Origin of the sequence: Oribacterium sp. KHPX15 (assembly GCF_900107835.1) — a bacterium.
Classification (GTDB): Bacteria; Bacillota; Clostridia; order Lachnospirales; family Lachnospiraceae; genus Oribacterium.
This window is the reverse complement of sequence record NZ_FNRG01000006.1, coordinates 57,672-144,111: the sequence shown is the minus strand read 5'-3', so window position 1 is coordinate 144,111 and position 86,440 is coordinate 57,672. Positions and strand designations below refer to the sequence as shown.

The 86,440-nt window shown below is 42.7% G+C and carries 78 protein-coding genes, 5 tRNA genes, 1 other RNA gene, 1 pseudogene and 1 riboswitch (1 of these 86 running past the window's edge); of the genes and pseudogenes, 75 read left to right on the top strand and 10 right to left on the bottom strand.

Translation table 11 applies throughout. The annotated features are described in order from the left end of the window. The 4 genes and pseudogenes from BLV86_RS17760 to BLV86_RS06105 form a co-directional block, all read left to right on the top strand. A pseudogene (locus BLV86_RS17760) lies at positions 1–303 on the top strand (SGNH/GDSL hydrolase family protein); the annotation flags it as partial. A gap of 377 nt (positions 304–680) precedes the next feature. Beyond that, on the top strand, positions 681–1,025 hold the full coding sequence (locus BLV86_RS06115; protein ID WP_090815646.1) for a phenylpyruvate tautomerase MIF-related protein: 345 nt from the start codon (positions 681–683) through the stop codon (positions 1,023–1,025). Continuing rightward, a complete protein-coding gene (locus tag BLV86_RS06110) occupies positions 1,009–1,917 on the top strand; it encodes a fructosamine kinase family protein (RefSeq protein ID WP_090815644.1) in 909 nt (302 codons plus the stop codon). The genes BLV86_RS06115 and BLV86_RS06110 overlap by 17 nt, the downstream gene beginning before the upstream one ends. 18 nt (positions 1,918–1,935) lie before the next feature. After that, the gene (locus tag BLV86_RS06105; protein WP_090815642.1) at positions 1,936–2,238 is read left to right on the top strand and encodes an HNH endonuclease; all 303 of its coding nucleotides are present in this window, start codon (positions 1,936–1,938) and stop codon (positions 2,236–2,238) included. Positions 2,239–2,512: 274 nt separating this feature from the next. Here the strand turns inward: BLV86_RS06105 and BLV86_RS06100 are convergent, their stop codons facing one another. Beyond that, entirely contained in the window at positions 2,513–2,947 is a 435-nt protein-coding gene (locus BLV86_RS06100) for a hypothetical protein (RefSeq protein ID WP_090815640.1), read from the bottom strand. Between the two features lie 147 nt (positions 2,948–3,094). Here BLV86_RS06100 and BLV86_RS06095 point away from each other — a divergent pair, with 147 nt between their 5' ends. The 12 genes from BLV86_RS06095 to BLV86_RS06045 all read left to right on the top strand — a co-directional run bounded on the left by BLV86_RS06095 (position 3,095) and on the right by BLV86_RS06045 (position 13,162). Further along, positions 3,095–3,322 carry an aspartate dehydrogenase gene (locus BLV86_RS06095; protein WP_090815638.1) on the top strand — a complete coding sequence of 76 codons (228 nt, stop codon included), beginning with the start codon at positions 3,095–3,097 and terminating at the stop codon, positions 3,320–3,322. Between the two features lie 3 nt (positions 3,323–3,325). Continuing rightward, positions 3,326–3,496, top strand: coding sequence for a chorismate--pyruvate lyase (locus tag BLV86_RS06090; protein ID WP_090815636.1), 171 nt, complete (start codon positions 3,326–3,328; stop codon positions 3,494–3,496). A gap of 43 nt (positions 3,497–3,539) precedes the next feature. Continuing rightward, positions 3,540–3,998, top strand: coding sequence for an MBL fold metallo-hydrolase (locus BLV86_RS06085; protein WP_090815634.1), 459 nt, complete (start codon positions 3,540–3,542; stop codon positions 3,996–3,998). A gap of 33 nt (positions 3,999–4,031) precedes the next feature. Continuing rightward, the gene (locus BLV86_RS06080) at positions 4,032–4,877 is read left to right on the top strand and encodes an MBL fold metallo-hydrolase (protein WP_090815631.1); all 846 of its coding nucleotides are present in this window, start codon (positions 4,032–4,034) and stop codon (positions 4,875–4,877) included. Positions 4,878–5,037: 160 nt separating this feature from the next. Then, positions 5,038–5,466: a hypothetical protein gene (locus BLV86_RS06075; RefSeq protein WP_031555171.1), complete on the top strand. Its 429-nt coding sequence runs from the start codon at positions 5,038–5,040 to the stop codon at positions 5,464–5,466. 113 nt (positions 5,467–5,579) lie between these two features. After that, positions 5,580–5,705 carry a hypothetical protein gene (locus tag BLV86_RS18445; protein ID WP_278308774.1) on the top strand — a complete coding sequence of 42 codons (126 nt, stop codon included), beginning with the start codon at positions 5,580–5,582 and terminating at the stop codon, positions 5,703–5,705. Positions 5,706–5,759: 54 nt separating this feature from the next. Then, positions 5,760–6,101: a type II toxin-antitoxin system HicB family antitoxin gene (locus BLV86_RS06070; RefSeq protein ID WP_090815630.1), complete on the top strand. Its 342-nt coding sequence runs from the start codon at positions 5,760–5,762 to the stop codon at positions 6,099–6,101. Positions 6,102–7,053: 952 nt separating this feature from the next. Next, the gene (locus tag BLV86_RS17755) at positions 7,054–7,962 is read left to right on the top strand and encodes a hypothetical protein (RefSeq protein WP_175456453.1); all 909 of its coding nucleotides are present in this window, start codon (positions 7,054–7,056) and stop codon (positions 7,960–7,962) included. A gap of 24 nt (positions 7,963–7,986) precedes the next feature. Continuing rightward, the gene (locus BLV86_RS06060) at positions 7,987–10,425 is read left to right on the top strand and encodes an RNA polymerase sigma factor (RefSeq protein ID WP_090815628.1); all 2,439 of its coding nucleotides are present in this window, start codon (positions 7,987–7,989) and stop codon (positions 10,423–10,425) included. A gap of 147 nt (positions 10,426–10,572) precedes the next feature. Continuing rightward, positions 10,573–11,619, top strand: a complete 1,047-nt coding sequence (locus tag BLV86_RS06055; RefSeq protein ID WP_090815626.1) for a hypothetical protein — start codon at positions 10,573–10,575, stop codon at positions 11,617–11,619. Between the two features lie 50 nt (positions 11,620–11,669). Continuing rightward, a complete protein-coding gene (locus BLV86_RS06050; RefSeq protein ID WP_090815624.1) occupies positions 11,670–12,497 on the top strand; it encodes a hypothetical protein in 828 nt (275 codons plus the stop codon). 77 nt (positions 12,498–12,574) lie between these two features. After that, a complete protein-coding gene (locus tag BLV86_RS06045; RefSeq protein WP_090815622.1) occupies positions 12,575–13,162 on the top strand; it encodes a hypothetical protein in 588 nt (195 codons plus the stop codon). A 317-nt stretch (positions 13,163–13,479) separates the two neighbouring features. Here the strand turns inward: BLV86_RS06045 and BLV86_RS06040 are convergent, their stop codons facing one another. Then, positions 13,480–14,514, bottom strand: coding sequence for a uroporphyrinogen decarboxylase family protein (locus tag BLV86_RS06040; RefSeq protein ID WP_090815620.1), 1,035 nt, complete (start codon positions 14,512–14,514; stop codon positions 13,480–13,482). A gap of 260 nt (positions 14,515–14,774) precedes the next feature. On the opposite strand from BLV86_RS06040, the gene BLV86_RS06035 reads away from it, so the two are divergent. The 8 genes from BLV86_RS06035 (at position 14,775) to BLV86_RS06000 (ending at position 25,999) form a co-directional block, all read left to right on the top strand. Further along, entirely contained in the window at positions 14,775–15,731 is a 957-nt protein-coding gene (locus BLV86_RS06035) for a LysR family transcriptional regulator (protein WP_090815618.1), read from the top strand. 399 nt (positions 15,732–16,130) lie between these two features. Further along, the gene (locus BLV86_RS06030) at positions 16,131–17,306 is read left to right on the top strand and encodes a sugar ABC transporter substrate-binding protein (RefSeq protein ID WP_090815616.1); all 1,176 of its coding nucleotides are present in this window, start codon (positions 16,131–16,133) and stop codon (positions 17,304–17,306) included. A 230-nt stretch (positions 17,307–17,536) separates the two neighbouring features. Then, positions 17,537–18,505: an ABC transporter permease gene (locus BLV86_RS06025; RefSeq protein WP_090815614.1), complete on the top strand. Its 969-nt coding sequence runs from the start codon at positions 17,537–17,539 to the stop codon at positions 18,503–18,505. Positions 18,506–18,519: 14 nt separating this feature from the next. Beyond that, positions 18,520–20,019 carry a sugar ABC transporter ATP-binding protein gene (locus BLV86_RS06020; protein WP_090815612.1) on the top strand — a complete coding sequence of 500 codons (1,500 nt, stop codon included), beginning with the start codon at positions 18,520–18,522 and terminating at the stop codon, positions 20,017–20,019. 72 nt (positions 20,020–20,091) lie between these two features. Next, positions 20,092–21,003 (top strand): ABC transporter permease, encoded by a 912-nt coding sequence (locus BLV86_RS06015; RefSeq protein ID WP_442950759.1) that lies wholly within the window; start codon positions 20,092–20,094, stop codon positions 21,001–21,003. A 121-nt stretch (positions 21,004–21,124) separates the two neighbouring features. Then, the gene (locus tag BLV86_RS06010; protein ID WP_090815610.1) at positions 21,125–22,252 is read left to right on the top strand and encodes a GntR family transcriptional regulator; all 1,128 of its coding nucleotides are present in this window, start codon (positions 21,125–21,127) and stop codon (positions 22,250–22,252) included. 211 nt (positions 22,253–22,463) lie between these two features. After that, positions 22,464–23,903 (top strand): L-arabinose isomerase, encoded by a 1,440-nt coding sequence (gene araA, locus BLV86_RS06005; RefSeq protein ID WP_090815608.1) that lies wholly within the window; start codon positions 22,464–22,466, stop codon positions 23,901–23,903. Between the two features lie 428 nt (positions 23,904–24,331). Beyond that, positions 24,332–25,999, top strand: a complete 1,668-nt coding sequence (locus BLV86_RS06000) for a xylulokinase (protein WP_090815606.1) — start codon at positions 24,332–24,334, stop codon at positions 25,997–25,999. 447 nt (positions 26,000–26,446) lie between these two features. Here BLV86_RS06000 and BLV86_RS05995 read toward each other — a convergent pair whose 3' ends face one another. After that, positions 26,447–27,814: a GGDEF domain-containing protein gene (locus BLV86_RS05995; protein ID WP_175456452.1), complete on the bottom strand. Its 1,368-nt coding sequence runs from the start codon at positions 27,812–27,814 to the stop codon at positions 26,447–26,449. A 292-nt stretch (positions 27,815–28,106) separates the two neighbouring features. On the opposite strand from BLV86_RS05995, the gene BLV86_RS05990 reads away from it, so the two are divergent. Both BLV86_RS05990 and carB read left to right on the top strand, forming a co-directional pair. Further along, entirely contained in the window at positions 28,107–28,409 is a 303-nt protein-coding gene (locus tag BLV86_RS05990) for a Dabb family protein (protein WP_090815602.1), read from the top strand. A gap of 200 nt (positions 28,410–28,609) precedes the next feature. Continuing rightward, positions 28,610–31,828: a carbamoyl-phosphate synthase large subunit gene (carB, locus tag BLV86_RS05985; protein ID WP_090815600.1), complete on the top strand. Its 3,219-nt coding sequence runs from the start codon at positions 28,610–28,612 to the stop codon at positions 31,826–31,828. 192 nt (positions 31,829–32,020) lie between these two features. On the opposite strand, the gene BLV86_RS05980 is transcribed toward carB, so the two are convergent. The 4 genes from BLV86_RS05980 to BLV86_RS05965 form a co-directional block, all read right to left on the bottom strand. Continuing rightward, positions 32,021–33,412 (bottom strand): alanine/glycine:cation symporter family protein, encoded by a 1,392-nt coding sequence (locus tag BLV86_RS05980; protein ID WP_090815598.1) that lies wholly within the window; start codon positions 33,410–33,412, stop codon positions 32,021–32,023. A 322-nt stretch (positions 33,413–33,734) separates the two neighbouring features. After that, positions 33,735–33,840: riboswitch (glycine riboswitch) on the bottom strand. Positions 33,841–34,101: 261 nt separating this feature from the next. After that, positions 34,102–35,781 (bottom strand): sensor domain-containing diguanylate cyclase, encoded by a 1,680-nt coding sequence (locus BLV86_RS05975; protein ID WP_175456451.1) that lies wholly within the window; start codon positions 35,779–35,781, stop codon positions 34,102–34,104. Between the two features lie 487 nt (positions 35,782–36,268). Further along, positions 36,269–37,042, bottom strand: coding sequence for an SDR family NAD(P)-dependent oxidoreductase (locus BLV86_RS05970; RefSeq protein WP_175456450.1), 774 nt, complete (start codon positions 37,040–37,042; stop codon positions 36,269–36,271). A gap of 331 nt (positions 37,043–37,373) precedes the next feature. Continuing rightward, positions 37,374–38,087: a GntR family transcriptional regulator gene (locus BLV86_RS05965; RefSeq protein WP_090815592.1), complete on the bottom strand. Its 714-nt coding sequence runs from the start codon at positions 38,085–38,087 to the stop codon at positions 37,374–37,376. 356 nt (positions 38,088–38,443) lie between these two features. Between BLV86_RS05965 and uxuA the strand changes: the two genes are divergently transcribed. The 24 genes from uxuA (at position 38,444) to uvrA (ending at position 61,498) form a co-directional block, all read left to right on the top strand. Next, a complete protein-coding gene (gene uxuA / locus BLV86_RS05960; RefSeq protein WP_031553519.1) occupies positions 38,444–39,550 on the top strand; it encodes a mannonate dehydratase in 1,107 nt (368 codons plus the stop codon). A 1-nt stretch (position 39,551) separates the two neighbouring features. Continuing rightward, the gene (locus BLV86_RS05955) at positions 39,552–41,162 is read left to right on the top strand and encodes a mannitol dehydrogenase family protein (protein WP_090815590.1); all 1,611 of its coding nucleotides are present in this window, start codon (positions 39,552–39,554) and stop codon (positions 41,160–41,162) included. Positions 41,163–41,477: 315 nt separating this feature from the next. Continuing rightward, positions 41,478–42,662, top strand: a complete 1,185-nt coding sequence (gene rdgB, locus BLV86_RS05950; RefSeq protein WP_090815588.1) for an RdgB/HAM1 family non-canonical purine NTP pyrophosphatase — start codon at positions 41,478–41,480, stop codon at positions 42,660–42,662. Between the two features lie 295 nt (positions 42,663–42,957). Continuing rightward, complete coding sequence (locus tag BLV86_RS05945; RefSeq protein WP_031553527.1) at positions 42,958–43,590, top strand: bifunctional 4-hydroxy-2-oxoglutarate aldolase/2-dehydro-3-deoxy-phosphogluconate aldolase; 633 nt, start codon at positions 42,958–42,960, stop codon at positions 43,588–43,590. A gap of 123 nt (positions 43,591–43,713) precedes the next feature. Further along, positions 43,714–43,787 (top strand) — tRNA-Arg (locus BLV86_RS05940). A 52-nt stretch (positions 43,788–43,839) separates the two neighbouring features. Further along, positions 43,840–43,913: transfer RNA gene (locus tag BLV86_RS05935), tRNA-His, on the top strand. Positions 43,914–43,933: 20 nt separating this feature from the next. Next, a tRNA-Gln gene (locus tag BLV86_RS05930) sits at positions 43,934–44,005 on the top strand. Positions 44,006–44,010: 5 nt separating this feature from the next. Further along, positions 44,011–44,083 (top strand) — tRNA-Lys (locus BLV86_RS05925). Between the two features lie 141 nt (positions 44,084–44,224). Beyond that, a complete protein-coding gene (locus tag BLV86_RS05920) occupies positions 44,225–45,154 on the top strand; it encodes an EAL domain-containing protein (protein ID WP_090815586.1) in 930 nt (309 codons plus the stop codon). Between the two features lie 196 nt (positions 45,155–45,350). After that, positions 45,351–45,431: transfer RNA gene (locus tag BLV86_RS05915), tRNA-Leu, on the top strand. A 390-nt stretch (positions 45,432–45,821) separates the two neighbouring features. Continuing rightward, entirely contained in the window at positions 45,822–46,664 is an 843-nt protein-coding gene (locus tag BLV86_RS05910) for a hypothetical protein (protein ID WP_090815584.1), read from the top strand. Between the two features lie 134 nt (positions 46,665–46,798). Continuing rightward, positions 46,799–49,216 carry an AAA family ATPase gene (locus tag BLV86_RS05905; protein WP_090815583.1) on the top strand — a complete coding sequence of 806 codons (2,418 nt, stop codon included), beginning with the start codon at positions 46,799–46,801 and terminating at the stop codon, positions 49,214–49,216. 80 nt (positions 49,217–49,296) lie between these two features. Next, positions 49,297–49,719, top strand: a complete 423-nt coding sequence (locus tag BLV86_RS05900) for a cytidine deaminase (RefSeq protein ID WP_090815581.1) — start codon at positions 49,297–49,299, stop codon at positions 49,717–49,719. 95 nt (positions 49,720–49,814) lie between these two features. Further along, positions 49,815–50,516 carry a purine-nucleoside phosphorylase gene (gene deoD / locus BLV86_RS05895; RefSeq protein ID WP_031553549.1) on the top strand — a complete coding sequence of 234 codons (702 nt, stop codon included), beginning with the start codon at positions 49,815–49,817 and terminating at the stop codon, positions 50,514–50,516. A gap of 62 nt (positions 50,517–50,578) precedes the next feature. After that, positions 50,579–51,361 carry a uridine phosphorylase gene (gene udp / locus BLV86_RS05890; protein ID WP_031553550.1) on the top strand — a complete coding sequence of 261 codons (783 nt, stop codon included), beginning with the start codon at positions 50,579–50,581 and terminating at the stop codon, positions 51,359–51,361. Positions 51,362–51,372: 11 nt separating this feature from the next. Next, on the top strand, positions 51,373–51,897 hold the full coding sequence (locus BLV86_RS05885) for a nucleoside deaminase (RefSeq protein WP_031553551.1): 525 nt from the start codon (positions 51,373–51,375) through the stop codon (positions 51,895–51,897). An 82-nt stretch (positions 51,898–51,979) separates the two neighbouring features. Further along, positions 51,980–52,714 carry a thiamine diphosphokinase gene (locus tag BLV86_RS05880; RefSeq protein WP_090815579.1) on the top strand — a complete coding sequence of 245 codons (735 nt, stop codon included), beginning with the start codon at positions 51,980–51,982 and terminating at the stop codon, positions 52,712–52,714. A 571-nt stretch (positions 52,715–53,285) separates the two neighbouring features. Beyond that, positions 53,286–54,596: an AI-2E family transporter gene (locus BLV86_RS05875; RefSeq protein ID WP_049962430.1), complete on the top strand. Its 1,311-nt coding sequence runs from the start codon at positions 53,286–53,288 to the stop codon at positions 54,594–54,596. 290 nt (positions 54,597–54,886) lie between these two features. Continuing rightward, positions 54,887–55,732 carry a 5-dehydro-4-deoxy-D-glucuronate isomerase gene (gene kduI / locus BLV86_RS05870; protein ID WP_031553559.1) on the top strand — a complete coding sequence of 282 codons (846 nt, stop codon included), beginning with the start codon at positions 54,887–54,889 and terminating at the stop codon, positions 55,730–55,732. A gap of 90 nt (positions 55,733–55,822) precedes the next feature. Next, positions 55,823–56,377: an SEC-C metal-binding domain-containing protein gene (locus BLV86_RS05865; protein WP_031553562.1), complete on the top strand. Its 555-nt coding sequence runs from the start codon at positions 55,823–55,825 to the stop codon at positions 56,375–56,377. Next, the gene (hslO, locus tag BLV86_RS05860; protein ID WP_090815577.1) at positions 56,377–57,393 is read left to right on the top strand and encodes an Hsp33 family molecular chaperone HslO; all 1,017 of its coding nucleotides are present in this window, start codon (positions 56,377–56,379) and stop codon (positions 57,391–57,393) included. The genes BLV86_RS05865 and hslO overlap by 1 nt, the downstream gene beginning before the upstream one ends. 229 nt (positions 57,394–57,622) lie before the next feature. Then, the gene (locus BLV86_RS05855) at positions 57,623–57,820 is read left to right on the top strand and encodes a cold-shock protein (protein ID WP_029200034.1); all 198 of its coding nucleotides are present in this window, start codon (positions 57,623–57,625) and stop codon (positions 57,818–57,820) included. Positions 57,821–58,011: 191 nt separating this feature from the next. Then, positions 58,012–58,521, top strand: a complete 510-nt coding sequence (locus BLV86_RS05850) for a Gx transporter family protein (RefSeq protein ID WP_242873249.1) — start codon at positions 58,012–58,014, stop codon at positions 58,519–58,521. A gap of 145 nt (positions 58,522–58,666) precedes the next feature. After that, positions 58,667–61,498 carry an excinuclease ABC subunit UvrA gene (uvrA, locus tag BLV86_RS05845; RefSeq protein WP_090815573.1) on the top strand — a complete coding sequence of 944 codons (2,832 nt, stop codon included), beginning with the start codon at positions 58,667–58,669 and terminating at the stop codon, positions 61,496–61,498. Between the two features lie 52 nt (positions 61,499–61,550). Here uvrA and ssrA read toward each other — a convergent pair. Further along, positions 61,551–61,896, bottom strand: a transfer-messenger RNA (tmRNA) gene (gene ssrA / locus BLV86_RS05840). Between the two features lie 317 nt (positions 61,897–62,213). Between ssrA and BLV86_RS05835 the strand changes: the two genes are divergently transcribed. Next, complete coding sequence (locus tag BLV86_RS05835; RefSeq protein ID WP_031553571.1) at positions 62,214–62,714, top strand: helix-turn-helix domain-containing protein; 501 nt, start codon at positions 62,214–62,216, stop codon at positions 62,712–62,714. Positions 62,715–62,795: 81 nt separating this feature from the next. Here the strand turns inward: BLV86_RS05835 and BLV86_RS05830 are convergent, their stop codons facing one another. Next, positions 62,796–63,644, bottom strand: coding sequence for a DUF5688 family protein (locus BLV86_RS05830; protein ID WP_090815571.1), 849 nt, complete (start codon positions 63,642–63,644; stop codon positions 62,796–62,798). Positions 63,645–64,152: 508 nt separating this feature from the next. Between BLV86_RS05830 and BLV86_RS05825 the strand changes: the two genes are divergently transcribed. Both BLV86_RS05825 and guaA read left to right on the top strand, forming a co-directional pair. Further along, on the top strand, positions 64,153–65,526 hold the full coding sequence (locus BLV86_RS05825; protein WP_090815570.1) for an NCS2 family permease: 1,374 nt from the start codon (positions 64,153–64,155) through the stop codon (positions 65,524–65,526). A 133-nt stretch (positions 65,527–65,659) separates the two neighbouring features. Continuing rightward, positions 65,660–67,201, top strand: a complete 1,542-nt coding sequence (gene guaA / locus BLV86_RS05820; protein ID WP_090815568.1) for a glutamine-hydrolyzing GMP synthase — start codon at positions 65,660–65,662, stop codon at positions 67,199–67,201. Between the two features lie 203 nt (positions 67,202–67,404). Here the strand turns inward: guaA and BLV86_RS05815 are convergent, their stop codons facing one another. Next, entirely contained in the window at positions 67,405–68,031 is a 627-nt protein-coding gene (locus BLV86_RS05815; protein ID WP_090815566.1) for a helix-turn-helix domain-containing protein, read from the bottom strand. A 174-nt stretch (positions 68,032–68,205) separates the two neighbouring features. Here BLV86_RS05815 and BLV86_RS05810 point away from each other — a divergent pair, with 174 nt between their 5' ends. The 22 genes from BLV86_RS05810 to BLV86_RS05700 all read left to right on the top strand — a co-directional run. Then, complete coding sequence (locus BLV86_RS05810; protein ID WP_090815564.1) at positions 68,206–68,394, top strand: MarR family transcriptional regulator; 189 nt, start codon at positions 68,206–68,208, stop codon at positions 68,392–68,394. 19 nt (positions 68,395–68,413) lie between these two features. Then, positions 68,414–69,508 carry a site-specific integrase gene (locus BLV86_RS05805; RefSeq protein WP_090815562.1) on the top strand — a complete coding sequence of 365 codons (1,095 nt, stop codon included), beginning with the start codon at positions 68,414–68,416 and terminating at the stop codon, positions 69,506–69,508. After that, positions 69,492–69,947, top strand: coding sequence for a plasmid mobilization protein (locus BLV86_RS05800; RefSeq protein ID WP_242873248.1), 456 nt, complete (start codon positions 69,492–69,494; stop codon positions 69,945–69,947). The genes BLV86_RS05805 and BLV86_RS05800 overlap by 17 nt, the downstream gene beginning before the upstream one ends. After that, complete coding sequence (locus tag BLV86_RS05795) at positions 69,922–70,707, top strand: ParA family protein (RefSeq protein ID WP_090815560.1); 786 nt, start codon at positions 69,922–69,924, stop codon at positions 70,705–70,707. The genes BLV86_RS05800 and BLV86_RS05795 overlap by 26 nt, the downstream gene beginning before the upstream one ends. Continuing rightward, positions 70,697–71,611, top strand: a complete 915-nt coding sequence (locus BLV86_RS05790) for a ParB/RepB/Spo0J family partition protein (RefSeq protein WP_090815559.1) — start codon at positions 70,697–70,699, stop codon at positions 71,609–71,611. The genes BLV86_RS05795 and BLV86_RS05790 overlap by 11 nt, the downstream gene beginning before the upstream one ends. Further along, positions 71,608–71,967: a replication initiator protein A gene (locus BLV86_RS05785; RefSeq protein ID WP_090815557.1), complete on the top strand. Its 360-nt coding sequence runs from the start codon at positions 71,608–71,610 to the stop codon at positions 71,965–71,967. The genes BLV86_RS05790 and BLV86_RS05785 overlap by 4 nt, the downstream gene beginning before the upstream one ends. A gap of 45 nt (positions 71,968–72,012) precedes the next feature. Further along, entirely contained in the window at positions 72,013–72,954 is a 942-nt protein-coding gene (locus tag BLV86_RS05780; protein WP_090815555.1) for a DUF6017 domain-containing protein, read from the top strand. Between the two features lie 89 nt (positions 72,955–73,043). Beyond that, entirely contained in the window at positions 73,044–73,352 is a 309-nt protein-coding gene (locus BLV86_RS05775; RefSeq protein WP_090815554.1) for a hypothetical protein, read from the top strand. A gap of 308 nt (positions 73,353–73,660) precedes the next feature. Continuing rightward, positions 73,661–74,719: a DUF5688 family protein gene (locus BLV86_RS05770; RefSeq protein ID WP_090815552.1), complete on the top strand. Its 1,059-nt coding sequence runs from the start codon at positions 73,661–73,663 to the stop codon at positions 74,717–74,719. A gap of 249 nt (positions 74,720–74,968) precedes the next feature. After that, positions 74,969–75,370, top strand: a complete 402-nt coding sequence (locus tag BLV86_RS05765; RefSeq protein WP_139297886.1) for a hypothetical protein — start codon at positions 74,969–74,971, stop codon at positions 75,368–75,370. Positions 75,371–75,383: 13 nt separating this feature from the next. Further along, positions 75,384–75,908, top strand: a complete 525-nt coding sequence (locus BLV86_RS05760) for a PcfB family protein (RefSeq protein WP_090815548.1) — start codon at positions 75,384–75,386, stop codon at positions 75,906–75,908. Further along, complete coding sequence (locus BLV86_RS05755) at positions 75,905–77,659, top strand: VirD4-like conjugal transfer protein, CD1115 family (protein WP_090815546.1); 1,755 nt, start codon at positions 75,905–75,907, stop codon at positions 77,657–77,659. Before BLV86_RS05760 ends, BLV86_RS05755 begins: the two co-directional genes overlap by 4 nt. A 49-nt stretch (positions 77,660–77,708) precedes the next feature. Next, positions 77,709–78,245: a hypothetical protein gene (locus BLV86_RS05750; RefSeq protein ID WP_090815544.1), complete on the top strand. Its 537-nt coding sequence runs from the start codon at positions 77,709–77,711 to the stop codon at positions 78,243–78,245. A 278-nt stretch (positions 78,246–78,523) separates the two neighbouring features. Then, a complete protein-coding gene (locus tag BLV86_RS05740) occupies positions 78,524–78,739 on the top strand; it encodes a Maff2 family mobile element protein (RefSeq protein WP_036611700.1) in 216 nt (71 codons plus the stop codon). 221 nt (positions 78,740–78,960) lie between these two features. Next, positions 78,961–79,827, top strand: a complete 867-nt coding sequence (locus BLV86_RS05735) for a VirB6/TrbL-like conjugal transfer protein, CD1112 family (protein ID WP_090815541.1) — start codon at positions 78,961–78,963, stop codon at positions 79,825–79,827. A gap of 131 nt (positions 79,828–79,958) precedes the next feature. Further along, positions 79,959–80,360 (top strand): PrgI family protein, encoded by a 402-nt coding sequence (locus BLV86_RS05730; RefSeq protein WP_090815538.1) that lies wholly within the window; start codon positions 79,959–79,961, stop codon positions 80,358–80,360. A 67-nt stretch (positions 80,361–80,427) separates the two neighbouring features. Next, a complete protein-coding gene (locus BLV86_RS05725) occupies positions 80,428–82,776 on the top strand; it encodes a VirB4-like conjugal transfer ATPase, CD1110 family (RefSeq protein ID WP_442950758.1) in 2,349 nt (782 codons plus the stop codon). Further along, positions 82,751–84,382, top strand: coding sequence for a C40 family peptidase (locus BLV86_RS05720; protein ID WP_090815536.1), 1,632 nt, complete (start codon positions 82,751–82,753; stop codon positions 84,380–84,382). Before BLV86_RS05725 ends, BLV86_RS05720 begins: the two co-directional genes overlap by 26 nt. A gap of 71 nt (positions 84,383–84,453) precedes the next feature. Beyond that, positions 84,454–84,852, top strand: a complete 399-nt coding sequence (locus tag BLV86_RS05715) for a DUF4315 family protein (RefSeq protein WP_090815534.1) — start codon at positions 84,454–84,456, stop codon at positions 84,850–84,852. Beyond that, positions 84,839–85,645 (top strand): DUF4366 domain-containing protein, encoded by an 807-nt coding sequence (locus BLV86_RS05710; RefSeq protein ID WP_139297885.1) that lies wholly within the window; start codon positions 84,839–84,841, stop codon positions 85,643–85,645. The genes BLV86_RS05715 and BLV86_RS05710 overlap by 14 nt, the downstream gene beginning before the upstream one ends. A gap of 74 nt (positions 85,646–85,719) precedes the next feature. Beyond that, positions 85,720–85,881: a hypothetical protein gene (locus BLV86_RS17750; protein WP_175456449.1), complete on the top strand. Its 162-nt coding sequence runs from the start codon at positions 85,720–85,722 to the stop codon at positions 85,879–85,881. Further along, positions 85,874–86,440, top strand: the 5' portion of a protein-coding gene (locus tag BLV86_RS05700; RefSeq protein ID WP_090815530.1) for a JAB domain-containing protein. 1,143 nt of this gene lie beyond the right edge of the window; 567 of the gene's 1,710 nt are visible here — the first part of the coding sequence; its start codon is at positions 85,874–85,876; its stop codon lies off the right edge, out of view. The genes BLV86_RS17750 and BLV86_RS05700 overlap by 8 nt, the downstream gene beginning before the upstream one ends.

The window sequence follows — 86,440 nt, the reverse complement described above, 5'->3', positions numbered from 1 at the left end:
ATCAAGGAATTTACCGCTGATAAACAGGGTTTTATCCCAAAAATCATTTTGGTATCTCCACCGGAAATAGGTGAAGGAATAAAATCATCTCCATTCAGCGAAAAGTACGATGAAGATGCAATAGAAAGTTCCCGCAGCTTCCCTGAGTATTACAAAAAGATAGCCGAAGATAAGGATTGTATTTTCCTGAAAGCTTCGGACTACGCAGAACCCTCAAGGGAAGATTCTTTACATTTGGCTCCGGAGGGGCATGAGGCATTAGCTGAAGCACTATATAAGACTATCATTTCTAACAATTGTTAAAGGCTCCGTAAGGATAATATTTATCTCATTAAGTAAATATAGAAAATCCATTAAAGTAATAGAGAAGCGATGTGCTAAAAACAGCACGTTGCTTTCAGGAGAGTTCCTAAAAGATCTTTTTTGAATTATCAAGTAACTAAATGACTAAGTGGAAACAATGGCCGTGAAATTTAATTTGACGAACCAGAAATAGGTGATGATGAGATAATAAAATCAATGAGTCCTGCCTTATAATCTGTGACTTGAGTCGTAAGCTAACTAATGTTATGTGCCCCGAAAAGCATTATAATATAGCAATGAAGATAATTGTTGCGGACATCAGCAGTGATATTTGCGAGGCCGTAGTTGATACTATTGCCAAGAAAAGGAGAAGGACTATGCCATTTATTTCAACAAAAACTAACGTTACAGTAACAAAGGAAAAAGAGACACAGCTTAAGGAGCGTCTTGGACAGGCTATATCAATTATTCCTGGGAAGAGTGAGAACTGGCTTATGCTGGCAATCGAGGGAGATGTTCCTATGTATTTTAGAGGTGATGATTCCCAGCCTACAGCATTCATCGAGGTTAAGATCTATGGCAATGCATCTTCTGATGTCTACGGTAAGATGACAAAGGAACTGACAGGAATATATAGTGACATTCTTGGTGTGAGTCCTGACCACATGTATATCCGTTACTTCGGTTCAGATGATTGGGGTTGGAATGGGAACAATTTCTGATAAGGTGCTGGTTTGCAGCTCGTTAAAAGAGGCTCTTATATCAGTCTATGGAAAAGACGTTTCAGTGGAGAAAAAGCAGGCTGTTCACGGTGGAGATGCCAATGATGCCTATAAGCTTTGTCTTTCTAATGGAGAAGCTCTATTTCTTAAGTCGAATAGTATTTCAAATGCAGATTTATTTAGAGCAGAAGCAGAGGGTGTTGGTGCATTAATGTCAACAGGAACCATCAGGGTCCCGCATATTTATGCTTACGGCAAAGATGATGGCTATTCGTTTATTTTGATGGAGCTTATAGAAAGATCTGTGCCTAAGAAAGACTTTTGGGAAAAGCTAGGCACAGGTCTTGTTGCCATGCATAAGGCGGATACCTCATCCTTTGTGACAGATGGAAAATATGGTCTTGATAAGGATAATTACATCGGCACCGGGAAGCAGAAGAACACTCCAAATAGCAGTTGGATAGAGTTCTTTTCCGAGTGTAGATTAAGACCACAGTTTGAGCTCGCGTCTCGCTATTTTGACGGAAGTTTTATCAGGAAGATAAATTGGATTCTTGATAACCTGGACAGGTTCCTTTTTGAACCAGAGAAACCTTCTCTTTTGCATGGGGATCTTTGGGCTGGTAATTTTATGTCTGATGAAACGGGGCAGCCAATGCTGATAGATCCTGCAGTATACGTGGGATGTAGTGAGGCTGACATTGCGATGACAGAACTATTTGGAGGCTTTGACAGAAAGTTTTATGACGCGTACTTTAAAGCTATGGGAGCTATCCCAGGATATGAGGACAGACGAGACTTATATAACTTATACCACCTAACAAATCATTTGAATCTGTTTGGAAGTTCGTATTTGTCGGCGGTGGTGAGGACGATTGAGAAATATAGTTAAGAGATATGCGAGGGATGTATGAGAGGACTTAAGCAGAGGAAAGCCGAATTAAAACGTATCCTTCTAGGTAAAACGGATGGAGTCTGTGCTCATTGCGGAAGGCCTATTTCGCTGGAGAAGACAACGATAGACCATTACATACCTAAATACAGAGGTGGAGCAGATGATGACAGAAATCTACTTCCTCTATGCAAGAATTGCAATAAACTGAAAGGCTCAAGAGTAGTGGCCGCTGAGGAGTTCTATCCGTTTCTTAAGAGAGAATACTATTTGGAAGCAGATAAATACAAATCGGATTGGGAGAAAGGTAGTAATGGTTAAGCAGGTAGTCAATCCTGCACCCAATGTCGGAGAGTCAATTACCACGACCCAAAAGGGCCTGGCTTTGTAACTCATCCGTAAGGCCCTAACGCTACAATACAATGCCCCCTACTGTGAAGAGTTCCCTGCATCCCTGTGGTAAAACAGGATTATGGTTACATCATTGGACGATAGTCTTACATCAGTTTTTTACAAACTTGCTTGATAAGCACCCTCTTTACTGGATTACAAGTAAGGAGGGTGCTTATTATTTTTATTATCTGTATGACTTTTTTCAGATTCCAAGTTCAATATTCTTAATACTTGCAATTTCGGCATTTCCTTTAAGGTCTACATAGACATATACTAATGTATAGTATGTTGTTGCATGAAGAGTGACAGGAGTAGCTTTGCACAAGATACAGTAATTAATCCCCGCTACAACCTGAGTTCCAAGACAGGCAACAGGCTCATAATTAACACCTGTGAGACCTGAGACGGCTTTTTCAAAGGCATTTTTAGCGTTATCAGTCATTTTGATGTCCTCGGATGCTGTCCATCCGCCCACTACCATATCAGGTATATCCTCTGTAAAAATGTCAACATCTGAAGAAGTCGTTTCTATTTGTAAATCATTCGTATTCTCCATAGCATTTACCTTCGTGCTGCATCCTGCCGCTGTTATAGTTATTGCTCCTGAAAGAATCATTATAAGTATTTTTTTAAACATGGTATTTACCTCCAAATCGGTATTATTTTGTTCTTCATCCTTATACACAGATAATGATATGTTGAGGTCACAAATATTTTGAAAAATCAGAAGAATCCACGGTGTTTCAGTGTGGTATGATGGATGTATTCAACAGGAGGAGCCGGTATGTTCAACATTTTTCCAAAGAGAAAACCTGATATCCCTGCATATGACTATGATCCTGAAAAGGAGATACCTGTGATCCGTGCTTCAATATGTAACGGAGAACAGGTGGCAGGCTTTAAGAATAAAAAGACAGGAACCTTTCATGAGCTTGTACTGATTCGTGATGAACAGGATATTAATGCATTTAAAAATGCCTTTGGTCTCAATGAAATAAAGAAGGAGTATTGACATATGGAAACAAGACATTACATTGTGGTAAGCATCGACGGGGACTACGCAAATCTCAAAAGGATAGATATAGATTCTGATGACCTCATGCTCGTTGCAAGGGCATTGCTCCCGGAGGACATAAAAGAGGGCAGTAAGCTTAAATATGAGATGCTTGAATATACTATTGAATAGCATTTACCATGAAGAACCTTAAAACTGGAAAGGATGGGACGAGATGGATTGGGCTAAAATAGATGATAAAACATATCAATATGATGAAGGCGGTGTAAGATTTTTTCTTTTGCTCGGCGATAGAGAGGCATTGCTCATCGACAGCGGTATGGAGGTACATAATGCAAAAGAACTTGCGGAAGAGATAACTGACCTTCCGATCAGATTATTCAATACTCATACAGACCGTGACCATATAGGCAGTAACCCAGAGTTTGATGAAGTCATGTTAAATCTTTCAGAGCTTGTGAATTACAATATTCCCCATTCCCTTCATGATATGGCTGTTTTTATAAAGATAAGGGATACAAATCCAGTCTTTGATGAGATCAAGGGAACCGGGAAGATAGGTATTCCCGCAGTTGTCACTGAGGATAAATCCGTATTAATAGACTGGGAAGGATATCTCAAGCAAAAGGGACTGCAGATAATTAAATCCGGACAGTCATGTTCATTTCAATAAATCTTTTCTTATGGGCGAAGGAGTGAACAGATCATGTTGAAAGTAACATATTTTGGAACCACAACTTTATTGTTTGATGATGGGATAGACCAGGTCCTTTTTGATGCCCATATCACTCGTCCATCGCTTAGCAAATACATAGCAGGAGCCAAGGCGAGCACAAACAGAACATTATGTGATGAGCTTATAAGTCTGCACAATATCGACAGACTTCGTGCGGTTTTTATTTCACACACGCATCACGATCATGTTATGGATGCTCCATATATAGCCAATAAATGCAACGCAAAAATTTACGGAAGTGAGTCCGCACAAAACGTCGCACTGGGCGGAGACGTTCCGGCAGAGAATATTACCGTGTTCAAACATGGCGATATTTTTGATATAGGTGACTATAAGATTCGTATCCTGAATTCTCTACATTCCAAACCGACTATACTCAATAACGATCTTGGAGTACCCATCAAAGAACACCTAACACAGCCTGCCGGTTTAAGAGACTATAAAGAGGGCGGCTCTTACGATTTTTATGTAGAATATAAAGAGAAGAAGATCCTGATCCGTCCAAGTTTCAATTACATAGAAGGACAGCTTGATGATATCCGTGCCGATGTCTTATTTCTTGGTGTCGCGGGCCTTGCAAAAGCGGACCCTGATATGGAGAAAACCTTCTTTAAGGAAACTGTAGAAAAAACCGGAGCAAAACTGGTGATTCCCATTCATTGGGATAATTTCTTCTCCCCCTTAGACCGGCCGATTGAGGGCATGCCGCATATAATCGAAAATACAGGTGTAGTCTTCTTTAAGACCGCCAAGTACTGTGAATCACATGATGTGAATTATCTTATTCAATATCCACGCACGAGTATTGAGATTTGATAATTTGCCGTACAAAGAAGACCTTACCGGAATTGATCCGGTAGGTTCTTTCAGTTTATTTAAAATAATAAAGGCTTCAAATTTTGTGATATCATTAATAAAGATACATTAGGTCGGAATAGAATCCGAAAAGAAAACAAGGAAAAACGGAGGTATTGCAATGATTGGAAGACAGGTCATCAAAATAAACAAACCATTCACACTTGAAGAACTGGCTAAGTTCATGGAGGAAAACTGGGACACAGAGCAGTTCAGTAAATTCAAAGTCGGAAAGCCGACAGCGGCATCAATTGGTGAATACATTCTTCTTCCTGCGACGCATAGATATCTTGTGATCGTATATCCAAAGGCTGCCGGCGGATTCTTCAACAAAGAAAACAAGGTTGTTCTCTCCACCGCGGATACCCCGGAAAGCGCTCGTCAGGCAATCGCAGAATATTTTCCTGTAAAAGGCGCCATCTTTAACCTATGGCAGACAAGCCAGGTGCTTAATGCCGAAAAGGAAAGAAAAGGACCTGCGGAAGAGGTGCTCCAGGCATACACGGCACACATGAAGGATATACTTGGTAAGAATGGATTATTGAAGTAAAAACACATGAGCAAAATATTTGTAATACCGGATGTACATCTAAAAACCTGGATGTTTGAAAAAACATCAGAAATCTTATTATTCCGTTATGGGCAAGACCCCAGGAAGGTGCCATGAAATTATATGCTGAGGATTATCTTCAGGTGGTCGGACACACTCCTGTTATTTCGGCTGTTCAGGAAGGATTCTGGCCTTTGATGAACCGCATCCAGAAAATGAACTTTATCCATATCAGGTAAAGATGACGAGACAGTTTTTAAAGGAAATCGGAGAGTATAAAGAGGGCTGACGATATGATGGAATATAATGGATACCATGCAGATATAAAATATTCTGACGAGGATAAACTATTTATAGGAGAAGTCATCGGGCTTAATGATACACTTGCATTTCACGGGTCTTCCGTAGAAGAGCTGGAGAAAATATTCCATCAGTCAGTAGACAATTATCTTGAGACGTGCAGGGAGTTTGGGAAAGAGCCTGAAAAAGAGTATAAGGGACAGTTTAATGTGAGAATTCCATCAGAGCTCCATAGGATGGCAGTAATATCTGCAAGAAAGAAGAATATATCACTGAACGATTTTGTAAGAACCGCGATTGAAGATGAATGCTCGAAGTCAATAATTGAAGCATGAGTAAAGAAATCAGAAGCAATAAATAATATGAGGCTGGAGGAGCATAATATATCATTAAATCAAAGGGGCTCTCGCACTAAAATGTGCAGCAGCCCCTTTTTTATTTCATATTACATCAAAATGTACCTTCCACTGATCAACATTACTTATACATTCCGCTCGTAGTAAAGTCTGCGCAATGTTGTTGCAATGTCTAAAAAACAAAAAATGCCCCTTGGGGAAGGGCCGTGGTGTGTGTGTATTTTAAAGAGGGGAATATAACTATGGTACGGTCAATTGGGATAATGTGCATGTTTCCGGCGACGGATTTATGTCAACCGATTACAATAACGAAATTCTAAGATGTCAGAAACAATAAAAATATCTAATAATTAACCATATGATGGTCAAAAGAAACGGCAATCAAATAGTCAATTATTTAAACAAATCATCTATTTATAGGCGTCTTTGCAAGCCATTGTATAGCTGCCTTTTTCATTATATTTACATCTAAGTGTTAATTTACTAGAAAAATATTCTCTACCGTTTTTTGTATTTTATCAAATACAATCATAAATACTTTTATTCAAAATGATAAAAAGCAAATCTAAAACTCGTAAATTTCACTCTTTTATATCGTTTCTATTTTTAGTCAGAAATATTCTTAAATTTCCCCAAAATTTTGCATTGATATATATATATATATATATATTACAATGTTTCAGCTTGTGTATAGCAAAGAAAAATATGATTTCTTTGATTTATATTGAAATCTTATCTATCTCAACTATGTAGATATAAATCAGAAAAATCCAGAAACATATCTTTCAGCAAGCAAGAAAGAGACCGGTTATAAAGAAAAAACCACATTTTGAATTTTTTTCAAATTTTTTTGAAAAAGTGAAACTTTTCTGAAACCACGAGTGTCTAAATAAGAGTAAACAAAAATTTCAAAAAAAAGAGGTAAGTAAGTATGAGAAAAGAAGTTTTAGCAGTTTCAACAGCAATTATTGCAATTGTATCAGGTTTTATGGCTGTGGCAGGAACATGGAAGAGTGATGCCAACGGCTGGTGGTACGACGAGGGAAATGGTTCATTCCCAAAGAGCACCTGGTCTTGGATTGATGGAGACAATGACGGCGTATCAGAATGCTACTACTTTGATGGCAATGGCTATTGCTTGATCAATACCTTCACACCGGATAACTATTTTGTTAATCCTAGCGGTGCCTGGGTTGTAAACGGTGTGGTACAGACAAAAGAATCCGGTAATTCAGCTGACACAAAATCAGAAAAGTCAACCGAAGTCGTTACCGGCAAGATTACAATTGGAGACTCCAAGAAAAAGAAGAACAAAAACTCTTCAAAGAATAACGAAGATGATAGCGACTATGACGATAGCAAAGATGAAGATGAGGACAGCTCTTCAAGCAGCAAAGAGTCCTCTGAGAAATCAAATTCAAGTATTTTTAAAAACAAACTGGATATGTTTACTTTAAGTATAGAATCTTCAGAGAATTCGCAAATCAACTACAACCATGATAATCTCCGGGGAAACGATTGGTATAAAGGACTATGGCTTAATCCATATACACACACCGATGCCTATGCAGAGTTTTATATAGGTGGAAATTACAAAAAACTCACAATAAGTGCAACACCTAAAACAAACGTAGGATTTTATGATAATTCCATTGCTAAAGTGGCTGTATTAGATGCCGAGACATACGATGTTTTATACAGTAATACTGTAAATCATGATACCAAGCTCTTTACTATAACTGCGGATGTTACAGATGTAAATTATGTCCGTATTGTTTGTGAAAAGAAGGACGGTTCAGAGGCACACATATTAATGAAAGACGCTATCTTAACCAAGTGATAATAACCACAGAATCGAGGATCCATGACAAACGCAGAAATCGTCCTGGAACTACAGCAGGGCAATACTGACAACTTCCAGCTTTTATATGACAACACCATAAATTACTCTGTTTGTATCGCCAGGAAATACCTGGGAGACAGAGATATGGACATTGAAGACATAGTTCAGGATTCTTATGTTTCTGCCCTGAAACATATCAATGAACTGGATGATCAGTCAAAATTTGATAAATGGCTTGGCCGGATAGTTGCCAACAGAGCATTGAACTGGAAAAGAGATAAGCTTTCCAAAGTTTATGAGCTCACCATAGATAATGATGAAGAACCCATGGATTTTGAGGATGACCGTGTAGATTACAATCCCTCACTGGTGGCTGATAAAAAGGCCTCCGCTGAGGTTGTAAACGGTATCCTGGCTTTGATTCCTGAAGCTCAGCGCGATGTGCTGCTAATGTTTTATGGGCAGCAGTATTCCATAAAGGAAATATCCGACAGCATCGGAAAGCCGGAAAACACAATCAAAACCTGGCTCAGACGTGGAAGACAGAACATAGAAGCCCATAAGCAGGACTTTATAAAGCAGGGTATAACCCTTACGGGCATTTCTGTATTTGTTCTCATCAAGACCATGTTCGATACTGATACATCTATGGCTATGCAGTTGGGAGTGTCAGCATCAACAGCGGCTACTACTGCCAATGCTTTGTCCGGAGCATCATCAGGAGTAGGACTTGCATCAAAACTTGCTGCGTCAGAGCGTGGTATTTCATCAACCAAAGAGATAGCTTCTTCTATAGTTGAAGCCGCTTCAAAAAATGGGGCTGTTGCCGCAGGCGCTGCTTCTGCAGGTACCGGAGCAGGTGTAGCAACAGGAGTCGGAAGTACAGCTTCCGTTGGCGCAGCCGGTGCTACTACAGCCGGTGTTGCTGCCGCAGGATCCACAGCAGCACATGCAGCAGGCGGAGCACTTATCACAAAGATTGCAGCCGGTGTGGCCGCAGTGGCAGTGATTGGTGGCGGTGCATATGGAATAACAAATGCAGTATCGTCTGTGCCGGAAACTGAAGTTGAGACAACCGTTGCAACAGAGGTTACTGAAGAAACTGAAGCGATAGAAGAGACGATGACGGAGCATATTGAAGATACAGAAGCCGAATCACCTAATGCCGAATTAAACCGTCAGGTTCTTGCTGAATACAGAAAGATTCTTATGGAAGATACGGATTTCATGGTAGATGAGGTTAAAGGAGTCTATCCTAGTTTCGGTGTAGTAGATATAGACAAAGATGGAATCTATGAGCTCGATATCTACAATGGAGAATATCATACATATTTAATGACAGAGTATCTACTCTACTATAATGAGGTCACACAAAAGGTAGAAAAAATCACCTCCGGCGTGTGTGGCATAGGTATCCTTCCGGATAAACAATTCTATTCCTATTATATACATGGAGACATTACCTTTGACCTGTTTGAAAAGCAAAACGGTGAATGGATCCGTACAGAAGAATTGTATGGGGAATTAGACTTTGACGGAAACATACATCAGGATGAAAAGATAGATGAATATATGAACTCTGAAATTTCATATGTTAATCACGTCGAACTTAACGAACAGAACATTGAAAAATTTCTTTCCGGTGATGGCATTTCAACAGAAGTAAGTAAAGCTGATCAGGAAAAAATAGATAAGCTGATTTCTGAAATTGATGAAAGTGTATTATATACAGATTCCCATGAGGATGCCTATCAGGAATATTATGGTGATTATTCAGCAGATCCGTGGGGACAATACGATAGCAGATTACAGTCTTACAATTACTGCAAAAATGGTGACATAGTGGTAAAAAATACAATCCGGGATAATGCTATAATAACCTGCTATCGTTTAAATCCAGACATAAACCCGGGTACTGAAAACGGAAAAAATCCGGAGGACACTGCGATTTATATTAAGGCAGAAGATTTTAATGGAAATGATGACTATATCGAATACGAATTCTACCTTAATGACGGAAAAATCTATTTAATCCGTAAAGAAGGTCAGGTATTGGCTCAATATCTTGACGGTGCAGATATACAGAGTGTTTATGAAGAATATAAGGATGACTGGGGTCATCTGCTTGGAACTGCATTCCCGGGAACTGTAGGAATTGATTATGATCCGGCATGGATAGCCATTACTATAGGTTATTCGGATACTGATAATACAATCTCATTTGATGGAAGTAAGTATGTTATTAAATCCTATGAAAATGAGTACGTGATTGACAAAGATACCATGCTTGATTCTACAGATGAAAATTTTTATCTACCGGAATATCAGGATGGTGATACCGCCATGGAATGGTTTACGCGATGTTTGAATACGGAAAAAGACTATATGTTTGCTAATTATGTTGTAAAAATGACAGGCAATCACATTGACACTATTCAATATGCCTTTTGGCCTTGCTGATAACTTCAATATAGTTTCATTATTTCGGATTAGTAACACATCTACTTAAAAAGACAATGCCGTATAAATGCTCCTGAGTATTTTCATTAAAACATGGGATACTCAGAGAGCAACATTCTGATACATTAAACAAAAAAGGATCTAATTATGACAGAACTTGAAATATCAAAGCTGGTCGAAGATGCATCCAGAAAAAACAAAGAAAAAAACAAAATGATGAATAGTAACGGAGTTTTTTCACACAAGTCCGAAACAGCAAATAACAATTATAATTATCAATCAGGTATTGAAAATGTTTTAGAACCCGGGAGTTTTTCCTATAAGCTTTCCAAGCGAATGGAACAGGTACCTATAACAACAAGAAACAAATATATTTTTCTTGTGGGAGCGGCTATTATTTCTTTAATCTTTTTCTTAATGGTAATCCCCATAACATTTGATGCTTATAATAAAGAATCCACTGCTAACACAAAATCCGTAAGCGCAAGCCTCAAAGCCAATGAAGAAACTATCCCTCAGGAAACATTTGATAACACAACAGACATGGATAATTCTTCTGTTTATTCTAACGTTCAGGAGACATCTTTTGAGGAAATTGCCATTCCGGAATCAATAGGCAGCTATATGAATACTGATAGTTTCTCTGCTCCTTCGGATACTGCCATGAAAAGCAGCTCTTTTATTGAAGAGACGGATTCTATAAATTTAGAATCAAATGTATCATCTGCCCTTAATGTTAATATGGATGAAGAGATACAGTATATACGATCACTGTATAAATACACAAATGACAACCAGGGATCATATAGTGTAGGTACAGATCCCTTCAATGAGATAGGAAACGGAGTCTTTTACTATTACGGTGATATTCCAGTAAAAAGCATTATAAAAAATGGTGCATTTACAGCTGAAAGCTACTACAAGAATCCGGGAATAGGAGACATTGTAAATGGCATAACTTCCCCTGAACAACATATAGTATTTGTTTTTGCATATGATACAAACGGGAATGAATACAGAATCTATTTTAAGGATCAGCAGATAATTCGTTATATCGGTCCTGATCATGTTGAAAATGATAATCCTGACGGTGACAGCATTCATGAACTATTAGATAAGAGCGCTTCACTTAATGGCGGCTCTAATATCTATACTATTCTTTCGATGGTTGTTCCGGGGGTAAACATTTTTTAATTCCATGATATAAGTGTAGATAGAAAAATCATAAAAAGAGGTAAATACATATGAGAAAACTAAATATAGCAATTTCAACAGCAATTATTGCAATTGCAGCAGGTTTTACAGCCATGGCAGGAACTTGGAAAAGTGATGCCAATGGATGGTGGTACGACATGGAAAACGGCTCATATCCAACTAATAAATGGGAGTGGATTGACGGAAACAATGATGGCGTTTCTGAGTGTTACTACTTTGATGGCAACGGCTATTGCCTTGTCAACACTACAACCCCTGATGGATATTATGTTAATTCAGATGGTGCCTGGGTTGTAAACGGTATTATACAGACAAAAAAGAACGATGTGACTGCTCTTGCAATAAAGGAGTACAGAAATGCATTGCTCAATAACACCTGGAATATCCACGGACAGCAGGCACAGGAGTTTGCAGTTGTCGACCTTTATCAGGATGGGGTAAAGGAAGTGTTTGTAAGATGCAGGGATAATGTTCATGATGATTATTATGCTTATGCTGCACATTTATCAACATTCATGTGTTACTCCAACGGACTTAAGGCTTATCGTTTTGGAGACGAAGATTGCTCCATTGAGTTATTCGCCGCTGTCAATCCTATTGATGGACGGGTTCTGGTAGAGCGATCCAGAGGAAAAAATACTCTTACCTTATATCAGTTCAAGAATGATACTTTAATTAAGCTCGATTCAGTATGTGTCCCATATATGACAGAAGAAGAAAGGATACAGGCTAAAATGGGGCCATATGCAAATCTGTTCCGTCTTAACTATGTGGATATGACTCAGGAAAATCTGGATACATATCTCTCAGGAAATGGACTGGAAACCGGTTATACCGAAGTTTTTTCAAATATCTAATTAGGCGTATAAACTTCACTAACCCAATACATCGACTCTAAATTAATTAAATTAAAAAACACAATGGAGAATAACTCATGAAAAAATATAGTTTTGCATTTTTAACAGCAATCATTGCAATTACAGCAGGTTTTACAGCCATGGCAGGAACTTGGAAGAATGATGCCAAGGGCTGGTGGTACGACAACGGAGACGGAACCTACCCAACGTCATCATGGCACTGGATTGATGGTAACAACGATGGTGTAGCTGAATGTTACTATTTTGATTCTGAGGGTTATCTCGTCACAAACACCCGTATAGAACATTACAATCATGATGTTGACCAAAATGGAGCAATGTTAAACGATGATGGAATGGTAATGACTATCCATATTTCCCCTGAAGATAATGTGGATACAATCTCAGGCGTATATTCATTTAAATCCGGAGAGAGCGCAGGGGAAATACTAATCCCCAGTGAACGTGGTATGTGGGCCTATGTACAAAAAAAGGATGAATCAACCATAACGGTTACCCGTTATGGTGAAACCATAGAATATATTAGAATAAATGAAAAAACTTATGATAATATGTCCGGTGAAGGCGATATTATCATAGAATCCGACGGTACTCTTACAATAATGATTGCTTCAGAAGAATCTCATTATGTAAAATGTTCATAATCTAACCCGAAACTTGATAATCAACATAACATCGAAACTAGAGCTCGAATTTATTTTTTGAGGAGTGTGATCATGGATTACACCCCTCTTTTAAATTCATTTTACATCGAAATATATCTTCCGCTGATCAATATTACTTATACATTCCTCTCGTAGTAATGTCTGCGCAATGTCGAGTAATGTGTTTTGCAATGTCGCGCAATGTCTAAAAATATACAAAAAAAATGCCCCTTGGGGAAGGGGCCGTGGTGTGTGTGTGTATATTTTAAAGAGATTAGGTTGGGGAGAGTGTCTCTTTAAAAACAAATTAATTATGATCAGGATGCGGAAAACATGGCTGAGTTACATGATGCAAACTGTTTGCATGATTCGCGAACCCAGTTGAAACGATCCTCATCTATGTCATTGGGGACGGTGCAGTCGGCGCCAAGAATGATGCCGGTCTGTCCGCATTCGGAAAGAAGGTTGTAGGTTGCCTTCTCAAGCTCTTCCTTAGAGCCTTTATATATGATGCCGTCCTGTGAGAAGCCGCCGATGATGCATTTGCCTTTAAAGAGCTTCTTAGCCTCACTTAAAGTTGTTCCTTCTGCCACAACAGCAACGCTGTAGGCAGCGGCGTCATAACCTTTATAGAGTCTTAAGTCATTTCCATGACCGTGATATCCGCAGATGTGTAAGATATTTGTATTTCTGATCTTTTTGGCTTCATCAAGTATCTTCTTTTCAGTAGGCGCAACATACTTTTTGTGGAAGACCTCATTGAAAAATCCACCCTGATTGTTGCAGCTCAGGTAGATGCCATCCGCGCCGCATTCTGTAAGAAGTACTCTGTTAAGATCGATTATGCCTTCAGTAATAATGTCTAATGCATATTTAACTGCAACAGGATCTTCCCTCATGAATCGCTGTATGGTATCTTCCTGTGCTCCGAAAACCGGAAGTCCCTCGGTAAATGCATTTCTAAGCACCCAGGCAGCAGAGAAACAGGTCACATAGACAGGTGCATCAACACCTTCATATATCTCCATTACTCTTTTGGTAAGGTCTATCTGAGCCTTGGCATAAGGAGAATCGATCATAGGTTTTTTAATCTTGTAGAGATCTGAAGCCTTCTCTATGCCACTGACATCCAGAGGCATCATCATGAGAGTGTCATTCATTATCTTGATAATATCAGGAACAAACTTTTCCAGAGAGGGTTTATGAAGATTTATATTTGCTTCAAGCGCCTCCGGATTGCTGAGTCCCATATTCCAGTCATAAGGTGATGTGAAATGATGAAAAAAAGCTATCGGAACCCTGTCTACCGGTTGATTTGAAAATGCTCTCTTGATTCTTTCCTTGTTTGTCATGGCTGATACTCCTCCCTGATAAGAACAGATATATGATTAGTACCGTTCCTCAGGGACTTGTCATAACCTGTTTGTTCCTTCAATTTATATCGACTCTACTTGTTAAAGTAATATACTATCGACTTAAATCCTTGTATAATATAAAAAAATCTTAAGTATATGAAAAACAGCTATAATGTTTTCAAAATCCATTAAAGAGCACAGTCCTGTTAGTTGGTCAAATACATTTTGATCATTGATTCTTAAAGCGGAGAACTACTATGAAGATAAGCTCCCTGAATTATTTTGTGGCAATTGCCGAAACCGGATCCATCAATAAAGCAGCCAAGAAGCTTTTTGTAGCGCAGCCAAGCCTGACAAAATCCATTAAGCTTATGGAAAATGAACTGGGTGTTATTCTTTTTGAGCGAAACAAATCCGGAATGCAGCTTACTCCCGAAGGAGAAAAAATCTACAAAGAGGCACGTATAATACTGGATTACTATAACGGGTGGAAAAAGCTTGCCAACGATAACGAATCCACGACTATTTATGCTTACTCGCATATCTCCCTTGTGGGCTTTCTTATCCCAAAGCTTCATATCCCTTTTCAGAGAAACCACTCCAATGTTCTTTTGAAATATCAGGGGGATGCCGCTCCGGAAAAGCAGGTATCCTTAAATACTGCACATCCTTCACTTGCAATCTGTCTCAATCGTAAAGATGACGATGATCCAGCATTTAATGCTAAAGGCATCAAAAAGATAACCCTGATGGAAGGCTATTACGGATGCCTCGTTAAAAATGAGAGTCCCCTTACAAAATATAAAACCGTTAATTTTTCGGATCTCAAAGGCTATTGTCTTGCATATCCAAGTCATTCTTCAAAGCTTGATGAAGAAGTATCCGAAGTGCGGGCCTATTCCATGCTGTCAGGTTTTGTTCCCGAGCTCGTCAAGGAGATTACCGTCAATAATGTCATCACCGTAGATTCTGTTCAGACAGTTATCAAAATGGCCAGCGAACAGCCTGATGTTTTTGCGGTCAGCTTCTATCCGGCAAACAAACGTTATACCGAGGTCGAAGGTGGCGGTATGACCTGTATACCGTTTGATGACCCGGCAACAAAAGGAGAAATCAGCCTTGTTTATTCAGAAAAGTACTTTAAGAGCCTTCCCGCATACAGGGACCTGGTGGAAATGATAAAAGCCGAGGCAGAGTCATTTCTGACCAAATAATTATAAAAGCATAAGAAACTATCAAATCGTCCTATAATGATTTCCCGGCGGCTGACCATATGGTCAGCCGTTTTTATATGTCAGCAAAAATGAATAATAGTACAAATATCAAGTTGTATTATTTTTTGAAACATCACACTCTAAATGATAATTTCGCACCAAAAAGGAACTATTTTTCACTCATAAAAATCACCCAAAATCAAGGCCTGTTGTGCATTTGATATATTTTCGTGAATTTTCGTGCCATTAATATGTGATTTTATGCAGTTTTTCAATACAACTTTGTGATATAAATACCTTGTATTGTATTGCTAATGAACAAAGCCGCTGATAAACTACGTTCAACGAGTTGTGAAAAGCAACAAAAATAGTGAACAATCAATAAATGGAGGTTTTGTAATGAGAAAAATTCTAAGAAAAGTTGCGGCCGTTGCAGCGTCCGTAGCTATGGTAACCGGACTTACAGCTTGTGGCAGCAGTACACCCGCAGCACCTGCAGCAGCAAGCGGACAGACAGCCGCTGTTGACAACAAGGACATTAAGATCGGCGTATCTATTTGGTCTTCAACAGACGTTCTCGGATCACAGTGCAAGCAGATCATTGATGAGGCAGCAAAGTCTCTGGGAGTTCAGGTTCAGTATGTTGACCAGGGCCATGTTTCCGAAAAGGTAACAGCTTCTGTTGAACAGCTCGCAGCAGCCGGCTGCCAGGGAATCGTAATCTGTAACTCATCTGATACAGAAATGACTTCAGCCATCAAGACCTGTAATGACAACAAGGTTTACCTTGCACAGTTCTTCCGTGTTATCTCTGAGACCAACAGCCCTGACATTTATAAGGCAGCTACCGATTCACCATATTTCGTAGGAGCAGTTCATGAGAACGAGCCTGAGAACGGCGAAAAGCTTGTAAACATCCTCCTCGATAAGGGCGATCGCAACATCGGTCTCATCGGTTGGGAGCAGGGCGATGCAACCTGGCTCGGTAGATGGGAAGGCTATAAGGCAGGAGTTGAAAAGTGGAATGCTGAGCACCCGGATGATCAGGCAAAGCTTTCCGAGCCCCAGTACGCAGGTACAACATCAGAAGGTGGTTCAAAGGCAGCCGAAGCTCTGATGTCTGCAGATCCATCACTTGATGCACTTATCCCTGCAGGAGGCGGCGGAGATCCTCTTCAGGGAGCTATCGCAGCAGTTGAGCGTGCAGGAAAGACACAGGATATCGACATCGTATCAACAGACTTCCTTCCTGACCTCGGAGAGAGACTTGAGAATGGTTCAATGGCAGGCGAGTCCGGCGGACATTACTGCGATCCTCTTATCGCTTTCATGATGGTTTACAACGCAATCAAGGGCAAATACACAGGATTTGAAGGTCAGTTCAACGATGTTCCGTTCCCATATCTCTATGTTTCATCCGCTGATGATTACAAGGCTTATGAGAAGTACTTCGTAGACCAGCTTCCATACACAGATGAAGAGCTTGTTTCAATGTCTGAGCTTTCATTCGACGGACTTAAGGAAGCAGCCGCTAAGATTTCTATCGAGGATGCAGCTGCTCGTGCAGGAAAATAAATACTAAATCTATTAAGAAACATCATTTGAGCCGGTATCGAGCTTAGGCACAGATATCGGCTCGAGTTTTAAAAACATCTGTCAGGTTTTCGAAGAAGACCTGCCATGCAGCATCAGCCATTCGCTAAACGAATTTTCTCCGGGCTGATGTTTCCAAAATACAGCCCAGGCTTTTACCGTAGAGAATCATACAGCCGGGCTTCCCACAGATATATAAATGAGGTAATAAAATGAATTCTTCCGCTGTAACAATGGATCAAAGAAAGATTGAAGGAAGCCTTCGCGGTTATTTGATTTTACTCTTACTGGTTGTGCTTTCCTGGGGTATCTTCAAGATACTGACTCCACACAATTTTGGATCATTTAACAATATGCTCAGCTATTTTCAGGCCAGCCTCATCGCAAGCGTCGGTGCTGTAGGTTTCTACTTTGTAATGGTCATGGGCATGTTTGATTTCTCAATCGGCGCAAACATAATGCTTTCCGCCATCGTCGGATGCGTTTTCGCAACAAAATTCGGCCTTGGATATTTCGGTCTCATCATAGGAGCTTTGCTCTGTGGATGCCTGGTAGGACTTTTCAACGGAAGCTTTTATGTAAAGCTTCATATCCCGTCCATGATCGTAACCACAGGTCTTGCTCTCATTTATGAAGCAGTTGCAAACTACATTGCAGGCGGAGTTGAGCAGACATTATCAGCTGATCTCAGAATGTTCGGACAGATGCCCGGAGATATCATCCTTGCACTGGTTGCTTTTATCGTGGCTTATGTATTCCTTAACTATACAAAAATCGGTACATATACCTATGCCATCGGCAGCAACGAATTTGTAGCAAAGAACATGGGTATCAATGTCAATAAATATAAAGTTCTGGCATTCATCTTAAGCGGTGGCTTTTTAGGCATCATGGCAGTTCTGACCATAAGCTATGGTTCCTCAATGGTCGCTGTAACCGGCATGGCCTCCATGAGCCGTAACTTCATCCCCACCATGGGCTGCTTCTTCGGAGTTGCCTTCAAGAAATACGGCATTCCTTTACAGGCCATCATCATCGGAGAATTTATCATCAACATCATCTTTTTCGGCTTTATTGCATTAGGTGCCCCTACTGCAATTCAGGATGTAATCACAGGCTTTGCGCTTCTGATCATCATCACAGTAACCACAAAGATCAATAAGGGCGAAATTGTAAAGTGATACAGGAGGGTACAATGAGCGAGGTTCGTTTAGAGGTAAAAAATCTTTGTAAGTCCTTCGGTATCACGAAGGCAGTTAAGAATGTTTCTTTCAATATCAATAAAGGAGAGGTTCATGCCCTGATCGGTGAGAACGGCTCCGGAAAGTCAACATTAACAAACATGCTGACCGGAATTTACAGCATCGACAGCGGTATCTTCGTACTGGACGGAGAGGAGATCCATCCGAAGAATCAGGTGGATGCCAACAACCATGGCGTTTCTATCATAGTACAGGAGCTCGGAACCCTTTCAGGTCTTACCGTAGCCGAAAATATATTCCTGGGACATGAAGAAAGATTTGTGAAGTGCGGAATCAAGAACACAAAGCAGATGATCAAGGAGGCTAATGAGCTTCTCCATAGTTACGGTTTCGACCGCATCAAAGCCCAGCGAATGATCGATGACTACAACTTCGAGGACAGAAAGCTGGTTGAGATCGTAAAGGCAACTTATTTTGACCCAAAGATCGTTGTTATAGATGAGACCACAACAGCTCTTTCCCAGGAGGGAAGAAATGAGCTTTACAAGGTTATGGACAAAATAAGAGAGAAGGGCAATACCATTATCTTTATATCCCATGACCTTCAGGAAATACTCGATCGTTCAGATACCATCACGATTCTTCGTGACGGAGTTTATATCGATACCGTAAAGAGCAAAGACGTTTCCGAAGAGGATCTGAAGCGTCTCATGGTAGGCCGCGAAGTAACAGGAGATTACTACCGTTCAGATTACGGCAGCAAGGTATCCGACGAGGTCGTTCTTTCAGTGAAAGATGTGTCGGTACCGGGACTCCTGAACAAGCTTGATTTCGAGCTTCACAAAGGAGAGATTTTAGGCTTCGGCGGTCTTTCGGAATCCGGAATGCACGAAGTAGGCAAGGCCATCTTCGGTGCTTCCTATGACAGAACCGGTTCCGTAAAGCTTTCAGACGGCACCGAGATCAATGATATCCCCACAGCTATTCAGCACAGCATCGCATATACATCAAAGGACAGGGATAATGAATCCGTTGTACTTAATCAGAGCATCATGGACAACATTTGCCTGCCATCTCTTGATGATCTTGCAGACAAGAGACATATGTTAAGTGATAAAAAATTAAGAAGCTTTGCAGATAAATTCGCAAAAGACATGTCGGTAAAGATGGTAAATGTCGATCAGTTTGTATCGGATCTTTCCGGCGGAAACAAGCAGAAGGTAGTTCTCGCCAGATGGATAGGCAAGGATTCGGATATCGTCGTACTGGACAGCCCGACAAGAGGTATCGATATCAAGGTAAAGCAGGATATATATCAGCTCATGGACAGAATGAGAAAGGCAGGAAAATCAATCATCATGATTTCCGAAGAGCTGATGGAACTTATAGGAATGTGTGATCGTATCATCATCATGAAGGACGGAATGATCAACGGACAGATCGAAAGAAGCGAGACACTGGATGAAAACAATCTGATCACAATGATGGTTTAAGGAGGAATTATGGTGGCAGTGAGTAAAACAGAGATGACAGCAGCAAAAGAAAAGAAAACAGGAAATCTCTCCATGATTTCCGCAGTCAAGACATATCTTCCTATCGTTGGCCTGATCATAGTATTTTTGGTATTTAATGTTCTGACGAATTTCAGAATGGTCAAAAATATGCCCCTTGTTCTTTCCCAGGTATATGTGACCATGATCGCCACAACCGGTGTGTTTTTTATCATGACCATGGGAGGTCTTGATTTTTCACAGGGATCCATACTCGGAATTGCATCCATAGTTGTATGTATGGTGTCCAGGATCAATATTCCCTTAAGCATCCTATGCGGAATCCTTACAGGAGCACTGATAGGTGCATTTAACGGATATTTCTATGTATACCGTAAGATAAAGTCCTTTATCGTTACCATCTGTACAATGTTTCTGTTCCGCGGATTCATCAAGTACCTGACAACCAATGCTCCGGTTGCGGGATCAGCTGCTCTTATCAATTTCGATAAAACAGAACTGAAAGTAGCTCTCACACTGCTTGTTCTTGTAACAGGTTTTGTACTCTTCAGATTCACCAAATTCGGAACTTATCTGAAAGCTATCGGAGCAGGCGAGAAGGCAGCAATGTTCTCAGGTATCAGAACCGACAAAATGAAATTCTGGGTTTATGTACTTTCCGGAGCAATCACAGGTTTTGCGGCATTCATAAATGTCATCAAGGTTGGATCCGTAACATCTTCAGGCGGAAGCCAGTTGGAGACACAGATCCTTATCGCCCTGGTGCTTGGAGGGATGCCTATTTCAGGCGGTGCCAAGGTACGTTTTGAAAATATCATTGTAGGTTCACTTCTGTATATCGTACTTAACAGCGGACTCACCATGATGGGATTTTCAACACAGATGATGCAGCTTATACAGGGAATCGTATTCCTGGTATTTGTGGCAGTTTTTGCAGACAGGAAATCATTACAGGTCATCAAATAACCGACCCAAAACCTGTGACCCCGTGTAAATATCTTTTTTACGAGCCAGCAGGATCTGCATCTGTGTCAGATATCATAGCCGGAAAACATCATTTACAGATGAGTAGTGAAGAGTAAACAGAATGAGCAAAGAAAACCAAAAGCATATCAACGAAAGCTTAAAATATCAGAAACTGTATAAATGGGGCCGTACGCTTATCATGAGTGGCGTCATCAAAAACGGCGACAAGTTCATGTCCGAGCATGTACTGGAAAAGAAGTTTGGTTACTCCAGGCAGACTGTTCGTATGGCCCTTGACAAAATGGAACAGGAAGGGCTCATCCAAAGGGTCCGCGGCAGCGGAACCTACGTTTCCTACCATACTGATGCGGAACCTGAGGGAGATAAAAAGCCGCATATAGGTTTGATTCTGAGCTATTTTGCAGATTATCTGTTTCCGGAGGTCTATGCCGGAATAGAATCGGTTATGAAGGAACAAGGGCTTCAGATCGATGTAGCCATTACAAAAAATCATCTCAATGAAGAAACCATGTTCCTTGAGAATTTCCTGAAGGCAGGCGTTCAGGGTCTGATCATAGAAGGTACACGTACGAGCTTCCCGAATCCCAATCAGAGATTGTATAAAGAAATCAAAAGGAAGAATATCCCAACTATCTTTCTCCATAATCATTATTCAAACATCCATTTCGACAGTGTTGAAATGTCTGATGCAAAAAGCAGCTATGAACTGACTAAGCATTTGATTGAAAATGGTCACAGAAAGATCGGGGGAATGTTTAAGTCGGATGATATGCAGGGAATGGAACGCTATCGCGGCTATACAGAGTGCCTGTCCGAATTGGGGCTTCGCTTTGACGACGACTGGGTACGCTGGTACACCACAAAGGACATGGAGGATAAATTCAGCAAGAAAAGTCTGATGTCATTCTATCGCAGAACAAAGGAGTGCACAGCCCTTGTTTTCTACAATGACGAGATCGCATATCGATATATAGACTTTCTTACCGAACGAGGAGTGAAGGTGCCGGAGGATGTTTCCATTGTTTCCTTTGATGATGCGAAAATGCAGGAGTCAGGAGAGCTGACGATTTTATCGGCAGTACACCCGAAATTCGAAATGGGAAAACTCACTGCTCAAAATCTCCTCCGCATGATGAAGGATCAAAACTGGACTCATCATGACTACTCTTATCAGTTCCCTGTTTCATTTAATCAGGGTAATTCAGTCAGGGATATAAGAGAGCGTTAATGAAACGCTGCGAAAAGTGTATAGCTCACATTTTTTGATTTGAATCCTATATAAGAGTCACTATAAATGTTAAGGACTCTAAGTTGTTAAAACGTTATTTTAAACTCAGCAAGTAACATCAAACCATTGAGAAGTGAAACCTCAGGGATGAAACTCCCGGAAAGCAGCCCTTCAATAGACTGATGTTGCAAGATAGAAAGAAGGAAGAATTATGAAAAAATTATATTTTGTTGTTGGCAGCCAGGATCTTTACGGAGATGAATGTCTCCGTCAGGTTGCAGCGGATGCTGCGGACATGGCATCATTTTTAAATGACAAATTGAAGGAGATCGTATCAGTTGAACTCCTTCCCACAGTTGTTGATTCAGAGACATGTATTGAGGATCTCCGCAAGGCATCTACCGACGATGACTGCGTAGGTGTCATCACCTGGATGCATACCTTCTCACCGGCAAAGATGTGGATCAAGGGACTTCAGGAACTTCGTAAGCCTCTGCTTCATCTTCACACACAGCACAATGAGAAGCTTCCCTACGACAGCATTGACATGGACTTCATGAATCTCAACCAGTCAGCTCACGGCGACCGCGAGTACGGTTTCATCGTGGCACGTCTCGGAATACCTCACGAGGTAGTGGCAGGTTACTACAAGAATGAAAGTGTTCTAAAGAAGATCCGTCAGTTCGCTGAGGTTGCAAAGGCCATCGACTATTCACATCATTTAAAGGTTGCATCATTCGGAAACAACATGCGTGAAGTTGCTGTTACAGACGGCGATCGTGTAGAGTCACAGATCCGTTACGGCTGGGAGTGCAACTATTTCGGTATCGGCGATCTGGTTAAGATCATGGAGAGTGTATCGGATAGCGAAGTAGATGCAAAAATGGCAGAGTACGAGTCAAACTACACCATGAAGACAGATAATATAGCTTCCGTTCGTGAGCAGGCAAAGATGGAGGTTGCTCTCGATAAGTTCCTTGCGAAGAATGGAATTGGAGCTTTTGCAGATACCTTCCAGGATCTTCATAATCTTAAGCAGCTTCCGGGTATTGCAGCACAGAACCTTATGGCAAAGGGCGTTGGATTCGGACCTGAGGGAGATTACAAGATCTCAGCATTATCAGCAGTACTCATGAAGATGGCAGAATCAAGAAAGGGCGCTACCGGCTTCATCGAGGATTACACCTATGACCTTACAGAGGGTCAGGAGGTGGAGCTTGCTTCTCACATGCTGGAGGTACCGCCTGCATTTGCGGCAACAAAGCCTGAGATTCAGGTTCATCCTCTGGGCATCGGCGGAAAGGAAGATCCGGCACGTCTTGTATTTGACGGAGTAACCGGCGACGCAGTCCAGGTAACCATGGTAGATATGGGAGACCGCTTCCGTATCATCTGCGCAGACATCGAGCTTGTAAAGCAGGCACAGCCTATGCCGAAGCTTCCGGTTGCCCGTATTATGTTCCGTCATAAGCCAAACTTCGAAATCGGTACCGAGGGCTGGTGCTACGCAGGCGGAGCTCATCACAGCGTTATTTCCACAGCATTGACAAGAGCGGACATCGCGCTTTTTGCAAAGCTTACAGGTACAGAGCTTGTGACTATAGGTGAGGATACAAGAGAGGCAGATCTTCTTCGTTTGGGATGCAGATAAATCTGCATCTCAGAAATAACCGTAACAGTTCAACTGATGATACATGAGGACGGAGGTAGTGTTCCACCACCTTATAAACAATGGGGACAACGGTGGTGTTTCACCATCCGAACTGTTACAAATTAACGGTAAAGGTGTTGGTCGTCAAATGGATTGGCTTGGTATATGACACGCAGAATAATGGTAGAAGGTATCCTGCGTGTCTAAATCGGTCTATTTTTGAAGAATTTGACACGCAAAAAAACGTTATAAGGTAATCTGCGTGTCTGAACTGGTCTATTTTTAAAGTATTCGACACGCAAAAAACGATATAAAGGTAGTCTGCGTGTCTGAACTGATCTGCTTTTGAAGAATTTGACACGCAGAAGAACGATAAAAAGCAATCTACGTGTCTAAACAAATCTGCGGATAGAGGAGATATATCAATTATGGGTGCAAAAGAAAAAATACTGGCGGGGAAAACTGCTCTTGGCATCGAGTTTGGCTCCACCAGAATTAAGGCAGTTCTTACAGATGATAAGGGGCACGTTCTTGCCACCGGGTTCCATGATTGGGAGAACCGATTGGTGAATGATATCTGGACATATACCATGGAGGATATTCATAACGGACTTCGGGGATGTTACAGTTCTCTGGTGAAGTCAGTAAAAGATCAATATGGCGTAGTGCCTGAGACCTATGGCGCTCTCGGCATAAGTGCCATGATGCATGGAATTCTCGCCTTTGATAAGGAAGGGAAGCTTCTGAGTCCTTTTGAGACTTGGAGAAACAGCAACACTGAGCAGGCAGCCGATGCACTTACAAATGAGTTTCAGTTCAACATCCCTCTTCGCTGGACCATCTCACACATCTACCAGATGGTGCTGGAGGACAAAAGCTTCGTGAAGGATTTCTCCTTTGTAACTACGCTTGATTCATTTATTCACTGGGAGCTGACAGGAGAGAAGGTTACAGGTATAGGCGATGCTGCAGGAATCTTCCCGATTGATTCAGAGAAGCTTGACTACGATGAAGAGATGATGTCAAAGTTCGATACTCTCATCAAGGACAAAGGCTATCCTTGGACGCTTCGGGATATTCTCCCTAAAGTTCTTGTGGCTGGAGAGCAGGCCGGAACATTAACCGAAAAAGGCGCAAAGCTTTTGGATGAAACCGGCACACTGAAGGCAGGCGTTCCCATGTGTCCTCCCGAGGGAGACGCAGGAACAGGCATGGTGGCTACCAATTCTGTAGCACCGGGCACCGGCAACGTATCCGCAGGCACAAGTACCTTTGCAATGCTGGTACTTCAGCAGGACAAGAAGCTCTCAAAGCTCTATCGCGAGATCGACATGGTAACAACTCCCGATGGCTATCCTGTAGCGATGTCACATGCCAATAACGGAACTTCGGATCTCAATGCCTGGGTAAATCTCTTTAAGGAGTTTTCAGAGCTTATGGGACATACCGTGGACATGGGTGATCTGTACGGCAAGCTCTACACAAATTCTCTTAAGGGTGACAAGGACTGCGGCGGACTTCTGCCTTACGGATATTTTTCGGGAGAGGGCATCACACACCTGAATGAAGGAAGACCTTTATTTGCCCGCACACCTGACAGTAAGTTTAATCTGGCAAACTTCATGAGAGCCCATCTCTACACCTCACTCGGAGCTGTAAAGCTTGGTCTCGATATCCTTTTGAAGGATGAGAAGGTGCCGGTCAAGAGCATTACCGGCCACGGCGGACTTTTCAAAACAAAGGGCGTTGCCCAGAATTATCTTGCAGCGGCAGTCAACGCTCCGGTAACTGTTATGGACACCGCAAGCGAAGGCGGACCATGGGGAGAGGCACTTCTGGCACTTTATATGCTCCGTAGAAAGGATGCAGAAACTATAGGAGATTTACGCGTAAAGGATACCGGAAGCCTCGGTGATTTACGTGGAAAGGATGCCGAAACACTCAGTGATTTCCTTGCAAAAGAAATCTTCGCAGACCAGTCCGGAACCACTGTTTCACCGGACCCTGCCGATGTAGAAGGCTTTGAAACCTTCACACAGCGATATAAAGATGGCATCGCAGTTGAAAAAGCAGCTGTTGATGCCATGAAATGGTGAGGTAGGAAAAAGGACTATTCATTTAGACCCATATCACAATATACCTGATTTTGAGTCATGGAAGTGCGGGTATCTCTATGACCTATATCGCAAATATCGATTTATAGGTCACTGAAGTGCACGATTATCTTTGACTCATATCGCAATATACCTGATTTTGAGTCATAGAAGTACGGATTTTCTATGACCCATATTGCAAATATCGGATTATAGGTCAATGAAGAGCACGATTATCTTTGACTCATATTGCAATATACCTGATTTTGGGTCATAGAAATGCGGTTTTTTCTATGACCCATATTGCAAATATCGGATGATAGGTCAATGAAGAGCACGATTATCTTTGACTCATATCGCAATATACCTGATTTTGGGTCATAGAAATGCGGGTTTTTATGTGTAAATAAACTAAAACACTATTTAAAGTCAAGAAAAAGCGGTCGGTGCTCATGGGCATCGGCCGCTTAATTCTACCATTCTTGAAAAGTAAGTAAGGTCTGCGAAATCAGTTTCTGCCAGCCTGCAGGAGCTGTTTGTATTGCTGGCAAATATGATATAACCACCCCGCCGCGTCAGAGTCCTGTGATATACCACAAGAACACGGAAGCCATTATCTACCATAAATGTGGAAAACTTTGGATAGTTCTCCCGTTGAAGATGAAACATATTGACTACCTTGAGAGGGTAGGTATTAAACATAGGATGAAAATCCTCCGGAAGAGTAGCGGACAGATCCAGGCTGTCATTTTCAAACCTGTTTCCGCCGGCATCATCAGTGATTTTCTTCAGGCCGAAGTAGGATATAAAACTGTCTTCTCCCAGGAAGTAGACCTCATCCAGATTATAAGTGACAAGCATCTTTTCAAGTGCCGTATTTAACGAAATAGTTCTTTTCATCATGAACTTATCCATAAGCTCCATGATCATGTCACTCTTTTGATTATTGATGAGCATATGCTGGGCAATGGTCATAACCTTACCGTCATACAGAACTTTTCCGTGAATATGAGGAGTGTAAATAATGTGACGATCCCTGCCCTTTGTCTTGGCAAGATAGAGCATCTTGTCGGAAAGCTGGAACATGCTGTCATAATCCTTTGCGTAATCCGGAAAGAGAGCTCCGCCCATTGAAGCCGTAACAGTCTTATTTCCTTGTTCATCCATGTATTTCTCACGGATTTCATATCTAATTTCCATAAGAATTTCACGAAGTTCCGGTTCTTGATTGACCTTTTCCAGAACCAGCATGAACTCATCACCGCCGATCCTGCCCACAACCCCCTTGTCTCCTAAGTGTTTCTTTGCGATCTTTGCCACTTCTATGATCACATCATCTCCGGCCATGTGCCCTAAGGTATCATTAACTGATTTAAAATTGTCGATGTCCATAAGGAAAAAATAAAAATTCACAGGAGGTGACTTCTTCATAAGATTCTGAGCATACTCAATAATGGCACTCTTGGAATAGACACCGGTCATCTTGTCGTAGCATTCCTGTTCGGCATCGTTTTTCATGGACTGTACGTCTGAAAGAGCCACTTTTATATTCTTATCCGGATTTACGTGTTTCTCCATTGTTGCCGCAAACCATGAAAGGGCGCCATCATTATCACGCACTCTGAAGCATGACAGAGACGACTGACCCGGTTCTAAGGCAAGTACTGCATCCCTAAGCCCGTCCAGATCCACTGGCGGAACTATCATATCCAGATTCTTTACGCTGCTTTGCCCGATGTATGCATGAAAGCTCTCGCTGCTGTTCAGAATATTTAAGTTTTCATCAATCTCAACAAAGTAACTCTTGATTTTTCCCATAATACAGTCTCTCAAATATATCAATAAGAAAACGATACTGATCACCGGCATACGAAAAAGATACCGATCACCGGCAGCTGATCCTGCCGATAGTTTTGATTTGTTTTGTTGCCTTGAGTACTTACATATAATTATACCATAGAAGAAAACATATTTTGTATGTATCTGCAGCTCCTGTTTATTTTTTTTACACATTACTTCTGTTTTTTTATATAATAGTTTAGTGCCCATGAGCACTTTGTGCCGGGCGCTCCAATTCGGTAATTTATCACATCAGCAAAAAGGAGTAATCATGGTTAAACACGTAATTTTATGGACTCTTAAGGATGAACTTTCAGCAGAAGAGAAGTCAAAGATAAAGCAAGAAATAAAGGATGGACTTGAGGCCCTTAAAGACAAGGTTCCCGGCATCGTAGATATAAAGGTATATATCAACGGACTTCCTTCTTCCAATGTTGACCTTATGCTTGATAGTACTTTAGAGAGCGAGGACGCACTTAAAGCTTACGCAACAAACCCTTTGCATGTGGCAGTAGCGGACACAAAGATAAGACCTTATACCAAGGTTAGAAGCTGCCTGGATTTTGAGATCTGATGAATTCTATAAGTCTCTGCAGAGAAGATGCTATCATTCTTTTCTGCAGGGACTTTTTGTGAATAAACGAGATTGTCATTTATGGCATGCAATAATGCATGTTTTAGTATGATTTGATAAAAATACATTTTTTAGAGTATATTTATGCATATTTAGTGCTATAATCATTCAGAAATGTTTATTTATACGGAGGAATATACATGCCACAGAGAACAGATATACACAAGATCCTTATCATAGGCTCAGGTCCCATCGTCATCGGACAGGCCTGTGAATTCGACTACTCAGGAACCCAGGCCTGCAAAGCACTTAGAAGCCTTGGATATGAAATCGTTCTTGTAAACTCAAATCCTGCCACCATCATGACAGACCCTGAGATGGCAGATATCACATATATCGAGCCACTGAATGTAAAGAGAGTGGAGCAGATCATCGCAAAGGAGCGCCCGGATGCATTGCTCCCGAATCTTGGCGGTCAGTCAGGTCTCAACCTCTGCTCAGAGCTTTATAAGGAAGGCATTTTGGATAAGTACGGCGTTAAGGTAATCGGCGTACAGGTGGATGCCATCGAGCGCGGAGAGGACCGTATCGAGTTCAAGGAGACAATGAATAAGCTTGGTGTGGAAATGGCCAGAAGTGAAGTTGCTTACAGCGTAGAGGAAGCACTGAAGATAGCTGACGAGCTCGGTTACCCCGTTGTACTTCGTCCTGCCTATACCATGGGCGGCGCAGGCGGCGGTCTCGTTTACAACCGTGATGAGCTTAAGACAGTTTGTGCAAGAGGTCTTCAGGCCAGTCTCATCCACCAGGTTCTGGTAGAGGAGTCAATCCTCGGATGGGAAGAACTGGAGCTTGAGGTTGTCCGTGACAAAGACAACAACATGATCACCATCTGCTTCATTGAAAATGTTGACCCCGTAGGCATTCACACCGGTGACTCCTTCTGTACGGCACCTTTCCTTACCATTTCAAAGGATCTGCAGGATGAGCTCCAGAGACAGGCTTACAAGATCGTCGAGCATATCGGAGTTATCGGCGGTACCAATGTTCAGTTCGCCCACGATCCGGTTTCAGACCGTATAGTAGTAATCGAGATCAATCCGAGAACCTCCAGATCCTCGGCTCTTGCCTCAAAGGCCACAGGTTTCCCTATCGCCCTTGTGTCCGCAAAGCTTGCAACCGGACTCACGCTGAGTGAGCTTCCCTGTGGAAAATACGGAACCCTCGACAAATACGTCCCCGACGGAGATTACGTGGTAGTTAAGTTTGCCCGCTGGGCATTCGAAAAGTTCAAGGGTGTTGAAGATAAGCTGGGCACACAGATGCGTGCCGTAGGCGAGGTCATGAGCATCGGAAAGAACTATAAAGAAGCTTTCCAGAAGGCTATCCGTTCTCTCGAGAAGGACCGTTTCGGTCTCGGCTTTGTAAAGAATTTTAACGACCTTTCAAAGGATGAACTCCTGAAACTCCTCATCACACCTTCAAGCGAAAGGCATTTCATCATGTATGAAGCCCTTCGTAAAGGCGCAACCGTAGATGAGATCTTCGAGCTCACAAAGGTCAAGAAATACTTCATCGAACAGATGAAAGAGCTCGTGGATGAAGAAGAGGAGCTTCTTAAAAACAAGGGTAATGTTCCTTCCGACGAGGCACTCACTCAGGCTAAAAAGGATGGCTTCTCAGATAAGTATCTTGCGAAGATCCTGGAGGTTTCCGAAGACGATATCAGAAACCGCCGTGAAGCAATCGGCGTTACGGAAAACTGGGATTCCGTTCATGTAAGCGGAACAGAAGACAGCTCTTACTACTACAGCACCTACATCGGACAGGATAACGACCAGGTTAATTCCGATCGTCCTAAGGTTATGATCCTTGGCGGCGGACCTAACCGTATCGGACAGGGCATCGAGTTCGACTACTGCTGTGTACACGCTGCACAGTCACTTAAGAAGCTCGGTTTTGAAACCATCATAGTAAACTGTAACCCGGAGACTGTTTCCACTGACTATGACACCTCCGACAAGCTTTACTTCGAGCCCCTCACCCTTGAGGACGTTCTCAGCATTTACAGAAAGGAAAATCCTGTTGGTGTCATTGCCCAGTTCGGAGGACAGACACCGCTTAATCTTGCAGACAGCCTGAAGAAGAACGGCGTAAAGATACTGGGAACCACTCCGGAAGTCATCGACCTTGCAGAGGACCGCGATCTTTTCCGCGCAATGATGGATAAGCTTGGCATTCCGATGCCTGAAGCAGGAATGGCTACAACCGTGGAGGAAGCATTGGACAACGCACACAAGATCGGATACCCGGTTATGGTTCGTCCTTCCTTCGTACTTGGCGGCCGCGGCATGGAAGTGGTTTACGACGACGAAAGTCTCCGTGACTATATGAATGCTGCCATCGGTGTTACACCGGACAGGCCTATACTCATTGACCGTTTCCTTAACAATGCTATGGAGTGCGAGGCTGATGCCATAAGTGACGGAACCAATGCTTATGTTCCGGCGGTTATGGAGCACATCGAGCTTGCGGGTATACATTCAGGTGACTCAGCATGCATAGTGCCTTCAAAGCACATTCCGGAGGATAATCTGGAGACCATAAAGGAATATACAAGAAAGATAGCGGAAGAGATGCATGTTGTTGGACTTATGAACATGCAGTACGCCATCGAAAACGGAAAGGTTTATGTGATTGAGGCAAACCCGAGAGCATCGAGAACAGTGCCTTTGGTTTCAAAGGTATGTGGCATAAGTATGGTTCCTATCGCCGTGGATATCATCACTGGCGAAATAACAGGAAGACCTTCACCGGTGCCTGCATTAACCGATAAGAACATTCCTTATTACGGCGTAAAGGAAGCTGTGTTCCCGTTCAACATGTTCCCTGAGGTTGATCCTATCCTCGGACCGGAGATGCGTTCTACCGGAGAGGTTCTGGGACTTGCGAAGACCACAGGTGAAGCCTTCGTAAAGGCGGAGGAAGCTGCCAAGGCAGAGCTCCCTTCCGAGGGCACAGTTCTTATTTCCCTTAACACCAAGGATCACGCTTACGCAGCGGAACTTGCAGAGCTTTACTCAGAAGCAGGCTTCAACATCGTTGCAACCGAAAACACTCATAAGCTTATTACCGAAGCAGGTATCCCTGCAGAAAAGGTTAAGAAGCTTTACGAGGGCCGTCCGAATATCATGGACCTTATCACCAATGGAAACATTGACCTGGTGATCAATTCACCTATCGGCAAGGACAGCGTCCATGATGACAGCTACCTCCGTAAGACCGCCATCAAGGCAAAGGTTCCATACATCACCACTGTTGCCGCAGCAAAGGCCGCAGCCGAAGGCATCAAGTTTGTCCGGGACAACGGCGATGACGGCATCATGTCACTCCAGGAATGGCACAAGTCAATTAAATGATATCCATAGGATGGTGTACATAGGTTGATGTACATAGTATGATGTCCGAAGGATGATGTCTATAGGATGACGTACATAGGATGAATTAAAACTGCCACCAGATTCATATCTGATGGCAGTTTTAAACACTTCATTTTAACTCAACTTCCCACATTAATTGTGGGAATTGCACCTTTTTGGTATGAAATTCTTTTACTCTACTTTATTTTCCACCTGCTTTTTATCACTTGCATTCATGCGGGACATCTTTGCGACTTCGCCAGAAAGGGCGATGAGGCCGATGATGTTGGGGATGACCATGACTCCGTTAAAGAGGTCCTGCATGTTCCAAACCAGGTCAACCTTCAGGAGGGAGCCTGCGAAGATAAATACTACATCGATAACGGCAAATGGAATGATTGCCTTCTTTCCAAAAAGGAATGTGATGTTCTGTCTTGCAAATAAGAACCATCCGATGATGGTTGAAAAGGCGAAGAACAGAAGACATATAGCTACGAACATCGGACCGAATCCGCCAAAGCCTGTAGTAAATGCAAGCTGGGCAACAGGAGTACCAGTGATATCACCTGCGTAAAGTACTTCGGTTCCGAGAACACCTGAAGAAAGGATAACAAGTGCTGTAAGTGTAAGAACGATAAATGTGTCAATGAATACACCTACCATGGCAACCTCACCTTGCTCCTGAGGGCGGTTAACAATTGCAAGTGCATGTGCGTGAGGAGTTGAACCCATACCTGCTTCATTTGAGAAAAGTCCGCGGGCAACGCCGAGACGCATAACCTGACGAACAGCGATTCCGGCTCCGGCACCAACTACGGCCTGAGGCTGGAAAGCACCTCTGAAGATTGATACGATTGCGGGGATAACATTCGCGTGATTTATGATAAGCATTATCACAGCGGCAACCACATAAAGTCCTGCCATAAAAGGAACAACCTTTTCGGTAAAGGATGCGATACGGCTGATACCGCCAACAAAGATAAAGGCTGAGATGATAGCTACAAAGATACCTACCACCCACTTTGGAATTCCAAAGGCTGTAAAGAATGCATCACTGATGGAGTTTGACTGAACCATGTTGCCCATGATTCCAAGTGACAGGATAGTCATGACTGCGAAAGATACTGCAAGCATCTTTCCGAAGCTTCCCTTAAAGGCTTCCTGAATGTAGTAAACCGGGCCTCCGATGACTTCGCCGTTTTCATCTCTTGTTTTTGTCTTCTGGGCAAGAACAGCTTCTCCGTATATGGTAGCCATACCCAAAAATGCAGCCAGCCACATCCAAAAGATGGCACCCGGGCCTCCGCCTACAAGGGCAGTAGCACATCCCGCTATATTTCCGGTTCCTACCTGTGCTGCTATTGCTGTTGCCAGGGCCTGAAATGAACTCATACCATCATTTTCACTTGCATTACCCTTAAGTGAAAAGTTTCCGAATACCCGATTCCATGCGCTTGGAAATCTTCGTATCTGAACAAACCCCGTCCTAATGGAGAAAAACAATCCGTTTCCTATCAAAAGGAACAAAAGAACAAACCAGATTTTGTCATCCAAAAGAACGATAATGTTGTTTAAGTTATCCACTGTGATACTCCCCCTTAGAGCTGTAAGAAGCTTTAGATAAGCGGAAGATAAAAACTATGACAAAATACCGGTCAAACAGCAAAAACCGAAAAGCCGGCAATGCGGGTTAGTAAAACCAAAAATCTACGGAAACAACAATTACAGAAACGTAACAGGAATAAACCCGTCGAAACCAACACAGTTCGACATAAAAAATGTACTGAGTACAAAGAAAATGAAAATACTCGTAAATATACTTTACTTCCGCTTTTATGAACTTACGTGCATCCGATTACTGTATTCAGGATGTATCCGGAAAGCATTCATGTTCACGAATATTTCTAATTACCCCTCTGTCCTTTTGCCTGAGAGATTGGGGCAGGATCAATGAATAATCCTGAGCCTTTGCACCTTCGGCACTCTAAAAGAGCTTCTCCAGAGTTCACTCCGTTATTAGTCTCCGTCCGTTACAGACTCCTGAGAGTTTTACTCCTTCGGCAGGTTATCATATCAAACAATTCAATGTTTATCTCCCAAATGCTCTTTATGCAAAACAGGAAATTATAACAACCACTTTTCTAATAACTTCTACGTATATTTATTTGCTCGATTAGCGTATCATCCGACTGCATATGCGTCAAGAAGGACCCCTGTGCTATAATCAATAGATATAGCACAGGCATATAAGCAAACGCTTATATGCCTTTTAGTTATGCTCTTTCAGTTTTCATTTCTTTTTTCTTTTTATACATATTTTCGTCAGCCATATTGAAAAGCTGATCATAGGTCATGCCCTCAGGTGAAGTAACGGGATCGAAATCCGCTATGCCATAGGCAGCCGAAACCTTTACTTCTACGGGAATATCAGCTTTGGCTCTGAAATTCATTTCATTTTCAAGATATTCAATTATATTATACCTTTCGTTATAGTCTCTTGATTCCGAAAGAAATACCACGAACTCATCCCCTCCTATACGGAACATTGGACTGTTGATAAACTTTCCCGAAAAACATCCGCAGCAGTTTATGATATATTTATCCCCCATGGCATGTCCGTAAGCATCATTTATATGCTTCAGATTATTGATATCGATTACAACAATTGCTAATGCCTTTTTCCTGTTTTTTATCACATCTTTAACTGTTTCCACATATTCCTCATAAGCAGCCTTGCTTTTAACACCGGTCAGAGGATCAATGTAGGCTATTCCTTTTATCTGTTCAACATAACTCTTCAAAACCTTTACGTTTTTGGAAAAGCTGACGGTCAGATCCCCGATCTCATCATTGGACTCCGGACACAGATCAACCTCCAGATCCCCCTCTGCGATCCTTGAGGCCGATATCCTCAACTTTTGAATAGGTCTGATGATCCGGTAAACCAGATTCATTGTCAGCACAAAAAACAGCATACTTATAAGCAGGGCAGCAGCCACGATACGTGTGGTAAGCCTGCTTCTTGCTGCAAGAATCGACTTAAGGGGAGTAGTGAGAACCAGCTTCATATTATTGTTCAGTGTTCTCCAGTTAAGCTTTCTTGTTTCACCTCTGTACTCATAAGTGATAAGATGATCATTCTTATTTTCGGTTCTTATCTGCTGGGAGATCTTTGTAAAGTCACTGTTGATAGACCCAAGATTCGTTCCTGTCTCCAGAAACTTATGATAAATGATAGTTCCTTTATTGCTTAAAAGGAAAGTCGCGCTTCCTTCGTAGGGCTGTATATTGTCTATATACTCAATAATGTCGGAAAAGTCGATGTCCATTCCTATGGCGCCTATAAATGTTCCCCCTTTAAACAGAGGCTCAATATATGAAATCTTGTTTATTTCCAGTTCAGGATCATATTTTACATTTGTCCAGACACCAACTTTTTGTTCTTTTGCAAGATAATACCAGCTGACCTTGGGATCATCCTCGTTATAATCCGAAATATTAACCGGATCCACAAAAGTGAAGGTTCCGCCGGCAACTGATTTCCGATAACAAAAGGCATTTTCACCGCTGCAGATTTCAGGATCCAGCTGCAGATAGTAACTGTAGATCCATTTATCATTATCTACCAGGAAATTCAATACATTCCGCATCTTCAGAAGGTAACTCTCCCTGTAGTATGCATCTTTAAAGCTGTCTATGTTTATAAGATTTGTTGAGGCATATAAAGAACCTTCGTCTACGCATTCTGCCATATTTCCCAATGCATTATTGAGATAATTGGCAGCATCACTGACAGTAAGCTCCATGATCCTGGCCGAATCCTCATCCAGTATGGACACGGAAGATGCCAAACCAACACCTCCGATGATAAACGCAGTAAATAAAGTACAGGCAAGTATAAGCGCTGCAAACTTTGTCTGTAATGAAATATATGGTCCCCGACCCTTACTCATAACCTTTTCTATACTCCTTTGCCTTCCTATGTGCAAAATTTTGTCACCCATGCAGTTTATCATATGACCATAACAAAAGATTCCACGGGAATTTAAGTGAACTGCTCAGAAAAATGCTTTTCTTCAGACCACTTATTTCATATATCGGAGAAAACCACTTATTTTATTAGTCCAGTCAGGGAGGTAATTTAATGTATTACGAGAATTACAGTTTTGTTGGGATAGTTAACGGACAGAAGATCAGATTCGCGACAGAAGAGGAGTATAACGAGTATATTGAATCAATAGAAGATGAGGATTGAATCAGGTAGAGGAAATCCACCGGGGACGGTTCTCTCCGGTGAGAACCGTCCCCGGTGGATCTATGACTGCAGCAAAAAACTGCCACCAGATTCAACATCTGATGGCAGTAAGTTTATATTTTTCTGCTTGAAAGGCAGCAGTTCATCTAAAGCGACCGCCCCTCATTATGAAATACTGATTTACATCAGATACATGTATAACCACCGTCAACCGGAATCATAACGCCGTTAACGTATGTTGAAGCAGGTGATGCAAGGAAAATAGCTGTTGAATCAAGCTCCCCTTCCTTACCGTAACGCTCCATAGGGATAGCACCCTTTGCGTACTCCTTAAACCATTCGGAATCAAGAGTCTCCTGTGTGAGCGGTGTCCAGAAATAACCCGGGCAGATAGCATTAACTGTGATACCATGCTTGCCCCACTCAGCAGCAAGTGCTCTGGTAAGGTTAACAACGCCGCCCTTTGCAGCATGATATGGGCTTGCAGGTGCGATCTTGTTGCCAACAAGGCCATACATGGAAGCGATATTTATGATACGTCCGTAACCTGCCGGGATCATTGCCTTCTTTGCAACGGCACGTGCAACCTTGAAAGAACCAAAGAGGTCAATGTTTACTTCATTGGCAAACTGATCATCTGTGATGTCTTCAGCAGGAGCAACAGCACCTGTACCTGCGTTGTTGATAACGATATCGATCTTTCCGAATTTCTCCAGAACCTTATCAACAAGCTCCTCAACCATATTGGTATCTGTGATATCACATCTTACAGGAAATGTTTCAACGCCGTATTCCTTTGTGAGTTCCTTTGCAACATCTTCAATCAACTCTTGACGACGGGCAACGGGAACTATATTACAACCCTGATTTGCAAGTGCCTTTGCCATCTGAACGCCAAGTCCTGTTGAGCAGCCTGTAACAATTGCAACGTTTCCCTTTAAATCGAAATAATTCTTCATGATCATACCTCTTTTCCGGTCAGTTACCGACCAATTCTCCTTACTCGTTATACTATAGGTGTTTAAAGGTTCCAGCCGAAATGGATCATATCTGCTCCGAAACCTCCAACTTCTATATAATACAATTTTTTTGATAATTGGTCAATTTTGATATAAAAAAGGATAAATAATCCGTATTTTTTATATACTATGACGTTTCATAAAGTCTATTCCGCTTTTATTCCGCGCACAAGTGTGGATTAGTAATTCTGAGCGTAACCGTACAAAGTTCGTGATATCCCGTTTTATTCCGGCAAAAGCATTGAGACAGGCTTAGGATGGTTATGGCATATTATTGCTTAAAAAGAGCTTCAAATTCTTCATTTGCCGACACCTTTTCCAGAGTATGGTTAATGTTTCTGAAATGATGTCTCAGCTCATCCTCCAGTGTCTGTCTGTCATGATTTTCAATAGCATCTACAATTCGTTCATGCTGTGAAACTATATTGATACTGTCATCATATTTCTGATCGTCGCTTCTCTCAACCCCGAGTGCAAAGCGTCTTGCTCTGATATAATGAATATCATATCTTCCGGTATGTTCCTGAACAAACTCTTTGTGCTGCAAATGATAAAAGAAATCATGGAACAGTGTATCCGCCTCAGTAAGTTTCTCCATTTCATTAAAGGAGATCATGGTCTTCTGATCGTTGATCATGCCACGAAGAAGAGGTACCAGCGGATCCAGCAGTCCGGCATCAAAAGCATCCAGAACCACTCTGGTTTCAAGAACTTCCCTTAGATATCTTACTTTTCTGACCTTATCAAGATTGATCTTACTTACAAAGCTGCCCCTTTGAGGCTGGGATTCAAGAGCGCCTTCTATATTAAGACGTCTGACAGCTTCCCTCACCGGTATGCGGCTGCAGTTGAACTGTTCGGCAAGACCAAGTTCACTGAGTTTCACCCCGGGACGAAGCTCCAGCGTCGCAATCCGGTTCCATAAATAATAGTGTATTTCCTCAGGTAATTTGGGAGTCTCAACCATGTTATTATCTGTATTCATAATATCCCTCTCAAACTTGTATACAATCACAAGATAAAAATAAATCAATTCCGGATTTAAATCAAGTCCGAAAGCTAAATTCCGGTTGTAGTATACATTTGTAATCGTTATTATACCAAATCTTCAGGCACCTATGGCAGATTTATCGAAAAACCTGGCACCGGCTTTTCCAGGTGCAGTATTTATGCTAACTTTTTAAAGTATTTCAATAAAACACCGATTATTTGATTATGATTTTTTTGTTGACATTTTTCCCGAAAAGGATTACTATTGCATCATCAAAAACTGGTATACACTTTGAGGACCGTTTTAATTCCTCACTTATCAAAGCATTATACAAAAAGGAGAATTTCATTATGGAAATGACATTTCGTTGGTATGGTTCAAAGTTCGATTCTATCAGCTTACAGCAGATCAGACAGATTCCCGGAGTAACAGGTGTTATCACAACACTTTATGACACAACTCCCGGCGAGGTATGGTCACAAGAGAGAATCCACGCATTAAAGGAAGAGGTTGAGGCTTCCGGTCTTCACATCAGCGGAATCGAGTCAGTTAACGTTTGTGATTCCATAAAGGTTGGCGACAAGGATCGTGACAAGTACATCGCAAACTACATCGAAACTCTTGAGAATCTCGGCAAGGAAGACATTCACCTTGTATGCTACAATTTCATGCCTGTATTTGACTGGACAAGAACAGAGCTTGCACGTAAGAATCCTGACGGATCAACAGTTCTTGCCTATAGCCAGAAGGCTATCGATGCCATCAACCCGGACGACCTTGCTTCATCCATGGAGAAGATGTCTCAGGGTACAGTTCTTCCCGGTTGGGAGCCTGAGCGTATGGCCAAGCTTAAGGATCTTTTTGAAATGTATAAGAATGTTGACGGCGAGAAGCTTTTTGAGAATCTTGTATATTTCCTTAAAGCCATCATGCCTGTTTGCAACAAGTACGATATAAAGATGGCTATCCACCCGGATGACCCTGCATGGTCAGTATTCGGCCTCACAAGAATCATCAACTCAGAGGAGAACATCCTTCGTCTTATGAAAGCTGTTGACGATGTACATAACGGTGTAACCTTCTGCTCAGGTTCATACGGCACAAACCTTGAGAATGATCTTCCTCACATGATCCGTGTACTTAAGGGCCGTATCCATTTCGCTCACGTAAGAAACCTGAGATTCAACGATACTTCCCGTGAGAACTACGATTTCCAGGAGGCATGCCACATTTCCAGCGACGGAAACTTCGACATGTATGAGATCGTTCGTGCCCTTTATGAGACAGGCTTCGACGGACCTATCAGACCTGATCACGGAAGAAACATCTGGGATGAGGTTGGCAAGCCCGGTGTAATGCCCGGATACGGACTCTATGACAGAGCCCTCGGCGCTACATACATTCAGGGACTTTGGGAAGCAATCGAGAAGAGCGAGAAGAGACTTGGAGGAAACTAAAATGCGTTTAACTCTTGAAGGATTAAAGGATAAAGAAGCATGGCAGAAGGCCGGCGTAAAGCTCCCTGCCTATGACATTGAAAAAGTTGCAGAGAATACAAAGAAGTCCCCTGTATGGGTTCACTTCGGAATAGGAAACATCTTCCGTATTTTCATCGGCGGAATCGCTGACAAACTTATTGAGGAAGGTGCTCTTGACAAGGGAATCACCTGTGTAGAGACCTTTGACTTCGACGTAGTGGACAAAATCTATGATCCTTACGACAATCTTGTACTGGGCGTAACATTAAAGGCTGACGGCTCAACAGAGAAGCAGGTTATCGGTTCCCTTACAGAAGCCATCAAGGCTCAGTCTCAGGTGCTTGCTGACTGGAATCGTCTCAAGGAAATATTTACAAACCCTGATTTCCAGATGGCAAGCTTTACCATCACAGAAAAAGGCTATGCTCTCAAGAATGCTTCCGGCGAATATTTCCCGTTTGTTCAGGCAGATATCGACAACGGTCCCGAGAAGCCCGGTGCAGCCATGGCCATCGTTGCAGCACTTCTTTTCGAGCGTTTCAAGGCAGGAAAGTATCCTGTTGCCATCGTAAGCTGCGACAACTGCTCACACAACGGCGAGAAGCTTATGAGTTCCATCGTAACAATGGCGGAAGAGTGGGAGAAGAAGGGTTTTGTTCCTGCAGATTTCATCGCTTACCTTAAGGATGAGAAGTTCGTAGCCTTCCCTTGGTCCATGATCGACAAGATCACTCCGAGGCCTGCAGAATCTGTTGAGGCTGAACTTGAGAAACTTGGCATCGAAAACATGGCGCCTGTTATCACCTCAAAGCGCACCTACATTGCACCTTTTGTTAATGCAGAAGGCCCTCAGTATCTGGTTATCGAGGACAAATTCCCTAACGGACGTCCCGCACTTGAGAAAGCCGGCGTTTATATGACAGACCGTGACACCGTTAATAAGGTGGAGAGAATGAAGGTAACAACCTGCCTTAACCCGCTTCACACGGCACTTGCGGTTTATGGCTGTGTTCTCGGATATGATCTTATCGCAGACGAAATGAAGGATAAGGAGCTCAAGGAGCTTGTACACCGCATCGGACCTGTTGAGGGAATGCCTGTAGTTACAGATCCGGGCATCCTTTCCCCCGAGGCATTTGTAAATGAAGTCATCAACGAGCGTATCCCTAACCCATTCATGCCTGATACACCTCAGCGTATCGCAACCGATACCTCACAGAAGGTTGGTATCCGTTACGGCGAGACCATAAAGAGCTATGTTGGAAAGTACGGCGATGCAAAGAAGCTCGAGGCTATACCTCTTGCCATTGCCGGCTGGCTCAGATATCTTCTCGGTGTTAATGATAAGGGCGAAGCATTTGAACGTTCCTCAGATCCTATGCTTGATTCACTTACAGAGGCGCTCCGCGGAATCGAGCTCGGAAAGCCTGAGACTGTAGGCGACAAGTTAAAGCCGATTCTTTCCAATGTCAACATCTTTGGCTCAGACCTCTATTCAGTAGGTCTCGGAGAGAGAATCGAAGAGCTTTTCAAAGAAGAAATTGCAGGTGCCGGTGCAGTAAGAGCCACACTTGTTAAATATCTCGGATAATAGAATACCATAAAGTGCCACAGGGGAAGGTTTTCGACAGCGAGAGCCTTCCCCTGTGTTGCTGTGTTATTGGAATCCTCACTTCGACACTATTTATAATAGCTCCAAAAGCAAATAAGACTTTCATCTTAGGCTGTATCTGCGGTATGATTACTTATTGAAAAAATATTTATATTTTGCTGCAGCGAATTCACCCTTTATACTGTACACATAAGTGCAGACATTTCATAAAGTGGGGAACCACTTTATCGGATTCCCTGAAGGGTCCCGGATTCAAAAGCTGCAGTAAACTCACAGAAAAAGAAAGTAGACATTATGCGTATTATTTTTGCCACCCATAACAAAAACAAAATGAAAGAGATCCGGCAGATTCTTGGGGATGTAACTGAGGATATCGTTGCAAAGAGCGAGCTGGGAATCGACTTTGAGCCCGTCGAAACCGGCAAGACCTTTGCCGAGAATGCTGAGCTTAAGGCTTCCGGGATCAGAAGCTATATGCTGGCCCATGGCATGCTGGAGGACGATGACATTATCATGTCCGACGACTCCGGATTATGTGTAAATTACATGCTGGGTATGCCGGGCATCTACAGCGCAAGATACCTGGGAGAGGACACCTCCTATGATATAAAAAATGCACGTATCATCCATGAACTGAGATTTGCAGAAGGGGAGGAGAGAGCAGCACACTTTGCCTGCAGTATCTGCGCGGTATTTGCCGACGGAAGAGTTTTTCACACAGAAGGAAAATTCGAGGGTCTCATAGCAAAGGAGCCCAAAGGAACCAATGGTTTCGGATATGACCCTATACTGTATCTTCCAGAATACGGAAAAACTTCCGCAGAACTTACGGCAGAGGAGAAAAACAGTATGTCCCACAGAGGGAAAGCCCTGAGAGCTATGCGAGAGCTTTTAAAGCGGGTTATCGGAGAAGACAAAGAAAAAGGAATTAACAGCGGTGCGTTTCCTGAGAAAAAGGAGGGCAGCGGACTTGTCCGCCCCTTTCAGACGGCCCTGATAGTCAGCGATTCTCATCGTAAGGATGACAATCTCAAAGATGTTCTGAAAAGACTCGGAATGATTGATTATCTCATACATCTCGGAGACTCCGAGGGAACCGAGCATATGATAAAGCAATATGCCGGTGACGGTGTTGAATGCTACTTTGTCCAGGGCAATAATGACTTTTTTACAGAACTTCCGAGAGAGCAGGTGATCACTCTGGGCAAACACAAGTGCTTCCTTACCCACGGGCACTACTACGGAGTCGGCATGGACCTTACTCAGCTTACAGAGGAGGCCAGGGCCCGCGGCTGCGATATCGCAATGTTCGGTCACACTCACAGACCTTATCTCAGGGAGATCAACGGCGTAACCTGTATAAATCCGGGTTCCATCAGTTACCCGAGACAGTCTGACAGACGTCCGTCCTATATGGTAGTGGACGTAAGCAAAGAAGGGGAGCTGACTTACCACCAGGTTTACCTGAAGCTCCACTGATATTACCAAAAACCATCATGGGAAACGCTATTACGGCGTTTCCTTTTTTATTTCACTCAGTACCGGCAGGGACGGTTCTCACCGGCAGGGACGGTTCTCACCGGAGAGAACCGTCCCCGCCGGTACATGTTTATTCTTTAAAAATATAGTAAATTCCCTCTTGTAAGCCGGACGATAATCCTATATAATACAAAAATGTAAGCGGTTACAATTATATGTATACCAAGGTAATGCCAATCCCCCGTGCATTACCGCATATGATAAGTTTTTTTATTGAAAATAAAGGAGATATGTTATGACACAACAAGATTTTATGGCTAAGCTTGCAGAGATCAAGGTTTGTCCTGTAGTAGTTATCGATGATGTTGAGGATGCAGTTCCTCTTGCAAAGGCTCTTGAGGCCGGAAAGCTTCCTATGGCTGAGGTTACTTTCAGAACACCTGCCGCAGCAGAAGCCATCGCACGTATCGCTAAGGAGTGTCCAAATGTTGTTGTCGGTGCAGGAACCATCCTTGACCGTGAGCAGTGCACACGTGCTATCAATGCAGGCGCTCAGTTCATCGTTGCACCTTCATTCTCTGATGAAGTTGCACAGTGCGCTATCGGACACGGTGTAGCATACTGCCCGGGAACATGTACTCCTACAGATATCACAAACGCATTAAGATACAACCTTCCTATGGTTAAGTTCTTCCCTGCAGGAAACTATGGCGGACTTAAGACCATCAAGTCACTTGCCAGCGTATTCCCTCAGCTCAAGTTCATGCCTACAGGCGGAGTAAGTGTTGATAATGTTAACGAGTATCTCGGTTTCGACAAGATCATCAGCGTTGGCGGAACATGGGTATGCAAGAAGGATATGGTAGCAGCAAAGGATTGGGACGGAATCGCAAAGCTTTGCCGTGAAGCATACGATCTTACACACTGATATGACGGTTTTACGAGGGTCTAAGGGCCCTCGTAAAATAAAAATAAAAAATCAAAAATTTGTGTTGACATTCAATCAGCTATTCGCTAGAATAACTGAGTCGCTTGAAACGAGCGACAAAATGAGTCAGTAGCTCAGCTGGATAGAGCAACGGCCTTCTAAGCCGTGGGTCGGGGGTTCGAATCCCTTCTGGCTCATTTCTCTTTCTAAAAGAGAATTACATTGGTTCGCTTAAGCGACCGTAATATGGTGGGTATAGCGTAGTTGGTTATCGCGCCAGATTGTGGTTCTGGAGATCCCGGATTCGAGTTCCGGTACCCACCCTTAGCCAGCAGGCTAAAGTGGGGCTATCGCCAAGCGGTAAGGCACAGGCCTTTGACGCCTGCATTCGTTGGTTCGAATCCAACTGGCCCTGTTCATGAGGCTGTAGCTCAGTCGGTAGAGCACTTGACTTTTAATCAAGTTGTCGCGAGTTCGAATCCCGTCAGCCTCATCTCTTATGTATTTTCCTTGATGATTGATTCATCAAGTTTTTTTTATTTTAAAATTCTTTTAATCCCGATATCTTCTGAATATCCGGTCAAAAAACAAATCCCAAGAATTTAATCAAATATAAAAGTAAGGAAAAAAATATATGTTAAACAACTATGCTTATTTCAGCTTTGGAAACATAGCTATAAATCCCTTTCTATATCATTTTTTTGAAAAAATAAGGAATGCCGCAACATTAAAAACCCGCGAAAAATACCTGCCTTGCACAGAGCAGAAGACTCTTACGGAAAAGTCCATAATTGCAAACTTTGACTACGCTTTGAAACACAGAGAATTCAGAATTTACCTGCAGCCCCAGATGGATCCCTACGGGGATCTGATAGGCGCGGAAGCTCTGGTTCGATGGCGAAAAGACAGCAACACCATCATTCCGCCAAATGCATTTATCCCTATTCTTGAAAAATCCGATCTTATCGGCAAGCTTGACAGTTACATATGGGAGCTTGCTGTCTGTAAGCTCAGGGAGTGGAAGCATACAGAATTTAAAGACCTCCACATTTCCATCAATATATCCCCCAAAGATATGGAACTCATGGATGTTTTCAAGGTCATAACTGATCTTGTACATAAATATGATGTAGATCCGTCAAGGCTTCACCTCGAGATAACAGAATCCGTTATCATAAAAAATCCCTCTGTTGTAAACAATCTCATTATGCGTCTTAAGAAGGCCGGATTTCTGATCGAGATCGATGACTTCGGAAGCGGTTACTCTTCACTGAATATGCTTAAAGACATCAATGCCGACGTGATAAAGATCGACACGGGATTTCTCAGCAAATCTTCAAACGAAGACCGGGGAGAGATAATTCTGGATTCTATCATCTTTATGGCTAAACGTCTCGGCATAGGAACCGTAACCGAGGGTGTAGAAACACCAAATCAGTTTGCAATGCTTAATTCCATGGGATGTGATGTCTATCAGGGCTACCTTTTCTCAAAGCCCGTTTCCGTCAAAGACTTCGAAAATAAATACAGTAATCTCTGCAGGAAAGAGCTGATTCCTTCATAAATGTCCCGCCTTTATTTATTTCCCGACAGCTTTATGCCGAAATAAAACTCAGAGATTAAAGCTCCCAAAAGTGCGTTAATAGAGGAGGGACGGAGTTCCCGGCTCTTTTTGAAAATAAATTACCGGGTCAAAAAACACTGGATAATCCGCCTCTCATTTGCTAAGATAAGACGGTGATTGTATCATACACAAACGTGAGGTTGTGGCGGAATTGGCAGACGCGCAGGATTTAGGTTCCTGTGTCCCTGACGTGTGGGTTCAAGTCCCATCAACCTCAGAAATCAAACAAACGGCAGAAGCCCCATTCCCTCAGGAATTACGTGGCTTCTGCCGTTTTTGTTTTTTCCTGGTTTTCCGCCATTTCAGAAAAACGACAAGCTTGTTATTCCGGTACTTAACATCGGACTTCTCGATGATGTCTGCCCAAGTCCCCCCGGATTCCCATATGACTCCGGGTATTATACTGTGAAAGTAATGAAAGAATTTTTCTTTTGATCCCGGATATGCAAAAAAAATACGTCAAATTTTCGACTCAACTATGCTATTATTATATATAAGATTTTGTTCGTGATAATCAGTCAAAACAGAAGGAGATGCATATGAACAGGACTCCTCCCACCTGCTAAAGCAAGTGGGTTTCTGTCCATGACAACGAAAGGATATTATTATGATAAATCCAAATACATCAAACTTCATAAAGTCAATGAACCTCAAAGCTTCAACTTTTAACAGTCCGTTTGATACGAAGGACATTACTGCCAAAAGTGTAGTGAATAAAAAGACATCAACATCTAAACGTTTAATTAAACTGCAGGCGCTTTCGATGGCGTTTTTCATGCTCCTCGCATTTCCCGCGGAATCCCTCGCCTATACCATCATAGGAGAGGGAACCATCGCAAATACCGGAATGAGTGAACCCACTTACGCCATGAATCCAAACGCCCGGGGTATAGATGCTTCAACAATGACATTGCAGCAGATAGAAGACGCAAAGGGTGCCTGGCTGTGGGCTGACACCACAGGAAACGGGCTGGCAGAAAGATACTATTTCCTGAATTCCGATTCTTATCTTGTCAACACCGTCACCCCGGATGGATTAACAGTGGATCCCCTTGGTCGGTGGACAGTTAACGGTCATGTCATGGTTCGTATGAGCAGTGATCAAAATGCTGTAAACCTGGCAAAAGTGAGAGCTGCCCAGCTGCACGGAAACAGCTTCACCGGAATATATTCCGGTCCCATAACGTTCCAAAACACAAAGACAAAATACTATACCATGGAGATTACAGAAACCTCCGAAACCGTGCTCAATGTACTTCTGCTGGACGATGATGGCCTTGATACAATCACCTACACCTACGTCGGCAAGAATATTCCTCATCCCGGCATCATAATGTTTAAATCAAACCAAAAGGATCAGGAATCATATTTATTATTCTCTGATTACAATACAATCGTTTATTACAATTACGATGGCAGTATTGCAGGACAGCTTTCAAAAATAGGCTGAGAATAAAGCCTGTTTATTGACCGTCCCTCATCAGAGATAATAGATAAAAAATATACGCATATATAAGATCCGACAGGGTCTGCATTTATATTTCAGATTTAGCCGGCGAAAAAAAGCGTTTATAGGAGAGCTTTATGAGAGCATTAACAGTTTTTATTGACGAGCAGTGGCTTGCCGCTGTTTCGGAAAAAGACATGAGTGTTCCTTCACACATCATTGCCAAGGACATGACAGAACAACTTCCTCTGGAAGTACAGTACCTTGGAGTCACAAAAACCACCTTTATCTATGATGAAAATGTTCTTGACGAGGAGAAAGCGGTTTACTACCTTAGACAGATTCTCCAGAACAGATTCGAGATGGATTACGATGTTCAGGAAGCCATAATCAACTACAGAATCAGCGCCCTCAGTGATGAGGACGAAGAAGATGATGAATCAGAGCAGAATGAACCTGAATCCGGAGGCACTCATAAGAGAAAATCTTCCGGCAAAGAATCCCATACCGAGAAGCTTACCGGTTTCGAAGAAGGCGGCAGCAAAGAAAGCGGCCATGAACAGGCAAAGGGGGCATCAAGCCGCAAACGCATGAGGACAGCTCCTGATACATCCACGAAGGAGGATTCCGAAGACTCTGATGATACAGAAATAGTAACAGTAGGGGAAGAGGGCGCCGGCACCCTGGGTAAGCCTTCCAAAAAAGGCAAGGATCAGGATAATGTAAAATCCAAAAAATCCGAGAAAAAGCTCGGACAGGATCCCATCTCCTTCGGAAACAAGAAGGAAGACGGCGACATCGCCCCGGCTTTTCAGAGAATAAAGAATCTTAAAGGAAGTGACAGTCTCATTTCACTTTGCGAACGCCTGAACCGCATCGCTCCGGCTCTTCAGACAGAGGAGTTCATTGATGTCCTGGAGGACAGAGCCTATCTTTTCTCGGCAGAGCAGGATATAGGCATTAACGCCAGAGTCTCAATGTTTTTCGATCTCATGCGTGATGAGAATCTGCTTCCGTCAGAGTACGGCGGCTGTGAGATACAGCTTGCCTGCGGAAGATCCATAGGTCTTCCCACCACCATGGCAAAGCAGTTCATAGTCCAGACCGAGGCCAGTATGTACTGCATAGATATCAGCGCCTGGGTTGGACAGATAGACGATCCTGAGTTCAGAGATTTCCTTCTGTTCCTGTACGGACAAAAGGATATGTACAGATATGTTTTCAGGATACCCTACGTTGAGAAGAAGATCCTTAATCAGGTAGCGGATGTAATAGGGGATATCTTTACTGTCGAAGTGGTAACACTTCCTCCTCTTAACCAGAAGCTTCTTGAGGAAACAGCGGTTTCCCAGCTTGAGGATTACGGCTACAGCATTTCCCCGGAAGCTCTGACCATATTCAGAAAACGTATAGCGGAAGAGAAGTCCGATGGACGTTTCTATGGAATGAATACCATAGGAAAGATAGTTAAGGAAATGGTTCTCAAGAAGCTGGAGCAGAGCATCACGGAAGAAGAAAAGGATAAACCGGATGCAAAGAATGAAAAGAAAAAGTCATCCAAAGCTTCAGAAAATAAAAAGCACACAGAAGAAAAGAGCCTTACGGAAATTACCGGCAAAGACATTGGCGACCTTATAGTAAAGCACCACGATACCTCAACTCCGGAGCAGGAGCTTGTGGATATGATCGGCACCGAGGAGGTCCGTGAACAATTAAATATCCTCATTAAGGAAATGTCGGAAACGAAACAGCCTCTCAATATAAGGTTTGTGGGTAATCCCGGAACAGGCAGAACTGTTGTGGCGAGACTTCTCGGCGATATCCTTCGTGAGAAAGGCATTCTCAAAAAGGGCGAGATCATAGAGCACAGCATGAAGGATCTCATGGGAACAGTCCCGGGAGAAACCGTTCCAAAAACTCTCAGCATATGCAGAGATGCTCTGGACTCCATACTCTTCATAGATGAGCCATATCCGGAAATCAAAGAGATGGTTGGCGATTTGGATGAGGAAAGCGAAGATTTTGACGATACTGATGAAGATAACGACAAACCTGAATATGACTTCCATAAGGAAGCGCTGGAAACTCTTATCTCGGAAATGGAAGCCAACAGGAATCTGGTTGTAATCCTTGCACTCACATTCGAAGAACTTGAAAAAGTACGTAAGGATGTTCCTGACATAGATAAGGTAATGTACAGTGAAATCGAGTTCAAAGACTTCAGCAGAAAGGAACTCGGCGATATATTCCTCAGGATGGTCCGCAGAAATAAGTTCAGTCTCGAGGAAGGACTCCGTGAAGAGATCCTTAAGTATTTTGACAAGCTTCCGGAAAAGGTTACAAAGTCCGGCAAGTTTACCAACGCCCGTTATGTAAGAAATCTTTTTGACATGACCTGGTCAAAAACTCTTCTCCGGGCTGAGATCGACCAGAATGACGGACGCCTCATAACCAGACAGGACTTCCGCCTGGCTGCTTCGGAAAGTGCCGAGATACTTAACAAGAAGGAACCCCGCAAATATCCTCTGGGTTTCAGGCTTGAGACTGATGATTAAAGGCACTTCGGGATCAATGCTTTCGACCTTGAAAATTCCGGACCGAGTTTACATTCCGGACATCCGGGAAAGGCAAAAATATGACAGATATTGACTTAAAAACACTTATAGAGAAGGCACTGGACATGCGAAACTTTTCCTATGCCCCATACTCTCACTTCAGGGTAGGGGCCGCACTCCAAAGCTCCGACGGCCGGATCTTCGGAGGCTGCAACGTGGAGAATTCCAGCTACGGGGCAGCAAACTGTGCCGAAAGGACAGCATTTTTTAAAGCTGTAAGTGAAGGAGTAAAGGATTTCAAACGTATCGTGATCACAGGAGGACTTGAGGGTGAACCTTTACAGTATGCCTCGCCCTGCGGCATCTGCCGGCAGGTCATGAGGGAATTCTGCAATCCTGACACCTTCGAGATCATACTTGCCAGGAGCACGGAAGACTACAAAATTTATACATTGGCCCAGCTGCTCCCTGAGAGCTTCGGACCGGAAAACCTGCTTCAGTAAAAATAACTATAAAAGAAATCCACCGGGGACGGTGGATATAACCAAGGCCAGTCAGGGCCCCTGACTGACACATAAATTCTAGGAGGAAATGAAAAATGCCAACACCGCACAACAAAGCAAATCTTGGAGACATTGCAAAAACTGTCCTTATGCCGGGAGATCCCCTTCGCGCAAAGTACATCGCAGAAACCTATCTTGAGAATCCCGTATGCTTCAATACAGTAAGAAATATGCTGGGCTTCACCGGAACCTACAAGGGTAAGAGGGTTTCCGTCATGGGCGGCGGAATGGGCGTGCCTTCCATCGGCATCTACAGCTATGAGCTTTACAACATGTACGACGTAGACAACATTATCCGTATCGGCTCTGCCGGAGGTTTACAGGACGACCTCAATCTCAATGATGTCATCATCGCCATGGGTGCCTGCACGGATTCCAACTACGTATCACAGTTTGAGCTTCCGGGAACCTTTGCACCTATCGCATCCTACGGTCTTCTCGCAAAGGCAGTTGATGCCGCTGCAAACCTGAAGGTGGATGTGCACGTTGGAAATGTCTTAACCTCAGATGTATTCTACGACAAGAGAAAAGGTAAAAACGAAAGGTGGAGAGACATGGGCTGCCTTGCCGTTGAGATGGAGTCTGCCGGTCTTTACATGAATGCTGCCGCAGCACACAAGAATGCTCTTACCATACTTACCATTTCCGATCATCTTTTCAAGTCCGGTGAGCTTACCGCAGATGAGCGTGAAAAGTCCTTTAACAACATGATGCTTATTGCATTGGAGCTTGCATAGTGTGAAAAAATCATTCATTACTATTTGTGCCGCCAACTCAAAACGGCGGAATGGGGATTATTATGATTAATTATTCAGAAGACAAAACCATGTATCATATTGGCGTTGCACCGGGGCAGGTAGGACGATATGTCCTGCTTCCCGGTGACCCTAAACGCTGTGAAAAGATTGCGAAGTATTTTGATAATCCGGAATTCGTAGCGGATAACCGTGAATATGTTACCTACACGGGAACTCTCGACGGAGTTCCTGTGTCCGTTACCTCAACGGGCATCGGCGGTCCTTCCGCTTCAATTGCCCTTGAAGAGTTGTGCATGTGCGGTGCTGATACCTTTTTGCGCGTAGGAACCGCAGGTGGCATGGATCTCAATGTCGAGTCCGGAGATGTAGTCATTGCCAGCGGCGCGATACGTATGGAGGGAACTTCAAAAGAGTATGCTCCCATCGAGTGGCCCGCTGTCCCGGATTTTGAAGTGACCTCTGCTCTTAAAACTGCCGCAGAGAATCTGGGCTTCAAACATCATGTGGGAGTTGTGGAATGCAAGGATGCCTTCTACGGTCAGCACAAACCGGAGGATCTTCCCGTTAATTACGAGCTCCTGAACAAATGGTATTCCTGGCTTAAGCTTGGCTGCAAAGCCTCCGAAATGGAGTCCGCTGCCATCTTTACCGTAGGTGCCTATCTCAGGGTAAGAGTGGGCGCGGTTCTTTTCGTTATGTCAAACCAGGAACGTGAGAAGGCCGGACTCACAAATGTAATCGAACATGACACGGACAAAGCCATTCGAACTGCCATTGAAGCCATCCGTATCCTCATAAAACAGGATCAGGCGAAGGGTAAATAAGGATTGTATTTATGAATTTAACCCAGGAAGAAAAGTATATGAAGCTTGCCATCCGGGAAGCTCAAAAGGCTGCCATGAGCGGTGATGTCCCCATAGGCTGCATCATAGTCTATGACGGTACAGATCCAAACACCAAGGCAGATAAGAATGCTGAAGCTCACGGCATCCTCCCGGGAACCATCATTGGCAGGGGCTACAACAAGCGTAATAAAATGCACAGTTCCCTTATGCATGCGGAAATCATAGCCATCAGGAAAGCATGCAAGGCATTTGATGACTGGCGGCTGGAAGACTGCACCATGTATGTCACCCTGGAGCCCTGTCCCATGTGTGCGGGAGCTATCGTCCAGGCCAGGATTCCGAGGGTTGTCATAGGTGCAATGAGTCAAAAGTCCGGCTGTTGCGGTTCGATACTTGATATGCTGCATGAGGAAAGGTTCAATCACCAATGTGAAGTAACAAAAGAACTCCTTCTTGATGACTGTACACATTTGATGACGGATTTTTTCCGGAATATGAGGAACAGAGAGAAGTAAGCATTATCCCAAAAACAACAATGGCGGAAACCCACAACATAAAAGTGACGGGTTTCCGCCATATCAACGAAAGGCAAAATATATGAAGCGATGCATAATTGTCGGTGCGGGTGACTATTTCGGAATCCCGATAGAGCTAACAGAAGAGGACTACATCATAGCCGCTGATGCAGGTTATACCAATTTGAAAAAGTCCGGCATACACCCGGATCTCCTTGTGGGGGATTTCGACTCAATGCATATCGATGGGGTAGCAGGCACCACCGGTCCCGTAAAGGATCTCGACATATTTGAGGATGCCGAAAAAGCCGACTACATCCATCATCTCAGGAAAATGAAGGTTGACGGCATTGAAACAAAGGTTATAGATCCTGTGAAAAATGATCCCGACATGATGGCCTGTGTACGGCTTGGTCTCGAACAGGGCTTTACAGAATTCCATATCATAGGAGGAACCGGAAAACGCATCGATCATAGCATCGCCAATCTTCAGATACTTGGATTTCTGGCATCACGGGGCTGCCGGGGATATGTTTACAATGAATTTCAGATCATAACGGCCATACATAACGAAGCCATGAAATTTCCGGCAGAAATGAAGGGCTATTTTTCGGCCCTGGCTCTGTCGGACAGATGCCGGGGAGTTACAGAAAAAGGCTTTAAATACATTGTTAATGATGTGGAACTGCAAAACACCATGCCCACCGGAATAAGCAATGAGTTCGTTGGGACAGAGGCGGAGATAAGTGTTAAAGACGGAACCCTCCTTCTTATATATGATCAGATGAAGGTGCACAAATTCAGTTGCTGTAAATGACCAGCCTTATCGCGAAAAAAAGAAATTTTTTTATTTCTAAAATTTCTATGACAGTTTTGCACATTGCTTGAATAGAAAAATATGTTCTGTTATAATTCGCTTAAGAAGTAAATAACTGGAACGTGCGAGGCCGCACAAATTGAACCTACAAATACGACATACGGGATTCCGATATCTGAATACATAATATAATGCCTTCCGTTTGGTAAAGGACTATAGTGGTATTCGTGGGGTCTCCCACCTAGCAAACAGGCTAGGAGTCAAGCGTGTGGTACGGCGTTTTGGTCTTACTCCAAAAAATCGTATGATTTTTAAACCGGTGAGATGTTCACCGGTTTTTTTGTCAGCATCGGGAAGAAAAAAGCTCCCCCTATTCTGTTAATAAAAAGAAAATTCAGTTATACTATGCTATAATTCTTAAGTGAAGTATCATATTTATAGTAGTAAAAAGAGCCGATTAAGTCATAACCTATATCTGCTCTGAATGTGATTCTTCACTATTGTAGTTTTATATTAGACAGGCCGAAATCTTTCGCCTGATGCTTATACACAATCATCCCGGAGGACAGCAGTGAATAAAGAGAAGTGGGAAACACAGAAACGTTGGGGTATAACGGCATTCCTGGTCATAGTTGGAAGTGCCTTTGTTATACTGACCTTACACAACTTTAAAATCGTAACCGACTGGTTCAACAAGCTTATAGGTATATTATCACCCATCATAACCGGTGCTGTCATGGCTTATCTTGTGAACCCTGCCTACAAGCTTATTTATAAATATACCGGCAAGCTTCTGGACAAAGTCATCAAACCATCCCCTAAACAAAACACCGAAAATGATATTCATAAGAGAGAGAAATTCATCGCAAGAGTCAGCCGTATCTCTGCTACGATTTTTTCAGTGCTGTTTGTGTTGATAGCAGTCTTCGGACTCGTTTCAATGATCATTCCTGAACTTTCCAAGTCTTTGGGCAGTCTGTATACTACTTTGAGAGGTCTCGACGCTGATGACCTCTCAGAGATATTTGAAGTCTCGTCGGATACTCATGGTGTAGGAGAACGTATATATAATGCCATACTTGGCTTTACAAATGATACCGGTATAAGTGCTTATCTTGCTGAAGAAGTACAAAAATCAAGTGCTTCCATTCAGAACTATATTCAGAACTCCCTGCTCCCCAGCCTGAGAAATATTATGACTTCCCTGGGAATAGGAATATGGTCAGCTGTAACATGGGTCAAAAACTTCCTTATCGGTCTCATCGTCATGGTCTATCTTATCAATTCCAAGGATTCCATGCAGATAAGCGCCCGCAAGATTCTTTTCGCTATACTTCCGGAGAAGTATGCACAGAAAGTGTTATCTGAGTTAAAAGAGATTGATAAGATGTTCGGCGGCTTCATTGTCGGAAAGATCATTGATTCCTTTATCATTGGTATAATCTGCTTCGTAGTCCTGGGCATAATGGATATGCCTTACACTATGCTGGTTTCCGTTATAGTGGGAGTTACCAATATTATCCCATTCTTCGGACCTTTTATCGGAGCCATACCTTCCATCATACTTATATTGATACAAAGCCCTATCAAGGCCCTGTATTTTGCCATCTTTATCCTGATCCTTCAGCAGCTAGACGGTAACATCATCGGCCCCAGCATACTTCATGGATCAACCGGTCTCAGCAGTTTCTGGGTTCTGTTCTCCATCCTTTTGTTCGGCGGTCTCTTTGGATTTGTAGGTATGATCGTGGGAGTTCCCATCTGGGCCATCATCCTTCAGGGAGTAAAGCGCCTGACCCAGCACCTTCTGGATAAGAAAAAGCTAAATCTGGATGATCAGGGGAGACCAATAGCAGATAACATTACAAACGCAGAAAAGTAGAAGTAGAGCAGAACCGGATTCAGAACTGCTCACATTAAAGCAGACAAATTACTATTTTACGTTGTTTTAAAAGCCATCTGAGATAGTTCCCGCCAGCGAGAGCCCTCCCGGATGGCTTAGTTTTGTGTGTTTTGTGAACCGGTTTATAAAATTATATTGTAAGCGCTTTAAGTGTTGAAATTCCGCCATTCTTATGTATAATAAATATTGGTTCGGATAACCTCTTCCGGCAGAGCTCCGGACCCCATTTTTATAAACTAAAGAGCATTGTTTTTTTCAGGAGGCTATCAATGGATATAAGATACAGTGCAAATCAGAGAGATGTAAAAAGATACACAACAGAAGAACTCAGAAACGAATTTCTGATCACAGACCTTTACAAACCGGACGAAGTAGTTGCAGTATACTCACATGTTGACCGTATGGTTACATTTGGATGTATGCCTGTACATGAAACAGTTTCTCTGGACAAAGGCATCGATTGCTGGCATAATTTTGGAACACACTATATACTTGAAAGACGTGAGATAGGTATCTTCAATATCGGCAGCGGATCCGGAAAGATCCTGGTTGACGGTACAGAATATAAGCTTGGCTACAAGGATTGCCTTTACATCACAAAGGGAGCAAAGGAAGTTCTTTTCTCATCTGATGATGCAGAGAAGCCCGCAAAATTCTACATGGTATCGGCACCTGCCCATGTAAGCTACGAAACAAAGCTTATAACCATGGCAGAAGCAAACCACAGACCCTGCGGAGAGCCGGAGCTTGCAAACCAGCGTGTCATTAACCAGTTCATCCATCCCGATGTACTTAAGACTGCCCAGCTCAGCATGGGTATGACAGAGCTTAAGCCGGGTTCAGTATGGAACACCATGCCTGCTCATACACATGAGAGACGTATGGAGATCTATACCTATTTTGAGGTACCCGAGGATCAGGTTGTATTCCACTTCATGGGTGAACCTCAGGAAACAAGACATATAGTAATGCACAATTATGATGCTGTTATCTCACCTTCATGGTCCATTCATTGTGCTTCCGCAACCCATAACTACACATTTATCTGGGCTATGGGTGGAGAAAATCAGGAATTTGATGATATGGACAATATTTATACACCAGATTTGCGATAAATATAGTAGAATAGTGTGGTGGTCTGTCGTATAATGTCAGACCGAAACATTATCAAAAAGGAAACCCTGTGACAGGGTGAGGAGATTTTTATGGCAACATTACTTGAAACCTGGAGAACCCAGGCTTACGGCAACGGACTTTCAAAGGCTGACCAGGAGAGACTCTGGCAGGAGTACTTCGCACTTGAGAAGGGATTCTATGAGGAAGTACTCAAGGATCCTTCACATGTATACGAAGGAACTGTCAAGGAGCTTGCTGACCACTTCGGCATCGACGTATTCCATTTCACAGGAGTACTTGACGGAATCGACGAGTCTTTAAAGGGATATCATAATCCTATCGAAACCATGGACGAGAACACTCAGGTTAAGATCGAGATCGATCCTGAGAAGCTTTACTACAACATGGTAGAGGCAAAGGCTAGCTGGCTTTACGGACTTCCTGCATGGGATTCCATCCTTACAGAAGAGAAGCGTCATGAGCTTTACCGTCAGCAGAAGGCTTCAGGAACCATCCGCAGAGAAGGAAAGAAGATCTATCCTAACGATCAGTGCCCTTGCGGATCAGGCAAGAAGTACAAGAAGTGCCACATGCGCATAGACCAGGAAAATGAGCTCAAGGCTATGGCAGGAGCTGAACAGTAATGTCTGATAAGATCAGGACAAACATCAGTGCCGGTGTGGAGGGTAATGCTTCCGCCGGCACTGATAATGATAGAATCCTTACGGATTCTTTTGAACCGCTCAAAGCCGCGAGGCTCCCTCGATTAAAAATCGAGGGCAGTCATGATTATGTGGTAAGAGCAACTGCGGCTAATGGACTGATCAGAGCATTTGCATGCACAACCAGAGATCTGGTTGAGGAATGCAGAAAAACCCACAACACCTTCCCTATATGTACAGCAGCCATCGGAAGACTTATGAGCTCAGCGCTGATGATGGGTGTTGACTTAAAGGGTGACAGAAGCGTGCTCACACTTACCATAAAGGGCGACGGTCCTATAAAAGGATTAACAGCCACTGCCGACAACCTCGGCAACGTGAAAGGATTTGTTTCCAATGCCAATGTCCTTCTTCCTCCAAACAAAGCAGGACATCTCAACGTGGGAGAAGCTCTCGGAAAAGGCAAGCTCAGTGTCATAAAGGATATCGGTCTCAAGGAGCCCTACATCGGTTCCGTGGATCTTCAGACCGGAGAGATCGCGGAAGATCTTACGTATTATTTTGCCGTATCCGAGCAGATACCTTCTTCAGTGGGACTCGGTGTTCTTATGAACACAAACAACACTGTAAAGCAGTCCGGCGGTTTCATCCTTCAGCTTATGCCGGATGCCACGGAAGATGTTATCTCAAAGCTTGAAGAAAAGCTTTCAAACATCAAGTCTGTTACAGCCATGCTTGACGAGGGCATGACACCTGAGGAGATGCTTCAGTTTATCCTCGGTGATATGGATCTGGAGATCAATGAACATATACCTGTCCGTTTTCATTGCAACTGCAGCAGAGAGAAAGTATCAAAGGCTCTTATCTCCCTTGGAAAGAAGGAGCTTGAAGATCTGATCGCTGACAAAAAAACACAGGATGTTTTCTGTGATTACTGCGAAAAGCATTATAGTTTTTCTGTGGCCGAGCTTCAGGAACTTTATGATTCAGCAAAATAACCCCCGGAGACGTATGGTACCGGAACGGACCCCGGGGACGGAGTTCGTGGCTCATTTTCCGAATGAACCACTTACTCCGTCCCCGGGGTTCATATTATTTTTATTTATGCTTCACCCTTCAAAAATGTATGACTGGTTTGTATACATTTGATTGACCTTGATTTTGGTTTATGCTAATATTTATTCCGTTGCAGTAATTATTCTGCATTACTTTATGGAGGTATACACAATGAAGGGTACAGTTAAGTGGTTCAACAATCAGAAGGGTTATGGTTTCATTTCTGATGAGTCAGGCAAGGACGTTTTCGTTCACTATTCAGGTCTTACAGGTGATGGATTCAAGTCACTTGAAGAGGGACAGAATGTTGAGTTCGACGTTCAGGATGGCGCAAAGGGACCTCAGGCAGTAAACGTAGTTAAGCTTTAATTTTTAGATTTCCACGTACCTTAATTGTAATTAATATATTATTTGCAAGAAAAGTATCAGAGGACTAAACAGAAAAGCAAAGCGGTATCCGAAGGGATACCGCTTTTACTTTGCAATAACTTAAGCGCTGCAATACACAGTTCTTATACTTGCGATTAAAATACCCTTCGCTTATAATTACCGTTATGAAAATGTCATCAAGAAAAACAAGTTTATACGGGATGCTTCTGGCACTGGCTATGATTCTGAGCTATGTAGAAGCGATGATTCCCATCAATATAGGTGTCCCCGGAGTCAAACTGGGACTTCCGAATATAGTTACAGTCATAGGTCTTTACACATTGGGTGCTGTGCCAACATTAATCATAAGTTTCCTGAGAATCCTTCTGGTAAGCTTTATGTTTGGCAACACCATGACTCTGGCATACTCTCTGTCAGGTTTTGCACTTAGTTTCATCACCATGACCATACTTATAAAAATTGGTGGTTTCCAACGGACAGTTGTAAGTATCACCGGCGGTGTGATGCATAATGTTGGACAGCTTTTAGCTGCGGTGATATTACTTCACAGCGATGCACTGTATTTTTATCTCCCTGTACTTATGGTTGCGGGAGTTGTTGCAGGCGCACTGATAGGTTTGGTATCCGGTCTCATAGCAGACCGTATAAAGTTATACCTGAGACAGGCTCAGACCCTGTAAAGTATAAAATAATCATAAACAAAAGCGAAACATATATTCGTTATATTGATTTTCAATTTCAACCATGATACAATTGCTCGGCAAACATTTGTTTGTCGAGTTTTTTAAAGCATTTTACTTTTTTAGCACATAAACTGGAGTAGTAATGGGAAAGAATTACATTAAGATCAGGGGAGCCAGCGAACACAATCTCAAGCATGTGGATCTGGACATCCCAAGGGATGAGCTTGTTATCATGACAGGATTATCAGGCTCAGGTAAATCATCGCTGGCATTTGATACAATTTATGCCGAAGGACAGAGAAGATATATGCAGTCCCTCTCATCCTATGCAAGACAGTTCCTGGGACAGATGGAAAAGCCAAAGGTGGATATGATCGAGGGTCTGAGCCCTGCCATATCCATTGACCAGAAATCAACAAACAGAAACCCCCGATCTACGGTCGGAACCGTTACCGAGATTTATGATTACATGCGTCTTTTGTACGCCCGTGCCGGTATCCCTCACTGCCCGAATTGCGGAAGAGAGATCAGACGACAGACCGTAGATGAGATCGTGGATCAGCTGCTTCTCATGAAGGACGGAACCCGTATCCAGCTGCTTGCTCCCATAGTAAGAGGAAAAAAGGGCATGCACGAAAAGGTTCTGGACAGCGCCCGTCGTTCCGGATATGTAAGAGTGCGTATCGACGGAAATCTCTACGAGCTTTCCGAAGAAATAAAGCTTGAGAAAAACATCAGACATAATATCGAAATAGTAGTTGACCGTCTCGTCATAAGAGAGGGCATAGAAAAACGTCTGGCGGATTCAACGGAACAGGTCATGCAGTTAAGCGGAGGCCATATGACTGTGGATGTAATCGGCGGTGAGCCGGTTAATTTTTCCACCAGTTTTGCATGCCCTGACTGCGGTATATCCATCGAGGAAATCGAGCCCAGAAGCTTTTCCTTCAACAATCCTTTCGGTGCCTGTCCCGAATGTTTCGGAATCGGCTATAAAATGGAATTTGACATTGCCCTCATGATCCCCGACGAGAGCCTGAGTATAAATGAAGGCGCCATCTCGGTTATGGGATGGATGAACTCAAAGGATGAGGGAAGCTATACCCATGCCATGCTGAAGGCGCTTTCCGAAAAATATGATTTCAGTCTGGATACACCTTTTAATGAATTAAGTGACAAGGCCAGAGACATAATCATTAACGGAACAGGAGACGAGAAGGTTACGGTTTACTATGAATCCCAGTTCGGAAACGGAAATGAACATCTTGTAGCCTTCGAGGGACTTGTTTCCAATGTTAACCGCCGCTACAGGGAATGTTTCTCCGACAGGATGAAGGCAGAGTATGAACAGTTCATGCGCATAACTCCCTGTCCAAGCTGTCACGGCGCGAGACTTAAACCCTCAAGCCTTGCAGTTACAGTAGGAGATCTCAATATTTACGAGACTACAACATTATCCATTACCAAGTTCAATGAATGGGTACAGGGACTGGAGCTCACCCCCATGCAGCATAAGATTGCTGACGAAATCCTGAAGGAGATCAAAAACAGGATAACCTTCATGCTGGATGTGGGTCTTGATTACCTGAGTCTGTCACGTGCTGCCGGAACTCTTTCCGGAGGTGAAGCCCAGCGTATACGTCTTGCCACCCAGATAGGATCCGGACTTGTGGGAGTAGCCTACATACTTGATGAACCGAGTATAGGACTGCATCAACGTGACAATGACCGTCTCATCGGCACTTTGAAACATCTGAGAGACCTGGGTAACTCTGTTCTTGTGGTAGAGCATGATGAAGATACCATGAGAGCTGCCGACTACATCATAGATATAGGACCGGGAGCAGGTTCCGAGGGCGGAGAAGTAATCGCCACCGGCAATATTGACGAAATCATGGCAAACCCCCGAAGCATAACCGGTCAGTACCTGAGCGGCAAGCTGAAGATCGAGGTGCCTAAGAAAAGACGTAAGCCCAACGGATGGATAAAGGTTGTCGGTGCACGGGAAAATAATTTAAAGAATATCGATGTGGAATTTCCTCTCGGTGTATTCACCTGTGTAACAGGAGTATCGGGATCCGGCAAGTCATCTCTTGTAAACGAAATACTTTATAAATCACTGGCACGCCAGCTAAACAGAGCCCGTATCATAGCAGGAAAGCACACACGTATAGACGGCATCAAACAGCTTGATAAGATAATCGCCATAGACCAGTCACCCATAGGCCGTACTCCCAGATCAAATCCTGCAACCTACACCGGAGTGTTTGATCTCATCAGAGATCTCTTTGCCGGCACCCAGGATGCAAAGTCCCATGGCTACAGTAAAGGCAGATTTTCTTTCAATGTTAAGGGCGGCCGATGTGAAGCCTGCCAGGGCGACGGCATCGTAAAGATAGAGATGAACTTCCTTCCGGATGTGTATGTTCCCTGTGAGGTATGTAACGGTAAGAGATTCAACAGAGAGACTCTGGATGTCAAATACAAAGGAAAGAACATTTACGACGTTCTGGAAATGACCGTCGAGGAAGCCCTTGAGTTCTTTAAAAATGTTCCTACCATAACCAGAAAGATACAGACACTATATGATGTGGGTCTAGGTTATGTAAAGCTGGGACAGCCAAGTACGGAGCTCAGCGGAGGAGAAGCCCAGCGTATCAAACTCGCTACAGAGTTAAGCCGCAGACCTACCGGAAAAACCATCTACATCCTTGACGAGCCCACTACAGGACTTCATTTCGCAGATGTCCACAAGCTTGTAGTCATGCTTGATAAGCTTGCCCAAAGTGGTAATACGGTAATAGTAATAGAGCATAACCTGGATGTCATCAAATGTGCTGATTACATCATAGATATCGGCCCAGAGGGCGGAGAGAAGGGCGGCACCGTTATAGCTAAGGGTACTCCCGAAGAAGTTGCGAAGGTTAAAGAATCTTATACCGGGCACTATATAAAGAAATATCTTAAAAAGTGACAGAAAAAAGGGATATCACCCGGATGTTCATCATCCTGGTGATATCCCTTTTTAGTGGACCAGACGGGAGTCGAACCCGTGTCCGAAAACAAATTCCCTCTCCTTCTACTATCATAGTACACTTCCAAGATTCCCCATCATAGCTAAGATGTGCACGTCTTGCTATGACCGGTATCCTCTGATACGCCCATTAAGAGGAGGAACTCTTAAAGTCGTTTCTCACATAGATGAGGCCAGGTTCTCAATGTGTGAGTGCAATGAGGCTGACCACGCAGCAATTAAGCTGCGTATGCGTAACTTGTATCGTTAGCGTTTATATTTAGGTTTGAAGTTTAACGCGACTGTCTTTCGGATAGCTTCTAAAGCTGCATCGTCCCCGTCGAAACCGGTACTAGCCCTTAATACGTAATGATAATAACGGATTTATAAAGACTTGTAAATAAACCTGTGGTTTAAAAATTTGTTTTTAATTTGTACAAGATTATTTAACCAAGTCTCTTTGCGTAACCATTTTTACATTCTCCGCTTCATACTTCAGGATATAATCTCACCCGGTGGTATTAAGTAACCCGCAAAGGTTTAGTTAATATCTATATCTTACCTGTTATGGTATATAAATTTTCGCTAACTATACCTTTTTAGGTTAGAACTAACCCATTTTAGCAATGTTTTTTTCTCCTAACAAGGTTAAAATTTCTGCATAAGGAGAAGAATCATGCCATTTATTAAAAAACGTGCAAAAAGCGAAAGAGTCTATCCGGAAGATCCTGTTTACAATTCCAAAAACTATAAGATTGACTGGAGTATCATATGCAGAAACATTGAAAGACGTCGCATCGAACTGAATCTTACACAGCAGAACCTTTCAGAAATAACAGGTATACCATCACTTAGACTTTCTCAGTTTGAAAATCATTCCAAAAGCGGCAAACATCCAAACTTCCATGAAATTGTCATATTAATGAATGCTTTAAAGATGGATGCCAATGCAATGTTCGATGGAATTCTGAGTTTGGAGCCTCTAAGCAGGACAGAAAAAAATCTGAATGAACTGTTGAAAAATATAAGTGCGGAAATTGCCAGGTCTGAGCTGTACGAAAGTGCTTCGGAAAACGACAAAAGACATATGCCCAAACCTCTCAAGGTAACTCCTTTCAAATTTGATGATTCCTCTCACAAAGTGGCGGATAATAAGGGCGACTACAACCAAAGCTGAATCATGATACCTATGACCTATAGTTTTAAAATACTAAATCTGTCATAAAATTTGACCTGCAGGTTTAGAATACTTAATCTGTCATAAAATTTGGCCTGCCAGATCGATCACATATGCATGGTCACTGAGCTGGTCAATAGGATTCACCTCACAGGCATTGATATCCCTGACCATCAGATTAAGCTCTTCAAAATTCATACGGCTCACCTCCACCGGCAAAACTATAACCTCATGAACAGAAGCGGGCAGCATGAAGAGAGTGTCGTACCCGTGGCTTCTTGCCCAGTTCTTAACAGCTTTTTTGTTGAAGATCTGCACCGCACCGTTCAATCTCTTTTCATTGGAAACAACATACATGGGTACATCATATTCATCTGGATCATCAAGCTTTCCGAGAATTTCCTCAAAAACACTCCTCATAGGCTTGATGCAAATGTTTTCTTCCGAAAATGTATTTCTCTCGGCTCTTTCCCAGACCTCTTTATCACTAAGCCCTGCATTGTCCAGAATCGCCCGGCTAAGCTTAACTTTCCAGCTGCTTCCATCTTTATTGTCACCGGAGATAAACAGGAACTGCTCAATGCCTTCAAATTCAGATGGCCGCTTGATCAGGTCCTGATCCGAACTTCTCTGAACACCTATGGCCACCCTATTAAGAATATTCTCCTTTGAAATAAGTTCATCAGGGTCCCCGATATCAGGATCCTGGCTTCTTGCCATACGGCGTTCAATAACGTCGCAGGCAACTTTGGCATTTTCAAGATTTCTTATTCTTTCCGTGATATAAACGCAGGGTGAGATGATCTCATTTTTATCCTTTCTGATGGTTATTCCCGTCATAGGGACTGAATTTTTTACAACCTTGTGAATTGAAACTTCCTCATAACCGCGAGTTAATAATTCATCTCTGATCTCATATTCATTTGTCATTGTTTTTAATTCTCCTTATTTTTGAAACTTCGACCCGCAGAAAAAGGGGTCGTCAAGAAAGCTCAGGTTTACACATAAAACCTGAAACAGATGGAATTGTTGTTAGTTGAATTTTTGATTGACCTGAAAGGTCAGAACAGCCTGATAATAAAGATTTAGTTTCGGTTTAAGCGCATAACCGAAAGCTTCACAAGACGATCGAATCCCTGAAGCCCTTTTATCTTATACAAGCATTAAAGAAATATACAGAGTCAACCCAGGCTTAATAAATAATGAAAACCTGAGAAACTCTTTTGTTAAAAACCATGATTTTTTTGATCACAGTCTTCGTGCTTTACTATATTTTAGTTTCCGTCCGGTGTCAACATGAAATTATTTTTTTATAAGACTTCCAAATCATTATGTGCTAGAATTATCAATGTTTTCAAAGGGTATATGCATTGTTCCGATCTCAGAAACGGCGAAGCATATATGAATCATCCCGCAAAACAAGGAGGCATTTTTTTGTATGGAACAGTTTTTTAAACTAAAGGAACACGGTACAACTGTAAGGACCGAAGTCGTTGCAGGTGTAACAACATTTTTGACCATGGCATACATCCTTGCCGTAAACCCTAACATACTGGGTTCCGTCATGGACAGAAGCGGCGTATTCGTTGCAACAGCAATTGCGTCAGCATTGGCAACCTTCATCATGGCATTTTTTGCAAATTACCCCATCGCACTTTCAGCAGGTCTGGGTCTTAACGCATATTTCGCCTATACCGTATGTCTCGGCGAGCTTGCCGATGTTGAGAATCCTTTCACCATCGCTCTTACAGCGGTTCTCGTAGAGGGTCTTGTATTTATCCTCCTCTCGGTATTCAAGGTGAGAGAGCAGATGATCAACGGAATACCTCAGAACCTCAAAAACGGTATCTCTGCAGGTATCGGTCTCTTCGTTGCATACATAGGACTTCAGGGCGCAAACATTATCTTTTTTAATGTTAACGACGGAAGTGCTACCATAACCCTCGGAAGCTTTGCAGATCCAAGAGTTGCCCTTGCGCTCATCGGATTCATTATCATCATAGTACTTGTTAACTATGAGATTAAGGGTGCGGTTCTCATCGGAATCCTTGCTACATGGATCCTCGGAATCCTTGCCGAGTTCGCAGGCTGGTACAAAGTTGACATCGATGCAGGAGTTTACAGCCTCATCCCGGATTTCTCACAGGGATTACAGCTAGGAGGCATCGCAAACACAGCATTCAAGTTTAACTTCGGATGGGTTGCAAAGAACCTTATTCAGTTCATCGCTATAGTATTTTCATTCCTTTACGTAGACCTTTTTGACACAGTCGGCACTGTAGTCGGCGTTGCTGATAAGGCAGGACTTCTTGATGAAGAAGGCAAGCTTCCACGAGTTGGAAGAGTTCTTATGGCAGATGCTCTGGGAACAGTAGCAGGCGCATGTCTCGGAACTTCAACCATCACCTCTTTCGTAGAGTCATCTGCAGGAGTTGCAGCCGGCGGAAGAACAGGTCTTACAGCATTCACAACAGGCTGCATGTTCCTTGTATCCTTACTGCTTTCACCTATTTTCCTTGCCATCCCGGGCTTTGCAACAGCTCCCGCACTTCTTTACGTTGGAATGCTTATGGTATCTTCAGCCAAGAAGATTTCCTTCGACGGAGATATCGCAGACACCGTAGGTGCTTACCTTGCAATGCTTATGATGCCGCTTTCATACTCAATCGCTACAGGTATCATGTTTGCAATTCTTGCATGGGTTATCATCAAGGCCTGTGAAGGAAAGTCAAAGGACGTAAGCCCGACCATGTGGGTAGTATTCGTGCTTTTCTGCCTGAGAATAATTACACTTATAATGAACTTCCAGTAATTAGATTTAGATGCGTGCTCTTTGGGAGCACGCATTTTTTGCGAAAAATTATATTAATTGTATATTGATTTATCATCTGATTTTTTATACATTGATTTACAGTATCTCGTTGTTTAAAAGGTTTGGAGGAAAAATGGCAAAAGAACTTGTTGTGGTACTGGACTTTGGTGGTCAGTACAACCAGTTGATTGCAAGACGAGTACGTGACCTCGGAGTTTATGCCGAAGTTTACGCATCTTCAATCGGTCTTGATAAGATCAAAGAATTAAATCCAAAGGGTATCATCTTTACAGGCGGACCTCAGTCTGTATATAAAGAGGAATCTCAGCACATCGACCCGGCTATCTTTGATATGGGAATACCTATCCTTGGTATCTGCTATGGTGCTCAGCTTATCGCCTATGAGCTTGGCGGCACAGTAAAGACTGCACCGGTTTCAGAGTATGGTCGTACCGAGGTGCTCATCGATGAACAGGATTCTGTTCTTCGCGGTGTTTCAGACAGCACCATCATGTGGATGTCCCACACTGACTACATTGCAGAAACACCAAAAGGCTTCAGGATCATTTCCCACACAGAGAACTGTCCTGTAGCAGGAATGGAGGATCCTGAGCGCAATATTTATGCGGTTCAGTTCCACCCGGAGGTACAGCATTCTGTAGAAGGAAACAAGTTATTCCATAATTTCCTTTATGATGTCTGCGGCTGCACCGGCGACTGGAAGATGGAGACATTCGTCCAGGATAAGATTGAGGAGATTCGTAAGACTGTCGGAAACGGCAAGGTGCTTCTCGCACTCAGCGGCGGAGTTGATTCTTCAGTTGCCGCATCTCTTATGGCAAAGGCCATCGGTAAACAGCTTACCTGCGTATTTGTTGATCACGGTCTTCTCAGAAAGAATGAGGGTGATGAGGTTGAGGCTATCTTTGGTGATAAGGGTCAGTATGATCTTAATTTCATACGCGTCAATGCAGGACCTGAGTATTTTGAAAAGCTTCAGGGAGTAGAAGAGCCTGAGAAGAAGCGCAAGATCATCGGCGAGCAGTTCATCAGAGTTTTCGAACGTGAAGCAAAGAAGATCGGCGCTGTAGACTTCCTCTGCCAGGGAACCATTTATCCTGATGTAGTTGAGTCAGGTCTCGGAAAGAGCGCAGTTATCAAGTCCCATCACAATGTCGGAGGACTTCCTGAGAAGGTTGAGTTCAAGGCCATCATCGAGCCACTGCGTCTTCTCTTTAAGGATGAGGTTCGCCGTGTAGGTTTACAGCTTGGACTCCCTGAGTACCTTGTTTACCGCCAGCCATTCCCGGGTCCGGGACTCGGTGTCAGAATCATCGGCGAAGTAACTCCCGAGAAGGTTCGCATCGTTCAGGATGCGGATGCCATCTACCGTGAGGAAATCGCAAATGCAGGTCTCGACAGAAAGATCAGCCAGTATTTTGCAGCTTTGACCAATGTACGATCCGTAGGTGTTATGGGAGATTTCAGAACCTATGACTATGCTGTGGTTCTTCGTGCAGTTGAGACAGATGACTTCATGACCGCGGAAGTAACCAACATTCCTTTCGAAGTACTTGAAAAGTGCATGAACAGGATCGTAAACGAGGTTAAGGGAGTAAACAGAGTATTCTATGACCTTACGAGCAAACCGCCAGGGACGATAGAGCTCGAATAATTTCAAAGTGGATGAAAACCTTGATTTTTCAAGGCTTTCATCCATTTTTTGATTTCAGTGACAACCAAATGACAACATAGTCATTTTTTGGAATTATTCTCATGGATAATTTCAGATTTTGTATCAGTTATATCTTTTGCCAAATCTGGCTGATTTTCTCTCAATTTCCTACCGGACCAGATCCGGAACAACTTAATAAGGAATTAGTGCAAACGGGTTTTTCTGGGCCTTTTAGATGCCTTGGAAGACAGATTATCATCGGAGGCACCGGCTGAAATCTCTGCAGAAATATTTTTGATCCTATTTTCTAACTCAGGATCCTCTGCATAGCCATATTGTTTTTCCTCATCGATGTAATCAGGATAGAGGCTTTTCCATTCTTCGTATTCCTCATCCAGAAGATCACCGTTATCACACACATTACGGATGTAGCTCCAAAAACGAAGACATTCCTTCATCCCAAGATAATTCAATTTTTCAGATAAAGAGGATCCTTCTTTTACCGGACGCTGAACCAGATGTACTTCACCATCAATCAGTTTGGGAGATAACCCAAAGTAATCTTCTAAATCAAAGAGGATGTGCATAGCACTGAATACATTAGTAGGATCCGGATCAGCAAGAGCATTCTGATCTATGCCGAGGGCATCTGAAATCGTGTGTAGCGTAACCTCATCCGGGTAACGATTGCCTAATTCGTAGTTACGGATTGTTGATTCATTGAGCTGACATTTTTCACCAAGCTCTTTTTGTGTTAACCCCTTAAGGGTTCTGTATTTGCGTATTTTTTCACCTAATGGGTGAACATATTTAGTCTCAGCTTTTGCCATAAAATACGACCTTCTTTCTAAGAATTAATATAAGTAAATTATAGCACAAACAGTTCATATTTGAAATGTTTGTGTAAAATCGCATTGACAGTACAGAAATGAACGGTTAGTATAATATGTACAAACAGTACAGATATGAACTGATAAATCAGTTGTTATAAGGAGGAAAAATAAATGTTACAGGAAAAGACAAGATTCATGAATGCAAATGATGTAATGAAGGCTCTCGGAGTATCAGAGAGCAAAGCCTATAAGATCATCAGGGAGCTTAATGAGCAAATGAAGGCCAAGGGATATTACACAATACACGGTCGTATAAGTGCAAGATATTTTGCAGAGTGTTTTTATGGTTTTGATGAATAAAACAAAGTGAGGATGCAACATGGCAGTAATTAAGAATGAAGAAAACGGAACCTGGGAAGTCAGAACAAGATACACGGACTGGCAAGGTGCCGTTAAGCAGAAAACAAAGCGCGGCTTTTCCAAAAAAAGTGAAGCAATCGAATGGGAACAAAAATTTAAGCTGAAATCTTCTAAAGATATAGATATGACCTTTGGAGATTTTGTGGAAACCTATATTGAAGACATGAAACCAAGACTCAGGGAGAATACCTGGAAAACCAAAAAGATCATCATTGACAAGAAAATCCTGCCTTATTTCAAGGACAAGAAGCTTAGTGAAATCACAGCTCCTGATATTTTAGCCTGGCAGAATGAAATAATGAGTCTTACTGATTCTCAAGGAAACCCATATTCCAAAACCTACCTGAAAACCATACACAATCAGTTAAGTGCCATCCTAAACCATGCTGTTAACTTATATGGGTTAAAAACCAACATGGCGCGTAAAGCAGGAAACATGGGTAAAGAGGAAACAAAAGAAATGGAATTCTGGACACAGGAGGAATATGAAAAGTTTGCAGAGGTTATTTCTTATAAAGAAGAATCCTTCATGGCCTTTGAAATTCTTTACTGGTGCGGAATACGACTTGGGGAATTACTGGCCCTTACACCAGCAGATTTTAATTTTGAAGAAAGTACGCTCAGAATCAACAAATCATATCAGAGAATCAGCGGAAAAGATATTGTCACAGATCCTAAAACACCGAAAAGTAACCGCACTATATATCTTCCGGAGTTTCTGATGGTGGAAATGAAGGCTTTCTTAAGCCATATACATAAAGTCAAACCGAATGAGCGTATTTTTCTTCTGAGCAAAAGCTTTATGCATCATGAAATGGATCGCGGCGTAAAAGCTTCTGGCGTAAAACGTATTCGTATACATGACCTGAGACATAGTCATGTATCACTTTTGATAAATATGGGGTTCTCCGCATTAGCAATCGGAGAAAGAGTCGGTCATGAAGCAGTCGACATCACATATCGATATGCACATCTGTTCCCTTCTGTACAGAGCGATATGGCAGCTCAGCTAAATCGGGAAAGGATGGGACTTATGAATGTCACTAAAGGTTAAGGATGATAAAAACCGCTGGAGAAACAAAACAATAGCTTTCCGACTTTCGCCTGAAGAAGATGAAGAGCTAAACAAACGATATAAATTATTGGGATATCGTACAAAACAGAATTATATCATTGATTCCGTCCTTAAAAACAAGGTTGTAGCCATGGGAAACATGGAGATGATTTATCAATTCAGACAAAGTCTTAAAGAAATACTGACTGAATTAAAGAGAATCGACAAGGCCGAGGATTTGGATGAAGAATTGACAATACCAATACGTACAATGCTAGAAATCATAGAAGCTATGAAAGCACAAGCTAATAGCCAAACAGTAGTAGTCGAAATACCGAAGACACAGTTTGACCAGATGATGCATTTGAAAAGAATCAGAGAATTAATGTCCCGTGAAATGGAGGATAAAAATAATGAGCAGGGTGATAGCAATAGCTAACCAGAAAGGTGGAGTCGGAAAGACTACATCAACAGTTAATTTAGGTGCAGGATTGTCTTCTCAGGGAAAAAAGGTCCTAATGATAGACCTCGATCCTCAGGCGTCATTGACACTGAGCCTGGGATTTAGAGAGCCGGACAATCTTCCGGCCACTATTACCAATGTTATAGACCGGATTGTAAATGATAAAGGCATCAATTCATCATATGGAATCATACATGTCTCAGATAATCTTGACCTGTTGCCATCAAGTATAGATCTTTCGGCAGCGGAGGTATCCCTGGTCAATGCAATGAGCAGAGAACTGATACTTCGTTCCTATATGGAGCAGATCCGGACAGAATATGATTATGTTCTTATCGACTGTATGCCATCCCTTGGCATTTTGACAGTGAATGCTCTGGCATGCGCTGACAGTGTCCTTATTCCGGTACAGGCAGCATATCTGCCTGTTAAGGGATTACAACAGCTTATAAAGACAATCTACACCGTTAAAAGACGTTTAAACAACAACCTGGAGATAGAGGGTATTCTGTTTACCATGGTTGATAAAAGAACAATATATGCTAAAGAAATCGTCCAGGAAGTTAATGAAGTTTATGGAAAGGCTATTCCTGTATTCCAAATTGAAGTGCCCATGTCCGTAAGAGCATCAGAAACAAGTCAGGCAGGAAAGAATATCTTTGAATATGACCCAAGAGGAAAGGCTGCAACAGCTTATCGAGAATTATCAGAGGAGGTACTAAGACATGGCTGTTAAACGTGAGAAAGTCCATTTTGCATCCGTTGAGGAACTGCTCGGAGCTCCTGTAGATAAAGATATGACTTCTGAGATCCGTATAGATCAGATCTATCCTTTCGAAAATCATCCTTTCAAGGTCCTGGATGACGAAAGTATGAATGAACTGGTGGAAAGCATACGCAGTAACGGTGTGCTGGTTCCTGTACTGGTTCGTCCGGATGATGAAGGAACTTATGAAATGATATCCGGACATAGAAGAATGCATGCGGCAAAGCTTGCAGGGCTTACAACTATTCCGGCAATAATCAAACCTATGACAAATGATGAGGCGACTATTGCAATGGTTGACGCTAATATGCAGAGGGAAGAAATATTGCCTTCAGAAAGAGCATTTTCCTTAAAAATGAAAATGGAAGCCTTGAAACGACAGGGAACCAGAACAGATTTAACTTCGGACCAAAATGGTCCTAAGTTGGCTTCTGATCTAATCGGAAAAGAAATAGGAATATCAGGTACGCAAGTTAAGAGATTTATTCGTTTAACAGAGCTTATACCTGATCTTTTAGAGTATGTAGATATGAAAAAGATCACTCTTTCACTTGCAGTTGAAATCTCTTTTATAGATAAAACCATCCAGGCTTGGATTTATGAGTATTTAAAAGATAACGGATTCCTAAAGAAGGAACAGATTGAAGCTGTTCGCAGTGTATCGAACCCTTCGTCACTAACACAATATTCATTGATCCAGTTAATGAATGAAGCCTTACCGAAGCCAAAGCAAAAAGGCTCTATTACATTTTCCGAGACCAAACTCCGTAAGTATTTCCCACTCCATTATACAAGGCATCAAAGAGAGGAAATCATGTTACAGCTGCTTGAAGAATGGAGTAAACAAAATAATCCCCGGGGAGAAATGCAATGAATTTGAGATTTATAAAAAGAGAAGAAGCAGAAAAGTACAGTTTTATCCGTATCCCAAAGTTTTTGATGACCGGTGAATTCTTTTCAGATCTTTCAAGTCCTTCAAAAATCATGTACGGACTAATGATAGATAAGATGGGAGCCTCTCTGAAAAATAAATGGCTGGATGAAGAAGGTCGAGTTTACATAGTATATCCGGTTACAGAAATACAAGCCGATATGAACATTTCCAAACGAAAGACATTGGACTGCTTATCTGAACTTGAAGCAGTCGGTCTTATTGAAAAGCGTAAACGCGGCGGTGGTTTGCCAAGCATTATTTATGTCAAAAACTTTACCTCGGCTAGTGCCATATAAAACATTGAAGTATCAAAAACGACACTTCAGGAAAGGAGGAGTAAAGTGGATGACAAACCAATCTTGAAATACTTTACAGGCACAGAGGCTGAACAATTTACGTTTTATAAGATTCCCAAATTGCTTTTTTCCAATAAGTATTTCTCTGATATTTCCACGGATGCCAAGGTACTATATGGTCTGATGCTGGATCGCATAGGATTATCTTTGAAAAATGGTTGGATGGACGATGAAAACAGGGCCTATATATTCTTTTCCGTAGAGGAAACGATGGAATACCTGCACTGTAAAAAGAATAAAGCAATCCAGACCATTGCCGAGCTTGATTCCGGAAGCGGCATCGGACTTATAGAAAAAATGCGGCAGGGACAGGGAAAACCTACAAGAATATATGTAAAAAGCTTCTTTATCCCCCTGGATGAAGCATCAGAAAATAACCCAGAAGTTGGAAAAATAAACTTCAAGAGGTTTGAAAAACAAACTTCTAGAAGTTTAAAAAATAAACCTCTAGAAGTTGGAAAAACAAACCCTAATAAGAATAAATATAATAATACTGATATTAATGATAATGAGTCTTATCTTATCATTTCCGGAGAAGACAAGATAAGACTTGCTGATAAATGCAATATGGATGGATATGCAAAACAGATAAAGGACAATATCGAGTATGATGCATTAATCACACAATACCCCTATGACCTTGAAGTCATTCAGGAATTGTATGAGCTGATACTGGAAACATTGATATCCCAGAAGGATGAAATCATCATCGCAACAGACCGGTATCCGGCAGAATTTGTTAAAGCAAGATTTAAAAATCTTCATTTTGGGCACATCGAGTATGTTCTGTTACGCATGAAGCAAACCACGACAAAAATAAAGAATATCAAGAAATACATGCTTGCTATGCTATTTAATTCCTACACGACCGTAGGAAGTTATTATAAACAGGACGCAAATCGCGATATGAATCAATCTGTCTCATAGAAGCGCCTACGACAGGTTTCAAGTAACAAAACTGTAGTTTATTGTGTGTTATTCAACACTGTGTTTATTTATGAATCGAGGTAGTAATTATGATAAAGCTAATCATCGGACTTTTAAGATTTATTATCAGGCTGATACTTTTGCCAATCGTAATGGTATTGACCGTCATCAATTATATGTTCTGCTTTGTCGGTGGAATATTTTGTTTTATAGCAGGTGCTTTGGGACTTATCTTTATTTTTGGCGGGCTGCTTATGATCTTCACAGAGCCTCATAATTACACAATGGCATGGCATGCGGTACTGCTGGGTGCACTGTTTGGAGGAATTCCAATGTTTTTGAAGGATTTTGGATCAGCTATTCTTTGTGACATTACTGATGTGTTAAGCCGCGTGTGAATCAGGAAACTGAACAATAATTATCCAGGATACACCCAAAACACACCCAAGACACACCCAGAATACACCCATGATACACCCATGATAGGATTTTATTCTGTTTTTAGGCGTGATATTATTATGATGGACAAAGAAGAGCGGATATAAAAATCCTATCTTCTTTGTTTTTCTTTTGCAAAAGAACTTAATCGAATCATCAAAAAAATCAGCGTCAGCTTGTGAATACAAATCACAAGACTGGCGTTTTTTTGTGCCCTGAAAACCGGGTGACGATCCGAACAGGGCATTTCATACGAAAGGAAAAGAATATGGATTACGAGCAGTTTAAAGAGAGCTTTGAGCGAGACATCAAGGGCCTTATGGAGGACCGCGGACTTAATGTAAAGATCAACAGCACCCACATGGAGAAGCTGAATGAATCTTACGATGCTATAAGCATTACTCCGGAAGGCAGTCAGATCGGAGTTAATGCTAACCTCAATCATATCTTCAAAGCTATTGAGCGCGGCGTTAATTACGAGGAAGTGGCCGCAAAGGCAGCTGATTCCATTGCTGCAAATCTACAGAATACTCCAGATATCAACATCGATAACCTTATGAATTATGATCACATGAAGTCAAAGCTTACCATGGAGGTTGTTTCAGCGGAAAGAAATGCAGACATGCTCAGGAATGTTCCTCATGAGCAGATGGAAGATATGGCTGTGGTTTATCGTCTGGTTCTTTCTGAAAGCACTGATGGCAGAAGCTCAATACTTGTGACAAATAACCTTATGAACCAGTTCGGTATCACACATGATCAACTTCGTGAAGATGCCATGAAGAATGCACCTGAGATCAGACCTTCTGAAATAAAAGGAATGTGTGAGGTCATGAATGAGCTTATGGGTCATGATCTGATGCCCGAACTTAGTCCTCAGGATGAGCAGATGTTTGTTGCCTCTGTTCCCGATAAGGTTCATGGTGCCGGTGTTATCGCATACCCTAACTTCTTTGAAGAGGCGGCTGAAAAGCTTGGAGGAGACTACTATGTTCTCCCCAGCAGCATCCATGAGGTTTTGTTAGTACGTGATAACGGTCAGATGACTTCAAAGGAGCTTGAGGCCATGGTCAGAGATGTAAATGCAACACAGGTGGCACCAGAGGAGCAACTTACTGATCATGTCTATCACTATGATTCAAAGGATCATGTCTTTGAGATGGCAGATAAGTTTGAGGAACGTAAGGCTGAAAGAGAAGAGCTTTCATCTGAAAAAGCCTCAGTGCTTGATGACCTTAAGGCAAAGAAGGAAGAGATAGCAAAATCAGCACCTGAGAATCATGAAAAACCTGTTGTCAACAAGAGCAAGGGCGGTGAAGCACTATGAGAAAACATCGATCGATAATCGTAGTACATCAAACTCCGGCCGGAGTTAAAAAAAGTGTCCATGCACCAAGTACGAGAGAGGGCTCCGAGCCCTCTCCCCATAACTGTAAGCACCCTTGCTGTTATGGTACAAGGAAAAACTATTGCTGGCCATGTATGAAAGCATTACTAAAAGAACAAAGTAATACAAAGAAGGGAGACATCTATGGAGTTTAAGTATTTTAGCAAAGGGGACATTCAGGAGGAAAAATTGGTTGAAATCAAATTAAACCCTCTTACTGATGGATTTGTAAATAATAGTCCACATAAGGTTACTGATGATAAGTATAATGCATTGATCATTGGCACAAATGGAGATAGCAGAAAGGCAGATTCTGAAGAAATATGCATCATCCTGGAACGACTGAAAAACTGTGCCGGATCACTAATGCTCGGAGATTCCGACTATATCGTTCTGTTCAACGATGAAAAAGCTTTTGACCTCGAAGAAGGCAGATTTTTTGTTGGAAGTATGATGGTCATGAAGATGAATGACGAAAAGCTATGTCCATTATCTGATGACGAAATATCTGAGGTGAAAGAACTGCTACAGGACCGAATGGCCATTTTGATTTCCGGTGACCATCAATTTTCAGCTTTGACGCTTTCTTAGGAGAGGAACAAAAATGCTGAATGAAGAAATAACCAAAGAGTCTTTACAAAGTGCAGAGCAAAGACTTTTGAAGCCTGGATTACGATTTGTAATGCATAGCCTTGTTAAGCCAACAGAAAAGATGATTGTCAATATGCTGAAAAACATCATCAGAACTCCCGGGATATTAATCAAGGACAAACTTCATCCTGAACACGGAGAAATGAGTGTAAAGGATCTGCTTCGCAAGGATCAAGGTGCCCAGGCAGTGGATATTGATGGGTTGGGACTTCGAGACTTCCGTAGGATAGCAAACAAGTATGGTGTTGATTTTGCTATTGTAAAAACAACAGAGGCTGATCAGCCGAAGTATTCTGTTTTCTTTAAAGCCCGGGATGCGGATGCGATTACAGCTGTGGTTAATGAATATACCGCAAAACAGCTGCAACTAGGAAAAAAGGGCAGACCAAGCATCCTTGCAAAGCTTAAAAAGTTCAAGGAGCTGATTGCTTCTATTCCAAGAAAACCTCTGGTAAAGAACAAAGAGGAGGTGCGATGAACAGTAAGATAAAGAAAACGCTTATTCTTAACGTTCCTTACATCGTTCTCGGTCTGTTTGCCACTAATATCGGAGAGGCCTGGAGACTTGCTGAAGGAAGTAATGCTTCAGAAAAGCTTCAGGGTATCATCATGGGTGGAAGCTTTCAGCAAGCATTTTCTAATGTGCTGCCGAGTTTACATCCATTAGACATTCTAATAGGTATCACTATGGCACTGACACTTCGACTTGCAGTGTATATGAAAGGAAAGAATGCCAAAAAATACAGGCACAATGAGGAATATGGTTCTGCAAGATGGGGAACACATGCGGATATAGAGCCTTTCATAGATCCGGAGTTCACCAATAACGTTATCCTTTCACAGACAGAACGACTTACCATGTGCTCAAGGCCGAAGATTCCAAAATATGCCAGAAACAAGAACTTGCTTGTTGTTGGAGGATCCGGTTCCGGTAAGACGAGATTCGTTTTGAAGCCTAACCTTCTCCAGATGCATTCAAGTTATGTTGTTACAGATCCGAAGGGTACTGTTGTTAATGAATGCGGACATGCAATGCTTAAGAATGGTTATGTGATAAAGATCTTCAATACCATCAACTTTAACAAGTCACTCCATTACAATCCCTTCGCCTATATCCATGACGAAAAGGACGTTCTTAAGCTTGTTACAACGCTTATGGCCAATACAAAGGGCGAGGGAAAGAGCGGTGACCAATTCTGGGACAATGCGGAGAAGCTGCTATATACGGCCCTAATAGGCTATATCCATTATGAGGCACCGGAAGAGGAACAGAACTTTACTACATTACTTGAGATGATCAATGCAATGGAAGTCCGTGAAGATGATGAAACCTTCAAGAATCCCGTAGACCTGATGTTTGATGAACTCGAAAGGAAGAATCCGAATCACTTTGCATTAAGACAGTATAAGAAGTACAAGCTTGCTGCCGGAAAGACTGCGAAATCAATCCTTGTATCCTGTGGTGCGAGACTTGCTCCATTTGACATCAAGGAGCTTCGTGAGATCACATCCTACGATGAGCTGGAGCTTGATAAGCTCGGTGACAGGAAGACTGCATTGTTCCTTATCATGTCTGATACGGATTCGACATTTAACTTCCTCATAAGTATGGTCTACAGCCAGATGTTCAATCTTCTCTGCGAAAAGGCAGACGATGTTTACGGCGGAAGGCTCCCGGTACATGTAAGGTGTCTCATAGATGAGGCGGCCAACATTGGTCAGATACCGAATCTGGAGAAGCTTGTGGCGACCATCCGAAGCCGTGAGATCTCGGCATGTCTTGTGCTTCAGACAAAGTCGCAGTTAAAGGCGATATATAAGGATAATGCCGATACCATCATCGGTAACATGGACTCCCAGGTATTTCTTGGCGGTTCAGAGAAAACGACACTAAAGGATCTGAATGAGGTTCTTGGTAAAGAAACCATTGATATGTATAACACCAGCGAGACAAGAGGACAGTCTCAGAGCTACAACATGAATTATCAGAAGCTCGGACATGAACTTATGAGCATGGATCAGTTGGCAGTAATGGACGGTTCAAAATGTATTGTGCAGGTAAGAGGCGTGAGACCTTTCTTCTCAGACAAATATGACCTGACACAGCATCCGAACTATAAGCTTACTGCCGATTATGACAAGAAAAACTGGTTCGATATTGAGAAGTTCCTGAGTCACAAGCTGGTGCTGCATGCAGATGATAAATACAAAGTAATTGAAGCGGATTAAGGCATTCCATAACGGGATGTCTTTTTCTTTTGAGAGAGGAGAGATGTAAATGGCAGAAGCAAATCCAATCATGCCGGGAGATCTTCCCGACTGGATCCAGGAAGCGGAGAGAGTTGTGGCCAATGGAGAGATCCAGATGCCGGAACCGGCAAAAGAAGTAACCATCAAGTTCGGCAAAGGACTTGTTGGAGAACCGTTCATATCAAAGAGCGGTAATGAGCTTGTGGAAGTAAAGATTCCCAATGCAGACAAGGATGACCATACACCCTGGGCTTCATTTGTGGTTTCACCGAAACTTATTCACGACAATAAGTTCGGCAAAGGTGTTTGGATGAAGATCCCTGAGGATGGCACAACCAGGATAAGCAAGCCTATAGTCGTAGGCACAAAGGAAGACGGTAAGAGGGAATGGAACAAAGAGGTCCGGGATGTTCCGAATACGGAGCTTAAGGAAATGATGGAGTCCTATAAGAGCAAGGAAAAAGAATCATTGCTTGGAAACCTCGAAGAAAAGAAGCTTGAAGTTGCAAATCAGCCTGCCAGGCAAGTGACAGATAAGGCAGTGAATAAGAGCATGTCGATATAGGAGGGGATGTGGCATATAGGGCGAGATTACCAACTTGAAAATAGTTTTCAATCAAATAATACAACTGAATATCGATAGTTATGGAGAGCTAAGTAGGAAACTTAGGCTCTCTTTTTTGTTACTAAAATCAATTTGTTATCATAGAAAGGAGAAGAATCCGGCCTTAAACAGGCATTTCTATGAGAAACAAAATAGCGACAAAACTATTCTTTGGTTTACTCATAGAAGCAAAAAAGACGCAAAAAATGCTGTTTAATGGTTGGGATTCAACGTAAATTATGGCATTTTTCAACAGCGCAGTTCAGGTACTTCAGACACTCGTAGTAGCACTCGGTGCAGGTCTCGGAATCTGGGGAGTAGTAAACCTCATGGAAGGATATGGCAATGACAACCCCGGCGCCAAGTCTCAGGGCATGAAGCAGCTTATGGCTGGCGGCGGAGTTGCACTTATCGGCACAACCCTTGTTCCGCTTCTTTCCGGTCTTTTCGGTTAATCCGAGGCCGGGAAACAGGCTAGTAGAGCCTGTGTGAACAGAAGTCTGATCACAAACTAAAAACTGAATATTGAAAGTAATCAACCTACACTGGTGGTCTTCAGATCACCGTTAAACATTATATCGGGCAGGGAAAACTCAACCCTGCTCGATTCTATTAATATCAAAAAAAATCATACCCTCGGAGAACCTTTATAGGCTCTTCAGAAAGGAGGCAGCCCTTGGAAACCCTGCTCCAGCAATTGACGGATTACATGAAGGGAGTCCTTGTGTCCGGTATCATGGATAACCTGACAAGCACCTTCACAAATCTTAACTCGAGACTTGGAGAGGTCACAAATAACCTGGCTCAGACACCGGCAGACTTTCAGCCTGCAGTATTCAATATGATCAGGAATATCTCAGAAACGGTAATCATGCCAATTGCCGGGATAATACTAACTTTCATCGCATGCTATGAGCTTATACAGCTGGTTATCGCACATAACAATCTTGCGAACTTTGAAACATGGATCTTCTTCAAATGGGTATTCAAGACCTTTGTGGCAGTGGAACTAATCACACATACCTTTGACATCACCATGGCGGTTTTTGATGTTGCACAGCATGTGGTATCACAAAGCGGAGGCATTATATCAGGTGCAACAACAATCGATGCATCGGAGCTTGCCAATGTTCAGACCCAACTGGAAGCCATGGAGCTAGGCCAGTTGTTTGCCATCTTCATACAAACATTCGTCTTACAGGTCATGTTTAACATAATGTCCGCCATCATATTCGTCATAGTAATCGGAAGGATGATAGAGATATATCTTTACGTGAGCCTTGCCCCAATCCCATTTGCAACCTTCGGAAACAGAGAACAGAGCATGATAGGCCAGAATTATCTAAGGTCACTATTTGCCCTTGGCTTTCAGGGCTTCATGATCATGATATGTATCGCCATATACGCTGTACTTATCAGAAATGTAGCCTTCTCATCAGACATCATAGAATCCCTATGGTATGCACTGGGTATCTCAATCCTTTTGGGATTCACATTATTCAAGACAGGATCAATCTGCAAGAGTGTATTACATGCTCATTAATATGAATAATTTCATGCAGAGTGTTTGTGATATGTCTTAAATCCGAATAAACAGTAAACATATATCAAAATGATGGTCAGTATAAATATGTTTAAAAGATCAAAATCATTTCAAAGGAGGTAAAAAGCCAAATGGCATCCTATATCGCAGTACCCCGCGACCTTACAAAGGTCCAAAGCAAGGTAATGTTCAACCTTACCAAACGGCAGCTCATATGTTTTTTACTGGCGGCGCTCCTGGGAGTCCCGTCATTTTTTATACTAAAACGCTTTGGCGACACAAGCTTCGCAGCCATGGGAATGATGATCGTCATGATGCCAATGTTTTTCATAGGCATGTACCAGAAGAACGGTCAGCCCCTTGAGGTCATCATTTCACATTTCATCCGGGCGACATTCATCCGCCCAAAGATCCGTATTTATAAGACAAACAACTATTATCAGGCACTAAAAAGACAGGCATCAGCAGAAAAGGAGGTAGAGAAGATTGTTCGGAAATATCATAGAGTTTCTTCGCCGGCGGATATTTCATAAAGAAGAAGCAAGAAGCTTTCATATACCGGAGTATATTAGTCCGGAGGATAAGAAAAAAGTCCGGGAGATCATAAAGAAGGCCCAAAATACAGACGACATCCCAAGAACGACACAGGAGAGCATCCCCTTTGACAGAATGTTCCAGGATGGCATATGTCGTGTAGGGTCTGACTACTATACAAAGACCATTCAGTTCCAGGACATCAACTATCAGCTTGCACAGCAGGAAGATCAGACAGAGATATTTGAGGAATGGTGCTCCTTCCTTAACTTCTTTGACAGCTCGGTCCACTTTGAACTTAGCTTCATGAACATGGCAACGGATCCTGAGAAGTTCGAGAAGAGTATCGCAATCCCTCATAAAGGTGACGGCTTCAACAACATAAGGGATGAGTACACAGGAATGCTCAGGCACCAGATGGAAGCCGGAAACAATGGCCTAACTAAGACAAAGTACCTTACCTTCGGAATTCATGCAGAATCCATGAAGGTAGCAAAACCGAGGCTCATACACATCGAAACAGACCTTCTCAATAACTTCAAGAGACTCGGAGTCCGGGCACAGACTCTTAACGGTACTGAACGCCTTGAACTCATGCATTCACAGTTCCATATGGGCGATGATGCGAAGTTCCATTTCGACTGGAGCTGGCTCACCGGATCAGGACTCAATGTAAAGGACTTCATCGCACCAAGCAGCCTTTACTTCAAGAACGGAAGAGTATTCCAGATTGGGGACCTTTACTGTGCCATGAGCTTTCTTTCAATCGATGCCTCTGACGTAAGCGACAGAATGCTTGCAGATTTCCTCGGTATGGAATCAAGTCAGATCGTAACCATGCACATACAGTCGGTGGATCAGAACGAAGCCATTAAGACAGTAAAGCATACCATCACTGAGCTTGACCGAAGCAAGATCGACGAGCAGAAGAAGGCAGTAAGAGCCGGTTATGACATGGAGATCATCCCATCAGACCTTGTGACATACGGAAAGGATGCAAAAGCACTTCTTAAGGAGCTTCAGAGCCAGAATGAGAGAATGTTCCTTCTCACATTTCTTGTGATGAACACCGGCCGTACACAGCAGGAACTTGAGACCAATGTCTTCCAGGCTGCAAGCATTGCACAGAAGCATAACTGTAATCTTATCCGCCTTGATTTTCAGCAGGAGCAGGGCCTCATGAGCACACTGCCACTTGCCTATAACGAGATCGAAATCCAGCGAGGCATGACCACAAGCAGCACAGCCATATTCATTCCCTTCACCACACAGGAGCTGTTCCAGTCAGGTAATGAATCACTGTATTACGGATTAAATGCGCTTTCCAATAACCTCATTATGGTTGACAGAAAGCAGCTTAAGAACCCTAACGGCCTGATCCTCGGTACTCCCGGTTCCGGTAAATCCTTTGCGGCCAAAAGAGAGATCGCCAATGCCTTCCTCGTGACAGATGATGATGTGATCATTTCAGATCCTGAGTCAGAGTATTCACCGCTTGTTAAGAAGCTTCAGGGACAGATCATAAAGATTAGTCCTACATCTGAGCATTATATCAATCCCATGGACATCAACATGAACTATTCCGATGACGATAACCCCATAGCACTTAAGGCCGATTTCATCCTTTCCCTCTGCGAACTAATTGTTGGTGGCAAAGAGGGCCTGAAGCCTGTAGAGAAGACCGTCATTGACCGATGCATCCATAAGATTTACCAGAAATACTTCGAAAATCCCAGAAAGGACAACATGCCTATACTTGAGGACCTTTATAATGCCTTACTTGAGCAGGAAGAGCCTGAGGCCAAGACAGTTGCAACCGCACTTGAAATCTATGTCACAGGATCCCTCAATGTGTTTAATCACAGGACCAATGTGGATATCACTAATCGATTAGTCTGCTATGACATTAAAGATCTCGGAAAACAGCTTAAGAAGATCGGGATGCTTGTGGTTCAGGATCAGGTCTGGGGACGAGTTACTGAAAACAGAAGCCAGGGAAAGTCCACGAGATACTACATGGATGAGATGCACCTGCTCTTAAGAGAAGAGCAGACAGCAGCCTATACGGTTGAGATCTGGAAGCGTTTCAGAAAATGGGGCGGTATCCCTACAGGAATCACCCAGAACATCAAGGACCTCCTGGCCTCAAAGGAAGTTGAGAACATTTTCGAGAATTCTGATTTCATTCTTATGATGAACCAGGCAGTAGGTGACAGATCCATCCTTGCAAAGCAGCTTAATATCAGCCCTCATCAGCTATCCTATGTAACTCATTCCGGAGAAGGTGAAGGGCTGCTTTTCTTTGGCAATGTCATCCTGCCTTTCGTAGACAGATTCCCGAAGGACATCGAACTCTATAACATCATGACATCGAAATTATCAGAAATCCATGAAACAGCAAAGATTAAAGAATGAGACCACGGCAAGGAATGCCATGGGTAAAAAGTTCCGTGACGGAAGGAGAACGGCCCCGACGACAGATGCAGAAAAGCTGATGTTTAAAAAGCTCCAGAGAGACCGTCAGAATGTAACCCGGCATGATATGGAGGCAAAGGCTGCAGCCCACAAATCTATCGATAATGCAAATGAAGATGAGAATGTGGGCACTAAGGCTTTGAATGACTCCATATATGCCGCAGGAGAGACATCTGATGCACTAAGACATAAAAGGTACTCCTTTAAGCTTAAAACCGAGGATTCCGGACCATCCGTTGACCGTGATAACACTGCATACTCCGGCATGGGAGGAAAGCTTGGCAGAAATGCCAGGGATGCAAACCTGAATCTAAGTGATCCTAAGGGAGATGTCAGCAAGTCCGATAAAGTAATTCAGAAAAACCTCATGAAGAAGGAAATCCAGAAGAATGCTGTGAAGGAGGCTCAGAAAGAAGCTGCAAACCACATCGGCAATATGTCGAAACGTTTTGTTGACAATGCTGAGGACCTGGCCGGAAAGCTTGCCGAAAACATTGCCGAATTCCTGGAAGAGCATCCGGAGGTACTCATCACAATATTCATCATCTTACTGATTGTGATCATCATTACCTGTTTCTCATCAAGCACTGGAATGTTTATGGGTTCACTTGGAAACGCCTCAATTGAGACATCATTTACGGCTGACGATAATGAGATCCTTACAGTTGAAAACAACTACAAAGGAAAGGAAGAAGCATTACAGCAGCGGATCGATAACATTGAGTCCGAGTACCCTGATTACGACGAGTACCGTTATGAGCTTTCGGAGATAAATCATAATCCTTATGAGATAGCAGCACTTCTCACGGTCCTTTATGAGGACTATACAGAAGTAGAGGTTCGGGCAAAGCTTAATGAGATCTTTGATAAACAGTACGTTCTTACAATCGAATCCATCATTGAGACAAGGACAAGGACCTATACGGATGATGACGGAGACGAATATGAAGAAGAGTATGATTATTACATTCTTAAGGTAAAGCTCAAAAACAATACAATTCCGGCAGTTATCCGGGAACTTGGCCTGAATGATGATCAGATGAGCCGGTATGAGCTTCTCCTGGAAACAAGCGGTAATAAAGGAAACCTCTTTGCAAGTGACATCTATTCCGCCGTTACTCCGGTAGATGTGGAAGGTTATGACGTTGCTCCCGAGGCTCTTACAGATACGAGATTTGCCAATATGATCCGTGAGGCTGAGAAGTATCTTGGCTACCCATACGTCTGGGGAGGTTCAAACCCTCAGACAAGCTTTGACTGTTCAGGATTTGTAAGCTGGGTGATAAATCATTGTGGAAACGGATGGAATGTCGGAAGAGAGACAGCTAATGGACTCCTTGGCCACTGCACCAGAATCTCAAAGGCCAATGCAAAGCCCGGAGACCTGATATTCTTCCAGGGGACCTACAATACGAGCGGTGCAAGTCATGTCGGAATCTATGTGGGTGATGGCATGATGATTCATTGCGGTAAGCCCATACAGTACGCATCCATAAATACAAACTACTGGCAACAGCACTTTTACACATTTGGCAGATTACCATAATCGAAAATTTCTCAAACCATAAGGCCGTCTGAGTCAACAGGCGGCTTTTTCCATGTAAAGAAGGAGGAAACATGTACGAAAAACTTGTTAAATTACGAAACATTGTAAAACGCTCAGAAAAGCGTCTTGCAGATGCTGAGAGAAGACTTAAAGAAGACAGGGACAAGCTTAAGGAAGAGGAGGCAACGCAGATCCTTTCGGATGTCGAGGCACTTAATATGACACCTGAACAGCTTGCAAGTGTCCTTGCTCTTGTAAAGTCCGGACAGCTTGGACCTTTACCATTTGACACATCAGACGAGAACAGCACTGATAGTACTGAAAACTCAGTAGATAAAGAAAACTCAAAAGACAAAGAAAACTCGGAAACGACAGAATCTAAAGAATCAACAGAGGAAATGTCAGATGAGGATCTTGAGCTTATGAAGCTTCTGGAAGAAGAGGAGGGAAAGACAGATGAAACATATTAAGACTATTCTGGCCACGGTGATCATAACTGTAAGCAGCATACTTTCAGCACCGACCATGACAGTACTTGCCAACACCGGCATCGAAGCTGAGTGTACATGCAAAGATAAATGTAAAGTTGAGTCGATTAACGGAAACTGCCCGGTTTGTAAAAAAGATCATGAGAAATGTCAGGGAAAAGAGCCGGAAACCATCGAAGAAACTCCGGCAGAAACAGAGGAAGCCATGGGGCCGCTTACACCGGACGGCAACATGAATCTCGTTGATGATTACGGAAGTCCTGATAAAGCAGGAAAACAGTTCATCACTGTCACCACGAAGAGCGGCAACTACTTTTATCTCATCATCGACAGGGACGATGATGGCAATGAGACCGTACATTTCCTCAACCTTGTTGATGAAGCAGACCTTCTGGCACTTATGGATGAAGACGAACAGAAAGCTTATAAGGAATCACTGGAAGAAAAGATCTCAACTCAGTCAGAAATTGAGCCAGTAGAGAAAAATCCGGAGCCGAAAAATTCTAAGGAAGAGAAACCAAAACAAAAGCAGGGCATACCGAGCACCTTATGGTTCATATTACTCTTCCTGACAGTTTCCGGAGGCATCGGATTCTATTTCTACAAAAAAACCATGGGTAAGAAGATAAAGAAGCCCGCTCAGGATCCGGATATCGACTATCAGGAGAATGATGAAGAGGATTACCTCGAAAGCATGAATAAAGATGATGATACCGGGGATATGAATGCAAGGGATGAAGACATTCACGATTCCGGTGAATCCATAAATCAGTAAAAATAATATAGAACACCATCACCAAGGGAGCGACAGAGATGCCGCTCCTTTTTATTACAGAAAGGGTAAATACTATGGGAAGAAAATCAAGATACCAGGGTTACATGGAAGCTTTAAAGAAAATGGGAGAGAAGAAAGCAAAAGGTTCCACACCGAAATCAATACTCGCAAAGCTTAAAGAGCTTAAAGGCCAGAACGCAGTGTTAACAGTACCGGTAGGTGGAACAAATGAATAAAAAATACCGGGTCCCCCAAGTAGCGATTCGCATGGTCAAGATGCCTCCCCTTATCAGTAAGGAGCCCATGAACAGCACACAGGCAGCAATACGTATCATGAATGACACCTTGAAAGAATTTGACCGCGAAGCGCTTGTAGTAGTCAACCTTAAAAATGATCTGAAACCGATTAATGTAAACTTTGTAAGCCTGGGAACTCTTAACGCTTCGTTAGCTCACCCAAGGGAGATTCTGAAATCGAGTATTCTCAGTAATGCTGCCTGCATTTTGCTCTTTCATAATCACCCGTCAGGTGATCTTTCTCCAAGCAGTGATGATGTAGCAGTCACAGATCAGCTTCAGAAAGCCTGTCACATCATGGGCATTCCTATCCTTGATCACATCATCGTCGGAGCAGATGACCAGTACTATTCCTTCCACGAAAAAAAGATGATGGATATACCGGCACCCGAATTTGAAAAGGATATTGATAAGTTTGAGTGGAAAGGAGCAGAAGTGGCAGAACAGAAACCAAAGTATGATTCAAAGAAAACAGCCGAAGACCGAAAACAGGAAATG

Bases quoted from the DNA above. Each gene is read 5' to 3' on its own strand.
- BLV86_RS06115 (WP_090815646.1), top strand. From the start codon at position 681: ATGCCATTTATTTCAACAAAAACTAACGTTACAGTAACAAAGGAAAAA.
- BLV86_RS06110 (WP_090815644.1), top strand. From the start codon at position 1,009: ATGGGAACAATTTCTGATAAGGTGCTGGTTTGCAGCTCGTTAAAAGAG.
- BLV86_RS06105 (WP_090815642.1), top strand. From the start codon at position 1,936: ATGAGAGGACTTAAGCAGAGGAAAGCCGAATTAAAACGTATCCTTCTA.
- BLV86_RS06100 (WP_090815640.1), bottom strand. From the start codon at position 2,947: ATGTTTAAAAAAATACTTATAATGATTCTTTCAGGAGCAATAACTATA.
- BLV86_RS06095 (WP_090815638.1), top strand. From the start codon at position 3,095: ATGTTCAACATTTTTCCAAAGAGAAAACCTGATATCCCTGCATATGAC.
- BLV86_RS06090 (WP_090815636.1), top strand. From the start codon at position 3,326: ATGGAAACAAGACATTACATTGTGGTAAGCATCGACGGGGACTACGCA.
- BLV86_RS06085 (WP_090815634.1), top strand. From the start codon at position 3,540: ATGGATTGGGCTAAAATAGATGATAAAACATATCAATATGATGAAGGC.
- BLV86_RS06080 (WP_090815631.1), top strand. From the start codon at position 4,032: ATGTTGAAAGTAACATATTTTGGAACCACAACTTTATTGTTTGATGAT.
- BLV86_RS06075 (WP_031555171.1), top strand. From the start codon at position 5,038: ATGATTGGAAGACAGGTCATCAAAATAAACAAACCATTCACACTTGAA.
- BLV86_RS18445 (WP_278308774.1), top strand. From the start codon at position 5,580: ATGAAATTATATGCTGAGGATTATCTTCAGGTGGTCGGACACACTCCT.
- BLV86_RS06070 (WP_090815630.1), top strand. From the start codon at position 5,760: ATGATGGAATATAATGGATACCATGCAGATATAAAATATTCTGACGAG.
- BLV86_RS17755 (WP_175456453.1), top strand. From the start codon at position 7,054: ATGAGAAAAGAAGTTTTAGCAGTTTCAACAGCAATTATTGCAATTGTA.
- BLV86_RS06060 (WP_090815628.1), top strand. From the start codon at position 7,987: ATGACAAACGCAGAAATCGTCCTGGAACTACAGCAGGGCAATACTGAC.
- BLV86_RS06055 (WP_090815626.1), top strand. From the start codon at position 10,573: ATGACAGAACTTGAAATATCAAAGCTGGTCGAAGATGCATCCAGAAAA.
- BLV86_RS06050 (WP_090815624.1), top strand. From the start codon at position 11,670: ATGAGAAAACTAAATATAGCAATTTCAACAGCAATTATTGCAATTGCA.
- BLV86_RS06045 (WP_090815622.1), top strand. From the start codon at position 12,575: ATGAAAAAATATAGTTTTGCATTTTTAACAGCAATCATTGCAATTACA.
- BLV86_RS06040 (WP_090815620.1), bottom strand. From the start codon at position 14,514: ATGACAAACAAGGAAAGAATCAAGAGAGCATTTTCAAATCAACCGGTA.
- BLV86_RS06035 (WP_090815618.1), top strand. From the start codon at position 14,775: ATGAAGATAAGCTCCCTGAATTATTTTGTGGCAATTGCCGAAACCGGA.
- BLV86_RS06030 (WP_090815616.1), top strand. From the start codon at position 16,131: ATGAGAAAAATTCTAAGAAAAGTTGCGGCCGTTGCAGCGTCCGTAGCT.
- BLV86_RS06025 (WP_090815614.1), top strand. From the start codon at position 17,537: ATGAATTCTTCCGCTGTAACAATGGATCAAAGAAAGATTGAAGGAAGC.
- BLV86_RS06020 (WP_090815612.1), top strand. From the start codon at position 18,520: ATGAGCGAGGTTCGTTTAGAGGTAAAAAATCTTTGTAAGTCCTTCGGT.
- BLV86_RS06015 (WP_442950759.1), top strand. From the start codon at position 20,092: ATGATTTCCGCAGTCAAGACATATCTTCCTATCGTTGGCCTGATCATA.
- BLV86_RS06010 (WP_090815610.1), top strand. From the start codon at position 21,125: ATGAGCAAAGAAAACCAAAAGCATATCAACGAAAGCTTAAAATATCAG.
- araA (WP_090815608.1), top strand. From the start codon at position 22,464: ATGAAAAAATTATATTTTGTTGTTGGCAGCCAGGATCTTTACGGAGAT.
- BLV86_RS06000 (WP_090815606.1), top strand. From the start codon at position 24,332: ATGGGTGCAAAAGAAAAAATACTGGCGGGGAAAACTGCTCTTGGCATC.
- BLV86_RS05995 (WP_175456452.1), bottom strand. From the start codon at position 27,814: ATGGGAAAAATCAAGAGTTACTTTGTTGAGATTGATGAAAACTTAAAT.
- BLV86_RS05990 (WP_090815602.1), top strand. From the start codon at position 28,107: ATGGTTAAACACGTAATTTTATGGACTCTTAAGGATGAACTTTCAGCA.
- carB (WP_090815600.1), top strand. From the start codon at position 28,610: ATGCCACAGAGAACAGATATACACAAGATCCTTATCATAGGCTCAGGT.
- BLV86_RS05975 (WP_175456451.1), bottom strand. From the start codon at position 35,781: ATGAGTAAGGGTCGGGGACCATATATTTCATTACAGACAAAGTTTGCA.
- BLV86_RS05970 (WP_175456450.1), bottom strand. From the start codon at position 37,042: ATGAAGAATTATTTCGATTTAAAGGGAAACGTTGCAATTGTTACAGGC.
- BLV86_RS05965 (WP_090815592.1), bottom strand. From the start codon at position 38,087: ATGAATACAGATAATAACATGGTTGAGACTCCCAAATTACCTGAGGAA.
- uxuA (WP_031553519.1), top strand. From the start codon at position 38,444: ATGGAAATGACATTTCGTTGGTATGGTTCAAAGTTCGATTCTATCAGC.
- BLV86_RS05955 (WP_090815590.1), top strand. From the start codon at position 39,552: ATGCGTTTAACTCTTGAAGGATTAAAGGATAAAGAAGCATGGCAGAAG.
- rdgB (WP_090815588.1), top strand. From the start codon at position 41,478: ATGCGTATTATTTTTGCCACCCATAACAAAAACAAAATGAAAGAGATC.
- BLV86_RS05945 (WP_031553527.1), top strand. From the start codon at position 42,958: ATGACACAACAAGATTTTATGGCTAAGCTTGCAGAGATCAAGGTTTGT.
- BLV86_RS05920 (WP_090815586.1), top strand. From the start codon at position 44,225: ATGTTAAACAACTATGCTTATTTCAGCTTTGGAAACATAGCTATAAAT.
- BLV86_RS05910 (WP_090815584.1), top strand. From the start codon at position 45,822: ATGATAAATCCAAATACATCAAACTTCATAAAGTCAATGAACCTCAAA.
- BLV86_RS05905 (WP_090815583.1), top strand. From the start codon at position 46,799: ATGAGAGCATTAACAGTTTTTATTGACGAGCAGTGGCTTGCCGCTGTT.
- BLV86_RS05900 (WP_090815581.1), top strand. From the start codon at position 49,297: ATGACAGATATTGACTTAAAAACACTTATAGAGAAGGCACTGGACATG.
- deoD (WP_031553549.1), top strand. From the start codon at position 49,815: ATGCCAACACCGCACAACAAAGCAAATCTTGGAGACATTGCAAAAACT.
- udp (WP_031553550.1), top strand. From the start codon at position 50,579: ATGATTAATTATTCAGAAGACAAAACCATGTATCATATTGGCGTTGCA.
- BLV86_RS05885 (WP_031553551.1), top strand. From the start codon at position 51,373: ATGAATTTAACCCAGGAAGAAAAGTATATGAAGCTTGCCATCCGGGAA.
- BLV86_RS05880 (WP_090815579.1), top strand. From the start codon at position 51,980: ATGAAGCGATGCATAATTGTCGGTGCGGGTGACTATTTCGGAATCCCG.
- kduI (WP_031553559.1), top strand. From the start codon at position 54,887: ATGGATATAAGATACAGTGCAAATCAGAGAGATGTAAAAAGATACACA.
- BLV86_RS05865 (WP_031553562.1), top strand. From the start codon at position 55,823: ATGGCAACATTACTTGAAACCTGGAGAACCCAGGCTTACGGCAACGGA.
- hslO (WP_090815577.1), top strand. From the start codon at position 56,377: ATGTCTGATAAGATCAGGACAAACATCAGTGCCGGTGTGGAGGGTAAT.
- BLV86_RS05855 (WP_029200034.1), top strand. From the start codon at position 57,623: ATGAAGGGTACAGTTAAGTGGTTCAACAATCAGAAGGGTTATGGTTTC.
- BLV86_RS05850 (WP_242873249.1), top strand. From the start codon at position 58,012: ATGTCATCAAGAAAAACAAGTTTATACGGGATGCTTCTGGCACTGGCT.
- uvrA (WP_090815573.1), top strand. From the start codon at position 58,667: ATGGGAAAGAATTACATTAAGATCAGGGGAGCCAGCGAACACAATCTC.
- BLV86_RS05835 (WP_031553571.1), top strand. From the start codon at position 62,214: ATGCCATTTATTAAAAAACGTGCAAAAAGCGAAAGAGTCTATCCGGAA.
- BLV86_RS05830 (WP_090815571.1), bottom strand. From the start codon at position 63,644: ATGACAAATGAATATGAGATCAGAGATGAATTATTAACTCGCGGTTAT.
- BLV86_RS05825 (WP_090815570.1), top strand. From the start codon at position 64,153: ATGGAACAGTTTTTTAAACTAAAGGAACACGGTACAACTGTAAGGACC.
- guaA (WP_090815568.1), top strand. From the start codon at position 65,660: ATGGCAAAAGAACTTGTTGTGGTACTGGACTTTGGTGGTCAGTACAAC.
- BLV86_RS05815 (WP_090815566.1), bottom strand. From the start codon at position 68,031: ATGGCAAAAGCTGAGACTAAATATGTTCACCCATTAGGTGAAAAAATA.
- BLV86_RS05810 (WP_090815564.1), top strand. From the start codon at position 68,206: ATGTTACAGGAAAAGACAAGATTCATGAATGCAAATGATGTAATGAAG.
- BLV86_RS05805 (WP_090815562.1), top strand. From the start codon at position 68,414: ATGGCAGTAATTAAGAATGAAGAAAACGGAACCTGGGAAGTCAGAACA.
- BLV86_RS05800 (WP_242873248.1), top strand. From the start codon at position 69,492: ATGTCACTAAAGGTTAAGGATGATAAAAACCGCTGGAGAAACAAAACA.
- BLV86_RS05795 (WP_090815560.1), top strand. From the start codon at position 69,922: ATGAGCAGGGTGATAGCAATAGCTAACCAGAAAGGTGGAGTCGGAAAG.
- BLV86_RS05790 (WP_090815559.1), top strand. From the start codon at position 70,697: ATGGCTGTTAAACGTGAGAAAGTCCATTTTGCATCCGTTGAGGAACTG.
- BLV86_RS05785 (WP_090815557.1), top strand. From the start codon at position 71,608: ATGAATTTGAGATTTATAAAAAGAGAAGAAGCAGAAAAGTACAGTTTT.
- BLV86_RS05775 (WP_090815554.1), top strand. From the start codon at position 73,044: ATGATAAAGCTAATCATCGGACTTTTAAGATTTATTATCAGGCTGATA.
- BLV86_RS05770 (WP_090815552.1), top strand. From the start codon at position 73,661: ATGGATTACGAGCAGTTTAAAGAGAGCTTTGAGCGAGACATCAAGGGC.
- BLV86_RS05760 (WP_090815548.1), top strand. From the start codon at position 75,384: ATGCTGAATGAAGAAATAACCAAAGAGTCTTTACAAAGTGCAGAGCAA.
- BLV86_RS05755 (WP_090815546.1), top strand. From the start codon at position 75,905: ATGAACAGTAAGATAAAGAAAACGCTTATTCTTAACGTTCCTTACATC.
- BLV86_RS05750 (WP_090815544.1), top strand. From the start codon at position 77,709: ATGGCAGAAGCAAATCCAATCATGCCGGGAGATCTTCCCGACTGGATC.
- BLV86_RS05740 (WP_036611700.1), top strand. From the start codon at position 78,524: ATGGCATTTTTCAACAGCGCAGTTCAGGTACTTCAGACACTCGTAGTA.
- BLV86_RS05730 (WP_090815538.1), top strand. From the start codon at position 79,959: ATGGCATCCTATATCGCAGTACCCCGCGACCTTACAAAGGTCCAAAGC.
- BLV86_RS05720 (WP_090815536.1), top strand. From the start codon at position 82,751: ATGAAACAGCAAAGATTAAAGAATGAGACCACGGCAAGGAATGCCATG.
- BLV86_RS05715 (WP_090815534.1), top strand. From the start codon at position 84,454: ATGTACGAAAAACTTGTTAAATTACGAAACATTGTAAAACGCTCAGAA.
- BLV86_RS05710 (WP_139297885.1), top strand. From the start codon at position 84,839: ATGAAACATATTAAGACTATTCTGGCCACGGTGATCATAACTGTAAGC.
- BLV86_RS17750 (WP_175456449.1), top strand. From the start codon at position 85,720: ATGGGAAGAAAATCAAGATACCAGGGTTACATGGAAGCTTTAAAGAAA.